The following is an 83,372-nucleotide window of genomic DNA, read 5'->3' as shown; positions in this document are numbered from 1 at the left end:
TGTGGGAGTTGTCGAGCTTTAGCGAGGCTACGATGGCGACGGCATGGTCGATAGAGATGTCGCCTGTGCCGCCGTCTTCGCAGGCAAGCCAGCTCCCACATTTGAGCGGGTTCACAAGTCACTATGTGGGAGTTGTCGAGCTCTAGCGAGGCTACGATGGCGGCGGCATGGTCGATAGAGATGTCGCCTGTGCCGCCGCGTTCGCAGGCAAGCCAGCTCCCACCTTTGAGCGGGTTCACAGGTCACGATGTGGGAGTTGTCGAGCTTTAGCGAGGCTACGAAGGCGGCGGCATGGTCGATAGAGATGTCGCCTGTGCCGCCGCCTTCGCAGGCAAGCCAGCTCCCACCTTTGAGCGGGTTCACAGGTCACGATGTGGGAGTTGTCGAGCTTTAGCGAGGCTACGATGGCGGCGGCATGGTCGATAGAGATGTCGCCTGTGCCGCCGCCTTCGCAGGCAAGCCAGCTCCCACCTTTGAGCGGGTTAACAGGTCACGATGTGGGAGTTGTCGAGCTTTAGCGAGGCTACGATGGCGACGGCATGGTCGATAGAGATGTCGCCTGTGCCGCCGTCTTCGCAGGCAAGCCAGCTCCCACCTTTGAGCGGGTTCACAGGTCACGATGTGGGAGTTGTCGAGCTTTAGCGAGGCTACGAAGGCGGCGGCATGGTCGATAGAGATGTCGCCTGTGCCGCCGCCTTCGCAGGTAAGCCATACCCGTTAGATCACAAACCTGGCCACCATCCCATTCAAATCCACCGCCAGGCGCGACAGCTCATGGCTGGCTGCGCTGGTCTGGTTGGCACCCGCCGCCGACTGGGTCGCCAGGTCGCGGATGTTCACCAGGTTGCGGTCCACTTCGCGGGACACCTGGGCCTGCTCTTCCGAAGCACTGGCAATCACCAGGTTGCGCTCGTTGATCAGGCTGATGGACTGGGTGATCTGCTCCAGCGCCACACCAGCGGCGCGAGCCATTTCCAGGGTGTTTTGCGTGCGTTGATTGCTTTGCTGCATCGATTGCACCGCTTCACCGGTGCCGTTCTGGATACCGGCGACCATCTTCTCGATCTCCTGGGTCGACTGCGCCGTGCGATGGGCCAAGGCCCGCACTTCGTCGGCCACCACCGCAAAACCGCGCCCGGCTTCACCGGCGCGTGCCGCTTCGATGGCGGCGTTGAGCGCCAGCAGGTTGGTCTGCTCGGCGATCGCACGGATCACGTCGAGCACTTTGCCAATATCGCGGCCTTGGGTAGCCAGGCCTTCGATCAACACGGACGTGTTTTGCACATCCTGGGTCATGGTCTGGATCGCGCCGACGGTTTCCACCACACGGTCACGGCCTTCACGTGCCGCCTGGTTGGACTGGCTGGATGCTTCGGAGGTGGACACCGCGTTACGCGCCACTTCTTCCACCGCCGCCGTCATCTCGTTGACCGCCGTGGCGGCCTGGTCGATTTCGTTGTTCTGTTGTTGCAGGCCCTTGGAGGCCTCTTCGGTGACCGCGCTGAGTTCCTCGGCGGCGGAAGCCAACTGCGTGGCCGAGCCGGCGATGTGCTGGATGGTCTGGCGCAGGTTGGCTTGCATGGTGCCCAGGGCGCTGAGCAGGCGTGCCGGCTCATCCTTGCCATCGTCTTCGATGACCTTGCTCAGGTTGCCGCTGGCGATGGTCTCGGCCACTTCCACGGCTTTACGCAAGGGGGTGACGATGCTGCGCGTGAGCAACCAGGCCAGCACCACCGTGAGCAGCGCGGCAACCACCGACACGGCAATCACACCGGTGATCGCACCCTGATAGCTTTGCCCGGCTTCGGCGTCGGCATTCTTGGCATCGGCCGCGTTGATGGCGATCAGCTTGTTCAACTGCTCGCCCATCTGGTCGGTGCCGTCCTTGATCCGGGTATTGATCAGGGCACGCACGTCCTCGACCTTGCCTTGCCTGGACAGGGCGACCATCTCGGCCTGGGCCTTGAAGTAGTTGTCCAGGGTGGTGACGAAGGTTTTGTACAGCGCTGCTTCCTCGGGGCCGGCGGGAAGCGCCGCGTAGCTGGCCTGGGCCGCCTTGACCTTGTCGCCCAGCGCACTCATGCGGGTTTCAGCTTCTTGCAAGGCGGCCGGCTCGCGGTTGACCAGCACACGAAACGACAGAATGCGCAGGCGCAGCACGTTTTCCGTGATGCTGCCCAAGGACGTTACGCTGGGTAGCTGGGTGGCGCTCATGTCCACCGAGGACTGGCGTATCTGCGTCATGCGGTTGACCGCAAACACCCCCAATAAAACCACTAACAACGCAATAAAAGCGAAACCGAGAAACGCGCGTGGGGCGATATTCAGCTGACGAAGTGACATAGGGGGCTGCTCTCAGAAGGAGTGTTTGCGAGCGTCCCTGCCGCGAAACGATCAGCCGGCGTCAACGCGCCGTTCTGACCTTTGGTCACCACTGTTATGGTTGGAATGTGGGCCTATACGAGGTATCGGCAGGCTCTGCCGATTTATGCAGGGCGTTTATAAATATTTTTTTACACTTCTGACGCTAGGCAGTTTCTGGCATCCTGCGCCTCCATTTTCTGACCCGAGCCCGCATTTTGTCTGACGCTCAAGCCCCCCGCCCCCGTTATAAATCCGACCTGATCTACGGCCTGGAAGACCGCCCGCACTTCACCGCCGCGATTTTTGCCGCGTTGCAGCACGTGCTGGCCAGTTTTGTCGGCATCATCACGCCCACGCTGATTGTCGGCGGTGTGCTGGGCCTGGAAAGCGAAGTGCCATATCTGGTGAGCATGGCGCTGTTTGTGTCGGGGCTGGGCACCTTTGTGCAGGCGCGCAAGTTCGGGCCGATTGGTTCGGGGCTGTTGTGCCTGCAAGGCACGAGTTTTTCGTTTATCAGCGTGATCCTCAGTGCCGGGTTTATGGTCAAGGCCCGGGGCGGCGGCACCGACGAGATACTCTCGACGATCTTCGGCATCTGCTTTTTTGCCGCGTTTATCGAAGTGGTGCTGAGCCAGTTCATCGGCAAGCTGCGCATGCTGATTACCCCGGTGGTCACCGGCACCATCATTACCTTGATGGGCTTGTCACTGATCAAGGTCGCGGTCACCGACATGGCCGGCGGCTATGGCGCCCAGGACCTGGGCGCGGCCACCAACATGGGCCTGGCGGCCTTGGTGCTGTTGACCATCGTCGTCCTCAACCGCTTCAGCAATCCGTTCCTGCGCCTGGGCTCCATCGTTATCGGCCTGACCCTGGGCTTTGTGGTGGCCTGGATGCTCGGCCGCGTGGACATGGCGGCGTTGCCGCAGGTGCCGTTGATCAGTGTGCCGGTGCCATTCAAGTACGGGTTCTCGTTCGACTGGGTGGCGTTTATCCCGGTGGCCGTGATCTTCCTGATTTCGCCGTTGGAAGCGGCCGGTGACCTGACGGCCAACTCGATGATTTCCCAACAGCCGGTCAAGGGCCCGCTGTATATCAAGCGCATCAAGTCGGGCCTGTTGGCCGACGGCCTGAACTCGGCGATGGCCGCCACCTTCAACAGTTTGCCGATGGTGACCTTCGCGCAGAACAACGGCGTGATCCAGCTGACCGGCGTGGCCAGCCGCTACGTCGCGTACTTTATCGCCGGCCTGCTGGTGCTGCTGGGGCTGTTCCCGATGATTGGCGCGGTGCTGCAATTGATGCCCAAGCCGGTACTCGGTGGCGCCACCCTGATCATGTTCGGCACCGTGGCGGTGGCCGGGATCAAGATCCTCGCCGAAGCCGGCCTGCACCGGCGCAACGTACTGATCGTGGCGATCTCCCTCGGCATGGGCCTGGGCGTCGCCGCCGTGCCGGAAGTGCTGCGCGACCTGCCCAAGGCGCTGCACAACATCTTCGAATCGCCGATCACCGTGGGCGCATTCTGTGCAATCCTGCTGAACATTTTCCTGCCGGAAGAGTTCATAGAGCTGGAAGAAGATGAATTTGATCCGGAGTCCTCTACCCTCAAAGTGATGCAGGACCCGGACGTCACGAAATAAGGGACACTTTTTATGCGCAAGCTCATGGTTCTCTCGTTACTGCTGCTGACCCTGAGCGCTTGCGCGCTGTTCCCCAACCGTGACCCGGTGAATATCAATGTGGTGGGCATCGAGCCCCTGCAAAGCCAGGACCTGGAAGTGCGCTTCGCCGTGAAACTGCGGGTGCAGAACCCCAATGAAACGGCGATCGACTACAACGGCGTGGCCCTGGACCTGGAAGTCAATGGCCGCCCGCTGGCGTCGGGGGTGAGTGACCAGGCTGGCACCATCCCACGTTTCTCCGAGACCGTTCTGATGGTGCCGGTGAGTGTTTCGGCGTTTTCCGTGTTGCGTCAGACCCTGGGCCTGAGCCAGACCCAAAGCTTGAACAACCTGCCCTACGTGCTGCGGGGCAAACTGGCGGGCGGGTTGTTTGGCACTATGCGCTTTGTCGACCGAGGCAGCCTGGACCTGCCGAACACCGCCACTTGGTAACGGCCATGCAACCCACCTTGCTCACCGAACGCCTGGTCCTACGCCCGCTGACGTTGGATGACGCCGAGGGCATCCAGCAGCAGTTCCCCCATTGGGACGTTGTGCGTTACCTCAACGCCCTGGTGCCCTGGCCCTACCCGGCCGACGGCGCCCTCGACTACCTGCAACACGTCGCCCTGCCCGCCATGGCACGTGGCGAGGAATGGCACTGGTCGATCCGCCTGAAAAGCGCGCCGGAGCAGTTGATCGGTAATGTCAGCTTGATGGATGAAGTGGATAACAACCGGGGATTCTGGCTTGGCCCGCAGTGGCAGGGGCAAGGCTTGATGGGCGAAGCCAGTGCAGCGGTGACTGACTATTGGTTTGGCGTGCTGCAGCGGCCGCTGTTGCGGGTGCCCAAGGCGGCGCCCAACCTGGGGTCGCGGCGGATTTCCGAGCGTGAGGGGATGCGGTTGATCAGGACGGATGAAGGCGAGTTTGTGGAAGGCACCTTCCCCCGGGATATCTGGGAGATGACCCGCGAGCAATGGCTGAAATCCAAATCCTCCAGCCAATAGAGAACGAATGTGTAGTGGGCTTGTGTGGGAGCGGGCTTGCTCGCGAATGCGGTGTGTCAGTCGACACATCTATTACTGGGCCACCGCTTTCGCGAGCAAGCCCGCTCCCACATTTTGGACTGCGTTTAATCAGTGATGAAGCGAACTCCGGGCTTTTCGCGCTCATCCACCACCAACTCGAACACATCCGGCCGGGCATAGTGCCCCACCACGTCATAGTCATACCGCGCCCGCACCAACTCGTCGGTATCGATCTGCGCCGTCAGCAACCCCGCTTCGCCCACCAACGGCCCCGCCAGGATGTCGCCCATCGGCCCGACAATCACACTGCCACCGGCAATCAACGGGCGCTGCGCCGGCCAATTGGCCACTTCCACGCCCAGCGCGGCGGGTGACGCCTGCACCTGGCACGCGCTCACCACAAAACAGCGCCCTTCATGGGCCACGTGACGCATGCTCACCTGCCACATCTCGCGCTCGTCCACCGTGGGCGCGCACCATACCTCGACCCCCTTGGCGTACATCGCGGTGCGCAGCAGCGGCATCATGTTTTCCCAGCACACCGCACCGCCGATACGTCCCACCGCCGAGTCAATCACCGGCAAGGTCGAACCGTCGCCCTTGCCCCAGATCAGCCGTTCGGTACCGGTGGGCATCAACTTGCGATGCTTGGCCACCAGGCCGCCCGTGGGCTCGAAATACAACACGGTGCAATACAGCGTGCTGCCACTGCGCTCGATCACACCGATCACCAGGCTGGCGCCAGTGCGGGCCGCCAGGCCGGCCAGCGCCTGCGTCTCGGCGCCAGGCACATCGATGGCATTGGCGAAATAGCGCGCAAAGGCTTCACGACCTTCCGGCAGGCGATAACCCAGTTGCGTGCCAAACCCTTCGCCTTTGGGATAGCCGCCCAGCAACGCCTCGGGCATCACCACCAATTGCGCGCCGCTGCGCAGGATCTCGTCCTCATAGCCGAGGATTTGCGCCAGGGTTTCAGCCTTGCCGCCGGGCAAGGCACCGATTTGCAGGGCCGCGACTGTGGAAACAGGCATCTCGATGACTCCGAATAGTGGGGGTTGCCCATTCTCTCGCTCGCCGCGATCATGAATAAAGCCCCCTTCAGTGCTGAATGATATGAGCCAAATGAATATCGACAAGATCGATCTCAACCTGCTGAAAACCTTCGAAGCCCTGCACGATGAGTCCAGCGCCAGCCGCGCGGCGTTGCGCCTGGGAGTGACCCAATCGGCCATCAGCGCAGGGCTGCGACGTTTGCGCGAGGTGTATGACGACCAGTTGTTTGTGCGCACCGGGCGGGGCTTGGCGCCCACCGTGCGGGCCAACCAGTTGCGGCCGGTGATCAGTGAAGCGCTGGATCGTTGCCGGCACAGCCTGGCCATGGTCAACCCCGATAACCAGGAGTACCAGGGCCGTTCGGTGGTGCTGGGCCTGTCCGATGATTTCGAGATTGCCTACGGGCGCCGGCTGATGGCGGCCATTGCCCAGCGGGCGCCAAAGCTGCGGGTGATCTTCCGCCAGACCCACAGCCAGATCGTCGCCGCCGCCCTGCTCGACCGCAGCCTGGACCTGGCGATTACGGCGGGCGGTTTTGCCCAGGGCCGGTTGAGCCGCCAGGTACTGGGAGAAGGCGATTACCGTTGCCTGCTGGACTCGGACCAGGCAAGCATCGACCTGGACGAGTTCGTCACGCGCGAACATGTGCTGGTGTCGTCCGGCGGTTTTATCGGGATTACCGATGAAGGCTTGGCGGCCCAAGGGTTGAGCCGCCAGGTCTGCGCCTCCACCAGTCACTTCGCCGCGTTGCCGTTTCTGCTCAAGGGCAGCCAGGCCGTGGCGACCATTCCCGGGCATGCGGCCCAGGCGATCGCCGAGATGACCGGCCTGCGGGTACTGCCCTGCCCGCTGGCCCTACCGCGCTACCCGGTGGAGCTGGGCTGGCGCACCCAGGCGCAGTTGGACCCGCTGTTGCTCAAGGTGCGCGAAGCGGTTGTGGCGAGCTTTATTTAGCCGCCGCCATCAACTTGTTGACTTCACTGCGCACCATATTGGAGAACTCCGGCGGCGACATGCCGTCGAGTTCTGCGCGTACCCATTCAGCCCATTTGCCCTTGCGCTTGGCGCGCTCGCCGAACAAGCGTGCCGCTTCGCCCTTGGCCTTGCCCAGGTTGGTTTGCCACAGGTCGTAGAGGCGGGACTTTTCATCTTCCAGCTCGGCGCGTTCGGCGAGGGTCTTGTTGGCCAGATTGAAGCTCATGTTGAATTACCTGCTGCACAAATAGGCGACATCTTACACTGTAGGTCGAATTTTCCTGATTCGGATTTTGGCCAAAGCCGCCGGCAGGCAAAAAAACTGCAACTTTTGCCGACACCCGACACTCCATTGTTCACTGTCACATTCACTTGCAAGGAGTCGCCCAATGGCCCGCAAAACTGCCGCCCAAGCTGTCGAGGAACAAATCAAGGATCAAGCCTTCAGTGAGCTGACGGCGTTGATCGAAGAGTCGGACAAACTGCTCAAAAGCAGCGCTGCCCTGGTGGGCGAAGAAGGCGAAACCCTGCGCGAACAGGTCGCCATCAAGCTCAAGCAAGCTCTGGACTCGGTGTCCAGCGTGCGTGAGCGCAGCAAGCCGGTGGTGGATGCCACCGAAACCTATATCGGTGGCCACCCGTGGCAGACCGTGGCGATTTCCGCAGGCTTTGGCCTGGTGGTCGGCTTGCTGTTGGGCCGTCGCAACTGAGTACAACCGGCTGCGCCCAGGGCGCAGCCGGTTTATCCGGCGTTTGCCAGCGCCCGCAGGTCTTGCAGCTCCTGCGCATCCACCAAAATCCCTTCCTGCTCGGACTTCGCCCTTGTGCGATGCCGGCGATCCCCCGGTAACCGACGCAACCCCGCCGCATGCATCTGCCGCACCAATTCCTGGCTGCGCTCGGCAAACGCCTGGCCGCTGGTTTTGCTCGGGTCGATCAAGATCAACAGTTGCCCGGTCCAGGGTGTACGGGCGCCGGGATGATCCGACCAGTCGAATTCAAACGAGAAGTTACCCCCCGTCAACGCTGCCGCGAGCAACTCGACCATCATCGACAACGCCGAGCCCTTGTGCCCGCCAAAGGGCAGCAACGCGCCGCCTTCAAGGATGGCTTTGGGGTCTTGCGTGGGCTGGCCCAGGCCATCCACCCCCATGCCTGGCGGCAGGCGCTCGCCCTTGCGCGCGGCGATCTGTACGTCGCCATGGGCGATGGCGCTGGTGGCCAGGTCAAACACGATCGGCAAGCCATCGGCACGCGGCGCAGCGAAGGCAATGGGGTTGGTGCCGAACAGCGGACGGTCGGCACCGTGGGGCACCACGCACGTCATGCTGTTGACCACGCTCAGCGCCACCAACCCTTGTTCAGCGAAGGGTTCGACATCCGGCCACAAGGCCGCGAAATGATGGGAGTTATGGATCGCCAGCAAGGCAATCCCGGCACTGCGGGTTTTTTCCACCAATAACGGGCGCGCCGCTTCCAGGGCGGGCTGGGCAAAGCCGTTGGCGGCATCCACCCGCACAAACCCCGAGGCCACATCCGTGACCTGTGGCACCGCGCGGCCATTCACCCAGCCACTGGCCAGCGTGCTGAGGTAACCAGGAATACGGAAAATGCCATGACTGTGGGCGCCATCGCGTTCGGCGCTGGCACAGTTGGTGGCGAGGATCGCAGCCACCTCGGGCGACGTGCCATGGCGCTCGAATACCTGTTGCAGCAGCGTCACCAACGCGCCGAACGCGATAGAGACATTGGAACCCTCAACGACCTTGGACGGGGTAGACATCTGCAGCTCCGAATTATGATTGGAAGGGGCAACAAGACGGGTAACTCAAGCCTGTGATTAAACAACGCGCCGGCCGCCTGCTGTCAATCTTCGTTTACCCGGCAGGTCGCTTTTGCAGCAGTTATCTACCGCAACGGATGCTTTGCCCCCTCCTACCCTGACCTCGACACTATGGCCGCGCAGGCCTTGACGGAGAGCAGTGGATGGCAAGCGTAACCCCCCCGTATTTCTTCCAGGAGTTCCACCTTCCGGTAAGGAGGAAACAGCCTAGCGAACGCGAACGCGCCCTGGGCCTGACCCTCAACGACCTGGACTGGTTGAACACGCTGTACTACGCCACCGATCAAGCGCGTCAGGATGACGGCTTGCGCGATCACCCCATGCGGGTCGAAACAATCATCCTCACACTGTCTCCCGAGGTATCCATCCCCCTGGCCGGGGCCTTCCTGATGAGCCCAAGCCCAGATGACAACAAAGAGTTGCTCTACACCCCGTATGGCGGGATCGAGGTGTTCCATGACCGTGATGAAGTGGTAGATGAACTTATAAATCGCTTGATGAATACATCTCAACGAATTGATTTAATTGCACTTTTATCAATAGAACAACGTAAAGAATTTCCGCCGGGCACTGCCTTTACATTGGATACGGCAGCCATACCCGGCGCGGTCTTCGAAGACCAGGCACGCACCATCAACGCCAACCAGACACTCAACCTGCACGCCATGCTGACGGAACTACGCACAACGCCGACCTTGTCGTCGATGCTCGCGACCTTGCTTGGCATCATGGCGCAGTCCTATTTCCCCGGCCTTGACCAGCGGGAAACGCGAGTCAACAGTTTCGTCGCTGCCGACGAACACGATCCGAGCGCTATTCCCCGCTGGATCAGCTCCGCCCCCCTGGCCGAAGTGTTGTTGCAGTATTACCTCAAGCAGGACTGGCCTGTGGGCCAAACACGCACCTTTACCCACCCACGCCACATCACCCGCCACTTCAGCGCTGGCGAACGCACGGAGGACTTGCGACGCTGGGAAACCCTGGTGCAACAAACCGCAGGCACCCTTTCCAAGTTGCTGAGCAGCTTATTGTTGACCTGGTGGAACGAAGACATCGACAGCGGCCAATCGCGCCTGGACCTGTTTGCCCAGGTGATGAGTGACAAATTCCGCGTCGACCTGCTGTTCAAGCACCAGTCCGGCGTCGTGACGGCTGAAGAAAGCCATGACCTGCGCGCGATATACCTGCCCGATCAGGCGGCGCGCCGTGCCTGGAAGCCGTCGCTGCGCATCGAAAAAGTGAGCATCCACGCGCCTTATCAACATTACGTGGAGCTGGCCGCGACCTTGCTGATCAGCGACAAGCACGCCTACCTCTACACCCAATCCCGTGGGCTGCAGGTGCTCAACGACCTCGACGACCTCAATGACACGTTGCTGAGCATGCTCAAGGCCGCGGGGCACGAAGATGAGTTGCTGAACTTCCTGTCCCTGGAGGAGCGCAGTACCTATATCGCCATGGACGAGGTTCAGGTCAGTGGCCTGCCCGTGGTCGGCAGTGTATTCGCCAGCATGGTCAGGGACATCGCCGACAAACAAATGAGCAATATGGAGTATGCCCTCGGGCAATTTCGCCGCAGCGATGGCGCCGTTGACCTGGCGGCCCTGCTCGATTGCGCCACGGACGTGCGCCATATGCTCGACAACCGCCTGTTGGCGCTGGACGCCGCAGGCCGCTGGAGCCTGCACCCGGTCAGCAGCGGGAACGGGCGACCCTCAACGATGCTGGCCGAACGCGCCAAGCAACAGTTGCCACTGCTGCAAGCGGCGCAGGCAGCATCCGTTGCACTGCGCAGCAACCATCCCACCCTGCGCAGCCTGGTGTGCCACGCACTGGATGCCGAACTGCACAAGCGCCGGTTGGATATCGATGCCAATGACGTATACATCAACACCTATGCCACCCAGGCCGAGCAGCGCGAGGAGCGCATACCGCTGCGCTCGGTGGCGCTGATCGACCACTTTGTCGAACGCCTGGCGCAGGTCGGCGGCCCCTTGGGCGACACGCCGGACATGGGCTTTTACACCCGCCACCAGGCAGGCGCGGCCATGCGCTGGAACACCCTGACCAGCACGACCGTCAATAGCCTGGTTACCCATACCCTGCTGGGGTTCGCCAACCATGACCTGCGCGAGTTGCCGCGCAGCTTCCTGGCCAGTCACCGCGGTGCAGAAACCAACGCCCTGCTACTCGGGCTACGCAGTGAAGCCCAACTGCGCTTGTTGAACAAGACGCTGGCTCCCCGCACATACGCCATCCTCGACACCGTGCTACGCCCCGACAGCATGACCCGCCTGCAACGCCATGGCCTGCTGGGATTTCTGCCGGACGCCTACGGATTGACCCTCACCCAAGGCAATGAAGTACTGCCTTTGGCCAACTGTTTTGTACTGACCGAACGCGGCGGTATCGACCCAGGCCTCTCCGGCCAGGCAGTGCTGTGGACGCCCCAGCGTGGCCATGAACCCTTCGCCTCCGTACATGCCCTGCGCGCGCACTTGGAACAACGTCTGGCAGATCCTGTAAAGCGCCTGGCACTCCTGCAAAACTTGTCCATCCGCCAGCACCCCCCACATAAAACCTTTGGCCTGGGCGCGCTGCAACGTATCGACGAGCATTTGCTGGATAACCGCCAACACAGCTACCTCGACCAGCTACTCGCCAATATTGACTACTGGCTGGCCGCGCCACTTGGCCCTACGCAGCTGCAGGATTGCCTGGACCTCGAGATGCAGCAGGCCTCGCCGTCCAACCTGAGCCGAGCCACAGCCGTCGCCCAGGCGATAATTCACCAGCAGGCATTACCCGTGTGGCTCGGAATAGCCTCGCCCCAGGAGCAACAGCTGCACGCCGAATTGTTGGAGCAATACCGCCTCAGCGCGCCGGATGATCGCGATTACCTGCACAGCCTGCCACCCCTGCGCGAGCACGCCGCCGAACGCCTGCGTGCCTTGCTCGACGCACGCTACCCAGGCCAGGACTTGAACCCCGACGATGTCTTGATCCCCACGCGCATCGCGCTTAACGGGCACAGTCAAAGCCTGACGGACTTTGCCCTGCGCCACCTGCCCGACTTGCCCACCGACAGCCTTCGTCCGAAAGCTCGTGGCGCAACGCCCCTGCCCTCGACATTCGACGGTGCAGCGGTGGTTCAACTGGTACGCCAGTTGGACATTGCGTCAACCTATCGCACCCTGCTCAGCACGCACCTGGCAGCAGACACCGAGGATGCGCGCCAACGCCGCGACCTGTTTTGTCGGCAATTGCCCTGGCAGCTGTTACGTCACGCCCACGAAGAGAAGCTCGAAGAACGCCTGAGTGAGACAGCCTGGGGGTTTATCCAACAAATCTTCGACATGCCGGATGCGATGGCGCGCGAGCAGGTGAGCGGCACTACGGCAATGATTCGCCCGCTGGAACTGGTGGCGACGCAGGGTGCGCAAGCGGTCAAGGTGGTCGGGGTGTACGTGATCGGTCCGCAGGCGCGGGCGTCCGGACCATTGGTACTCTACGCGCCCTACAGCCCGCTACGTGTGCTCAGGGAATACGCTAACGAAGCAGAGCTGTTGGTCGAGATCAACCGCCCTGGTCCGTTGCAGGACTGGGTCGTTCGCCAACTGGAGGTGCCGCAGCAGGCGACCTACCGCAACCTCCTGAGTGCACCGCAACGCGCAGGCTCGGATATCCGCCTGGCCTCGAACCCGGTCCGGGGTAATATCCTGCCGCAGCTGTTCCACGACAACACCCTGCAACTGCTGACAATGCTCGCCTGCCAGTTCGAACGCGAAGGCAAGGACCAGTGGGATGGCATCACCAGCCTGTTACGCGACGGCATTCCAATGACGATGCAGTTCATTGCCGGCAAGCTGAAGTACCCGTTAGTGGTATGGCGCAGTTTCAAGCTGTTCCTGGCGTCCGCCGAAGACTTGCAGCAACAGCGCTTTGGCGAGGGGCTGCGCAGGTTTATCCAGGGTTTGGCAGCGCTGGCGTCGTTGCGTAGACAACTTGACGAGTCGCTGCCTGATGAGCCAATCCCCGTGCCCAGCAACCCGCCAGAGACCGGCCCCGCAGCTGCCACCACCAGTGACACGCTCGACGTGACAGACCCGATACGCACGCGACTGCGGCATTTTGAAGACATGACTGTAGCGCTGAATGATCTGCGCCTGGACCCACAGCACCACGTGTACACGCAACCGGTCAGCAACCGCAGCTACGTGCCGGTGGCGGGACGGGTTTACCCGGTGGCACGCAGTGGTCAGCACTGGCGTATAAGCCTTGCTGCGGAGTTGGGCCCGTTTGTCGAACGCAATGCACAGGGCCGATGGGTACTGGACCTGAGCGAGCGCGAGCCGCGCTTCGGGCCGACCTTGTCGCGTTTCAGGGGGCGGTTCATCACCCGAAGGACGATACGCGACGCCCTCAATGTTGAAGCCGTGGGGTTGCAGGCCATCCATGCGATGGACGCAGATAGAGCCCTGGCCATTCATCGGGCGCTCAACGTGGCGCTGTACTACACCTTCACCTGCCTGGATAACCTGACGCTGTTTGCCGCACACAACGATCCCGATTCCCCGGTCGGCCGAGTGCTGACAGAAATGTTTGGCGTGCTTAACTTCAACCCGACACAAATGGCGAAAATACAAAACCGCGTCAGGGAAATTCGCGATGGCCTGACCCAGCCGAGCCTGCTCAGGTTCGATTCAATGCGCTTCGTGGTCGGTTCGCCCCGCTGGCATCTTGGTCAGACCTTTGCCTTTGTCATACCGGAAGATGTGGAGCAGAAAATCTATCTGCTGGACCTCTTCTTCAGTACACCAATGGACATTTACCAGGGACATCTGAATACGCCCTTCGAGATCCACGATCATGCACGAGCGGCCACGTTGATTCATGAAACGAGCCACCTGGTGTCAGACACTTTCGACATCGCGTACATGGACTCCATGCGCCCGTTCCTGGACCTGATCAACCGTGGAACGGCCGAAGGCCTGAGAAAATATACAGCGCTGGCCAACCTGCAAAGTAGCGCGCTGTCCATACAAACGCCTGCAAGCATGCTGTTCAAGACCTGGGATGACTTGTCACAACGCTGGGAAGACTTGGGCAGCAGCGGCTCGAGCAAAGCGCGCGACAAGGTACTGCACCTCACCGGAGCCAGGACATTGCAAGATGCCCGGGTAACGTTCATGAGCGATGCAGATCGGCGAATGGACATCATCCTGGCCAATGCGGACTCGGTGACCTACCTGATTACGCACCTGGGACGGGCGCTGCATCGGGGGCCATGAAGCAGCCCCCGATCCCTGGATCAGTCCTTCTGATCACGCAGCACATTGCCCGACGCGCCGTCGATGCGCGCCTCGTACACGCTGCCATCGGCCTTGCGGCCTTTGACTTCCCAATAGCCATTGTCATCGGCCTCAGCGGCGTAGACCTCGACATAACCGGCCTTGGTCTTGGCCACGTCAATGGCCTTTTCAATCGTGATCCAGCCCGCCCCCGGCTTATCAGCGAGGGCGGCGCCGGCGCTGAGCAGCGCGGTGGTTGCACACAGGGCGACTAAGGTTTTCTTCAGCATTTTCGTACTCCATTGTGGGAATGTCCTAAAAGGCTTAGGCGCACACAAACGAGAATAAGTTCCAATTGACGTGCAATCACCATGATGGCAGTTCTCGGCGCCAGCCTCGGAGGTTAGAATGTGGGAAATCAGGACGTTTAAATGACAGAAAAGTCTCTTTCAGAAGCCGAATATGACGCGATCACCGACGCCGCCGCGCATTGGTGCATGCGTTTGCACGCGCACGATTGCACACCCGCCGAGCGCCAGGCTTTTGAACAGTGGCATGACGCTCACTCGCTGCACGCGTTTGAATACGCGGCCATGCTCGAGATCTGGGACGTCGCCGACCACCTGCCGCGCGACGAACCCGCGTCGGTGGTGGTGCCGTTCACACCGCGCCGTCGCCTGCGCAACCTTGCGGTAGCGGCGGCAATCTGCCTGGCGGCGCTGCCGCTGGCGGCATTCACTGGCTGGGAAGCAGGCTGGTTGCCAAACACCTATGAGCGCTTCGAAGCACCCAACGGTTTGCGTCAAGTTACGCTGAGCGATGGCAGCCAAGTGGAACTGAACCTGGGCACCGAGCTGGTCTATAGCAACTACAAGGACCAGCGCCGCGTCACCCTGAAAAAAGGCGAGGCGTTTTTCAAGGTCAGCCATGACAGCGCCCATCCGTTTATCGTGCATGCCGGCGACGGCCAGGTACGGGTGACGGGCACGCAGTTCAACGTCTGGAAGTATGAAGACCAGGTCCGCGTGATGCTGCTTGAGGGTTCGGTACAGATCGCCAGCGACCGGGTGCACGGCAGCGTGCCGCTCACACCGGGAATGCAAGCCAGTTACCGCCAAGGTGATGCAACCCCCCGAGTCAACTCGTTCAACCCCAATGACACGGCCCTGGCCTGGCGCCAGGGCAAGCTGGTGCTCGACAACCTGGCCCTGGCTGACGCGCTGCCTCTGATCAACCGCTACCTGAAAAAATCGGTGATGCTGGCCGATGCCAATACCGGCACGATCCGCATTGGCGGTATCTACAACATCAATGAGGTCAACAACCTCGTCCCCTCGTTGCCCAAGGTTTTGCCGGTTTACCTGACGCAAAACCAGGATGGCAATCCTGTGCTCAATTCGATTCCGCGTAAAACCCCGAAAGGCTGATCCCTGGCTGGCAGGCCCGAGCATTCTCGCGCCTGCGGTGTCCATTTTTTTAACACCCCTCTCCTCTGAATCGCCCGGACGGCACGGATTCATCGCTTTGTCATGTGCGGTGTTACAGCGCTGATACAGCCTGGTGAAGCGTTTGTGCCATGGCGGGGTACGCGCGGCTGCAAGGGGTGTTGTCTCGCCGGCGTTACAACTTACTCACTACTTGGCCATCAATTAACTTCAACCCATTGAATAGAAACAGTAAATAAAAAGCGGCACGGCTTCTGCTCTATCCCTTACAGCGCTGTTTAGGGTCAGCGCGAAGAATAAGGAATGCCGCCGTGATCACACTCACTCAAGGTTCGATGAACGTACTGCTGATCAGCTGTGTACTCAGCGTTGGCATCAGTGCTCCGACCCTGGCCGGCGACGGCATTATCGTGACAGGCCGCAATGTGCAAGCGCACATGGCAGGTCGCGCATCGTTCGGTCCTGATCCATACCCCCAAACCGCCAACGTCAATCCGAGCCGGGAAATCCATGGCGCCCTTTCCGGCGAACTGAGCGACCGCGACTTCGGCAACGTCAGCAGCGGCTTGAGCATCAACCGTTCGCTCCAGCCCAACGGCAATCTCTCCGGCTTGAATGCCACACAAAACAGCATGTCCACCCTGGGCGCTGGCGCAGCCGCCAGCCGCAGTGGCGCCAGCAGTGGCGGCATGGGCGGTCAGATCAGCGGCTCGATCCAACGTGGTCTGGCGCCCCTGAACAGCCTTGGCGGCATGATGGGGGGCAAACAATGACACGCTCCCTGCTCATCCTCGCCCTGCTCACCAGCACCTCGGCGATGGCCGACAACACTGCCGTGATGAACAACAGCGGCAAAGCCTACAACGGCAACGTGATGATCAACCAGTCGGCGGGCAACCAGCAGCAAACCGCTAACAATCGCGCGGTTGCACTCGGTGGCCAGGCCACCACCCGCAACATCCAGAACATGGATGGCAAGGTCGACCCCTCCCTGAATGCCAAGGCAGCGATCGAGGGCAACTCTTTTACCAATGGCAACGGCATGTTGGGCATCAACCAGTCCGCCGGGGCCAATAACCAATTAGTCAATGCCGTGAGGATCAGCGTCAACGCTGGCCCGCAAAGCATCGACGACAGCGTCCTGTTGCAACAGAACACGACGACGCTGGCAACCGACTCAGGGCTCACCCCCACCACTGGCAGCCGCCAAGTCGTGACAAGCGACCAGGCCTTCACAGGCAGCCGAGGAGTGATTCAGGTGAACCAGAGTGCTGGGGTGGGGAACCGAGTGGCTAACACCCTGGGCATCACTATCAAGTAAAGGCTTGGTAGCACTAGTTAGACCGTACCAACACTTAACCAACTAATTAGAAGCAAGGAGAAACACCATGAAACCTCAAATGGCTCTGAAACCAATGGTTTTCGCTCTCGCCGCACTCATGGCTGCTGCTGCTCAAGCAGGTGGCTGGCACCCTGCACCTCAACCAACCGGCACTATTGCCGCCGTCGTTACGGACGTGCAAAACAGCGGGCTGAACAAGTTCGACGACACTAAAACTGAAAACAACGCGTCGGCCGATAACTCGGTCAACAGCAATAACGGTAACACTGGGGTCAACGCTCAAGCCGGCAGTGGCAACCAGGCAGATAACGCTGCCGCCATCTCCAGCGCTAAAGGCGATGCTGCAACCGTATTCGGCGTGGTCGATGTGACTCAAAACAGCGGGCTGAACAGCTTCGTGAACAAAGGCACGCAAAACAACGCTTCGCTGGATAACTCGGTTAACTGGAACTCCGGCAACGTGGGTTACAACGGTCAAGCCGGTCAAGGTAACCAAGGCAAAAACAACCTGGCGATCGTGACTGCTGACGGCAAAAACATCGCCGCCGCGGCCAACACTGAGCAAAACTCGCTCGCCAACAGCTACCTCAACGCCGCAGCCAGCGGGTATGGCCATCACGGCAAACCTCAGTATGTGTCGAACAACTCCAGCCTCGACAACTCGGTTAACCACAACTCCGGCAACGTAGGTGTGAACCTGCAATCCGGTTCGGGTAACCAAGGCAGCAACAGCCTGTCGATTGGTCAAGGTTGCACTGTCTGCGCCAGCGGCGTGCGCTTCTGATGTAACGAGGGCCTTGGCAACAAGGCCCTTTTTTATTCCAGTGTCCAACAGGTCATTCGATCATGCGCCTCGCGACCCTCACCCTCTTGATGTTGCTCACCGGCCCGACTTGGGCAGGCACCATGGCGATCTCCGCCTTGCCTGGCGGTGCAGTCATCTACAAGAAGGTCGAGAGCATCCGTGAACGCCGCTTCGCCAACCTGGTGGAACAGAAAACCGATTTCAGCTGCGGTGCTGCCGCACTCGCCACCATCCTGCGCCAGGGTTATTGGCTCGACGTAGATGAAGAACACGTGATCAAAGGCATGCTGGTCAACGCCGACCAGGACCTGGTACGCACCCAGGGGTTTTCCATGCTGGACATGAAGCGCTACCTCGAAAGCATCGGCATGCGTGCCCGGGGCTACAAGATCGGGCCAGACACCCTGGCGACCTTGAAGATCCCCGTGGTGGTGTTGCTGGAGATTCGTGGCTACAAGCACTTCGTGGTATTGCAGCGTTCGGACAAGGACTGGGTCTATATCGGCGACCCGGTGCTGGGCCATAAACGCTACTCACGCGATGACTTCGTCAAAGGCTGGAATGGCATCGTCTTCGCCGTGCTGGGTGAAGGGTACGACAAGGCCAACGCCCTGCTCGACCCGCCCTTGCCGCTGACCGCCAAGAACCAGTTGAATGAGTTCAGGCCTATAGGCGATGCCGAGCTGATGGACTTCGGTTTCATCCAAAGCGACTTCTTCTAAGAAGCGCAATAAGGGGCAGGACGCTCCAGGAGCAAAAGATGAACACTTACCGTTGGCTGACGGTCATGTGCCTGGCAGCCTCAATGCCCGCTTATGCTTCATCGGCGTTCAAGCCCATTGAACTCAAGGATTCGGAAATGGCCGAGCTACGCGGCCGTTACGTGATGCCGGGGCGAATCATCAGCTTTGGCATTGTCATGAGCAGCACCTTCAAAGATGCCGCCGGAAACATTATCACCGGCACGGCCAACATGCAGATCGACTCGTCCACGGTCACCCCGCAGTTTTATGTGCATACCTCCGGTTCTTCAGGAACGGGCACTGGCCAAGGGCCGGGCACCGGCACGGTAACCGGGGGCGCCGGCTTGGGCAGCGGCCAGGGCGTGACGCAAAGCGTACGCGCCGCCGGCGATGGCAACACGGCCTACAACAATGTCGGTATCAGCGTGACGGAAAATGGCTTTGCACCCGCCAATGTCGTGCAATCCGGGGAAGTACTCCTGGCGGGTGGCGTGGTCAGGGGCACAAGCGCGGCAGGTGATATCGCCGTTTCAGCGCAAAACGGCGGCCTGCAAATGGCGATTCAAGCCAAGAACAACCAAGGCAACAGTCTCCAGCAGATCGGCGGCGGTAACGTGGGCCAATCCATCCGCCTAACCGGCAACGCCAACTTCGTCAACAACATGACCCAACTCAACGTAGTAATGGGCAATAACGGATTGAACAACCCAGCGTTGAACTGCAACCTGGATCAACTCAAAGGCCTACGCGCTCTCGGTTATTGAACTACGCTGACCCTCGACACTTTCGCATTAGAAAAGGACGGCTTATTTCATGCATCGATCGTTATCGCTACGTGCGGTGGTCTGTTTAAGTACGCTCTTGCCCGCATCCATGTTGTATGCCGCGCCAGACGCCGATATCGAGACCCTCAAACAGGAACTTCTGGAACTCAAGCAGCGGTACGAAGTGCAGCAGAAAGCCTTGGCGGTACTTGAGCAGCGAGTCCGTCAGGTTGAGGATCAACCGGCGACCCCGGCACCGAAACGCCTGGCCAAATCCCCGGCTGACTTCCAAAAGGCCAACGGTACAGCCGTTGCCGGTACTGGTGCGGCGGCTGCGTCCGGTGGCGCGGGGGGCGGCGGCAGTTCCTATGGCCAGGCCCTCAAGGACGATTCGGCACCTGCGCAAAGCGTGAGCAACCTCTACAACGAAGCCAGCGGCTTTTTCGGCAATGGCAATTTCAGCTTTGAAACCGGCATCACCTACGCGCGTTACGACGCTCGCCAATTGACCCTTAACGGTTTCCTGGCGCTGGACTCGATCTTCCTCGGCAATATCAACCTGGACCGCATCAAGTCCGACAACTGGACCCTGGACCTGACCGGACGCTACAACGTCGACAACCGTTGGCAGTTCGACGTCAACGTGCCGGTGGTGTACCGCGAGTCGACCTACCAATCCGGCGGCGCCAATGGCGGCAGCGGCACCTCGACCTCCGAGGAATCGGTGACGCGCGATCCGACCATTGGTGATGTCAACTTCGGGGTGTCCTACAAGTTCCTCGACGAAACCCCGTCCCTGCCGGATGCGGTGGTGTCGGTGCGGGTCAAGGCGCCGACGGGCAAAGAGCCATTCGGGATCAAGCTGGTGCAGTCGGCGAACAATACCAACCTTTATGTGCCCGAGAACTTGCCGACGGGCAACGGCGTATGGTCGATCACGCCAGGCATCTCGCTGGTGAAGACCTTCGACCCTGCCGTACTGTTTGGCTCGCTGTCCTACACCCACAACTTCGAAGGTTCGTTTGACGACATCAGCAGTGACGTCAACCAGAAAGTTGGGGGCAAAGTCGCCCTTGGCGACAGCTTCCAACTCGGCGTCGGCGTAGCCTTCGCGCTGAACGAGAAGATGAGTATGTCGTTTTCGGTCTCCGACCTGATTCAGCGCAAGAGCAAGCTCAAGCCTGACGGTGGCGACTGGCAATCGGTGGTCTCCAGCGATGCCAACGCCGGTTATTTCAACGTGGGCATGACGATTGCTGCGTCGGATAACCTGACCATCGTGCCCAACCTGGCCATCGGCATGACCGACGATGCGCCGGACTTTACCTTCAGCCTGAAATTCCCCTACTACTTCTGATTGCCACACAAGGAAAAGCCCCGCAACGATAAGGGTCGTTGCGGGGCTTTTCGGTTTACCCGCCCTAGCGGATCTGGTGTTTGTGCAGCAACCGGTAGAACGTTGGCCGGGAAACCCCCAGCACACGGGCGGCGACACTCAGGTTGTCGCTGTGCCGGTTGAGCACATCACACAGCGCCTGACGTTCGGCGCGGTGCTTGTAATCCTCCAGTGTAGCCATCGGCGCAACAATTGCCTGTTCACTTTGCAATCCCAGATCAACGGCTTCGATCTGCCGCCCTTCGGCCAGTACCAGGCCACGGCGCACGCGGTTTGCCAGCTCACGGACATTGCCCGGCCAAGGGTGTTTTCCCATCGCGACCAGGGCGCTTTCGCTGAAGCTGCGTGGGCGCCGCCCGGTTTCCTGGCTGTAGAAGCGTGAAAAGTGGTTGGCCAGCATGGCGACATCACCGTGGCGCTCGCGCAGGGGCGCGGTCACCACTTGCAGGACATTGAGGCGGTAATACAGGTCTTCACGAAAGGCACCCTTCTCGACCGCCGCTTCCAGATCGACGTGGGTCGCAGCCAATACCCGCACATCCACGGGAATCGGCTGGCTTCCACCGACGCGTTCGATCTGCTTCTCCTGAAGAAAACGCAGCAGGTTGGCTTGCAGCTCCATGGGCAGGTCGCCGATTTCATCGAGAAACAGCGTGCCACCATGGGCCGCCTCGATCCGCCCGACCTTGCGCTGATGAGCACCGGTGAACGCGCCCTTCTCATGGCCGAAGAGTTCCGACTGGATCAGGTGTTCCGGGATCGCGCCGCAGTTGATCGCGACAAACGGCTTGGCATGGCGTTGGGATTGACGGTGCAGGGTCTTGGCCACCAACTCCTTGCCGGTGCCGCTGTCGCCACGGATCAGCACCGGGGATTCGGTGGGGGCCAGCTTGGACAACAGCTTGCGCAACTCGCGGATGGGGCGGCTGTCTCCCAGCAATTCATGCTCGGGCTCGTCCACCGGCGTATTGGCCTGGCCGCGCAGGCGCGCCATGCCAAACGCACGGCCCAGCGTGACCTGCACCCGGGAGACGTCAAACGGCAAGGTGTGAAAGTCGAAGAACCATTCGCAGACAAAATCGCCGACGTTTTGCAGACGCAACACGTCGTGGCTGAGCACGGCGATCCATTCGGTACCGCTGCGGCCAATCAGTTCCTTGACCGCCTCGGGCCGCTCCAGGTGATAAGGCTGCAACCGCAGCAGGCCAACGTCACATGACCTGTCCCCGACGGCTTCCAGCGCACAACTGTCTACCTCCCAGCCGGCCGTGCGTAAACCCGGCAGTAACCCGTGACAGTCGTCACAGGGGTCAACCACCAGCAAGCGGCGCTGCACAGGTGTAACAACCATGACTATTCCTTGGCGTCAAAATTGTTAAATTTATTTAGAAACAACGGTTTGTGATGCCTGATCGTTACAGTAGCAAGGTATTGACGCGTGTCTTGTACCGTTTCGCTATAAGTGTTGGCAAAAAGCCACTTCGCTGCGCTGGGGATGAAAAAGTTGCCGCGCCTGAAAACTTTCATTCAGCTTTCAAAACAGCTGTTTACATGACACCCATCACGAAAGTTTGAAATTTCTTGCTCTAACATGTGACCCGTACCCCGCCATCGTGCATCAGTACAAGTAACTCGCCGCCTGGCTCGCCCAACCGACGGCACTCCACTTGATTGGGCATTTAGAGAGAAGACCCACATGAACGCCCCGCTCCGCATCAACGAAGCTCTTTTGATCGCAGACCGTGCCTTCCAGCCCTTTCAATGCGTGGCCTGGCATGACGGCAATGGCGCCCTGAGCCTGAGCGTCATCGACCGTACCAACAACCGTATCGGCAGCAAGCAACTGTCTTCGAGCGCCTATACCGACCCGGCGCAACTTGAAGACTTGCTGTTGCAAGCCCGCGCCGAACTCGATCAAGGCGGTTATCAGTTGCAGTCCTGGGCAATGCCCAAGTAACTCAGTGTGACGCCGGCTCGACGTCTTCGGTAAAAAACACTATTTCCGCAACTTCATGGTCAATGTTCGAACGCAGGACATTGATCAGGCGTTCTGGGTTAGTGGCGCGCTGCTTCAACTTCTTATAACTGATGCCACGTTCGGCATAACGTTTGAGTAGTCCTTGGCTGAAGTGATAGCCGATGTCGCGCGCCGCCTGATCTTCGTATACAAAATGGGCGAGCCAGAACGGACGACCCGTAGTGTTTTCACGGATCTCGAAGCGTCGAGCCAAGGGCTCTTCCGACGTCAACTCCACCACATCGATCAGCCAGGACTTGTACAAAATCAACAGGTTTTCGGACGACGGTGGGCTGCGCATGATCATGCGTTTGCGCGACAGGTTAGCCTGTTCCAGGAAACGCATGACTTCGTCATGCAACATGACCGGTGAGTATTTGAAAAACTCCAGTAAGTCCTGGTGCTTGGCCGACGCCGGTGGCACTTTCAGTGCATCAATGAGCAGGTCGCGCTGCACAATCATCTTGTTGGCGTAATTCACCCACTCGCTGCGTACCCGACGTGGCGACATGCGAGGGATGGCCTCCAACGCAGTAATCTGGGTGAACTGACTGCCCGCCTCACGCCACAAGCGATTTGCCTCACCGCCGATATCCGCTAGGCGTTCATGGGCGGGCAGGTCCGGCGCAACTGCGGGTTGCACACGCGGCACTTCCTTCCACACCGGCTCCTTGTCGGTGCCCATGCGCTTGAAAGACCACACACTGCGATGGTCGAACGGCTCCAATACATCGACATATTCCGCCATCTCTCCGAGTTCCATGACGCTGCGCCGATTGCCGATTACAAGGCCAGCAAGCACATCGTCGATGATCTGCTTGGAACCACTGGCCGACGATGATGATTGCGTCGCGAGCGGCGCGGTTTCGTACAAGCGATAGGTTGCGATCAAATCCTGTTCGAGCTCCTCGAGCAGGCCGCGTATAAAACTGCGGTAGGCGCCTATTGCCCAGGCATTGATGTAGCGCGGGTATGGCCCCAACTGATAGGACAGGCGACTGTTGGCCAAGACCAGAGTGTCGAGTCCGTCGTTCAGCACCCGCAGTTGCTGGCCCAGGTTGAAACGGCCCGGGGTGAAAAGCTCGCGACGGCTCAACAGTTTCAAACTGCACAGCGAGGTAACCTCTTGAATCAGGTCGAGGGTGGCGTCCCTGTAACAGGTGGCGCTGGCATCAAAACACCCTAGAGCAAGCGTGCGCAGTTGCAACTCCTGCCATTTCAGTGAAATCCGCCGCCCAGCCCAGACGGGTGTATCCAACATGGCGACCGAGGTATCGGCAAGACGGCCGTGCTGCTTCATCGTCTCAAAACGCCCTTCCGCCTCCTTGCAGGCTTCGATGGCTTTTTGTTGCAACGCCACATAATCGGGCAACTTGGCCGCCACCTGTCGCAATGTCGCGGGCGCCAGCACCACCTCGCTGAGGCTGGACGCATCAAAGGATGCCACCCGGATCTGGTCTTGCATCAACATCAAGTTGCGCTTGCCACCATACAGCGTCACCTGGATTCGCCGCGCCTTGACCGCACCGGAGGAGAACCTGTTCGACAGCGCGCTGAAGTCCCGTACCAGCAACAGTTGCCGGCGGCGCACCAACGCATCGAGTAACGTCGCCGCGTACCAGTGCGATGCATCGGCCTTGAACAACTCGTCATCAATCAATGCCCCGGCGCCCGGCTCGGCGACACGGTGCGTAATGCCTTCCAGGGTTTCATTGTCGGTAAATACCTGGCCGTCGAATTGCTTGATGAGCGTGTCGTACTCGGCATCCAGCTCGGTTCGCCGTTGTTCATCACTTTTCAGTTTGCCCAGGCGCAGTTGTTCCAGCTTCAAGGCCTGTTTCAGGTCTTCCGGCTGCTTTGGCTCGGGAGCGAACCCCCACAACCCTGCCCCTGCAGACATCAATGCAGGGCCCTCACGCGTCACCAACTCATCGCTGACCACCCGGACAACCCCATCATGGTCTTCGACCTTGAACCAGTCCCCCGCAATATCGGCAAACATGCTGCCATTGGCGCGGTACAGCCCACGGTAGTCTCCCGTGTGAATACGTTGCGCGTAGGGGAGTACCCGTACCCGATACAGCGCCAACTCCGCCTGCCGAATCACCGAAAGGCGGCTGTATAGGCCACTCCAGCTCTGCTCCAAGCCAATATCGCCACGCACCAGCGAAGACGCACTTTGTTCAGTCGGCAACTGCTCTTGGACGGCTCTGCTGGTGTTACCTCCTTCAGAAGGCAGCTGCGCCGCTTCCGACCAGCTCATCTCGATGGACTGCTCCAAGTCAGCTCCTTCGGACATTTCCAACAACGTGTCAGCCGTCACTGACGCTGCCGGCATGGTGGAGATACGGCCCCGACTCAATAGAATCAAACCGATATTCAGCAGCAAATCGGCGATCGTGCCTGCCTTGCCTTGAACCCCGTCGGAAGCGAGCTCTGTCACATCCTGCGCGACGGCCCACGCGACAAGCAACCAGCCAGCCGCCTGGGCAACAGGACCACCATACAGGGTCAGGATCAGTGCCAGACCCAAGCCGAAATAGCGCTTGATCCAATCCCAGAGGTTTTCCATCCCCTTCAACAATGGCCGCTGCGGGAGGTCGGATAACGCTTCCACGGCACTGGTGAACAGCGCGTCCATGTAGTCGCCCTGCACGACGTCTTGCACTTGGGTAACAGGGTCTTTCGTCCACACGCTGTCGTTGAAATCCATCAATTGGAACACTTCGGGGCCAGGAACGGGCAAGCCCGGTATCAGGTAGCGGCTGCGCCCAGGCTCGGTCATCCAGGCCAACACCTGGTATTGCAACGGTCCCGGTTGGCGGATGGCGCTGAGAATTGCGTCCCAGCTGGAAAACTCGATCAGCTTCACCTTGGCCATCGGCCGATAAAGAAGATGGCTGCCGGCGCTGACATCCTCGGGGCCGATCACATACATGTTATGCACGTAATCGGGACCGCCATCGTTGGTCTTGAACGCCAAAGGACGCAGGACGATGGCTTGCTCCCCGACCTTGCGCGCCGACTCTTCGGGCTGCAGCACTGCGACTACCGCGTCATACGCCCAACGCGAAAAGGCTTTGGGGTACTTGAGGTGGTACTCCAGTGCCAACATGGGCAATTGCAGACCCAACTGCTCGGTAAACCGCGCCTTTCGCCAGGTGGCCTGCGCCTGGTCCTGGAACAGGTTGACGATCAATTGCGCAAAACTACCGCCGATATTGGCAGCCGTGATCAGGCCCATGACGTCGTCGACAGTCAAACCAAAGTCGTTGCCCTCAGGCTCGCTCGGGGCCAGGGACAACCGTCCGGGGTCCAACTCGCTCAAGCCAAGCCAGGCGAGCGCCGGTAGCGTCCACACTGCGTGGGTGAGTAACGGCAGCACATGCCAGAAAGGTTTTACCGTACCCGAGCGGTCAGGTTCGTCCAGCCTCATGCGCAGGGTAATCGCATTGGGGGACAACGCCTGTTTGTCTGGGAAATCCTTGATCATCTGTGCGGACAACGCGTTCCTGGCAAACGTATCCAGGGACGGAACGCCGTCATCAAAAGGCTTCCAGCCTGGCTGACGCACAGCGTTCGCCAGGTCGATGGCGTAGCGCGCCATGTCCATCTGAAGCTCCGCCGGCGCCTGCAACAGCCAGTTGGGCAAGGCGGCACGCAAGCGCGCCAGACGCGGCGATTCGATGGGGACGGTATCAAAATCGCGGGTCACCACCCGCAAAGCGCGCTCCAACACGCGCAACTCGCTGTTGTAGGGTCGAACCAGGGGCAACAAGGCCTTGATGTCCGCGAGCTGCTTGGCGAGGAACGTCAAGCTGAAGCTGTCAAAAACATTGCCGCCGGGAGCGTACAGCCGCCATTGCATGTGGTGGCCCGGGGCAATATCACTGAGCAGATTGACCAGCCAATCTCCCAGCGCGTGCAGCGAATCGAAGGCTTGAATACCCCTGGCCACGGTGAACAACAACACCCGGGTGGCGCTCCCCTCCTGCCTGACCAAAACCAGGCCGCGGAGCATTTGCAGGTTCGTAGCGCCCGACTCCCCCCACTGATCAACGATGTAGGCACGCGTGCCATTGGTCCGCTGCGGGTCAACGACCACATCGATGACCATATCCAATTGCTCGCTGGAAGCTTGCGCGCTACCGGCGGCCAGCAACAAAGCATTCTTGAGTACATCCGCGAACCACCGGAAGCGCACCGTGCCGCTGGCATCTCGCGCCATCCAGTAGTCAACCAGTGCCTCCTGGTAATCCTCAAGCAAAGTCGCGCCACGCTCATTGATCACCTGCTCAAGATCGCTGTTTTTCACGTGCAGCGCGATCGGCGCACCATTGCCTGGGCTCTGTGCCAGGAACTGGCCCTGGGTGTAGTCGACGAATTGCCCTGTGGCGCAGCGCTCAATCAGCGCATCGACCACGGTCAGGCTGCTGTGACCTTCCAACTTGGGAGCTTTGCCATCAAAACTGTAAAGCGGCGCCATCAGGACAGGCTGGGCCTGGTCGATGGTAAGCCAGCGGTATCGCTCACCCAGACTGCGTTGCAAGGACTTGACCGCTACCTCCTGCAAACTGGGGCACGATAGAAAATAACGACGCAGCGTCTGCGCCAGGAACAACGCATATGAGTTGGGGGACAAGGAGACTTCGGGGTTCATGGCACGCTTCCTTTTAAACAACAGCGCCCCGAAGATCGGGGCGCCAAGGTCGGCCATCAGTGTTCAGACATTGCAGGATGGGCAGGCGGTAGCAGGCTATCGCACACCCGCAGAAAGGATGAAACGTTCAAACGCTTCAGCCGCGCCTTCTTCGACATTACTGCCGGTGACCACACTGGCCTGGCGTTTGACCGCCTCTTCAGCCTGCCCCATGGCGATCGACAGCCCGGCCACATGAAACATCGCCGGATCATTGCCGCCGTCGCCAATCGCGACGGTCTGCTCCAGGGCGACCCCGAGGTGCGCAGCCAGTGTTTTCAGCGCCTCGCCCTTGTTGGCCAACATCGCCGTCACATCCAGGTAAACCGGTTGCGAACGCGAGACCTGAGCCAAGCCTTGCACTTTGGGCTGCAACAGCGCTTCCAGCTCAATCAGCCGTTGCGTGTTGAGGCTCGCGGCGACGATTTTGTCGATGCGGTCCAGATACGGCTCGAAGCTCTCCACGACGACCGGCCCGTAGCCCAGGCCATCGGCCTCGCGCTGCACCATCGGACCGGGCGGGTCGCGGCGCAACCAGTCGCCGTCGGCAAACACCCAGACCTCCACATCCGGCTCGGCCGAAAACAGCGCCAGGGTGACCAGCGCCGCTTCGGCGGGCAGATGATGGGCGACCAGCACGCTGCCGTCGGGATTGATCAGCGTGCCGCCATTGAAGCCCGCCACCGGGATATCGATGCCAAAGGCCTCGACCAGATGCAGCATGGCCTTGGGCGGGCGCCCGCTGGCCAGGCTGAAAAACACCCCTGCGGCGCGCAAGGCCCGCACCGCATCCAGCGTGCGCTGGCTGAGCCGGTGATCCGGGTGCAGCAACGTACCGTCTACATCACTGAGGACAAATCGGATGGGATGAATCGCGGCATCACTCATCCGAGTGTGTGCCAAGTGCGGCCATCACGGGCCAGCAGCGCATCTGCCGCTGCCGGGCCATCTTCGCCGGCCTTGTAGGCCTCGATCCCGTCATCCTGCTTCCACGCATCAAGGAACGGCTGCACCGCGCGCCAGCCGTTTTCGATGTTGTCCGCACGCTGAAACAAGGTCTGGTCGCCGGTCATACAGTCGTAGATCAACGTTTCATACCCGGTCGACGGCTGCATTTCGAAGAAGTCCTTGTAGGCAAAACCCAGCTGGATGTTGGCCATGTCCAGGGTCGGTCCAGGTTTTTTCGCCAGCAGGTCGAACCACATACCTTCATTGGGCTGGATCTGGATTTTCAAGTAGGTGGGCTTGAGTTCATCCACCTCGGTGTCGCGAAACTGCGCATAGGGTGCCGGCTTGAAACAGATGACGATTTCGGTGTCACGCACGCTCATGCGCTTGCCGGTGCGCAGGTAGAACGGCACGCCGACCCAGCGCCAGTTGTCGATCATCACCTTGAGGGCGACGAAGGTTTCGGTGCTGCTGTCCGGTGCGACGTTGGCTTCTTCACGGTAACCGGGCAACTGCTTGCCGCCGATTTCACCGGCAGTGTATTGCCCACGTACCGAGTTGGCCCGCGCATCCTCCAGGGACCAGGGACGCACTGCCCCAATCACCTTGGCCTTTTCCCCACGCACGGCGTCGGCACCGAAGGCGGCAGGCGGTTCCATGGCCACCATCGCCAGCAACTGGAACAGGTGGTTGGGCACCATGTCGCGCAAGGTGCCGGTTTTTTCGAAGAAGTTGCCCCGGGTCTCCACGCCGACGGTTTCGGCGGCGGTGATTTGCACGTGGTCAATGTAGTGATTGTTCCAGAACGCTTCGAACAGCACGTTGGAAAAACGGCTGATCAGGATGTTCTGCACGGTTTCCTTGCCCAGGTAATGGTCGATGCGATAGATCTGCTTCTCGCTCATCACCTTGAGCAGGCTGGCGTTCAACGCCTCGGCGGTGGCCAGGTCGGAGCCGAAGGGCTTCTCGATCACCACACGGCGGAAACCTTCCTCGGTTTCCGCCAGCAAGCCGGCACTGCCCAGGCGCTGCACCACTTCACTGAAGAAGCGCGGTGCAGTGGCCAGGTAGAACACCGCATTGCCAGTACCGCTGTCAGCGATTTTCTGGCCGATGTCGGCATAGGTGCTGTCGTCGAGGAAGTCGCCCTCGACGTAGCTGATGCCTTTGGCCAACTGGGCCCACAATTGTGGGTCCAGGGCGTTGTCGGCACTGCCCTTGACCTTGCTTGCGGCCTCGGTGCGGATGAAGTCTTCGAGCTTCTTGGCAAAGTCCGCGTCACTGATGGCGTTGTGATCAACGCCGACAATGCGCAGGCCTTCGCCCAGCAACCCATCGCGACTGAGGTTGTACAGCGCCGGCATCAGCAGGCGCTTGACCAGATCGCCATGGGCGCCAAACAGAAACAGGGTGGTGGCTGGAGCGGGTTCGGCCTTGGACTTCTTGCCGTTAGCGGTCATTTTTTGGAAGTCTCCACGTGGCCACCGAAGCCGAAGCGCATGGCGGACAGCATTTTGTCACCGTAGGTGCTCTGCTGGCGCGAGCGGAAACGGGCGAACAGCGAGGTGGACAGCACGGGTACCGGCACGGCTTGTTCCATGGCGGCTTCGATGGTCCAGCGGCCTTCGCCACTGTCGGCCACGGAGCCGGAGTAACCGTCGAGTTTCGGGTCGGTGGCCAGGGCATCGGCGGTCAGGTCCAGCAACCAGGACGACACCACGCTGCCACGGCGCCAGACTTCGGCGATGTCGGCGACGTTGAGGTCGAAGCGCTGGTCTTCGGGCAGGTTGTCCGAGTTCTTGGTCTTGAGGATGTCAAAACCTTCGGCAAACGCCTGCATCATCCCGTACTCGATGCCGTTGTGGATCATCTTGACGAAGTGTCCGGAACCCGCGGGGCCGGCGTGGATGTAACCCTGTTCGGCGCGCGAGTCAGCGCTGTCTTTGCGGTCCTTGGTGCGCGGGATATTGCCCAAACCTGGCGCCAGGGTCTTGAAGATCGGGTCGAGGCGCTGCACGGTTTCGGTGTCGCCACCGATCATCATGCAATAGCCGCGCTCCAGGCCCCAGACGCCGCCGGAGGTGCCGACGTCGACGTAGTGCAGGCCTTTTTCCGCCAGCGCCTTGCCGCGACGCACGTCATCTTTATAGTTGGTGTTGCCGCCGTCGATGATCACATCGCCGGCGTCCATCAACTCGCTCAGTTCATTGATGGTGTCTTCGGTGGGTGCGCCTGCTGGCAGCATCACCCACACGGCGCGGGGCTTTTGCAGCCCGGCGACCAGGGCCTTGAGGTCGGAAACGCCGGTGGCGCCCTCTTCGCTCAAGGTTTTGACAAATGCTTCGTTACGGTCGAAAACTACGGTGGTATGCCCATTGAGCATCAGGCGCCGTGCAATATTCCCGCCCATGCGGCCTAGTCCGATAATCCCCAGTTGCATGTGCTGATGCTCCTAACTACTAAAAAATGTGTGACATAGTTTATAGCGCAATGAGGCTAATGAGGATGAGAACAGTGCAGATCCATTCAGTTTCATGACAAAAAAGTAGCCATCGTTTCACCATCACGGCAGCCAAAGTCACACGACCATCAAAAATAAAAAAGTTCCCTTGCTGCAAAAAAGAATTCAGACTTGCTTCCGACTGATGCCGAGAACCTCGAATCAAGCGTTCTGGCACCGCGATCTACCGGCTATTTGCGAGGCAAGCAATGAGCACAGCACAGATGACCCGCCCTCCACAGACCCTCTACGTCACTGTCCGTCGCGATGAGTTGCGCCAGCTGAAGCATGAGCGCGATCAATTGCAGCAGGAAGTCCTGCGCCTGCGCTCGCACCTGCAAGCCCAGCTCGATCAGGCCTCGATCCCGGCGTTAAGCACCCTGTAAGGCAATCCTTACAAAAAACTCACGAAGTTTTCACACCCCCTTCCCGATACTCCAGCCCCCAAGGGCCACCCCATGCAAGGGTGGCCTCTGTTGCGTGCATTCCTGCACACAACTGAAAAATCACCGGGTTGGAGCGCTGGATGGCGATGTTCAAACGCAGCACTAAGTCTGCGAAAGGCTTTGATTGGGCCGGCCTTGGCTGGCTGTTCCTGTTTTTCTGGTACTTCTCGGGTATTACCCAGCTTCTTATCCTACTGACCGGCACTTCCGGTTTCGCGGGCTTTCGCCAGGCATTCTTCATGAGTGCGCTGTGGCTCGCGCCCCTGTTGGTCTTCCCACGCCACACCCGTTTGCTCGCCGCCTTGATCGGCGTGGTGCTGTGGGCCTGTTCCATGGCAGGCCTGGGTTATTTCTTCATCTACCAGCAGGAATTTTCCCAAAGCGTCATCTTCATCATGTTCGAATCGAACATCTCTGAAGCCGGCGAATATGCCACCCAATACTTCGCCTGGTGGATCGTGCTGGCGTTCATTGCCCACACCGCGCTGGCCGTGTTCCTCTGGACCCGTGTACGCCCGGTGTACCTGCCACGTGGCCAGGCACTGGTGGCGGCCACTGCCATCGTGATCGCGATTGTCGGCTACCCGCTGGTCAAGCAGATCGCCCGCAGCGACACCATGGAAGATGCCATCGACCGCTTCGAAGCGCGTATCGAGCCGGCGGTGCCATGGCAGATGATCGTCGCCTACCACCGCTACACCCAGCAGCTGGACAATATGCAAGGCATGCTCGACAGTGCCAGCCAGATCCCACCGCTGCGCAACCTCAAAGACACCATGGCCGGCCAACCCTCGACCCTGGTGTTGGTGATCGGTGAGTCCACCAACCGCCAGCGCATGAGCCTCTACGGCTACCCGCGCAACACCACGCCGGAACTGGATAAGTTGCGCGACCAACTGGCGGTGTTCGACAACGTCATCACCCCGCGCCCCTACACCATCGAAGCGCTGCAACAGGTCCTCACTTTTGCTGACGAAGAGAACCCGGACCTGTACCTCAAGACCCCGTCCATTGTCAGCGTGATGAAACAAGCCGGCTACAAGACCTACTGGATCACCAACCAGCAGACCATGACCAAGCGCAACACCATGCTCACCACATTCTCCGAGCAGGCTGACGAGCAGGTCTACCTCAACAACAACCGCAACCAGAATGCCCGCCAGTACGACGGCGACGTGCTGCCACCGTTCGCCAAGGCCCTGGCCGACCCGGCCGAGCGCAAGTTCATCGTGGTGCATTTGCTCGGCACCCACATGAGCTACCAGTACCGTTACCCGCCGACCTTCGACAAGTTCACCGACCGCCAAGGCGTACCGGCCGGGGTCAGCGACGATCAGTTGCCGACCTACAACAGCTACGACAATGCGGTGCTGTACAACGATTTCGTGGTGTCGAGCCTGATCAAGGACTACGCCAAGACCGATCCCAACGGCTTCCTGCTGTACTTGTCGGACCACGGCGAAGACGTATTCGACTCTGCCGGCCATACCACCCTGGGGCGCAACGAAGGCAAGCCGACGGCGCCGATGTACACCATTCCGTTCATGGCCTACGCCTCGCCGAAATGGCGCGAGAGCCACGACTGGAGCTTTGCCGGCGACTTGCAGCGCCCTTACAGCAGCTCGCAGTTGATTCATACCTGGGCCGACCTGGCCGGGCTGAGCTTCGACGAACTGGATCGCAGCAAAAGCCTGGTCAGCGACAGCTTCAAGGCGCGCCCGCAGATGATCGGCAACCCGTACATGCGCCAGCAAAAGCCGTTGATTGATTTCAGCTTGATCAAGCCGAAGAAGGCCGAACCCACTGATGTGGTGGCCAAGTAAACAATGGCTTGTAACAAAAAGATAACAATCATTCTCATCTAGCCCTAAAGTTCCCTCGCTCCTTTCGTCTTTGAGCCATGGCCTTTTCTTACCGAGAAGGCCGCAAAGACGACAAGGAGTCTTCCGCGATGTTCGCGCCTTTCACCCGTTCCATGACCTTCACCCTTGGCCTGTTCAGCGTGGTGCTGAGCCCTGACCTGCTGGCTGAAACCGACCCCGAACCCACACCGGCCAAGGCTCTGGAGCTGGGCAGCACCAGCATCACCGCCGAAGGCCTGGGCGCCACCACCGAGCACACAGGCGCCTACACCACGGGCTCGATGAGCACCGCCACGCGCTTGAATCTGTCGATCAAGGAAACCCCGCAATCCATCTCGGTGGTCACACGCCAGCAGATGGATGATTTCAATCTCAATACATTGACTGACGTACTGCGCCAGACCACGGGCGTTACCGTGCAGCATCTGGACTCGGATCGCGCGGGCTATTCATCCCGTGGCTACGGGATCGATAACTTCCAGATCGACGGCATGCTCAACACCTTCGGACGCATGAAGTCAGACGCCGACACCATCATCTACGACCGCATTGAAGTGGTCCGCGGCGCCACCGGCCTGACCACCGGTGCCGGCAACCCATCGGCCACCGTCAACATGATTCGCAAGCGCCCCACCGCCCAGTGGCAAGCCCAGACCGGCGTCAGCGGCGCCAGCCATGACAATTACTACAGCTACCTGGATGTGGGCGGGCCGCTGGCATTTGACGGCCGGCTGCGCGGGCGTACGGTGCTGGCGTACCGTGATAGCAAGTCCTTTCGTGACAACTACGCACTGCAACGGGAAGTCGGCTACGGCATTCTCGAAGGCGACCTGACGGACGACACCGTGGTCGCCGTAGGCTTTGACTACCAGAACAAGCACGTGCAGGGTAGCTCCTGGGGCACCCTGCCCTATTGGAACAGCGACGGCAGCAAGGCGCGGCTCTCGCGCTCGGCCAACCTGGCGGCCGATTGGAGCTCCTGGCCGCTCAAGGACAAGACCACCTTCGCCTCCATCGACCACAAACTGTCTGCGGATTGGCGCCTGAAGGCCGCCTACACCCACCGGCAAAGTGACACCGACGGCAAGGTGTATTACGGCGGCTCGGGGTTTCCCAACCCCGATGGCAGTGGCATGACCGCCTGGACCAACCAGATGGTGGGCACGTCGAAAATGGATGTGGTCGATCTGAATCTCAATGGCACCTATTCATTGCTAGGCCGTGAACACGAGTTGATGGTCGGTTACGGCGAGTCCGAGCAGCGCGACTCGTCGCCCTACCAGCGTTTTGAAACACCGGATGGGTACGAGAACATCGCAGACTGGAAACACATGGGCGGCATCGCCAAGTTCCCCGACCGCACCACCAACCTGCAAGGCGAACACTCGCGCAAGAAACAAAAAGCCGGCTACCTGGCGACACGCCTGAGCCTCACCGAAAAACTGCATGCGGTACTGGGCAGCCGTTATGGCAGTTGGGAGATCGAAAGCGTCTCGCCGGAGTATGACGCCAACTTCCAGTTGACCGGCGCGCCCAAAACCCGCCAGACCCACAACGACATGTGGACCCCCTACGCCGGCCTGCTGTACGACATCACGCCGGAGTACACCGTGTATGCCAGCTACACCGACATCTTCAACCCGCAAAGCGTGCGTGATGTCAGCAGGAAATACCTGGAGCCCGTGGTGGGCAGCAACTATGAAATCGGCCTTAAAGGCAGCCTGTTGAACGAGCGCCTGAACCTGGCGGCCGCGTATTTCTGGAGCACCCAGGACAACGTTGCCGAACTGGACAATGCCGCCAAACCCGACCCCATCACCCGCGAACAGTTCTACACATCCGGCGGCAAAGGCAGCAAGGTCCAGGGGTTTGAAGCCGAGGTGTCAGGTGAGGTCATGCAGGACTGGAACCTCACGGCGGGCTACAGCTACACCCACTCGCTGAACGGTGACAAGCAGCGCAGCAATACCAACGTGCCGTTGAACATGCTGAAAGTCTCGACGTCCTATCGCCTGCCCGGCGAATGGCGTGGGCTGACCGTTGGCGGCGCGGTGAACTGGCAGAGCGACTTCTACCAGTTCGCCGATCGCCCAAGCGGCGGCCGGGACACGGAAGGCTACCTGAACACCGAACGCGCCAAGATCACCCAACAGGCCTACACCGTGGTCAACCTGATGTCGCGCTACCAGTTCGACGAGCACGTTTCGGCATCCCTTAACGTAAACAATCTATTTGACAAAAAATATTACGAGCGCGTCGGCTTCTACAACGGTGTGTATTGGGGTGACCCACGCGCTATTACGCTGGCTCTGGATTGGAAACTGTAAATCCTCTTGCCTGCGCAGCCGCGAAACTTAACGAGGTCGTTAAGTTTCGCGGTCGCTCACTTAAGCCTCACTTAACAATGCCTGCACATAATCGCCCCCACGAGTCTGATCAAGCGAACAGACGCCAATCAAATACTTATGGGAATACCGACGATGAAACTCTCTACTTTGATGCTTGCCGGCCTGATGACCCTGACCTCTGCCGCCGCCTTTGCTGAAGGTGGCGCCGAGCGTTCGCGGGAGTTCTATGCCAATTTCAAATTCATGCAAGACCAGCAGAATAGCAAGGCCGAACAAACGGCTGCCGCTAATGTGAAGAACCCGAAAACAGTGCCTGCTGTTCAAAACAGCAACGAGCCACAACCGAAAAGTTGATTAACCCGTCACCCTCTTGTCATTCCGCTCTTTTGACCAGGATAACTTGGCGCCAGATTCTGGCGCCTTTTTTTTGCACTTTCGAGCACTAACCACTTACAAAGGTTTATGCCAAAACAACATGCGTCCGTGTGCCGGATCAAACTTCGAATCATCAAATCCAAACTTGCGGTATGCCGACTGAGCCACCGCATTCCCCTCGAGCACCTCCAGGGTGATCTTGCAGCAACCGCGCTGACGGGCGATTTCTTCGACCTTCTGCAGCATTTTCTGGCTCAAGCCCAGGCCGCGAAAGGCATTCATCACCACCACATCGTGGACGTTGACCAAGGGACGACAAGCAAAGGTCGAAAACCCTTCAAAGCAATTGACCAGCCCCGCCGGCTCGCCGCCGACAAACGCCAGGACGCTGAATGCATGCGGGCGCTTGGCCAACTCGCCAGGCAGTTGCTGCAACAGATCGGCAGGCAGGCTGTGGCCACCTCCCATGGGGTCTTCGGCGTAATGGTTGAGTACCAGGCTGATCGCCTCGGCGTGTACGGGATTGGTATAGCTGGCTTGCAGCACCAGGATGTCTGGGGTGTCCATTTCCTTCCTCGATAGCGACCACACGGGAATCATCTCCCTTCAAGGCGGACGATTGTAAGCGCGGTACGGGCGATAGATGAAGGAGATTAACTACAAATTCCCGCCTGAAAATACGGTGGTTCCGCGCATGAACACGCGTGAACAGTGTGGTGCCGGGGGTTTTTCTTACGCCCCAAAGCGCTGCAACTGCATCTCCTGCAAGCGACTCAGCGTGCGGCGAAACGCAAATTCCAGATAACCTTCGGTGTACAGGCACTCCAACGGCACCTTGGCCTCGATAAATAACGGCACTTTGCGGTCGTAGCATTCATCCACCAGGGCAATGAAGCGCCGCACACTGTCATCGTGTACCGACAACTCGGGCAACTCCCGATCACCCGCCTCGACACGCTGGACACCATCTTCGGTACCACGCGCAATGCGCCCAGGGCGTTTTTGCGCACTGAGGTTAGGGACTTCGCCGAGTAGGATCGCGCTAAAACGATCACACAGCTGCATGAAATCCATCGCCGCCAGAGGTTGCTCGCACAGATCGGCGTAGCGGCACCAGAGCACGCTATCACTGGACTGCACGGCGACAATCGAGCGGTAGCCGACACTGACCGGTCCACTGCGCACGGCCTGCCCCTCAGTCAATTGCTTGAACACCTCGCCCAGCGCATCGGGCTGGTTCACCCAATAACGCTGCACGCCCAGGCCTGGGTGCAAACGATGATCCTCAGCGCCGTCCACCGCCACCACCTGCATATGTTGCTGGATGGCCGCGATACCCGGCAGGAAACGCTCGCGGTTAAAACCGCCCGCGTACAACTGATCCGGCGGCTGGTTGGACGTGCAGACCATCACCACGCCTTCCTCGAACATCACCTGAAACAAACGCCCCAGGATGATTGCGTCACCGATGTCATTGACGAACAACTCGTCAAAGCACAGCACGCGCACTTCCTGGGCCAGCTCACGGGCCAGTGCCTGCAAGGGGTCCTGAACACCCGTGAGCTGAAACGAGCGCTGATGCACCCAGCCCATGAAGTGATGAAAATGCTGGCGCCGCGCAGGCACCCGCAGGCTTTGGTAAAACTGGTCCATCAGCCAGGTTTTACCACGCCCCACCGGGCCCCACAGGTAAACCCCGGTGATCGGCGAGCGGCCTTGATGCAGCGCTTCATGGCAGGCTTGCAGCGCCTCCACCGCCCGACGCTGGGCTTCGTCGGCAACGAAACCCTGCTGGGCGATGGCGTGTTGGTAGGCTGCGCGTGGTGAGTCAAACGCCATGGGTTTTACGCAAGGCTCTTGCTGACCACCTCAAACACATCACTGGACAGTTCACCGGAGGCACGGATGCGCTCCAGCTCTGCCTTCATCAGCGCCTGGCGCGCGCTGTCGTATTTGCGCCAGCGGGTCAGCGGCGCCAGTTGGCGCGAGGCGATCTGCGGGTTGAAGCCGTTCAACTGGATCACCAGGTCCGCCAGGAAGCGATAGCCCGAGCCATCTGCCGCATGGAAGTTGATCAGGTTCTGCCCGGCAAATGCGCCGATCAGTGCGCGTACCTTGTTCGGATTCTTGAGCGTGAACGCCGGATGCTCCATCAACGCCTTGACCCGCTCCAGGCCGCCCGGCAGCGTGCTGCCCGCCTGGACGCTGAACCACTGGTCCATGACCAATGGGTTGTCCTTGAAGTTTTCGGCAAACACCGCCAGCGCCTGGGCCTTCTCAGCTTCAAACGGCGAATTCACCAGGACCGCCAGCGCGGTGAGGCGCTCGGTCATGTTGTCGCTGGCGTCGAACTGTTCCAGCGCCGCCGCCAACACCTGCGGCTTGCCGCTGAGCATCAGGTACGACAGCGCAATATTCTGCAAGGCACGCCGGGCAAAGTGCTCGGCGGCGGCCACGTAAGGGGTTTTCTTCGACAGCTCGCGATTGGCCTGGTAACGCGGCCATACGTCGTCAAACAACTGCTCAGCCAGTTCCTGGCGCGCAAACTCACGGGCGGCGTGGATGGCCTCGACATCCGCCACTTCGCTGATTTCGGTCAGATAGGCTTCGCCCGGCAACGAAAGCATTTCGGCAACCATCGCCTGATCCAGCGTTGCGTCGCGCAGCACGGTACGCAACGCGTCGACAAGACGCTGATCCAGCGCGAGCGGCTGACCCGCCTGATGCTGGCCGATCAACTCCTGCAACACCTGCACGGCCAGTTGCTGGCCCGCATCCCAGCGGTTGAAACCGTCGCTGTCGTGCTGCATCAGGAACATCAGTTGGTCACGGCTGTACGGGAAGCTCAGCTTCACCGGCGCCGAGAAACCGCGCAACAGCGACGGCAACGGCCGTTCAGCGATGTCAACGAAGGTGAAGGTTTGCTCGGCTTCGGTCACCGAGATCACGCGGGAGGTGTCGCCCGCAGTGGCTTCACCGGCCAGGCGCAAGGCGATGCCGGCGCCCTTTCCGTTCAGCAGGCCCAACGCCACCGGGATCACGAACGGCAGTTTTTCCACTTTGTCCGGGGTGGCCGGGCAGCTTTGGCGGAAGGTCAGGCTGTAGGTCTTGGCCGCCGCGTCGTAGGACTCGCTCACCGCCAGGCGTGGCGTGCCGGCCTGGCTGTACCAGCGTTTGAACTGGCTCAGGTCAGCGCCGTTGGCGTCTTCCATGGCCTTGATAAAGTCGTCGCAGGTCACGGCCTGGCCGTCATGGCGTTCGAAGTACAGGTCGCTGCCTTTGCGGAAACCTTCGGCGCCGAGCAAGGTGTGGATCATGCCGACCACTTCCGAGCCCTTTTCGTACACGGTCAGGGTGTAGAAGTTGGAGATCTCGATAAAGCTGTCCGGGCGCACCGCGTGGGCCATCGGGCCGGCGTCTTCGGCGAATTGGTGGGTGCGCAGGTATGCCACGTCCTGGATGCGCTTGACCGTGGCCGAGTTCATGTCGGCCGAGAATTGCGAGTCACGGTAGACAGTGAAGCCTTCCTTGAGCGACAGCTGGAACCAGTCGCGGCAGGTCACGCGGTTGCCCGACCAGTTGTGGAAGTATTCGTGGGCGACGATGGCCTCGACGCGCTGGTGCGCGGCGTCGGTGGCGGTTTCGGCGCGGGCCAGCACGGCGCTGGAGTTGAAGATATTGAGGCCCTTGTTCTCCATGGCGCCCATGTTGAAGTCGTTCACGGCAACGATCATGAAGATGTCGAGATCGTACTCACGGCCGTAGGTTTCTTCGTCCCAGCGCATGGATTTTTTCAGGCTGGTCATGGCGTGCTGGCACTTGTCGATGTTTTCCGGCTCGACATAGATGCGCAGCGCCACTTCGCGATTAGTCATGGTGGTGAAGCTGTCCTCCACGCACCACAAGTCACCGGCCACCAGCGCGAACAGGTACGCCGGCTTCTTGAACGGGTCTTCCCAGGTCGCCCAGTGGCGGCCGTCTTCGCCAGGCCCGCTGGCAATCGGGTTGCCGTTGGACAGCAGCACCGGGTAGCTGTGTTGCTCGGCGATCACCGTCGTGGTGAAGGTGCTCATCACGTCCGGGCGGTCGAGGTAGTAGGTGATCTTGCGGAAACCTTCGGCCTCGCACTGGGTGCAGAACATGCCGCTGGATTTGTACAGGCCTTCCAGGGCGGTGTTGGTTTCCGGGTGGATCTTGACCGTGGTGTCGAGGGTGAAGGTTGCGGCCTTGGGCTGCACGGTCAGGTGGCTGTCGGTCAACTGGTAGTCAGCGGCCGCCAGTTCCTGGTCCGCCAGGTTCACGCTCAACAGCTCAAGTTGCTGGCCATCCAGCACCAGCGGCGGCAAACCGGCGCCGCGTTCAGGGTTGCGGCGCATCACCAGCTGCGCGTGGACCAGGCTGTGGTCCTCGAACAACTCGAAGGTCAGGTGGGTCTCGTCGATCAGGTAGTCCGGCGCCTGATAGTCCTTGAGGTAAATCATCTTCGGTTGTTCGGTGCGCATGCTTGCAATCCTTCTACTGATGCACGGCGAGCTGGTAGGCCGTGTATTTGCGGATATTGATAACGCCGGTGTCGAAGATCAGGTATTGGCCCTTGATCCCCAGCAGCGTGCCTTCGGCAATCGGGTTCTTGTCCAGGTTGAAGCTGACAATCTTGGCGGGATATTGCTCCACCGGGTAGCGGATTTCTATCGGCTCGATGTCGGTCACTGGTTGGATGGCTTGTAGGCCAAAGCGCTCCTGCAAGGCGCTGATGCCTTCGGCGCAGGACGCGAACAGCTCATCGCGCACGTGCTTGAGGTCCACCGACGCGGCATCGCCCTTGAGCAGCGCGCGCCAGTTGGTCTTGTCGGCCACCTGGCTGCGAAACACATCTTCGACGAAACCGGACTGCTGGCGCGTCGCCACGCGCATGATCGGCAGCGCCTGGCTGGCGCCTTGGTCCAGCCAGCGGGTCGGCAGCTGGGTGGCACGGGTGATGCCGACCTTGATCCCCGACGAATTGGCCAGGTAGACAACATGGTCGGTCATGCAGAATTTCTCGCCCCAACCCGGCTCACGGCAGGTGCCGGCGTCGTAATGGCAACGCTCGGGGCTCATGATGCACAGGTCACACTGGGCCAGCTTGGTCATGCAGGGGTAGCAATAGCCCTGGCTGAAGCTGGTCTTGGTCTTGCGGCCACAATGGCTGCAATGGATGGCGCCGAGGTATTCCAGGCGGATATGGCTGCCGATCAACGGGTTGACCGGCACCTCGATATCGCCCAGGCGAAACGCGTATTGAACGGTCGGCTCACCGAGTTGCGCCGACATTTTGCTGACTGCACCGCGACCGATTTCAATCAATGTATCGCATCCGACTTGAACAGGATGTTCGGCACGGTGGTCGATTTCGACTGGCATTCCTGTGGGCCCATGTAACCGGTGCGCTGGTCTTCCGGCAGGTTCTGGATTTCCCAGGCGATCATCGCTTGCAACGACAGTTCACGCTGCTCGGCACTGAGCTTGCGGCCATCGGACCATTTGCCGATTTCCACGGCGAGCTTGAGGCTCTCGTAGATGTCCGGGGTGATGTTTTCGATCATTTCAGCAAAAGAGGACATGAGCTCTTCCTTATCAAATAGAAGCTTTGCGGCGGTTGTACAAACCGCCCAGCAAACCTGTGAGGCAACCGATAGCCAGGCCGCCGACGTGGGCCGCGTTGGCGATTTCGCCGAAGCCGATCATCGAGACCAGGCCCGACAGGCACAGCACCAGCCACACCAGCATCATCACCAGCACCCCGCGGGGCAGGCGGTAAGCCGGGTTTGGCGAGAGCAATTGAAAGATCCAGCAATGCCCGAGCAGTCCATACAGCACGCCGGACAAGCCGCCAAACAGGCCGGGGCCACCGTAAGCGTACTGAGCGTAGTTGGAGACGAGGCTGAACAACAGGGTCAGGCCCAGCAGGTTGATACTGCCCTGGCGCACTTCGATGCGCCGGCCCAGTTCCCAGTACCACATGCCGTTCATGGCCAGGTGCAGGATGCCGAAGTGGATCAGCATCGGCGTGACCAACCGCCACCACTGCCCGGACGCGAGGGTGTCGGCCAGCGGTGTGAACTGGATGTACTCGCCCATGATGCGAAACGGCAGGAAGGTCAGCCAGGCCATGGCTTGCAGGTTGTCACCGAGCAAGGTCACGGCGCCGACGATGATGCTCGCCAGCAGCACCAAGGCCGTCACCGGACTGTGGCGTACCTGCTGGACAAAACTTGGGCGGGTCACCGGCGCTTGCGGCTGCTCGGGAATGTCCAGCTGCTGGTCCGGGTCGCCGGCAGGAAAGCGCTGATACAACACGCGCACGTCGTCACTGATGGTCTCGGGCACCCACAGCACTTGCTCGCCCGCTTCCTCGCTGACGCGATGGGGCACTTGCATGCGTTGCAACAGTTGGACGAACCCGCCCAAGTCGACGCTCAGGGGCAAGCGCAATACAGCCACGGTACTCATTGGATAACCTCGGGGCGCTCAACGTCGACCCATACGAATTTGCTCGGATCCAGGCGTGTTTCCTGATCCAGGCGATAAGCCACCAGCTTGCCGTACAGCACGGCGCTGTAGTCCAGGCAGGCCAGGTTCTCGCGGATCGGTGCCGGTTTGCCGCTGCGCCAGTAATGGCCGACGAACAACAACGGTTCATCGACGCCGTAGCGCAACAAGGAATTTTTTTCAGTCGATGACAACGGCGTACGCGCCACCGGGTCAGGCAGCGCGTCGGGCTGGAACACGATGTCACCGTAGGTTTTCGGGTCGTCTTCCCAGAACTTGGTGCGGAAGAACGAGCGCGTCAGCCCGTCGCCACCGGTCAGCGTCAAGCCATCCGGCAGGCGCATATCGGTGCCGCGCAACAGGCGGTCAAAAGCGTTGCAGGCAAAACTGCCGGGCACGGCGGCGGCCTGCAGGAAGTGCGGGTCAATGCAGCCGTCCGGGAACGTCGCACGCAGCGGCGTGATAAAGCCGTCATCCCAGCACGCGTGCACCACGCGGAAACGCCCGGCATCGACAAACAATGGCATGTCGTAGAACCAGCCAAGGAAGTCGTGCCAGTCGGCCGGGTGCTGCTCGAACTGGGTCAGGGTTTCGTGGATCAACCGCGCATGCCGTGGGTTGTGCTCACGCACGAACTGCTTGCCACTGCCGGGGGGCGCGAGGGTGGTCCAACCGAGGGCGTTGAACTCGTGGTTGCCCATGATGCACAACGCCTGCCCGGCCTCGGTCATGTCGTGGACGATATGCAGCGCCTCACGGATACGCGGGCCACGGTCGATGATATCGCCGAGGAACACCGCCATCCGCGACTTATGCCGCCAGACGCCGCCGATCTTCTGGTAACCCATTTGGTCGAGCAAGTGCTCAAGGGTATGAGCGCAACCGTGCACGTCACCAATCAGGTCGTAGCTACGCGCGGGATCGAGCATCAGTCGCCTCCACCCCCCAAGCGGCTGCCCCAGCCCAGCTTGGTGCGGCACACTTCGTAGTAGTTGTGGTCCAGCGGATGGATCAGCCGCAGTTTCTGCGCCTTTTTGCTCACGGTGATGGTGTCACCGGGGGCGCAGGTGAAATGGTTCTGCCCGTCGCAGGACACCTGCGGGTAGATCTGCATGTCTTTGGACACCACGATTTTCAGCTCACTGTTGCCATCGACCACGATGGGCCTGCTGGACAACATATGGGGGTACATCGGCACGATCACAATGGCATCCAGCTTGGGATGCATGATCGGCCCGCCGGCCGACAGCGCATAGGCGGTGGAGCCGGTCGGCGTGGCGACGATCAAGCCGTCAGCCTTCTGGCTGCAGACGAACTGGCCGTCGATATACAGCTCGAACTCGATCATCCGCGTGGATTTGCCAGGGTGCAGCACCACGTCATTGAGGGCATCGCCCTGGCCGATGGCTTCACCGTGACGGCGCACTTCGGCTTGCAGCAGGAAGCGGTTTTCCACCAGGTAATGGCCGTCGAGCACCTTAGCCACTTCGACTTCCAGCTCGTCCGGGCGAATGTCCGTCAGAAAACCCAGGCTGCCACGGTTGATCCCCAGCACCGGCACATTATGCCGCGCCAACGCACGGGCGGCGCCGAGCAGGCTACCGTCGCCGCCGACGACGATGACCATGTCACAGACTTCGCCAAGCATCTTGCGTGATGAGGTTTGCAGGCCATGGCCCGGCAGGATTTCGGCGATGGTGTCTTCGAGGATCACATGCAGGTGGCGTTCCAGCAGGAATTTTTTCAGCCGGCGGACGGTGTCCAGCACCTGGGTACTGCCCAGGCGACCGATAATGCCGATATTGCGAAATTGCTCCATGGGGCTCCTGCGGGATGTGCGGTGTGGCGGAAAACCGCGATTATGGGCGAAAGGCCGCGTCAGGCAAAACCCTTTGTCGCCGCGAAGCCTTGATGACAATGGTTCTCAGCCACCTGCAAGACATTTAAGCGGCTATGCTCGGACCATGACTGTGTTCCCGGATTTGCACAACCTGCCCCGCCAATTGCGCCACCCTGAGGTGCGCGACCTCGCGTGGGTGATGCTCGCCCCGCCGATGCTCGCACAGACACCCTGGCCACAACGCCATCCGTTGGCAGGCAGTGATTGGGTACAAGCGCCGGATTTGCTTGAGCGCTGGCTGCGTAAACTCGATCAAGACAGCCACGCCTTGCAACACTGGCTGAGCCTGTCCCGCTCCCGGCGCCTGGGCCTGTATTACGAGCGATTATGGCAATTCGCCGTACAGCATGCGCCAGGCGTAGAGTTGCTGGCTGCCAACCTGCCCATCCGCCGTGCCGGGCATACCCTCGGCGAACTGGATATGCTCCTGCGCGACCGCGACGGCGTGCATCACCTGGAACTGGCAATCAAACTCTACCTCGGGCCGCAGGACGGAAACGGCCAGGACAGCGCCTTGTGGCTGGGGCCTGGGTGCCATGATCGGCTGGACCGCAAGCTCGCGCATCTGGCCCAGCATCAACTGCCGATTTCTGCACGCCCGGAAAGCCGCGAAGCGCTGGCCGCGTTGGATATCCAGCAGTTCGACGCGCATCTTTGGCTCGGCGGATATTTGCTCTACCCCTGGCCCGGCCTGGCCCAAGCCCCGGTTGGCGCCCATCCGCAGCACCTGCGTGGCCGCTGGCTGCATCAACGGGATTGGCCAGACTTTGTCAGCACCTGCGCGCCAGGCCGCTGGCAACCCCTACCCCGCCATGCATGGCTGGCGCCGGCGCATTATTGTGCGAGTGATGTGTGGAGCGAAGCGCAGATGCAAGGCTGGCTGGCAGCACTTGATCCGATGGCGCCGGCGCAGTTGTTGGTGCGGATGGTGCAGGTGGGTGAGGATTGGGAAGAGGCGGAGCGGTTGTTTTTGGTGGCGGATCTTTGGCCGGATGTGCCGGGCAATAGCTAGCCTCATCATCAGGCTACCCCCGCTCCAGGTTCGAAAAGACTGCCCGCCGCGCGCAACATAGCGCTGGTCTGCTCAATGCGCTGCCTCAAGTCATCCTGGACAATCTGTTGCTTCAATTCGCCCGCTACCTGGCCGATATGCGTGGTGGGCTGCAGCACTTTCTCGGCATCCGGCAGGAACGGCACCACAACACCCCGCGCCTTGTCGATGACCTGATAACCAATAGTCGCGCCACCGATTCCAGCTGCCAATCCACCGAGCCCACCCACTGCACCTTTGCGCTTGATGCCGTATGCCGTCGCGCCAGCGATCATCGCGATACCCAGCACCCGGCCGGCCACCACCACAGGCGACAGCGCGCGGCTGTTGTCGTTGCCAAAATAGGTCATGCGGTAGAAGAAATAGCCTGCCCACAGCTCGCGCGTATCAAGCGCGTCGTGCATGAACCATGCACGTGAATCGTGTATCTGGTCATCGAACAGCGCCACCAACTGCGCCATCTGCGGGTCCGCGCTGGGTGTGCCGTGGGCATCCCGGAACAGTTGCCGGCTGCGCCGCTCACCGGCGGCCCTGAGCGCCGCGTGATCCTGGGCTTCATCATCCGAGTTGAGCAGGTAGATCGCATCGCGCAGCACCACGTCGGTGAGCGTGCCAACCCAGCTGGTTTGCTCGCGTTTGCGGCCAAGATAGTCGCTCTTGAATTCAGCCGCAGCCTGGCTGAGCTGGGTCTGGTCGATCTGCGGTTCGTAGATCGGCGGACCAGGGTAATTCGTGGCGGCTTCGGGTGTGCTCAAGCGCAGGTCGGCGAGGTCTTTTTTATGTTGTTCATACGCCTTGAGTTGTTCACTGGCTTGGTGAGGCGTGGCTTCCACCGCCTGCTTGAAGAATGGCTGATGCTTGTAACTGTCGTTGGTGCCGTCGCGATCATTGGCGTAACGACCGATGCGCCAGCCGGTGATCCAGGAGAGTTGGTCGGCCAGCACGGCCTCGACGGGGGCGTTAAGGCGCAGGGGTTGGTAGAGCTCGGAGGAATCGGGCGTGGGCTCGTCGGCGGGGATGCCGGGTAGGGTTTTTCGCCAGGTGTTGAAGCGTTCGATTACCTGCTGATTGACCACAAAATCCGCCAAGGTCTGGGGGCCCATTTCTCGCCAGGATTTTTGCGGGATTAATGATTTCGGTAGCACCTCCACTGGCACTTGCAATGGCGCACCCACTTCAAAAGCCGAGGCATACAGATCATGCAAAACGATCTGCGACACCAATTCCTGGGTGCTACCGCGCGCCTTGCCTTGATCGTTCTGCGGATAACCGCCACCGACATCAGAATGAACCCCGGGATACACCACTTCATAGGTGTTGTCGGGATATTGGCCGTCCTCGTTACGGATTGAATCCAACGGGAAGCATGAGCGCTGCTCAAAGGCCGCGACAAAGTGCCGACAACACTTGACCAGGCCCGGAAAACGCTGGGCATCCGGGAGCAGTTGGGTGTCGTCGGCCCAATCCATATGCCCGGCAAAAAAAGGTGCCGCATGGGCAATGCCTACCGAAGCGACCGTATCCAGCACCCCGAGAAACTCAACGCTGACGGGTAGACCAATCAGGCTCTGCGACGGCCTTTCGGCCCCCGGCGGTGTATCGAACAATTCACTCAACCACGTGACGAACGTGCGCGCCTGCGCGGCGCCACGGGAGAACCCATAAACATACAATTTGATACCCAGCACGCGAGGCCTGGCCCTCCCCGTGAGGTCTTGCAATGGCTTAAGCAGTTTGTCCATCGTGCGCCGGCGATTACCCTTGCCCATAGCAATCATCAGGGGGGCTTTCCAGGTGCTCATGGACCCGACAGCATGCTTTCTTTCAGTTTTGGAAAGGTCCTGCTTTGCCAGCGCAGAGGTCAGCGCATGCACTACAGAAACTAGGGCCCAATTAATTCTGTCCTCACCTCCCGTTGCATACTTCAATCCGCCCTCGCTGTAATCCAGCTCTCCGATCTCTGGAAAAGCCGTTCCAACTCCAGGCATGTAATAAGAAAAATAGCCTCGCGCCTCTGCTTGCTTGTCTCTCAACGATGCGTGGAAAAGCTTAGATATATTGCTAGGATGATTTTTCTTACGGTCGTTATCATCATTATTGTTGGTACCGTCGAAGAACAGACTGATATGTAGGCTATGGCAGCACTCAGAATGCTGTTTGCGCCCATCGCTGTTAGTCATCCGGCGAAAGCGGTTTTCTTCCGCCGTCTGCATTTCGTAATTTTCGAATACTTTCAAAGTTTCGCGCGGCAACCGTCCTGCGACCGGAAAACTTGACGGAGCCCAAGCGTTGTTTTTTGAGATCACATTTACTCCGGGCATACGGTAGGCTCCTGCATGTCGTCGGGATATTTAATAGGATAATTGGGTGAGCCATGAGCCCAGCACGACGTAGTGACCTGTACCTGATTACAGGTTAAAAAGTGAACCTTCAGATCACATGACTCTGTCCCTGGCCATTCAGGAATATCAACCACAGCACTATGGCGCACGTAGTTTTTGGCATGCTTTGCATACACCTCGAGAAACTCAGCAGATGTCACAGATGGCATTTTCGCCGTTGGATTAGGATCGACCTCCCACTCAATGGCAGCCTTTAAACCAGGTCGCCATATAGCGGGCATAACAGCGCAGCACGACCGCCCACCACCGCCGTCGGCTCGATAACCATTCACCGACAACCAGTTAATAGCACCCGTCGTATGGTTAACTGCCTGTATATTACCCGCTACCATTTCAGAGCCACCCGAAGAACAACCGAGCATCAACAAGCCAAAAAAGCCACATACACCGCGCGCCAATAACGTTATTGAATTCTGAATTACCACACGCCTCCACCACCTTGTAATTTCACCACAATGGTAAACAGAGAAGCCCAACCCGCCAGAAAAGTAATTTCGCGAATCTGAAATACTACAAATAAATAAGCAAACTAAGCTCACAAGCCACCCAATAGCCCCTTGAGACGGCCAAGTTCTAGAAAAACTTGCGCCCCCCATATATTCACCCTTGAAATCAACTTGACTATTGGCATACCGCAGGCTCCTGCATATCGTCAGGATATTTAATAGGATAGTTGGGTGAGCCATGAGCCCAGCACGTCGTAGTGACCTGTACCTGATTACAGGTTAAAAAGTGAACTTTCAGATCACATGACTCTGTCCCTGGCCACTCGGGTATCTCTACGATGGTGCTGTGACGCCGAAACTTTTCTACATGCTGGCGCCATGCATCTTCGTCATAACCATACCCAGTTTTTTTTCGTTTTATTTTTGCATAGGGCTCAGGATCGACCTCCCACTCAATGGCAGCCTTTAAACCAGGTCGCCATACAGCGGGCATAACAGCGCAGCACGACCGCCCGCCACCGCCATCTGCCCGATAACCATTCACAGACAACCAATTAATCGCTCCCGTAGTATGGTTAACCGCCTGTATATTCCCCGCCACCATCTCAGGACTGTTCGCAGAGCACCCAAACATTGACAGGCCCAACAACACATATATGCCGTGCACTAATGATTGTTTTAAATTCGCCACTATTATGATTTCCTGCCGCACCATAACTTCAGCACGACGAGAAACGCATAAGCCCCAGCGCCAACAGAAAACGCTTATGCAGATATGGAATCTGGAATATGGACTCGACAACACACTGAAAGGCATCCCTTCACTCCTCATCGTGTGAAAGCCAAAAGAGTAAAGAGTTTCTATCAACGATGAATGTCAGAAGATTCGACTTTAAAAGACCGACCCTTCCCAATCACCCATCAAAACCTACAAACCATCAATATGCCGGTACTCAATCTTCAGCCCCGAAGCCAGCGCTTGCGCCCGCCCCAACCTGACCGGCCCGCGCTCGATATCCACCAGCAACCCAGGGCAGTCCAACACCGGCAACCCGTCGATAGCCTTGAGTCGCCCATCGGTAATCACCAGCAACCGCTGTTGCTCGGCCGGATAGCGCTTGCGCCGGGCCATCAACCAATGCCTGGCTTCGGTCAGCGCTGCGAGCAGCGGTGTGCCGCCGCCTGCCCCCAATTGGTCCAGCCAGCCGGTCAGGCCTTTGGCGGCTTTGAGGCCTTGCACTTGCCATTTTGGCGATTGCCCACTGGCCGTCAGCAACGCCATGCGTGCGCGTTGGCGGTAGGCGTCGTCAAACAGCTGGGCCAGCAGGCCCTTGGCGTCGGTCAAGGCGTGATGGCGGCGGGTCGAAGCCGAGGCGTCGACGATCACCAACCACAATTCGTGGGCCGAGCGGCTGCGTAGGTGAAACAGCACGTCGTCCCGCGTTTGCGGACGGCCGCCGAGCAAGGTGCCCGGCCAATTGATCGCCCCCTGTTGCGCGCTGCGGGCCTTGCCGTGCCGGCCTTTCTCGACGCGTCCTGCCTTGGGTCGGGCATCCGCCCCCGCGTCAGGTCGAGGGCGAATGCCTAGGGCTTTTTTGGCCAGGTAGGGACTTCCCGGCGTGCGCCCGTGGGCAAGGCAGGTGCGGGCATGTCGCCCCATTGGCCTTGGCCTGGCGAGGTGTCGCTGGGTTTGGGCGGTTGTCCTGGGTTCGGTGGGCTGGCCGGTGGAGAGTGCTCTTGGCGACGATGGCGCAGGGCAAACTCCGCGACAGCTTCGATATCTTCCTCGGCGATCGCATCAGCACCGCGCCAAGCCGCGTGGGCACGGGCGCCACGCAGCCAGACCAGGTCCGCGCGCAAGCCGTCGACACCGGCGGCAAAACAGCGCTCGGTGATCTGCGCCAAGGCCTGGTCATCCAACTCGATTGCATCGAGCCGCGCCCGCGCCTCAGTGCAACGCGCCTGTAGAGCGGCTTGCTGCTCGGCCCACTGTGCGCAGAACGCCACCGGATCGCTGTCGAAGTCCAGGCGGCGACGGATGATCTGCCCCCGCTCCGCTGGCAAGGTCTGCCCGCTCAAGGCCACGTTGAATCCGAAGCGGTCGAGCAGTTGCGGACGCAACTCGCCCTCCTCCGGGTTCATCGTGCCAATCAGTACGAAACGTGCCGAATGGCGATGGGAAATACCGTCGCGCTCGATCAGATTGGTGCCGCTGGCCGCCACATCCAGCAGCAGGTCCACCAAGTGGTCGGCCAGTAGATTGACTTCATCGACATACAGCACGCCACCATCAGCCTTGGCCAAGACGCCCGGCGAAAACTGTGCCCGGCCCTCGCCCAGCGCAGCGTCCAGGTCCAAGGTGCCAACCAGGCGCTCTTCGGTCGCGCCCAGCGGCAAGGTGACAAACTGGCCGCTGGCCAACAGGTCAGCCAAGCCCCGCGCCAACGTGGACTTGGCCATGCCGCGCGGGCCTTCGATCAGCACGCCGCCGATCTTCGGGTCGATGGCGGTCAGGCACAACGCAAGTTTCAATTCATCGGCGCCGACCACGGCGGACAGCGGGAAATGGGGAATATCAGTCATGCACACTCTCTTTACGATCGTTCCCACGCTCCCGCGTGGGAACGTATCAATGGACGCTCAGCGTCCGCTCTTGTGACGCAGAGCGTCACGAACTGCATTCCCACGCAGAGCGTGGGAACGATCCATCAGCTGTCTTCTTCTATATCCAGCAACAGGTTTTCCAACGCTTCGCGATAAGCCCCAGGCTCCTGCCACATGCCGCGCTGCTGGGCTTCAAGCATGCGCTCGGTCATGTCGCGCAGGGCATCGGGGTTGTGCTGTTGCACAAAGGCGCGGGTGTCGGGGTCGAGCAAATAAGCATCGGCGAGCAAGGCGTATTGATGATCGTCGATCAGCGCGGTGGTGGCGTCGAAGGCGAACAGATTGTCCACAGTTGCGGCCATCTCAAACGCACCTTTATAGCCGTGGCGCTTCACACCTTCGATCCACTTGGGGTTGGCGGCGCGGGAGCGGATCACCCGGTTCAGCTCTTCCTTCAAGGTGCGGATTTTCGGCAAGTCGGGCTGGCTATGGTCGCCATGGTAACTGGCAGCCTTGTCGCCGCTCAGGGTTTCCACGGCGGCGAGCATGCCGCCCTGAAATTGGTAGTAGTCATTCGAATCGAGCAGGTCGTGCTCGCGGTTGTCCTGGTTCTGCAATACGGCCTGCACCTGGCTCAAGCGCTGGGCGAATTGTTCGCGGGCGGCGGTGCCTTCGTCGGCGCCGCCATAGGCATAACCGCCCCAGTTCAGATACACCTCGGCCAGGTCCTCGCGGCTTTGCCACAGGCGACCATCGATCGCACCCTGCACGCCCGCGCCATAGGCCCCGGGTTTGGCGCCAAAGATGCGCCAGCCGGCCTGTTTCGCGGCGGCCTCTTCGTCCAGGCCGGACTGGATCAACGCTGCCCGCTCGCTGCGCACCTTGGCGGCCAGCGGGTTCATGTCGTCTGGCTCATCCAATGCGGCCACCGCCTGCACCGCCGCGTCAAACAGGCGGATCAGGTTGGCAAAGGCATCACGGAAGAACCCGGACACCCGCAGCGTCACGTCGACCCGTGGGCGATCCAACAGGCTGATCGGCAGGATTTCAAAGTCATCCACCCGCTGGCTGCCGGTCGCCCAAACCGGGCGCACGCCCATCAGGGCCATGGCCTGGGCAATATCGTCGCCACCGGTGCGCATGGTGGCAGTGCCCCATACCGACAAGCCAAGTTGGCGCAGATGGTCGCCGTGGTCCTGCAAGTGCCGCTCAAGGATCAGGTTGGCGGATTGAAAACCGATGCGCCAGGCCGTGGTGGTCGGCAGGTTGCGCACGTCCACGGTAAAAAAGTTACGCCCGGTGGGCAGCACATCCAAACGCCCGCGACTGGGCGCGCCGCTTGGCCCCGCCGGCACGAAACGGCCACTCAGGGCATCCAGCAAACCGCACATTTCGGCCGGGCCGCAGGCATCCAGGCGCGGCGCGACGACGATGCGCAGGCTCTCGATAACCGCCTTCACATCCTCCCAACCGGGCTCTTCAAGCTGCTCAAGCGGGCCTTCCAGTGCCTGTTCGATCAACCGCGCCGCATACAATTCCAGACGCTCACGGGTGTCTCCGGCGGTGCGCCACAACTGTGAATCGATGTTTTGCAACACCTGCGGGCGGCGGCCGGTCCAGGGTTCAGCGAGGGCGCAATCCAACGGATCGAAACCCAGCTCGAACGCCTTGGCCAATACCCGCAACAAGCTCGATTGCGCGCCACGCCCATCGCCACGGGGGATACGCAACAACGCGAGCAAGGTGTCGATGCGCAAACGGCCCTCGGGCGACTCGCCAAAGATGTGCAGGCCGTCGCGGATCTGCGATTCCTTCAAGTCACACAGATAGGTGTCGAGACGCGGCAGCCAGACGGCAGCGTCGGCATCGTTGTCCAGCTCAAGCTCCTGGTCGATACGGGTTTCACGCACCAGCTTGAGGATGTCTTTTTGCAGTTCAAGCGCACGCCGAGGGTCAAGCAATTGCGCTTCGTAATATTCGTCGGCCAACAGCTCCAGGTCACGCAATGGCCCGTAGGTTTCGGCGCGGGTCAGCGGCGGCATCAAGTGGTCGATGATCACCGCCTGGGTTCGCCGCTTGGCCTGGGCGCCCTCACCCGGATCGTTGACGATGAACGGGTAGATATTCGGCAACGGCCCCAGCAGCGCATCGGGCCAGCAGTGCTGCGACAGGCCGACGCCCTTGCCCGGCAGCCACTCCAGGTTGCCGTGCTTGCCAACGTGGATCACGCCGTGGGCGCCGTAGGTGTGGCGCAACCAGAAATAGAACGCCAGGTAGCCGTGGGGCGGCACCAGGTCCGGGTCGTGATACACCGCGCTGGCGTCCACCTGGTAACCCCGCGCCGGCTGGATGCCGACGAAGGTCAGGCCCAGGCGCAGGCCCGCGATCATCATGCGGCCGTCGCGGCACATCGGGTCGTTATGGGGCGTGCCCCAGCGCTCGATCACCGCTTGGCGGTTGGCTTCGGGCAAGCGCTTGAACATCGCCTCGTAGTCGTCAAGACCGAGGCTTTGGTGGCACGGGCGCAGGTCGAGGCTGTCGAGGTCGTTGGTCACGCCGCCGAGCAAGTCATGGATCAGCGCCGTTCCGCTCTGCGGCAAGTCGGCAGGCAGCGGATACCCTTCGGCCTGCAACGCGCGCAGGATATTCAACGCCGCTGCCGGCGTATCCAGGCCCACTCCGTTGCCGATACGGCCATCGCGGGTCGGGTAGTTGGCGAGGATCAGCGCGATGCGTTTTTCGCGATTGGGCACCCGCGCCAATTCGACCCAGCGCCGCGCCAGCTCGGCGACAAAATCCATGCGCTCGGGCGCGGCGCGGTAACACACCACATCCGACTGGCTGCGCTCGCTGCGCCAGGCCAGGTCCTTGAAGCTGATCGGCCGGCTGATAATGCGCCCGTCCAGCTCAGGCAAGGCAATATGCATCGCCAAATCCCGCGGGCCGAGGCCTTGCTCGCTGGCCTGCCAGCCCGGTTCGTTATCTTGGGCGCAAATCGCCTGGATCACCGGGATATTGCGGCGAAACGGCCGCAAGTGCGGTGCTTCAGGGCTGGATTGGGCAAAGCCGGTGGTGTTCAGGATCACCGCCGCACCCACCTCATCCAGCAGGTCCTCGACCACCGCCAGGCAGCCAGGCTCTTTCAAACTGGCCACCGCCATCGGCAGCGGATTAAGGCCCGCCGCCTGCAAGCGCTGGCAGAACACATCGATAAACCCGGTATTGGCCGCCTGCAAATGGGAGCGGTAAAACAGCACCGCCGCCACCGGCCATTCGGCGTGCCAGTCCGCCTGCCAGTCGTGCAGGCAGGTGTTGGCTTTATGCGGGTGATAGATCGCCGTGCGCGGCAAGGTTTGCGGCTCGGCCCAGGCGTAGTCGCGGCCCAGGTGGGTACTGGCCAGGCAGCGATAGAAATCCAGCGCATTGCCCAAGCCACCCTGGCGCAGAAAGTGCCACAGGCGGTCACGCTCCTGCGCGCCGACGGTGCTCAAGCCGCTGAGTTCCGGGTCCGGGCGATCATCCCCCGGCACCAGGATCAGTTGCACGCCGCGCTCGGCCAGCTCCACCAGACGCTCGATGCCATAACGCCAATAACCGATGCCGCCATGCAGCGAGATCAGGATGACCTTGGCATGGCGCAGCACTTCATCGACGTACAGGTCGACCGAAGCGTGGTTCTGCACCTGCATCGGGTTGGCCAGGCGCAGGCTCGGGTAGTCGTCAGGCAACTGCTGGGCCGCTTCGGCCAGCAGCGCCAGGCTGGAATCACCGCTGCACAGGATCACCAGTTCAGCGGGAGTTTGGCCAAGGTCGGCAATATTGTCGTCCGAGACGAAACCACCGGGCTGGGTCCTGAGCAGGTGCATGGGTTAAACGCTGAGGGCGGCGCGCAATTGCGCTTCGAGGCCCGCCGCGTCGAGGTCCTGACCGATCAGCACCAAGCGGGTGATACGTGCTTCGTCAGCGCCCCAGGCGCGGTCGAAATGCTTGTCGAACCGCGTGCCCACGCCCTGGATCAGCAGGCGCATCGGCTTGTTGGGGATGGCGGCGAAACCTTTGACACGCAGGATGCCGTGTTGCACCACCAATTGGGTCAGCGCGTCGAGCAGCAAGGCTTCGTCGGCTTGTGGCAAGTCGATGGAGATCGAATCGAAGGCGTCGTGATCATGATCGTCTTCACCTTCGTGATGATGATCGTGATGGCTGTGGCGGCCGTCGATATGCTCCTCGGAGCCGGCGCCCAGGCCGATCAGCACGTCCAATGGCAGGCGACCGCTGCTGGCTTCAATGATCTTGACCGCTGGCGGCAGCTCTTCGGCGACTTCCAGGCGCACACGGGCGAGGTCTTCGGCACTGATCAGGTCGGATTTGTTGAGGATCACCAGGTCGGCGCTGGCCAGTTGGTCGGCGAACAGCTCGTGCAGTGGGGATTCGTGGTCCAGGTTCGGGTCGAGTTTGCGCTGGGCATCGACTTGGTCCGGGAACGCGGCGAAGGTGCCGGCGGCCACGGCTGGGCTGTCGACCACGGTGATCACCGCGTCAACCGTGCAAGCGCTGCGGATTTCCGGCCACTGGAAGGCTTGTACCAAGGGTTTGGGCAGGGCCAGGCCGGAGGTTTCGATGAGGATGTGGTCGAGGTCGCCGCGACGGGCGACCAATTCGCGCATCACCGGGAAGAACTCTTCCTGCACGGTGCAGCACAGGCAGCCGTTGGCCAGCTCATACACGCGGCCGTTGGCTTCTTCCTCGGTGCAACCGATGGAGCACTGCTTGAGGATTTCACCGTCAATGCCCAACTCGCCGAATTCGTTGACGATCACGGCGATGCGACGGCCCTGGGCGTTGTCGAGCATATGGCGCAGCAAGGTGGTTTTGCCCGAGCCGAGAAAGCCGGTAACGATGGTGACGGGGAGTTTGGCCAGTGTTTTCATCGGATGCCCTTTGGGGCGGGCATACGGGACGATAGGCCCTGCGACGGCGCGCAGCAGCGGTTTTCGTCACCGGATCACCCCGCCCGGTTGAATTGAAAAATCGGTTGCGAGGCAGGTCTCCTGGCTTGGGGCTTGCAGGTCTTGCGACCGGCGCTGATTGCGCCTTCCCGCCGGTTTGGCAGTGGCGTGGCAGTCAGATGAACCCTTTACAGTTGCGGGGGCAGCCGCGGCTTGGACCGCGTTCCCTTCTTAGCTTCGGCCTGGGCTGAAGAACCTCGAGGGTGCAAGGCTACGCAGTGCTTGGGGGATGGTCAATGATGGGCTGGGATTGGTTTGGTTTGGTTTGGTTTGGTTTGGTTTGGTTTGGTTTGGTTTGGTTTGGTTTGTGTACATATCCGTTGCTGCGGTAACGGCGGCTTAGGGTTCCGCCCTTACGGCGGGTCACTTTGGAAAAGCCCCAAAGTAACCAAAGGGCTCTTGCCCCAACACTCGGTGCCTCGCCTAGGCTCGGCATGCCCGTAATCCGACATGGATTTGGGGGGCCGCCGCCACGCGCCATCCATGGCGCGGGGCGGCTAAACCGGCATCCCTGCCGGTTTACCCCCCAAATCCATGCCGAATTCCGGCCAGCGTGTTTAACGGGGCGCCTAAGATCAAAATCAAAAACAAAGCGAGGCGGCCTGACAGCCGACCTGATAGGTGAAGCGTGCGCATTCCCCTGTGGGAGCTGGCTTGCCTGCGATGGCATCAACTGGGTTTGCCTGATGTACCGAGTTGTCTGCATCGCAGGCAAGCCAGCTCCCACAGTTGCCGGTTCCCACAGTTGAATGGTGAACGCCAAGACAAATACCGGTCGGCTTTAAGGCCGCCGCGCTTTTGTTTTTGATCTTACTTGCCCCGTCAAACACGCTGGCCGAACGCAGGCTTGAATCCGTGGGTAACCCGGCAGGACGCCGGGTTAGCCGCCCCGCGCCATGGATGGCGCGTGGCGGCGGCCCACGGATTCAAGCCGGAGTGAGGGCATGCCGAGCCTAGGCGAGGCACCGAGTGTTGGGGCAAGAGCCCTTTGCTTACTTTGGGGCTTTTCCAAAGTGAGTCGCTGTAAGAGCGAAACCATAAGTGGCCGTTACCTAAATAACGGATATGTACCCCACCACCACCATCACCACCAAACCCCACATCCCAATTGACTCCCCTCCCACCCCCATGCTCTCCTACACATCTTGTTTCGGGTGCCCTGCAAAGGGTGAAACGGGAAACCGGTGCGTCATAGCGATATGGCCAGTCCGGTGCTGCCCCCGCAACGGTAAGCGAGCGAAACGTCATATCCACTGTGCCAGACGGCATGGGAAGGCGACGTTTTCAGGCATTAAGCCCCTCGCAAGCCCGGAGACCGGCCCGAAAAAATCAGATAACAAACCCGCGGTGGGCGGGCGCTGTTCAGAACCCTGCGTGCCTGGCTCGCGGGGTTTTCATGCGCTCGCTTCACCCTGACACCTGAAAGGGACGCGCCATGTCGATCATCAGCAGCACCTCGCACTCCGCCAGCAGCACCTCTACCCTGAGCCAACGCCTGACCGCCGCCATCGGTGCGTCGATCCTCGGCGCGTGCCTGGTGTATTTCGCCGGCTTCTCCCATATCGAGGCCGTGCACAACGCCGCCCACGATACCCGCCACAGCGCCGCGTTCCCGTGCCACTGAGACCTGCCGACATGATCAAGCGTATTGCGCAAACCGCAGGTTTCACTGGCCTTGCGGCCGCCCTGCTGCTGACCCTGCTGCAAAGCTTCTGGGTCGCCCCGCTGATTTTGCAGGCGGAAACCTTTGAAAAAGCCCCGGACGCCACCGAAGTGGTGCACGAGCACGCCGCTGGCGCTGCCGCCCACACCCATGATGCCGAAGCCTGGGAGCCGGAAGATGGCTGGCAGCGCGTACTGTCCACCACCGGTGGCAACCTGGTGGTGGCGGTCGGTTTCGCGCTGATGCTGGCCGGCCTGTACACCTTGCGTGCACCGACCCGCACCGCCCAAGGGCTGCTGTGGGGGTTGGCCGGGTACGCAACCTTCGTGCTCGCGCCGACCCTGGGCCTGCCACCTGAATTGCCAGGCACGGCTGCCGCTGATCTCGCGCTACGCCAGACCTGGTGGATCGGTACCGCAGCGTCCACCGCGGCCGGTATCGCGCTGATCGTATTCGGGCGCAACTGGCTGCTTAAAGCACTGGGCGCAGCGATCCTGGTAGTACCCCATGTGATTGGCGCACCACAACCGGAAGTGCATTCGATGCTCGCACCAGAAGCCCTGGAAGCGCAGTTCAAGATCGCTTCGCAGTTGACCAACGTCGCCTTCTGGTTGGCGCTGGGCCTGATCAGTGCCTGGCTGTTCCGTCGCAACCGCGGCGATCAATACTCGGCATGACCCTGGTAGTCGGCCTGGGTTGCCAGCGGGGTTGTGAGGTTCACACCTTGCTGGCCCTGCTTGAATCCGCCCTCGCCGAGGGCGGTATCGAGCGTCACCGCATCACCGCGTTGGCGAGTATCGACCGCAAAAGCGATGAACCCGGACTGCTGGCCCTGGCCGCAGCGTTGAAACTGCCGCTGCACTGCTTCAACGCTGCGCAGTTGGCGCTTTATGTCGACCGCTTGAGCCATAAATCCGTCGTGGCCTTCGCCCATACCGGCTGTTACGGCATCGCTGAAAGTGCCGCGCTGGCCGTGGCGGAACACCTCGCCGGCAGCTCTGCCCGCCTGCTGATCACCCGCAAAAAAACCGCCCAGGCCACCTTTGCCTTGGCGTGCGCCGACTAAAAACCCGATAATCGACCCTCTCGATCATGAGCGTTCTTCATGCTCGCCCGTTTTTCAACAGGAATCCCCATGACCGTCTACTTCATCGGCGCAGGCCCCGGCGACCCGGAATTGATCACCGTCAAAGGCCAGCGGCTGATCCGCAGTTGCCCGGTGATCATCTATGCCGGCTCGCTGGTGCCTGCGGCGGTACTGGAAGGCCATCAGGCAGAAACCCTGGTCAACAGCGCCGAACTGCACCTGGAACAGATCATCGATTTGATCAAGGCTGCCCATGCAAACGGCCAGGATGTGGCGCGTGTGCATTCCGGTGATCCGAGCCTTTACGGTGCGATTGGCGAACAGATCCGCCATTTGCGCGAGCTGGGCATCCCCTTTCAGATCATCCCTGGCGTGACGGCCGTAGCCGCCTGCGCGGCGCTGCTAGAAGCAGAATTGACCCTGCCGGACATCGCCCAGAGCGTGATCCTCACCCGCTATGCCGACAAAACCAGCATGCCCGCCGGTGAGGATTTCGCCAGCCTGGCCAGGCACGGTACGACCATGGCGATTCACCTGGGGGTCAACCATCTGGAGAAAATCGTCGCTGAACTGCTGCCGCACTATGGCGCGGATTGCCCGATTGCCGTGGTGCATCGGGCGACATGGCCGGACCAGGATTGGGCGGTTGGCACCTTGAGTGATATTGCCGGGAAGGTAGCGGCCAAAGGGTTTCGGCGCACGGCGTTGATCGTGGTGGGCCGGGTGTTGGCCAGTGACAGCTTCAGTGAATCGTCGCTGTACCGGGCAGGCCACGCGCACCTTTACCGCCCCTGAGCCTATCCAGAGATCAATGCAAAACCCTGTGGGAGCCGGGCTTGCCCGCGATGGCGGTGTGTCAGGAGTACATGGGTCTGCTGATGTACCGCTATCGCAGGCAAGCCAGCTCCCACAGTTGATCTGCTTTGTTAGGTAGATAGTGCAAAACATTGAAAAACAAGCATAAAAAAACGGCGCTCACGGGGCGCCGTTTTTTTCTTCGCAGTGAACGCCTTACTCAGTAGTAGGCGTTTTCTTTCTGCGTGTGGTCGGTCACATCACGCACACCCTTGAGCTCCGGGATACGCTCCAGCAGGGTCCGCTCGATGCCTTCGCGCAGGGTCACGTCCGCTTGACCGCAACCCTGGCAGCCGCCACCGAACTTGAGCACGGCGATGCCGTCGTCCACAACGTCGATCAGGCTGACCTGGCCGCCGTGGCTGGCCAAACCTGGGTTGATCTCGGTTTGCAGGTAGTAGTTGATGCGCTCGTTTACCGGGCTGTCGGCGTTGACGTTCGGCACCTTGGCATTGGGAGCCTTGATGGTCAACTGGCCGCCCATGCGATCGGTGGCGTAGTCAACCACGGCGTCATCAAGGAAGGCTTCGCTGAAGGCGTCGATGTAGGCGGTGAAGTTTTTCAGCCCCAGCGCGGTGTCTTCAGGTTTTTCTTCGCCCGGCTTGCAGTAGGCAATGCACGTCTCGGCGTACTGGGTGCCAGGCTGGGTGATAAAGACGCGGATGCCGATACCCGGGGTGTTCTGCTTGGACAGCAGGTCAGCCAGGTAATCGTGGGCGGCGTCGGTAATGGTTATGGCAGTCATGGAAACTCCTCACAGGCTTGCCGGCAGTTTACGCCAAAATATTACGCAGGTACAAAGTCCTAGTATTTTTGTCGGGAAAGGACCGGCGGCCCATCAGGGCCAAGCCAGTGTTTAAGCCTGCGATACGTGCCTTTTTCCAGCCACTCATAGCTTAAAAATGCGCCAAACGCCGTCACCAGGAGGCAAAAAGGCAAGATCACATAGGGGTCTATGCCCGTGCGCTCAACGACCCACCGACCAGCGCACAACACCAGCACGTGGATCAAATACACCGAATAAGAGCAGTCCCCGAGCTGCTTCAAGAAGCGTAAATCCTTGAAGTAAGGCTCAAGGGTCACGCAACTGATGACCAACAACGCGCTTGGCACTCCCCACTCCAACGCACGCGGCACATCCGCCCCATGCCAAATCGCCACCAATGCAATCACGATGCCCAGCACAGGCAGCCATGGCTTGGCCTGGCAAAGGCCGCGGCGATACAGTATGCCAATCACAATGCCCATCAGAAACTCAAAGACCATGTCATTACTGTAGAAGCCATCCGCGAAGCCCAGGGCAGGCGTGATGATGTAACACACGAGATACAGCAGCACTGCCACCACCCACAATCGATATGACCCTCGCACCGACAAGGCAACGGCGAACAGCAAATAAAACAGCATCTCGAAGTTCAGGGTCCACCCCACATCCAGCAACGGATAGACGCCGTAGCCCGCCGGATTCTGGGCAGGGACAAACAGCATCGACAGGAGTATATGACTCGCTTCGAGCTGAACCTCTGGAATGAACGAGGGCACCGCCGCCACCAGAAGCGCCATGAGCAGGGTGTAGAACCAATACGCCGGGGCGATGCGCGCCACGCGCATAAGCATGAAGCGCCAAGGTGTCAGGGGTTTGTCTGCGGTGGCGAGGAAAATCACCAGGCCACTGATGACAAAGAATACATCCACCCCAATGCCGCCTTTGTCGGCGAACAGATACGCCAGCGGCGCATCCACCTCAAAGTTGAAGAACAACTGCACGAAGTGATGCCCTACCACAAACCACGCCGCCAAGGCCCGAAGCGCCTGCACTGAAATCAACATCATCGGCTTACCTTTTCCAAGTCCCGCGAGGTAGATGTCCGACTGCTTCAGCGCCCTCTTAGAGAGACGACCGGATCACGTGCACAGTTATAGGTTCTCGTAGCGGTTCATGTCCAACACGCCCTCTTCCACCGGCGTGGTCTCGCGGATGTACTGCGATAAGTCGTGGAAGTACTGCCAGAACAACGGATGACTGCGGCGCACGCCCCAGCGATCGACGATCTTCTCAAAGCGCTTGGCATCCTTGGCCCGCTCCATTTCAGCAACGAACTCAGGTACGTCCTGCGCCGGTAGGTTGAACATGAAGTTCGGGTAGCTGCTCAGCACGCCGGGATAGATAGTCACCGTGTCCAGACCTGGCTGATAGCGATAGGCCTCACCCAGCAAGAACGCCACGTTACTGTGGGCGCGGTTGCGCAGCATGCTGTAGACCACACGTTTGCCGTTGGCGGTTTCGACCCGCAGCATCGTCGCTTCGGGCAGTTGGTCGATGACCTTGAGGCCCGCCGCCGGGCGCGACGTCAGGCGGCTCAGCGCTTGCTCGGCGTCTTGCAATGCCGGGTCGATGCCATCACGCGAACAGAAGGCGCCTGTGCAGCGGTTGATCGGGTCCGGGCTGGCGTCGAGGTCGCCGTAGCGGGCTAGCAACTGGTTGGCGAAGTCGCGTTTCGGGTCCTTGGCGTCCAGGTGCAGGCCGGTGGGCTTGTCGTCGTCAATGGCTTCGTAGTCCAGCCACAGCTTGATCTTGCCGCTGTTCTGATACCAGTCGTCGAGGAAATCATCGCGAGAGTTTGCTGGCATCAGCCGCAAGAAATTCTGCTCGGCACCGTTGCGGATCAGGTCGAAATACAACCGCGTCTGGGCCTGGTGCGAGACGTTGCCGAACACATCGAAATTCACCGCCAACTGATAATAGGTGCGCTCCAGCAGCGGGTAGTCGAACAGCCACATCGTTTGCGGGACTTCGCCGATCAAGCCCTTGTTCACCGAGGCGCTGTCAAAGTGGCGGAAGATGCTCAGCAACGCGTTGTCATTGCCGGCCCACAGGCTCGACCAGCTGGGCGGCGGCAGATCAGCGTAGCTGTCGCGGCGCAAGGCCTCGTATTCGTTGCGCTTGTCACGGTAGGCCAGCCACAGGCTCAACACACTGCCCACATCATCGTTCTGCCCCGGCATGGCCAGCAAGGGCGTGGCCTGGCCGCGATAACGCGCATCGGTGATGTAGAGGTCGTGGTCGGGGTCCTGGAACAGGGTCCAGAAGTTGTCACGGATCACATCCGTGGCGATCTGCCCACGGCACACCGGCCCGCGAATAAAGGTGCGCACGAAGTATTCGGCGTTATCCAGCATGAACTGGTAACGCGCCTTGGCCGGGATCGCTTCAAAGGTTTCGAACGGGTTGGCGCGACGGCCCGGGCCATAACCCGGCAAGGCGTTGACTTGCCAGTTGCCGGCGTAGAACAGTTCTTTGATTCGCGCCATTTTCTCGGCACTGAACGGGTAGGTGATGTGGGTTTTATGCACGATCACGCCCTGCACCGGCCACAGGCGGTAATACACGCGGGTGCCCGGGTCATCATTCGGGCGGCGGGTGGCGATCAGGTCGATCGGCTGGCCACTGGGCGTACGCGAACGCACCCATTGGAAGAAATGCCCCGGTTCGCCGTTTTCAAAGTAGATGTGCGCCAGGAACAGGTGCTCGAACAACCAGCGCGCCACCAGGCTTTCCCGGGCGCCGGGCTGGTTGAGCAGGTTTTCCCACTGCTGCACTTGCAGGGCTTCCTTGGCACTGGGGGCCAGGCCTTGTTCGTCAATCGGCGCGCCGGACGCGAGCCAGCGTTGCAACGTTTGATATTGCTGGTCGGTCAGGCCGGTGACGGCCAACGGCATGCCTTCCCTGGGATGGGCACCGGCGTAGGTGTTGAACTCGCCGGGCGTGGCGCACATGTTTTCGCGATTGAGCCCCAGCACGATCTCTTCGGGTAACTTGGCATTGGGTTGCAGCGGCGCGCTGTGGCCCAACTCCAGCATGCGCGCCATCAGCGCCGCCTGGCTGCCCTGGGCGTCCAGCACGGAGTAGAAGCCCTTCTGTTGCCAGGCTTGTTTGCCAAAGGCGTCGTAGAACAGGCGCGTCGTCGGCGTGGCCTGGCTGCGCTCACCGTCGTACACCGGCATTTTGCTCGCGCCACGGGCCGCGCCCTCGGCACTGCCCAGGTTGAGCTGGCACGCGGAGTCGTAGCAGGCGTGGCACGCCACACACTTCTCGGTGAAGATCGGCTGCACATCGCGAGTGTAGGAAATCGCCGGGGCGGGAGCTGCGGCCTGGGCGGTGCTGGCGATCAAGGCCAGGACGGCGCTGACGATAAGACGAAATGACATGTACCCGGTCCCGATTCAATGCGTGCGCTGAAAATTTGCCGGTGATTCTACCGGGCCACACCCCCGAGCAACATGAACGATATTCATGCAAAACCTGCACATGCTCTAAATCGGCACAGGTTTGCTATGATTCACGCCCTCCGTAATGCCTGACCTAGAGTAGTCCCATGTCCGATCGTAGCGTTCGTCTGCAAGCCCTTCATCAAGCCCTCAAGGAACGTATCCTGATCCTCGACGGTGGTATGGGCACGATGATCCAGAGCTACAAACTGGAAGAAGAAGACTACCGTGGCAAACGCTTCGCCGACTGGCCAAGCGACGTCAAGGGTAACAACGACCTGTTGGTACTCACCCGTCCCGACGTGATCGGTGGCATCGAAAAAGCCTACCTGGATGCCGGCGCCGACATCCTTGAAACCAACACCTTCAACGCCACGCGCATCTCCATGGCCGACTACGGCATGGAAGAACTGGCCTTTGAGCTAAACGTAGAAGGCGCACGCCTGGCACGCAAGATCGCCGACGCCAAGACGCTGGAAAACCCGGACAAGCCGCGCTTCGTCGCCGGCGTGCTCGGCCCGACCAGCCGCACCTGCTCGCTGTCGCCAGACGTGAACAACCCCGGCTACCGCAACGTGACCTTCGATGAATTGGTGGAAAACTACACCGAGGCCACCAAAGGCCTGATCGAAGGCGGCGCCGACCTGATCCTGATCGAAACCATCTTCGACACCCTGAACGCCAAGGCGGCGATCTTCGCCGTGCAGGGCGTGTTCGAAGAGCTGGCTATCGAACTGCCGATCATGATCTCCGGCACCATCACCGACGCCTCCGGCCGTACCCTGTCGGGCCAGACCACCGAAGCGTTCTGGAACTCCGTCGCCCACGCCAAGCCGATTTCCGTGGGCCTGAACTGCGCCCTGGGCGCCAGCGAGCTGCGTCCGTACCTGGAAGAGTTGTCGAACAAAGCCAACACCCATGTGTCGGCGCACCCGAACGCCGGCCTGCCCAACGAATTCGGCGAGTACGACGAACTGCCGTCGGAAACCGCCAAGGTCATCGAAGAATTCGCCCAGAGCGGCTTCCTCAATATCGTCGGCGGCTGCTGCGGTACTACTCCAGGCCACATCGAGGCCATCGCCAAGGCCGTGGCCGGTTATGCGCCGCGCCCAATCCCGGATATTCCAAAGGCCTGCCGCCTGTCGGGCCTGGAGCCGTTCACCATTGATCGCAGCTCGTTGTTCGTCAACGTCGGCGAGCGCACCAACATCACCGGTTCTGCGCGCTTCGCCCGGCTGATCCGTGAAGACAATTACACCGAAGCCCTCGAAGTCGCCCTGCAGCAGGTGGAAGCCGGCGCCCAGGTGATCGACATCAACATGGACGAAGGCATGCTGGATTCGAAGAAGGCCATGGTGACCTTCCTCAATCTGATCGCCGGCGAGCCGGATATCTCCCGCGTGCCGATCATGATCGACTCCTCCAAGTGGGAAGTGATCGAAGCTGGCCTGAAGTGCATCCAGGGCAAGGGCATCGTCAACTCCATCAGCATGAAAGAAGGCGTCGAGCAGTTCATTCACCACGCCAAGCTATGCAAGCGCTATGGCGCGGCAGTGGTGGTGATGGCCTTCGACGAAGCCGGCCAGGCCGACACCGAAGCGCGCAAGAAAGAGATCTGCAAGCGCTCCTACGACATCCTGGTGAATGAAGTGGGCTTCCCGCCGGAAGACATCATCTTCGACCCGAACATCTTTGCGGTCGCCACCGGCATCGAGGAGCACAACAACTACGCCGTCGATTTCATCAACGCCTGCGCCTATATTCGCGACGAACTGCCGTATGCGCTGACCTCCGGTGGCGTGTCCAACGTGTCGTTCTCGTTCCGGGGCAACAACCCGGTGCGTGAGGCGATCCACTCGGTGTTCCTGCTGCATGCGATCCGTAATGGCCTGACCATGGGCATCGTCAACGCCGGCCAACTGGAGATCTACGACCAGATTCCGGCCGAGCTGCGTGACGCCGTGGAAGACGTGGTGCTCAACCGCACCCCGGAAGGCACCGACGCCCTCCTCGCCATCGCCGACAAGTACAAGGGCGACGGCAGCGTAAAAGAAGCCGAGACCGAGGAATGGCGCGGCTGGGAAGTCAACAAGCGCCTGGAGCACGCGCTGGTCAAAGGCATCACCACCCATATCGTCGAAGACACCGAGGAATCGCGGCAGTCATTCGCGCGCCCGATCGAAGTGATCGAAGGGCCGCTGATGTCCGGCATGAACATCGTCGGCGACCTGTTTGGCGCCGGCAAAATGTTCCTGCCCCAAGTGGTGAAATCTGCCCGCGTGATGAAGCAGGCCGTGGCCCACTTGATCCCCTTCATCGAGCTGGAAAAAGGCGACAAGCCCGAGGCCAAGGGCAAGATCCTGATGGCCACCGTGAAGGGCGACGTGCATGACATCGGCAAGAACATCGTCGGCGTGGTGCTGGGTTGCAACGGCTATGACATCGTCGACCTGGGCGTGATGGTGCCGGCGGAGAAAATCCTGCAGGTGGCCAAGGAACAGAAGTGCGACATTATCGGGCTGTCGGGCCTGATCACGCCGTCCCTGGACGAGATGGTCCACGTGGCCCGCGAGATGCAGCGCCAGGACTTCCACCTGCCGCTGATGATCGGCGGCGCGACCACCTCCAAGGCCCACACGGCGGTGAAGATCGAACCCAAGTACAGCAACGACGCGGTGATCTACGTGACCGACGCCTCCCGCGCGGTGGGCGTGGCCACGCAGTTGCTGTCCAAGGAATTGAAGGCCGGTTTTGTCGAGAAAACCCGCCTGGACTACATCGACGTGCGTGAGCGCACCTCCAACCGCAGCGCCCGCACCGAGCGCCTGAGCTACCCGGCAGCCATCGCCAAGAAGCCGCAGTTCGACTGGAGCACCTACACCCCGGTGGTGCCGACCTTCACCGGCGCCAAGGTGTTGGACAACATCGACCTCAAGGTGCTGGCCGAGTACATCGACTGGACACCGTTCTTTATCTCCTGGGATCTGGCCGGCAAGTTCCCACGCATCCTTACCGATGAAATAGTGGGCGAAGCCGCCACCGCGCTGTACGCCGATGCCCAGGAAATGCTCGCCAAGCTGATCGACGAAAAGCTCATCAGCGCCCGCGCGGTATTCGGCTTCTGGCCAGCCAACCAGGTGAAGGACGATGACCTGGAAGTCTATGGCGATGATGGCCAGCCGCTGGCGACCTTGCATCACCTGCGCCAGCAGATCATCAAGACCGACGGCAAGCCGAACTTCTCCCTGGCCGACTTCGTTGCGCCCAAAGACAGCGGCGTGACCGACTACGTGGGTGGTTTTATCACCACCGCCGGCATCGGCGCCGAGGAAGTGGCCAAGGCCTATCAAGACGCGGGCGACGATTACAACTCGATCATGGTCAAGGCCCTGGCCGACCGCCTGGCCGAAGCCTGTGCCGAGTGGCTGCACCAACAAGTGCGTAAAGACTACTGGGGTTACGCCAAGGACGAGCAACTGGACAACGAGGCGCTGATCAAGGAGCAATACAGCGGCATCCGCCCTGCCCCGGGCTACCCGGCGTGCCCGGATCACACCGAGAAAGGCACCTTGTTCCAGCTGCTCGATCCCGAAGCCCGCGAGATGGAAGCCGGCCGCAGCGGCGTGTTCCTCACCGAGCACTACGCGATGTTCCCGGCGGCGGCGGTCAGCGGCTGGTACTTCGCCCACCCGCAGGCGCAGTATTTTGCCGTAGGCAAGATCGACAAGGATCAAGTGACCAGCTACACCTCGCGCAAAGGCCAGGACCTGGCCGTGACCGAGCGCTGGCTGGCGCCGAACCTGGGTTACGACAACTGACTGCCCGACTGATGAGTGTGCTCTTGTAGTGAACTGATCAGCCAGGCTGGATAAAACCTCATCGCTCGGTCACGGCATTGAATCGCCATGACCGAGTGTGGGATAAAACGGCTGTTCGGTTAATCCGCCAGGGCGGCGATTTCCTGCTCGGACAGCCTGTTGACCAAGGCCTCCAGCTCAATCTTGTGAGCGTCAGACAACGCGTTGTACCGTTCTAGATACGCTGGGTTCATTTCGGGAAACGTTTCATCCAATTGCTCGACTTTATCGTCGAGAGTCTTTTGCACTTCAGCAAACTCATGCGGATATTTCTCCTGCAAGTAATCTTTCCAGGGCCTGCGTGCAGTCAGTTGCTCGACGAATGCCGGTGTCTGTTCCTGCTCCAGGACACGCGCACAGGCCGCGTCTAAATCAGCTTGCGTCAGTCCAGCCAAGGGTCTGTAGAGCATGTTCTCAGGTTGTGGCGGAAGGCCCAGTCGTGTAGCCAACTCGACTCGATAGGCCAGGCGAATTTCCGCAGGGTCAATCCACGGGTTGCGCCGTATACGTTCGCCGGCAATTGTTTCCAACTGGGCCAGGCGAAACAGACTCCTGGACAGCTTCAACAGTGCGCGCCCCCGCTGAGAGGGTTGAATATCTTTTAATGCATTGAATTCATAGACCTCGACCTCCAGGGCATTGAACAACAGAATACGGCCGTCTCCACAGGTAGCGGTGTGCCTTGAGGCCCGGGCAATACCCATCAACCGCTCTCGCAACGCTTCATCGGCACTCGCCGCCTCCAGCACCGCCCAAACCCGCGCGGCAAGGCGGGAGCGGCTGCGGCTAAAGTCCCCTGTATTGCGCAGTTGCGACACGATGAAGGCAAAATCACCGGTGCTGTCGTCGGCCATCACGATGTCCCACATCCGGTGTTTCTCCGAGTCTGCGGGGACGCCTTCAAACCAGCGGTCTTTTTGCTGCTGCGCGGACTCCTGCTCAGGATGAGCATGCGCGCCCTCTTGCTCAAATGGCTCGTCACCATAGCCCGCCATGACACGTTCAATCTCCTCGGCGGTAAAGCCTAAACCTCGCCCGGTTCGACGCAGGTACTCCCGGAGTCTGATGCACTCCTCATGCAGCAGCAGGTTGTCGGACAGATCGACGCCTGCCATCAAGGCGGCGTGCTCCGGCTCGAGGGCATTCAGAGGAATTGTCTCGATCTGATTGTTCCTCAACGCAAGGGAGGTCAACGCAGGCGCTTGCAGCACACCCCCAGGCCATTGCGACAAGCCGCTGTCACTCAAGTCCAGGCGTTGCAAGTGATCAAGGCCGGTCATGTCAAATGTGCCCAGGTGATTCCTCCCCAGGTCCAGCGATTGCAAGCGAGGCAAAGTACGCAGTTGGTTTTGCAAGGTTTCGCTGTCCCACAACGCATTGTCATTGAGCATCAAGTGGGTCAGTTCGGCACGGTTCATTATGTTGTCGGGCAGCACACCCAACCTGTTGCCGTTGAGGTTCAAGCTGTTCAACCGTGGGAATGCACCCAGAAACTGCTGCGACGCGGTGGTGAGCCGCACACCACTCAAGTCCAATCCACCTACATGGGAAAAAGTAACAGGCAGGTCCGGCAGATCACCGAGGATCAGACCGCTCAAATCAACGTGATAGTCGCTGCCGGCGCCTTCTTGCCCGGGTGCTCCACGCAGTGTTTCCCGCCAACATGCCAGCAGTCGATCAGCCGCCCGGCGCCGGTCAGTCGCGTTTACCCATTCATCACGGTTACGCGTGGCAGGCACATCAATCCAGCTATTAAAACGCTGGATCAACTGGCTATGTTGCTCTTCCCACTGCTGCAAGGTCTTTTCAATCTGCGCGGCACCTACGTCCTGTGCAAGCCAGGCGTCTATCCGCGTACGGGCCTGGCCCACACTCAATTGCGAATCAAGGCGGTGGAGCCGCTCGGCCGAGGTCAGGGACGCCCGCGTGGACGCCGTAGTCAAAGGCAACGGCAACAAGAGGTCCGGTCGTTCGGAAACCTCTACGGGGAAGAACATGGGGTCACCTCCCGTGCGACCTTCGGCCAGCACCGCCCGGTCAATGCCCAGTGGCCGGCGGAACATGGTCGCATAAGGTGTTCCTGGCTGCGTGCTACGCGCGAAAGCCTGCACCCTGGCCATGCCCTCCGGGCTTAGCCTGCAAGCGCGTAACGAAGTGCCTGCCAACAAGACCTCGTGCCCCGTCAGCGCAGCGACGGGAATGTCGGTGATAGCGCTTGCACTCATATTCAGGAAGCCCAGCCTCGGCAATGTCAGCACACCCTCGGGCCATGCGCTGATCTGGGTGCTACTCAGGTCCAAAGACACGAGATCGCTCAGTGAACTCACGTCCAGGCGGCCGACGCGATTTCTCGACAGGTCCAACCTCTGCACAGAAGTCAGGCGGTTCAAGCGTGCCTGAGTCGTGGCAGTGATCGTCAGCACGTTATCGGACAGATTCAGCTCAGTGAGCTGTCCGACTGCCTCGATGGACGACGGTAATTCGGTTAGACGGTTTCCGCTCAAATTCAGCTCATTGAGTTGAGAAAAATGGCCCAGAAAATCGTCCAGTTGCGTGGCCGTCAACCTTGCGCCTGACAAATTCAAGCGGCGTATGTGAGGGAAGACGGCATTCCCCAACGCTGGCAAATCTCCCGGCGCCCCCTCATCAAAGGACAGCGTCTCGACCGCTCGTTGGTCACGAGCCGGGAAGGAGGCCGTCACGGATTCTTCTGGCGCATAGCGGTCAGCCAGGGCGTTGCGCCAACAGGTGCGAATTCTGTTAGCCAGCACCGTCCGGGAGCTCAAAGACATTCGCTCGCCTTCGACCAGCGCACCTTCGCGGCCCTGCCACTGCTCCAGCGTTGCATTCAAAGTGCGGTACTCGTCCTGCACGACCTCGACCGCTTCCAACAATGCCCGACCGGCCAGGCCTTCTCGTGTGAGCGCCGCCACGGCGCGATTCGCCGCCCCGTAATCCTGCTGCGGCAGCATTTCTTGAAGACGCGCCCGACAGTACACCTCTACCATCACAGGTTCGTTTACCAGATGGGCGGGGTTTTCGTACACATAGTCAAACGCCCTCATGAACGACTCGCGCTCCAACGCCCCCCAGTTCACCCCCAACCGGCGCCACAGCGCTTCGTGCCCGTCGAACAGTGCGTCGGGGAGTGTGCGAAGCTCAAGACCGGTGAGATTCAAGGACTCCAAGCTTTCAAGCGTCAGAATCCCGGTCGGCCACTCGCCCTGCACGCCAGATAGAGCCAGGGTGCGAAGACGGGTGAATGCACTGTAATCCAGCACCGGCGGCCGGCCGGCGAAACTCAAGGACTCAAGCTGGGTCATGCCCAGCAGGGTCTGGGTCAATGCCGGTGAAGCGCCCACGTCCCGGGGCAGGCCAAGGTGCAGCTCGGTGATAGAGTTCCAACCAGCCAGTTCGCCGGCCAAAGCCGGCATGTCTGCGCTATGGACAGAAATTCTGATCCCTCTTAGATGCCTGAACGCTTGCCGCAAGGCGCCATCGTTGATCTGGGAGCTGTCTATCTCCAGTGTTCGCACATGAGAAAAGTCCCCGGCCAACGTCGGCAGAGGGTCCGCGCCCCGCAGGTCCAGCCACCACACCCCCTCAATCTCGCCCAGATCGCGATTCATCCCAGCTCTCCAACTGGTGATAATCCGATTCATGACGTTCTGTCGGCCAGGCACGAATGGCAACTGTGGCGCCGGGGCGCCACCTTGGACCCAGGTAGCCAGCGCCGAACGCAGGCCCTCAAACTCCCTGCCCCGGATTTCCAGCAGATGATAAATCTGCTGGGCCGTGTTCCCTGCGGTCCGACGCACTTGTACAAATTCCAACGCCTGTGCTTCAGTCAGGTTTGAATAAACATCGCCCACCCGCACGGCTAATGATTCATTGGCCATATCTTGCGCACTGCTCCCCTCCCCGCTCAACGGATACCCGATTTGTCGATCTTTCATGAAAGTCCGGGCCTTGGATCGCGAAGGTTTCCACTCAGGCACTAACGCTTGCATCATCAGCTCGCGGTTTGCCGTCGCATAGTCGCGAACCAACCCCTCCAACTCAGCTGTTTGCCCCACCTGCGGCACGCCCAGCTGCGTACGGGCATGATCCGGTAACGCATGCATGATCGAGGCGAAGAAGTTATCCCCTTGAACGGGAACGCTGTTCAGGGCATTGTCCTGCTGATCGAAAGCTTGGAACTGCTGGCTACCGTATTGGTGGTAAGTGTCTTTAACAACCAGGTATTTGACCTCCGCGGCCGACTCGCTGCCGATACTGTCCAGCAACCTGCCACGCCTGTTCCCCTGGCGGACCTCCAAGCGCAGCTCCTGTGGCCAACCCGGTAGTTTTTCCAGCGTGTACAAGGCTACGCGCTGACTATCTGACGACATCGCGCTGGGTAAATGCAGGCCCATCAATGCCCGATTCAAACGCGCCAGCCGCGCGCGAGTGCGCGCATTGAGCAGCAGTGTGGCGGGAGGTGTTGCAGGCCGAGCCATTTGCGGCTGTTCGGCCGGCGTTGCCTCGGCCAACACCTCGTAGGCGGCTTCAGTCGGCAAGCTGGGGAAAACCCGCTGCAACGCTTGCGTGTCAGCGGTCTGTGGAGCGGACAGCCGCTCGCCCTCAAGCATGCTGTCAAATAGTGATGTGCTGTTTGCCGTCAGATGGTCTGCCAGTTGCTGTCGGAAAACGGCCTCACGCTCGGTCGCAACCCGTGCACCCTGTGTACCGAGCAGGCTGATGATTTCCTCCTCCTCAAGGTTTGCCAACGCCCGTTCCGCCAACCTCCCAGAAGAGACATCCCCCCGAGATAGCTTGATCACTGGCTTGGGCGGCGTTGATGTCTGGCCATAGCGCGTCGATGGCCCTGCAAAGTTCGCATCATCGAACACGTCGATCACCCGGCCAAGCGGCCAGCGGGGCATATTGATCACTTCCGGCAGTGTGTAGTTGTAGCGATTGTCCGGCACTGGGGTACCGAGACGCACCTGCTCAAGCATGTCAGTGAGTTGGCGGTCGACTTTAAACTGGCGCAGCGTGTCGACCAGGGCCGATGGCATGGGCAGGGAATCGGTGTGCATACGGCGCAACTCAGCGTCGTCCACGCCGCTGACCTTGACGGCGTTTTCCAATGCCGCGTCATCCAACCCCTCGGTGGCGTGCCCCAGGCGTTTGAGCAACGTCGCACGGTCCCACTGCAAGGGCCGCTCCAGCGTGTGTCGCCAAGCACCATGCCCGTTATGCCGCAAAATCGGCTCGTAGGTATCTATCGCGTAAGGGTGCTTGATCCTCCAATGGTTGGCCGCTGGGTCGAAGATCGTTTCGTAGGTATTGCCATCCAGCGCAATGTAAGTCTTGCGAGCTAACTCATACTGCCCCAGCTTATTGGGCGTTAGGCCCTTGAGCGACACACTGCTCTTATAGGCCGCAAGGTCCGGATGCCACAAACGCAGCTTGCCGAACGGCGATTTCACCCGGGACATCCCATTGACGAACCTCGACGGCAAGATCGCCGGCGCCTTGCCGGCCACGGCCCCCAGCACCGCCATGAACGCGACGTTCTGCATGATCGAGAACAGGTGCGCCCAGGCCTCATCACTGTCACCGACGCTCCACGCTTCAATCCCTTGATAAACCTCGTAGCCGAGTTGAACGGCGGTGACCACCATCATCACCTCACCCAACCCCGGCACGAAGAACGCCGCGACGTTGAGCACATTCAACCCCCATTCGGCCCAGTGTTTGAGGCGACTGATCCAGGCATCGTGATCAACCTGCGCCGTGGGTACCGCCAGCAGTTTCGCGTTGGATTTGACCCGCGCAAGGTGCTTTTCGTAGAGATGGCCAAACACTTCGGCGTCTATGAATGACTCTTTGGCATGCAGTTTGACATTGTCGTTCCAGACTGACTCGTAGATACCGTTCCTGAAGGCACCGGGGTTGACGTTGCTGTTCGGGGGTTTGGCGTCTGGGTTCCATTTTAAGACTTGCATCTGGGGTTTGAGCCGCGCCATAAATCTCGGTGCTTCATCCTGAGGCAAGAGACCGGCAAAAAAGCGTTGATAGTCAGGTGAGCGCAGGTTGACCGCCAACTGTGTGAGAAATACCCCGAGCGAGCGATATTCCTTGACCGGCTCCAGGGGGTCGCCCGGGATGCACACGATAATGCGACTCTGGACGAGCAAAGACTCGTACTCGCGGGCTCTGGGAGGACCAAAAGCCGTGTTTACCTGCCGCTTGCGCGCGGCAGTGCTGATAATCACCACGTCGCTCACGTCCGAACCCAGCAGGTTCAATTGACTGTAAGCCACTGGCCAGCCGTACAGCATTGGCGCGGGGGAGCCATCCAGTATTGCGAGCAGCGTTGTGTGAGTTTCTTCGCTGATTGCGGCGTGCATCCTGGCGATATGGGCCTGCACCCGCAACGTATCCTTGTTGGTATCAATAGTTTGCTGTCGCACCTGTGCAGCGGTGGCGGGTGTTTCATACACCGCACTCAGGTGAGCCTGGTACTGCGCGCCCAGATCCAACTGGCGGCACAGGTTGGCGAACGCCCCAGGCTTGATCGCCAGCTTGTCACGCAGGTGGTAGCGTACGCTCAACCTCGAATATTTCTCATCGCTGGAAAAGACCTCCTCCAGCGATCCTGTTGGCGCCAGCGCACTGGTTTCCCCGCCAACGACGTCATCAAAAGACTCATCAGCCTCGAAATTACGCAATGCCGCTTGCAACAACGTTTGCTTATCCGCACGTTGGCGCGCACGCAGATGGAAAATCATCGTCTTGTTGACGTCGGGTGCCAGGGCGAACTGCTTGCGCAGGGCTTCGAGCAGAAGCGGCTCGCCAAACTCAGTGATACCTTTGAAATCCTTCAGCGTCTTGGCCAATGCTTCGCTTGAAGCCTTGCGCCGCGCAACGCTGTCGGTCAACGCCTGACGCAGTTGCAGGCTGGCGGCGGCGAACTTCTCGGGGAAAGCCTGCTTGAATTGCTGCACCGGGTCACGGGCGCGATGCAACGCCTGGATATCGGGTGCCGCCAGATGTTTGATCCATCCAGGCAGATTGGCTTTGATGAAAGGAGCATGAAATGAAGGGGTGGGCATGTTGCAGCTTCCTGATGCGTCATTAAGAAACATCAGAAAATCACGCCAGGGGCGCCTCTAAGCGGTGCATGGTTGTGGCCCGGGAGGTGGCCAGACGATGTTCCAACCGCTTCAGCTCACGCGTTTATCTATGTACATCGGTTCATCGCGCCAACCGAATACCGTCAGTGGTTCATCCTCTGACTGACGCTAGGTGAACGTTAATGAATAACGCTCTTATTGCTTTATATGGCAAATCCCCGCCCAAACAATTAGCCCATCTCGATCATCTGATTGCTGGTCTCTCACCACGATTGAACGACCTGTCATACAAGCCAGCATCCGAACACTATTACCACCCCCCTGAAGACTCCGCACTGGGTCGCGAATGCCGGGAAGCCGTTCGGGTCCTGAAGAAGCTCGAAGCGGATGAAGACTTTCAGGCCTTTCTTGCGGACTACTCCCCCCGTCGCAACACCGACTCAACAAAACACTTCTTCAGCGACGCCTTATCCGATTTTTTCAGCTCCGTAAAAACGCCACGCCCTACGCCTCCAGAGGTCTTCACCCTGGGTGCCCATACCGTGGTTTTACGTGACATCCCCCATTATTGGAGCATCGACGTCAATGTGCTGCTGGCTGTCTACTACAGCGTCGGCAACGGCCTCAAGAGCGACGGTTCTGTGCGCGTGGACCTTGTGCTCAAGTACTACGCCATTCGGCCCTTTGAGCCAAACACCTACCTACAATGGCGATCCATCATCCTGAAAATGGAGGAGCACCGGAGTTTAAAAATGCTGGGCCATGAGGCTTTTTGTAGCGAGCTTCACCCGCTACTGGATGATGGCGCTGATGAGGTTATAAAAAACGCCATCGGCCAAATTGAAAAAGACCATCAACAGTCCCTATTCCGTTATGTAGTGCCCACGTCCCTGGTATCGCTGCAGAGCTTCACTCTCAACACAACGCCGACCGCCTTGCTTGAGCAAATCCTCAATCTGCCACAGAGCCTGGCACTGGCCGAACGTCTGCTGAGCGCTCTGGACTGGTATGGTGCACACCCAGCTGAAAGTTGCCCGCAAGCTGTAAAGGTCAAGGTGTTACTGCATGCTTTGTGGCTGACCATCCGGTCTGACGCACAGCCGACCCACGACAATGAATTCAACATACCCATCGCTTTCGGTACGTCTTATGCGGATATCCGCGAGCAGCTGATTGCAGGCTATGCGCATCAGCTTGCACTCAGCACCGCTGAAGCACGACTAGTGATGTGCGTGGCCCAGGCCAATATCGCCAGTGAACTCTGGGTCGAGGATATCCCGGATGACCTGGCCTACGGTGTCAGCAGCACCTGGGTCAACTTCAAGGCAGGTTTTACCCTGGCTGAAGCGATGGTGCCCGGTTCGTCGCGGCATATGAGCGTCGCACAGCTGCTGAACCTGCCTGCAGAGCAGCTTCGTGTCCACGCCGACAGCAGCGAGCAACAGGCGTTGGTCGTCGCTGCCCGGCTGGCACCGACCGTGCTCTGGGCGCAAGCCAATGGCTTGCTCGCCATCCAACCCTCCGGATATTCACGCAATGAGATAGCCGGTGCCGTGGCCGCGCTGGAACAACATGAACGCGAGATGGCCAAGGCCGTCCAGGATCTGGCCCTTCAACCTGCGAGCCGTTGGAGCTTCGCCTCGGATGAAGATTACGACAAGGCGTTCGCCCCTTACCTGGAAACATCCAGGGCAGCCTACAAGACCCTGATCAAGTCACTGCTGGCACGGCTTGATCGCGCCGTTCTCGACATCGAGCAGCACGAGGTCCGCGTCTATGCCCTGAGGACGGCGCTGCGCGATACCCAAGCCAGCCACGAGAACGAACGCACTATCGGCGCGGTGCGGGCGCGTGCTGGCTTTATCCTGCGCATCTGCAACCCAGCCCACCCGGCAACCGCGACCTACGTTGAGGTGTTCCCCTGCGCCGGCGTGATACGCGTGCGCAAAGACATCCAAAGCCTGCTGATCGGTGGCGAGTTAAAAGTCAAATCCGTTGGCGGCTCCTCGCGTGCAAGCAAAGGTACTTTCAGAGTAGCCACCGAATTGCCGTTTGACTGGTCGGCCTACCAGCGCTTCAAGCCACCGAGCGATGGCCAGGCAGCCCAATTGATTGCCGAACAAATCGGCGACACCCTGCCGGGCATCCCGAGTGCCAAGCCTGCCGCAGATGGGCTGTTCAACGGCCCACTGCATTCCCCTCGCAGCGAACAACTGACAGCCATGATCGCCCGCCTGTTGTTCTTTTGCGATGAAAAGGCATTGCTGGAGCAGGCGCGCAAGGACACACGCGCAGTGGATATTGGCCAGGAACTGATCGAAGACTTTACCGGCTGGTTCAAAATGCTCGCGCCGTTCTGGGGCAGCATGGAGGACATGGCTTCGGGTGATCCACAACGGATCGAATCGGGCGCATTGAGCCTGTTCACCGACATTGTGTCGTTCGGCATACCCGTCGGCAAATACATCGCCGGCTCTGCCCGCCTGGTCAGTCAGGCCGGCAAAGCCAGCGTGCGGCTGGTGATGCCAGCATTCAAGCAACTGAGCCAACGCTTTGTGATCAATGTGTTGCAGGAGCTGAACGCGCTGGGGAGTGTCATCGACCTGAGCCGCTATGTGGTCACCCGCCTGGGTGTGAAGGTGCTGAATGCAACCGCCAAGGGAAAGGCTCTATTGCTCAAGCGATTCGGCTACTCCAGTTATAGGATCCCGGTCGACCCAGAGACCTGGGTGCCACAACAAAGCGGTGACAGGCTATTTACAGTCGAAAAAACTGCAAACATCCCAATGCGCAACGTCGGCAGCCCCGAGATACCGGATTACCGGCTGATCGATGCGACGACAAACCTGCCCTTTGGGCCACGTTATCGCGCGCCGGTTACCGTGATCAGCAATAGCGACCCGCTGATCCGTCAATACGCCGCCCCCTCTCACTGGATCGACGGGCTCAAGGCCGACGCCCACGGCATTTATTTTCGGTCCGGTTACAACCAGAAGCTCATCTGCAACGTGGATGAGCACGGGACGATTGCCGTGTACCAGGTGCGCGAGAACTCCTATGGATTCATTCGGGAAACCGCCGAGGGCGGGTCAAACAGTTTCTCCGTCGTATTGGTCAACCCGAAGACTAATCGCGACCTGTCGGTCAGCCTTTCATCGGTGGAAGCGGGCCACTGGTATTCCAGGCAAATACGGTTGACCGGCGGCGCCCCCGATACCCCTAACGTGGTGACCGCAGGGCATTTGTTGAAGTGGAGTTCACTCAAAGAAGCCACCTTGCACAACGCGGTCGCGCAGTTCGCCGCGCAACATAAACTGGACCCAAACGCACTGCGTCAATTTGTGCAAACCCAAGCGCCCCTGAACACCCGCGGCCAGGTCTTGGTCGATCGTGCCAGGACCGCGCGCACCGCCGTGACCTTCCAGCACCTGGAAGACTGGCGCAACCTGTCGCAACAACACCGCAACACTCTGACACTGGAAGGCTACGCAGCCGATCACAACCTAAACCCGCTGAGGCTGATGGAACACATCAGAATGGATGGCTCCTTGCGTGATGCCGGCAAAGTCCTTGAAAAGTTCACCCGCAACGAACGGTTTACCTCGATTACGGAAGAACACCTGCTGGGATGGAGCCGGATCTACCGCACCCCAGGCCCGGGGCTGGCCATGGCGGCGTATATCGACCAGCACAATTTGAATCCACTTGAGTGGCGAAAATATGTAAAAGACAACGGCAGCATGACAACCGAAGGTAATAACGCCGTGCTTTTTGGTGAGTTCACCCGCTCAGGCAAATCAGTACCGCACAAGCGCTCTACCAGCCTTAAACGTGGCCAACCACAAGGCAAGCGTTCACCACCGGACAACCTCGGCAACCCTGACGCCCCGAGCACATCGAAACGCCACCGGGGCAATACCGATGCCACTACGTCATCCTTGACCCCCTCCCTTGGCCACAGGAACAATAACAATGCCCCGATCCTACAAGACCCGAACGACGTGACGCGCAGCCTGACCCTCCTACTTGAAGGTCCGATCGACAAAATCACAATCACCAACAGCAATGGCATGTTTGCCGACCTGAATGCGACGAAGGCGAAAACCGTCGAACAGCATGTGCTTGAAGACATACATGAATGGATCGCCAACGAGGGCCGCCACGCCACCAGGCTGGAGGATATGCTCGCCCTCACCAAGCTGGACGACGGCCCCCCCCGGGGCCTGTCGGTGGTGGCTAAACGCGACATCGAGCGGTTTGAGGTGCTGGGCCCCTATACGGGCAAACTGCATCTGGACGACAGCTCACTGCAGCGTGAAATACTCGACAAGGGCGCAGCTGCGGTCACGACGTTCCTTTACGACACCAATACGGCAGGTGCCACGCTCAGCGCCCATGGCAACAGCAATTTGTTGAGCCTGACCAACGCGCCCAAGGCGCCGGGGCAACCCCTGATAGGACCGGAAAATGTGGGGGCGATCAACGTCGGTAAATACATGGTATTTCTGGTGGCATGGGATAACATCCCGGCCGGAAAGGAACTCTTGCTGGATTACGGGCCCAACTACTGGAAGAACATGGAACACCTATCTACTTGAGTGGCCGAAGACCGTGACTGCAATGCCTTCATTCTTGAGAAGGTGCTGATCAAGACTCCATTGGACCGGCAGTTGTTTTTGAAGCGGGTGCCAGCGTTGCCATGATGGCGTAGCCCCCAGACCTGGAATGGATTGTCTATGCTGTCCCTCACACACCTTGTGTCGAGGGATGTATGGACGATCCAGTCAACAACAAGCCCCCAACCTTCTGGCAGATGCTGCACAGCGTCATGGCCGCCGCGTTCGGCGTACAGAGCGGCAAGAACCGCGCACGCGATTTTACCCACGGCAAGCCCAGCCACTTTGTGATCCTGGGCGTTCTGTTCACGGCGGTGTTTGCCCTGACGCTATTCGGCATCGTCAAACTGGTGCTGCACCTCGCAGGGATTTAGCGCAGCAGCAGTTGCAGGCCGAACGGGTAGCGGTAGGACGCCGGCTTGCCCTTGGCCGACAGTGCGCGGAAGTTCACCAACGGCAGCGGCCCCAGCAACCGCTGCGCCTGCGCGCCATCGATCAGCTGGAACAGCGCAGCCTGGCGATCGCGCCCGCCGTGCGCAGCTAAATCCACGCCTGCAGCATCATCGCTGATCAACACCATCGCCCAGCCACCCAAGGTGAAATGCCCGGCCACCAACGTGCTCAGCCGCCCGTCGAGGCGCGCCTGTAATATCTCGGGTGAACTGTTGATCGCGCTGAACAGCACGTCCTTGCCCGGTGTTCGCCCACTGTCTTGCAGCGCCTGCATGGCGCCCAGCGCCATTTGATCGTTGGCTGACCACACCAGCGCCGTCTGTGGGTAGCGCTTGAACAACTGCGTCGCTTGCTCGAACGCGCGCTCGCGCGCCCATTCACCGTAGACCAGCTGGCGCAGACGCACGTGCGGGTGCTGCGCCAACGCACGGCGCAAGCCCTGTTCGCGCAACTGGGCAGACGGGGTGTTCTTGACGCCGGAAAACGCCAACAGGTCGAGGAACTGCCCCGGGGCAACCGGACCGTGTTGGCGCAACAGGTCGGTGAGCATCAGGTAGCCCGCCTCTTCGTCGTTGGGCACCAGGCTGCCGATCCATTGGGCGGCGTTGCGCCCATTGAGCATCTGCATTTGGTCGGGGGTTGGCAGGCTGTTCACAATCAACAACTTGACCCCACTGCCCTGGGCCATCCGCAGAACCTGCGGTGCCACGTATTGCTCGTTCACCAACACCAGGTAATCGGGCCGCGCAGTGCCTTGCAGCACTTCCCTGGCCTGGACCAAATAGTTCTGGGGATCACGCTCGGAATAGCGCACACGCAAATCCAGGCCGAGGTCCTTGGCCGCGGCCTGCATGAATTGCGTGTAACTGACCCAAAAGGTTTCCGTTGACAGGCCCGGGTTGAGAAACACCACAGACGTCGCATGAGCCACCGCCCCGTACGCCGCCCCCAACAACCACACACACGTAATCAGAACCTTCAACATCGTCATTCAAGCCTTGAGCAATGACCGCCATGATAGTGGCAATTAGCGGCTCAATCGAGGCTCAATCAACGTCGTTTATTGGTGGCTCACCCAGAACACGGCGGTGCCCACCACGAGGATGATCAGAAACAGAATGGCCCAGGCATCAACGGTACTGTCGGGTTTACGGGCTTTGGTTGAATTGCTCATCGCATCGCCTCTTATCGGTTTTATTAGGTGACTGCACTAAGACTCGACCACAGTAAAGATCAAGATTGCCCGCATGACAAATGTGGATATTGCGATAACCGTTCTCATTAGTCGATTTGGTTATTTGCATATACTCAAACATCACTTTTGCGCATAAACGCAAACTGGTATCGTGCGCCGGCTCCGTTGGGAGTGCGCGGCCGTGCGCGCAGATTTGCCGAGAACAGGACCTATATGTACGTATACGACGAATACGATCAGCGCATCATTGAGGACCGCGTCAAGCAGTTCCGTGATCAGACCCGACGCTACCTGGCAGGTGAGCTGAGCGAAGAAGAGTTCCGCCCTCTGCGCCTGCAAAATGGCCTTTATGTTCAGCGCTTTGCGCCGATGCTGCGGGTAGCCGTGCCGTATGGCCAACTGACCTCGCGTCAGATGCGCATGATGGGCAAGATCGCCCGCGACTTCGACAAAGGCTACGCGCACATCAGCACCCGCCAGAACGTACAGTTCAACTGGCCCGCGCTGGAAGACGTGCCGGATATCCTGGCTGAACTGGCGACCGTGCAGATGCACGCCATTCAGACCAGCGGTAACTGCCTGCGCAACGTGACCACCGACCAATTCGCCGGCGTTGCCGCTGACGAACTGATCGACCCGCGCCCCTGGTGTGAAATCGTCCGCCAATGGACCACCTTCCACCCGGAATTCGCCTACCTGCCGCGCAAGTTCAAGATCGCCATCAATGGCTCGACCTCGGACCGCGCCGCCATCGAAGTACACGATATCGGCCTGGAGCCGGTGTACAACGCAGCGGGCGAGTTGGGTTTCCGCGTATTGGTGGGTGGCGGCCTCGGCCGTACACCGGTAGTCGGCGCGTTTATCAACGAATTCCTGCCGTGGCAGGACCTGTTGAGCTACCTCGATGCCATCCTGCGGGTCTACAACCGCTATGGCCGTCGCGACAACAAGTACAAGGCCCGGATCAAGATCCTGGTAAAAGCGCTGACCCCTGAGGTGTTCGCCCAGAAAGTCGATGCCGAGATGGAACACCTGCGCGGAGGCCAGACCACTCTGACCGAAGCCGAAGTACATCGTGTTGCCAAGCACTTCGTCGACCCTGAGTACAAGGCCCTGAGCAATCAGGACGCCGAGCTTGCGGCCCTCGATCTGGAACATCCAGGTTTCGCCCGCTGGCGTGGTCGCAACACCCTGGCGCACAAGAAGCCAGGCTACGTTGCGGTGACCCTGTCGCTGAAACCGACCGGCGTTGCCCCGGGCGACATCACCGACAAGCAGCTGGACGCCGTCGCCGACCTGGCCGACCGCTACAGCTATGGCCAACTGCGCACTTCCCACGAGCAGAACATCATTCTCGCGGACGTTGAGCAAAGCCAACTGTTCACCCTGTGGGGCGAACTGCGCGAAGGCGGTTTCGCCACGCCGAACATCGGCCTGCTGACCGATATCATCTGCTGCCCGGGTGGCGATTTCTGCTCCCTGGCCAACGCCAAGTCGATCCCGATTGCCGAATCGATCCAGCGCCGTTTCGACGACCTGGACTACCTGTTCGACATCGGCGAGCTGGACCTGAACATCTCCGGTTGCATGAACGCCTGTGGTCACCACCACGTTGGCCACATCGGCATCCTGGGCGTGGACAAGAAAGGCGAAGAATTCTACCAAGTGTCCCTGGGTGGCAGCGCCAGCCGCGATGCGAGCCTGGGCAAGATCCTTGGCCCATCCTTCGCCCAGGAAGCCATGCCTGAGGTGATCGGCAAACTGATCGATGTGTACATCGAACAGCGCACCGAAGATGAGCGTTTCATCGACACCTACCAGCGCATCGGCATCGACCTGTTCAAGGAGCGCGTCTATGCAGCGAATCATTAAGAACAACGAAGTCCTCGACGAGACCTGGCACCTGCTGCCCAAGGACGCGAGCTTCGACGGCATTTCCAACTGCGACGACCTGATCGTGCCGCTGGCCTTGTGGCGCGAGCACGGCCACGCACTCAAGGCCCGCGACGGCGGCCTGGGTGTGTGGCTGGACGCTGATGAAGAAGCCGAAGAAATCGGTGACGACGTGGAACACTTCCAGGTCATCGCCCTGAACTTTCCGGCCTTCACCGACGGGCGCAACTACTCCAACGCGCGCCTGCTGCGTGACCGTTATGGTTACAAAGGCGAACTGCGCGCCATTGGCGATATCTTGCGCGATCAGCTGTTCTACCTGCGCCGCTGCGGGTTCGATGCCTTCGCCTTGCGCGCCGACAAAGACCCGTACGAAGCACTGGAAAGCCTCAAGGACTTCTCGGTGACGTACCAGGCCGCAACGGATGAACCGCTGCCGCTGTTCCGCCGCCGCTGATGGTGATCGTTCCCACGCTCCGCGTGGGAACGCCACCCCGGACGCTCCG

General features: G+C 60.1%; 58 protein-coding genes and 2 riboswitches. Of the genes, 28 read left to right on the top strand and 30 right to left on the bottom strand.

From position 1 onward, the window contains the following. Positions 1-717 precede the first annotated feature (717 nt). Entirely contained in the window at positions 718-2,343 is a 1,626-nt protein-coding gene (locus tag ACZRMO_RS23635; protein WP_463974372.1) for a methyl-accepting chemotaxis protein, read from the bottom strand. Positions 2,344-2,579: 236 nt separating this feature from the next. Between ACZRMO_RS23635 and ACZRMO_RS23630 the strand changes: the two genes are divergently transcribed. The 3 genes from ACZRMO_RS23630 to ACZRMO_RS23620 are packed head-to-tail and all read left to right on the top strand — an operon-like array spanning position 2,580 to position 5,038. Then, positions 2,580-4,007: a nucleobase:cation symporter-2 family protein gene (locus ACZRMO_RS23630; RefSeq protein ID WP_463974371.1), complete on the top strand. Its 1,428-nt coding sequence runs from the start codon at positions 2,580-2,582 to the stop codon at positions 4,005-4,007. A 12-nt stretch (positions 4,008-4,019) separates the two neighbouring features. Continuing rightward, on the top strand, positions 4,020-4,481 hold the full coding sequence (locus tag ACZRMO_RS23625) for an LEA/WHy family protein (RefSeq protein WP_463974370.1): 462 nt from the start codon (positions 4,020-4,022) through the stop codon (positions 4,479-4,481). A gap of 5 nt (positions 4,482-4,486) precedes the next feature. Then, positions 4,487-5,038, top strand: a complete 552-nt coding sequence (locus tag ACZRMO_RS23620) for a GNAT family N-acetyltransferase (RefSeq protein ID WP_463974369.1) — start codon at positions 4,487-4,489, stop codon at positions 5,036-5,038. Positions 5,039-5,163: 125 nt separating this feature from the next. Here the strand turns inward: ACZRMO_RS23620 and ACZRMO_RS23615 are convergent, their stop codons facing one another. After that, a complete protein-coding gene (locus tag ACZRMO_RS23615) occupies positions 5,164-6,090 on the bottom strand; it encodes a carbon-nitrogen hydrolase family protein (protein ID WP_463974368.1) in 927 nt (308 codons plus the stop codon). An 82-nt stretch (positions 6,091-6,172) separates the two neighbouring features. Between ACZRMO_RS23615 and ACZRMO_RS23610 the strand changes: the two genes are divergently transcribed. Beyond that, entirely contained in the window at positions 6,173-7,066 is an 894-nt protein-coding gene (locus tag ACZRMO_RS23610; protein ID WP_463974367.1) for a LysR family transcriptional regulator, read from the top strand. Here the strand turns inward: ACZRMO_RS23610 and ACZRMO_RS23605 are convergent. After that, the gene (locus ACZRMO_RS23605; protein WP_003190904.1) at positions 7,059-7,313 is read right to left on the bottom strand and encodes a hypothetical protein; all 255 of its coding nucleotides are present in this window, start codon (positions 7,311-7,313) and stop codon (positions 7,059-7,061) included. The genes ACZRMO_RS23610 and ACZRMO_RS23605 overlap by 8 nt on opposite strands. 163 nt (positions 7,314-7,476) lie before the next feature. Here ACZRMO_RS23605 and ACZRMO_RS23600 point away from each other — a divergent pair, with 163 nt between their 5' ends. After that, the gene (locus tag ACZRMO_RS23600) at positions 7,477-7,797 is read left to right on the top strand and encodes an ElaB/YgaM/YqjD family protein (RefSeq protein WP_017738628.1); all 321 of its coding nucleotides are present in this window, start codon (positions 7,477-7,479) and stop codon (positions 7,795-7,797) included. A gap of 32 nt (positions 7,798-7,829) precedes the next feature. On the opposite strand, the gene ACZRMO_RS23595 is transcribed toward ACZRMO_RS23600, so the two are convergent. After that, positions 7,830-8,870: an Ldh family oxidoreductase gene (locus tag ACZRMO_RS23595; protein WP_463974366.1), complete on the bottom strand. Its 1,041-nt coding sequence runs from the start codon at positions 8,868-8,870 to the stop codon at positions 7,830-7,832. A gap of 203 nt (positions 8,871-9,073) precedes the next feature. Between ACZRMO_RS23595 and ACZRMO_RS23590 the strand changes: the two genes are divergently transcribed. Continuing rightward, positions 9,074-14,221 (top strand): dermonecrotic toxin domain-containing protein, encoded by a 5,148-nt coding sequence (locus ACZRMO_RS23590; RefSeq protein WP_463974365.1) that lies wholly within the window; start codon positions 9,074-9,076, stop codon positions 14,219-14,221. A gap of 20 nt (positions 14,222-14,241) precedes the next feature. Here the strand turns inward: ACZRMO_RS23590 and ACZRMO_RS23585 are convergent, their stop codons facing one another. Further along, positions 14,242-14,511 (bottom strand): PepSY domain-containing protein, encoded by a 270-nt coding sequence (locus tag ACZRMO_RS23585; protein ID WP_124529723.1) that lies wholly within the window; start codon positions 14,509-14,511, stop codon positions 14,242-14,244. Positions 14,512-14,652: 141 nt separating this feature from the next. Here ACZRMO_RS23585 and ACZRMO_RS23580 point away from each other — a divergent pair, with 141 nt between their 5' ends. The 7 genes from ACZRMO_RS23580 (at position 14,653) to ACZRMO_RS23550 (ending at position 20,677) form a co-directional block, all read left to right on the top strand. Further along, on the top strand, positions 14,653-15,648 hold the full coding sequence (locus ACZRMO_RS23580; RefSeq protein WP_463974364.1) for a FecR family protein: 996 nt from the start codon (positions 14,653-14,655) through the stop codon (positions 15,646-15,648). 329 nt (positions 15,649-15,977) lie between these two features. After that, entirely contained in the window at positions 15,978-16,439 is a 462-nt protein-coding gene (locus ACZRMO_RS23575; protein ID WP_463974363.1) for a hypothetical protein, read from the top strand. Continuing rightward, the gene (locus ACZRMO_RS23570) at positions 16,436-16,987 is read left to right on the top strand and encodes an adhesin (protein WP_207046386.1); all 552 of its coding nucleotides are present in this window, start codon (positions 16,436-16,438) and stop codon (positions 16,985-16,987) included. The genes ACZRMO_RS23575 and ACZRMO_RS23570 overlap by 4 nt, the downstream gene beginning before the upstream one ends. A 67-nt stretch (positions 16,988-17,054) precedes the next feature. Beyond that, a complete protein-coding gene (locus ACZRMO_RS23565) occupies positions 17,055-17,792 on the top strand; it encodes a hypothetical protein (RefSeq protein ID WP_463974362.1) in 738 nt (245 codons plus the stop codon). A 62-nt stretch (positions 17,793-17,854) separates the two neighbouring features. After that, positions 17,855-18,535, top strand: a complete 681-nt coding sequence (locus ACZRMO_RS23560; RefSeq protein WP_463974361.1) for a C39 family peptidase — start codon at positions 17,855-17,857, stop codon at positions 18,533-18,535. Positions 18,536-18,573: 38 nt separating this feature from the next. Beyond that, entirely contained in the window at positions 18,574-19,320 is a 747-nt protein-coding gene (locus tag ACZRMO_RS23555; protein WP_463974360.1) for a hypothetical protein, read from the top strand. 49 nt (positions 19,321-19,369) lie between these two features. After that, on the top strand, positions 19,370-20,677 hold the full coding sequence (locus tag ACZRMO_RS23550) for a hypothetical protein (protein WP_463974359.1): 1,308 nt from the start codon (positions 19,370-19,372) through the stop codon (positions 20,675-20,677). 64 nt (positions 20,678-20,741) lie between these two features. On the opposite strand, the gene ACZRMO_RS23545 is transcribed toward ACZRMO_RS23550, so the two are convergent. Continuing rightward, positions 20,742-22,067 carry a sigma-54 dependent transcriptional regulator gene (locus tag ACZRMO_RS23545; protein ID WP_463974358.1) on the bottom strand — a complete coding sequence of 442 codons (1,326 nt, stop codon included), beginning with the start codon at positions 22,065-22,067 and terminating at the stop codon, positions 20,742-20,744. A gap of 345 nt (positions 22,068-22,412) precedes the next feature. Here ACZRMO_RS23545 and ACZRMO_RS23540 point away from each other — a divergent pair, with 345 nt between their 5' ends. Beyond that, on the top strand, positions 22,413-22,673 hold the full coding sequence (locus tag ACZRMO_RS23540; RefSeq protein ID WP_463974357.1) for a hypothetical protein: 261 nt from the start codon (positions 22,413-22,415) through the stop codon (positions 22,671-22,673). A gap of 1 nt (position 22,674) precedes the next feature. Here the strand turns inward: ACZRMO_RS23540 and ACZRMO_RS23535 are convergent, their stop codons facing one another. The 4 genes from ACZRMO_RS23535 to gnd are packed head-to-tail and all read right to left on the bottom strand — an operon-like array spanning position 22,675 to position 30,820. After that, on the bottom strand, positions 22,675-27,450 hold the full coding sequence (locus ACZRMO_RS23535) for a dermonecrotic toxin domain-containing protein (RefSeq protein WP_463974356.1): 4,776 nt from the start codon (positions 27,448-27,450) through the stop codon (positions 22,675-22,677). 39 nt (positions 27,451-27,489) lie between these two features. Beyond that, positions 27,490-28,320 (bottom strand): HAD family hydrolase, encoded by an 831-nt coding sequence (locus tag ACZRMO_RS23530; protein ID WP_463974355.1) that lies wholly within the window; start codon positions 28,318-28,320, stop codon positions 27,490-27,492. Next, the gene (gene zwf, locus ACZRMO_RS23525) at positions 28,317-29,840 is read right to left on the bottom strand and encodes a glucose-6-phosphate dehydrogenase (RefSeq protein ID WP_463974354.1); all 1,524 of its coding nucleotides are present in this window, start codon (positions 29,838-29,840) and stop codon (positions 28,317-28,319) included. Before zwf ends, ACZRMO_RS23530 begins: the two co-directional genes overlap by 4 nt. Then, positions 29,837-30,820, bottom strand: coding sequence for a phosphogluconate dehydrogenase (NAD(+)-dependent, decarboxylating) (gene gnd / locus ACZRMO_RS23520; RefSeq protein WP_463974353.1), 984 nt, complete (start codon positions 30,818-30,820; stop codon positions 29,837-29,839). Before gnd ends, zwf begins: the two co-directional genes overlap by 4 nt. A gap of 269 nt (positions 30,821-31,089) precedes the next feature. Here gnd and ACZRMO_RS23515 point away from each other — a divergent pair, with 269 nt between their 5' ends. From ACZRMO_RS23515 to ACZRMO_RS23500, 4 genes are all read left to right on the top strand, one after another. Next, positions 31,090-31,266, top strand: a complete 177-nt coding sequence (locus ACZRMO_RS23515; RefSeq protein WP_256659418.1) for a DUF6026 family protein — start codon at positions 31,090-31,092, stop codon at positions 31,264-31,266. Positions 31,267-31,406: 140 nt separating this feature from the next. Beyond that, positions 31,407-33,149, top strand: a complete 1,743-nt coding sequence (locus ACZRMO_RS23510; protein ID WP_463974352.1) for a phosphoethanolamine transferase CptA — start codon at positions 31,407-31,409, stop codon at positions 33,147-33,149. A gap of 128 nt (positions 33,150-33,277) precedes the next feature. Continuing rightward, a complete protein-coding gene (locus ACZRMO_RS23505; RefSeq protein WP_463974351.1) occupies positions 33,278-35,515 on the top strand; it encodes a TonB-dependent siderophore receptor in 2,238 nt (745 codons plus the stop codon). A 153-nt stretch (positions 35,516-35,668) separates the two neighbouring features. Beyond that, positions 35,669-35,890, top strand: a complete 222-nt coding sequence (locus ACZRMO_RS23500) for a hypothetical protein (RefSeq protein ID WP_124529691.1) — start codon at positions 35,669-35,671, stop codon at positions 35,888-35,890. Positions 35,891-35,986: 96 nt separating this feature from the next. Here ACZRMO_RS23500 and ACZRMO_RS23495 read toward each other — a convergent pair whose 3' ends face one another. From ACZRMO_RS23495 to ACZRMO_RS23460, 8 genes are all read right to left on the bottom strand, one after another. After that, the gene (locus ACZRMO_RS23495) at positions 35,987-36,478 is read right to left on the bottom strand and encodes a GNAT family N-acetyltransferase (RefSeq protein ID WP_207046369.1); all 492 of its coding nucleotides are present in this window, start codon (positions 36,476-36,478) and stop codon (positions 35,987-35,989) included. A 165-nt stretch (positions 36,479-36,643) separates the two neighbouring features. Next, entirely contained in the window at positions 36,644-37,750 is a 1,107-nt protein-coding gene (zapE, locus tag ACZRMO_RS23490; protein ID WP_463974350.1) for a cell division protein ZapE, read from the bottom strand. A 5-nt stretch (positions 37,751-37,755) separates the two neighbouring features. Further along, positions 37,756-40,413 (bottom strand): aminopeptidase N, encoded by a 2,658-nt coding sequence (gene pepN, locus ACZRMO_RS23485; protein ID WP_463974349.1) that lies wholly within the window; start codon positions 40,411-40,413, stop codon positions 37,756-37,758. A gap of 13 nt (positions 40,414-40,426) precedes the next feature. Beyond that, positions 40,427-41,257: a DUF2797 domain-containing protein gene (locus ACZRMO_RS23480; RefSeq protein WP_463974348.1), complete on the bottom strand. Its 831-nt coding sequence runs from the start codon at positions 41,255-41,257 to the stop codon at positions 40,427-40,429. Next, positions 41,254-41,514, bottom strand: coding sequence for a YeaC family protein (locus ACZRMO_RS23475; protein WP_017738604.1), 261 nt, complete (start codon positions 41,512-41,514; stop codon positions 41,254-41,256). Before ACZRMO_RS23475 ends, ACZRMO_RS23480 begins: the two co-directional genes overlap by 4 nt. Before the next feature lie 13 nt (positions 41,515-41,527). Beyond that, positions 41,528-42,403 (bottom strand): rhomboid family intramembrane serine protease, encoded by an 876-nt coding sequence (locus tag ACZRMO_RS23470; protein WP_448184870.1) that lies wholly within the window; start codon positions 42,401-42,403, stop codon positions 41,528-41,530. Further along, positions 42,400-43,371 carry a metallophosphoesterase gene (locus ACZRMO_RS23465; protein WP_463974347.1) on the bottom strand — a complete coding sequence of 324 codons (972 nt, stop codon included), beginning with the start codon at positions 43,369-43,371 and terminating at the stop codon, positions 42,400-42,402. Before ACZRMO_RS23465 ends, ACZRMO_RS23470 begins: the two co-directional genes overlap by 4 nt. Then, positions 43,371-44,261 (bottom strand): NAD(+) kinase, encoded by an 891-nt coding sequence (locus ACZRMO_RS23460; RefSeq protein ID WP_003217892.1) that lies wholly within the window; start codon positions 44,259-44,261, stop codon positions 43,371-43,373. The genes ACZRMO_RS23465 and ACZRMO_RS23460 overlap by 1 nt, the downstream gene beginning before the upstream one ends. Before the next feature lie 145 nt (positions 44,262-44,406). Between ACZRMO_RS23460 and ACZRMO_RS23455 the strand changes: the two genes are divergently transcribed. Further along, entirely contained in the window at positions 44,407-45,354 is a 948-nt protein-coding gene (locus tag ACZRMO_RS23455; protein WP_463974346.1) for a DUF1853 family protein, read from the top strand. 8 nt (positions 45,355-45,362) lie between these two features. Here ACZRMO_RS23455 and ACZRMO_RS23450 read toward each other — a convergent pair whose 3' ends face one another. From ACZRMO_RS23450 to cobW, 7 genes are all read right to left on the bottom strand, one after another. After that, positions 45,363-47,714 carry a T6SS phospholipase effector Tle1-like catalytic domain-containing protein gene (locus ACZRMO_RS23450; RefSeq protein ID WP_463974345.1) on the bottom strand — a complete coding sequence of 784 codons (2,352 nt, stop codon included), beginning with the start codon at positions 47,712-47,714 and terminating at the stop codon, positions 45,363-45,365. Then, positions 47,702-48,157, bottom strand: a complete 456-nt coding sequence (locus tag ACZRMO_RS23445) for a DUF3304 domain-containing protein (RefSeq protein ID WP_463974375.1) — start codon at positions 48,155-48,157, stop codon at positions 47,702-47,704. The genes ACZRMO_RS23450 and ACZRMO_RS23445 overlap by 13 nt, the downstream gene beginning before the upstream one ends. 259 nt (positions 48,158-48,416) lie before the next feature. After that, complete coding sequence (locus ACZRMO_RS23440) at positions 48,417-48,875, bottom strand: DUF3304 domain-containing protein (protein WP_463974374.1); 459 nt, start codon at positions 48,873-48,875, stop codon at positions 48,417-48,419. A gap of 294 nt (positions 48,876-49,169) precedes the next feature. Beyond that, positions 49,170-49,901: a vWA domain-containing protein gene (locus tag ACZRMO_RS23435; protein ID WP_463974344.1), complete on the bottom strand. Its 732-nt coding sequence runs from the start codon at positions 49,899-49,901 to the stop codon at positions 49,170-49,172. Next, entirely contained in the window at positions 49,826-50,824 is a 999-nt protein-coding gene (locus ACZRMO_RS23430) for an ATP-binding protein (protein ID WP_463974343.1), read from the bottom strand. Before ACZRMO_RS23430 ends, ACZRMO_RS23435 begins: the two co-directional genes overlap by 76 nt. 125 nt (positions 50,825-50,949) lie before the next feature. Continuing rightward, positions 50,950-54,711, bottom strand: coding sequence for a cobaltochelatase subunit CobN (gene cobN, locus ACZRMO_RS23425; protein ID WP_463974342.1), 3,762 nt, complete (start codon positions 54,709-54,711; stop codon positions 50,950-50,952). 3 nt (positions 54,712-54,714) lie between these two features. Next, on the bottom strand, positions 54,715-55,776 hold the full coding sequence (gene cobW, locus ACZRMO_RS23420; RefSeq protein ID WP_312496319.1) for a cobalamin biosynthesis protein CobW: 1,062 nt from the start codon (positions 55,774-55,776) through the stop codon (positions 54,715-54,717). A 93-nt stretch (positions 55,777-55,869) separates the two neighbouring features. Further along, a riboswitch (cobalamin riboswitch) is annotated at positions 55,870-56,069 on the bottom strand. Positions 56,070-56,989: 920 nt separating this feature from the next. Beyond that, positions 56,990-57,192: riboswitch (cobalamin riboswitch) on the top strand. Positions 57,193-57,289: 97 nt separating this feature from the next. Here cobW and ACZRMO_RS23415 point away from each other — a divergent pair. From ACZRMO_RS23415 to cobM, 4 genes are all read left to right on the top strand, one after another. Beyond that, the gene (locus tag ACZRMO_RS23415) at positions 57,290-57,478 is read left to right on the top strand and encodes a CbtB domain-containing protein (protein WP_012723860.1); all 189 of its coding nucleotides are present in this window, start codon (positions 57,290-57,292) and stop codon (positions 57,476-57,478) included. Between the two features lie 11 nt (positions 57,479-57,489). After that, a complete protein-coding gene (locus ACZRMO_RS23410; protein WP_463974341.1) occupies positions 57,490-58,194 on the top strand; it encodes a CbtA family protein in 705 nt (234 codons plus the stop codon). Beyond that, entirely contained in the window at positions 58,191-58,583 is a 393-nt protein-coding gene (locus tag ACZRMO_RS23405) for a cobalamin biosynthesis protein (protein ID WP_463974340.1), read from the top strand. The genes ACZRMO_RS23410 and ACZRMO_RS23405 overlap by 4 nt, the downstream gene beginning before the upstream one ends. 69 nt (positions 58,584-58,652) lie before the next feature. After that, entirely contained in the window at positions 58,653-59,399 is a 747-nt protein-coding gene (gene cobM / locus ACZRMO_RS23400) for a precorrin-4 C(11)-methyltransferase (protein WP_463974339.1), read from the top strand. A 220-nt stretch (positions 59,400-59,619) separates the two neighbouring features. Here cobM and nfuA read toward each other — a convergent pair whose 3' ends face one another. The 3 genes from nfuA to ACZRMO_RS23385 all read right to left on the bottom strand — a co-directional run bounded on the left by nfuA (position 59,620) and on the right by ACZRMO_RS23385 (position 63,668). After that, positions 59,620-60,204, bottom strand: a complete 585-nt coding sequence (gene nfuA / locus ACZRMO_RS23395) for a Fe-S biogenesis protein NfuA (RefSeq protein ID WP_463974338.1) — start codon at positions 60,202-60,204, stop codon at positions 59,620-59,622. 59 nt (positions 60,205-60,263) lie between these two features. Next, the gene (locus ACZRMO_RS23390) at positions 60,264-61,289 is read right to left on the bottom strand and encodes an acyltransferase family protein (RefSeq protein WP_463974373.1); all 1,026 of its coding nucleotides are present in this window, start codon (positions 61,287-61,289) and stop codon (positions 60,264-60,266) included. 87 nt (positions 61,290-61,376) lie between these two features. Then, a complete protein-coding gene (locus ACZRMO_RS23385; RefSeq protein WP_463974337.1) occupies positions 61,377-63,668 on the bottom strand; it encodes a fatty acid cis/trans isomerase in 2,292 nt (763 codons plus the stop codon). Positions 63,669-63,835: 167 nt separating this feature from the next. Between ACZRMO_RS23385 and metH the strand changes: the two genes are divergently transcribed. Further along, positions 63,836-67,546 (top strand): methionine synthase, encoded by a 3,711-nt coding sequence (gene metH, locus ACZRMO_RS23380; protein WP_463974336.1) that lies wholly within the window; start codon positions 63,836-63,838, stop codon positions 67,544-67,546. A 119-nt stretch (positions 67,547-67,665) separates the two neighbouring features. On the opposite strand, the gene ACZRMO_RS23375 is transcribed toward metH, so the two are convergent. Next, positions 67,666-74,688, bottom strand: a complete 7,023-nt coding sequence (locus ACZRMO_RS23375; protein WP_463974335.1) for an NEL-type E3 ubiquitin ligase domain-containing protein — start codon at positions 74,686-74,688, stop codon at positions 67,666-67,668. Between the two features lie 203 nt (positions 74,689-74,891). On the opposite strand from ACZRMO_RS23375, the gene ACZRMO_RS23370 reads away from it, so the two are divergent. Both ACZRMO_RS23370 and ACZRMO_RS23365 read left to right on the top strand, forming a co-directional pair. Beyond that, complete coding sequence (locus ACZRMO_RS23370; RefSeq protein ID WP_463974334.1) at positions 74,892-79,307, top strand: SET domain-containing protein; 4,416 nt, start codon at positions 74,892-74,894, stop codon at positions 79,305-79,307. A gap of 173 nt (positions 79,308-79,480) precedes the next feature. After that, positions 79,481-79,699 carry a DUF2970 domain-containing protein gene (locus tag ACZRMO_RS23365; protein WP_207046017.1) on the top strand — a complete coding sequence of 73 codons (219 nt, stop codon included), beginning with the start codon at positions 79,481-79,483 and terminating at the stop codon, positions 79,697-79,699. Here the strand turns inward: ACZRMO_RS23365 and ACZRMO_RS23360 are convergent. Further along, positions 79,696-80,763, bottom strand: a complete 1,068-nt coding sequence (locus ACZRMO_RS23360; protein ID WP_463974333.1) for an ABC transporter substrate-binding protein — start codon at positions 80,761-80,763, stop codon at positions 79,696-79,698. The two genes, ACZRMO_RS23365 and ACZRMO_RS23360, sit on opposite strands and share 4 nt — an antisense overlap. 423 nt (positions 80,764-81,186) lie before the next feature. On the opposite strand from ACZRMO_RS23360, the gene ACZRMO_RS23355 reads away from it, so the two are divergent. Together ACZRMO_RS23355 and ACZRMO_RS23350 are read left to right on the top strand one after the other, a co-directional pair. After that, on the top strand, positions 81,187-82,845 hold the full coding sequence (locus ACZRMO_RS23355; protein WP_017738585.1) for a nitrite/sulfite reductase: 1,659 nt from the start codon (positions 81,187-81,189) through the stop codon (positions 82,843-82,845). Then, positions 82,829-83,323, top strand: a complete 495-nt coding sequence (locus ACZRMO_RS23350; protein WP_463974332.1) for a DUF934 domain-containing protein — start codon at positions 82,829-82,831, stop codon at positions 83,321-83,323. Before ACZRMO_RS23355 ends, ACZRMO_RS23350 begins: the two co-directional genes overlap by 17 nt. The last annotated feature ends 49 nt before the right edge of the window (positions 83,324-83,372 follow it).

It is taken from the genome of Pseudomonas sp. B611 (assembly GCF_055407965.1).
This window is presented reverse-complemented; position numbering and strand designations above follow the sequence as displayed.

Bases quoted from the DNA above. Each gene is read 5' to 3' on its own strand.
- ACZRMO_RS23635 (WP_463974372.1), bottom strand. From the start codon at position 2,343: ATGTCACTTCGTCAGCTGAATATCGCCCCACGCGCGTTTCTCGGTTTC.
- ACZRMO_RS23625 (WP_463974370.1), top strand. From the start codon at position 4,020: ATGCGCAAGCTCATGGTTCTCTCGTTACTGCTGCTGACCCTGAGCGCT.
- ACZRMO_RS23620 (WP_463974369.1), top strand. From the start codon at position 4,487: ATGCAACCCACCTTGCTCACCGAACGCCTGGTCCTACGCCCGCTGACG.
- ACZRMO_RS23615 (WP_463974368.1), bottom strand. From the start codon at position 6,090: ATGCCTGTTTCCACAGTCGCGGCCCTGCAAATCGGTGCCTTGCCCGGC.
- ACZRMO_RS23610 (WP_463974367.1), top strand. From the start codon at position 6,173: ATGAGCCAAATGAATATCGACAAGATCGATCTCAACCTGCTGAAAACC.
- ACZRMO_RS23605 (WP_003190904.1), bottom strand. From the start codon at position 7,313: ATGAGCTTCAATCTGGCCAACAAGACCCTCGCCGAACGCGCCGAGCTG.
- ACZRMO_RS23600 (WP_017738628.1), top strand. From the start codon at position 7,477: ATGGCCCGCAAAACTGCCGCCCAAGCTGTCGAGGAACAAATCAAGGAT.
- ACZRMO_RS23595 (WP_463974366.1), bottom strand. From the start codon at position 8,870: ATGTCTACCCCGTCCAAGGTCGTTGAGGGTTCCAATGTCTCTATCGCG.
- ACZRMO_RS23590 (WP_463974365.1), top strand. From the start codon at position 9,074: ATGGCAAGCGTAACCCCCCCGTATTTCTTCCAGGAGTTCCACCTTCCG.
- ACZRMO_RS23585 (WP_124529723.1), bottom strand. From the start codon at position 14,511: ATGCTGAAGAAAACCTTAGTCGCCCTGTGTGCAACCACCGCGCTGCTC.
- ACZRMO_RS23580 (WP_463974364.1), top strand. From the start codon at position 14,653: ATGACAGAAAAGTCTCTTTCAGAAGCCGAATATGACGCGATCACCGAC.
- ACZRMO_RS23570 (WP_207046386.1), top strand. From the start codon at position 16,436: ATGACACGCTCCCTGCTCATCCTCGCCCTGCTCACCAGCACCTCGGCG.
- ACZRMO_RS23565 (WP_463974362.1), top strand. From the start codon at position 17,055: ATGAAACCTCAAATGGCTCTGAAACCAATGGTTTTCGCTCTCGCCGCA.
- ACZRMO_RS23560 (WP_463974361.1), top strand. From the start codon at position 17,855: ATGCGCCTCGCGACCCTCACCCTCTTGATGTTGCTCACCGGCCCGACT.
- ACZRMO_RS23555 (WP_463974360.1), top strand. From the start codon at position 18,574: ATGAACACTTACCGTTGGCTGACGGTCATGTGCCTGGCAGCCTCAATG.
- ACZRMO_RS23550 (WP_463974359.1), top strand. From the start codon at position 19,370: ATGCATCGATCGTTATCGCTACGTGCGGTGGTCTGTTTAAGTACGCTC.
- ACZRMO_RS23545 (WP_463974358.1), bottom strand. From the start codon at position 22,067: ATGGTTGTTACACCTGTGCAGCGCCGCTTGCTGGTGGTTGACCCCTGT.
- ACZRMO_RS23540 (WP_463974357.1), top strand. From the start codon at position 22,413: ATGAACGCCCCGCTCCGCATCAACGAAGCTCTTTTGATCGCAGACCGT.
- ACZRMO_RS23535 (WP_463974356.1), bottom strand. From the start codon at position 27,450: ATGGCCGACCTTGGCGCCCCGATCTTCGGGGCGCTGTTGTTTAAAAGG.
- ACZRMO_RS23530 (WP_463974355.1), bottom strand. From the start codon at position 28,320: ATGAGTGATGCCGCGATTCATCCCATCCGATTTGTCCTCAGTGATGTA.
- zwf (WP_463974354.1), bottom strand. From the start codon at position 29,840: ATGACCGCTAACGGCAAGAAGTCCAAGGCCGAACCCGCTCCAGCCACC.
- gnd (WP_463974353.1), bottom strand. From the start codon at position 30,820: ATGCAACTGGGGATTATCGGACTAGGCCGCATGGGCGGGAATATTGCA.
- ACZRMO_RS23515 (WP_256659418.1), top strand. From the start codon at position 31,090: ATGAGCACAGCACAGATGACCCGCCCTCCACAGACCCTCTACGTCACT.
- ACZRMO_RS23510 (WP_463974352.1), top strand. From the start codon at position 31,407: ATGGCGATGTTCAAACGCAGCACTAAGTCTGCGAAAGGCTTTGATTGG.
- ACZRMO_RS23505 (WP_463974351.1), top strand. From the start codon at position 33,278: ATGTTCGCGCCTTTCACCCGTTCCATGACCTTCACCCTTGGCCTGTTC.
- ACZRMO_RS23500 (WP_124529691.1), top strand. From the start codon at position 35,669: ATGAAACTCTCTACTTTGATGCTTGCCGGCCTGATGACCCTGACCTCT.
- ACZRMO_RS23495 (WP_207046369.1), bottom strand. From the start codon at position 36,478: ATGGACACCCCAGACATCCTGGTGCTGCAAGCCAGCTATACCAATCCC.
- zapE (WP_463974350.1), bottom strand. From the start codon at position 37,750: ATGGCGTTTGACTCACCACGCGCAGCCTACCAACACGCCATCGCCCAG.
- pepN (WP_463974349.1), bottom strand. From the start codon at position 40,413: ATGCGCACCGAACAACCGAAGATGATTTACCTCAAGGACTATCAGGCG.
- ACZRMO_RS23475 (WP_017738604.1), bottom strand. From the start codon at position 41,514: ATGTCCTCTTTTGCTGAAATGATCGAAAACATCACCCCGGACATCTAC.
- ACZRMO_RS23470 (WP_448184870.1), bottom strand. From the start codon at position 42,403: ATGAGTACCGTGGCTGTATTGCGCTTGCCCCTGAGCGTCGACTTGGGC.
- ACZRMO_RS23465 (WP_463974347.1), bottom strand. From the start codon at position 43,371: ATGCTCGATCCCGCGCGTAGCTACGACCTGATTGGTGACGTGCACGGT.
- ACZRMO_RS23460 (WP_003217892.1), bottom strand. From the start codon at position 44,261: ATGGAGCAATTTCGCAATATCGGCATTATCGGTCGCCTGGGCAGTACC.
- ACZRMO_RS23455 (WP_463974346.1), top strand. From the start codon at position 44,407: ATGACTGTGTTCCCGGATTTGCACAACCTGCCCCGCCAATTGCGCCAC.
- ACZRMO_RS23450 (WP_463974345.1), bottom strand. From the start codon at position 47,714: ATGCCCGGAGTAAATGTGATCTCAAAAAACAACGCTTGGGCTCCGTCA.
- ACZRMO_RS23445 (WP_463974375.1), bottom strand. From the start codon at position 48,157: ATGCTCGGTTGTTCTTCGGGTGGCTCTGAAATGGTAGCGGGTAATATA.
- ACZRMO_RS23440 (WP_463974374.1), bottom strand. From the start codon at position 48,875: ATGTTTGGGTGCTCTGCGAACAGTCCTGAGATGGTGGCGGGGAATATA.
- ACZRMO_RS23435 (WP_463974344.1), bottom strand. From the start codon at position 49,901: ATGGGGCGACATGCCCGCACCTGCCTTGCCCACGGGCGCACGCCGGGA.
- ACZRMO_RS23430 (WP_463974343.1), bottom strand. From the start codon at position 50,824: ATGACTGATATTCCCCATTTCCCGCTGTCCGCCGTGGTCGGCGCCGAT.
- cobN (WP_463974342.1), bottom strand. From the start codon at position 54,711: ATGCACCTGCTCAGGACCCAGCCCGGTGGTTTCGTCTCGGACGACAAT.
- cobW (WP_312496319.1), bottom strand. From the start codon at position 55,776: ATGAAAACACTGGCCAAACTCCCCGTCACCATCGTTACCGGCTTTCTC.
- ACZRMO_RS23415 (WP_012723860.1), top strand. From the start codon at position 57,290: ATGTCGATCATCAGCAGCACCTCGCACTCCGCCAGCAGCACCTCTACC.
- ACZRMO_RS23410 (WP_463974341.1), top strand. From the start codon at position 57,490: ATGATCAAGCGTATTGCGCAAACCGCAGGTTTCACTGGCCTTGCGGCC.
- ACZRMO_RS23405 (WP_463974340.1), top strand. From the start codon at position 58,191: ATGACCCTGGTAGTCGGCCTGGGTTGCCAGCGGGGTTGTGAGGTTCAC.
- cobM (WP_463974339.1), top strand. From the start codon at position 58,653: ATGACCGTCTACTTCATCGGCGCAGGCCCCGGCGACCCGGAATTGATC.
- nfuA (WP_463974338.1), bottom strand. From the start codon at position 60,204: ATGACTGCCATAACCATTACCGACGCCGCCCACGATTACCTGGCTGAC.
- ACZRMO_RS23390 (WP_463974373.1), bottom strand. From the start codon at position 61,289: ATGTTGATTTCAGTGCAGGCGCTTCGGGCCTTGGCGGCGTGGTTTGTG.
- ACZRMO_RS23385 (WP_463974337.1), bottom strand. From the start codon at position 63,668: ATGTCATTTCGTCTTATCGTCAGCGCCGTCCTGGCCTTGATCGCCAGC.
- metH (WP_463974336.1), top strand. From the start codon at position 63,836: ATGTCCGATCGTAGCGTTCGTCTGCAAGCCCTTCATCAAGCCCTCAAG.
- ACZRMO_RS23375 (WP_463974335.1), bottom strand. From the start codon at position 74,688: ATGCCCACCCCTTCATTTCATGCTCCTTTCATCAAAGCCAATCTGCCT.
- ACZRMO_RS23370 (WP_463974334.1), top strand. From the start codon at position 74,892: ATGAATAACGCTCTTATTGCTTTATATGGCAAATCCCCGCCCAAACAA.
- ACZRMO_RS23365 (WP_207046017.1), top strand. From the start codon at position 79,481: ATGGACGATCCAGTCAACAACAAGCCCCCAACCTTCTGGCAGATGCTG.
- ACZRMO_RS23360 (WP_463974333.1), bottom strand. From the start codon at position 80,763: ATGTTGAAGGTTCTGATTACGTGTGTGTGGTTGTTGGGGGCGGCGTAC.
- ACZRMO_RS23355 (WP_017738585.1), top strand. From the start codon at position 81,187: ATGTACGTATACGACGAATACGATCAGCGCATCATTGAGGACCGCGTC.
- ACZRMO_RS23350 (WP_463974332.1), top strand. From the start codon at position 82,829: ATGCAGCGAATCATTAAGAACAACGAAGTCCTCGACGAGACCTGGCAC.